The sequence below is a fragment of the Seonamhaeicola marinus genome (assembly GCF_008085455.1).
Genome location: NZ_VSDQ01000577.1, coordinates 77375 through 161150, shown reverse-complemented (window position 1 = coordinate 161150; position 83776 = coordinate 77375). Strand labels below are relative to the sequence as shown.

Annotated in this window: 77 protein-coding genes; 23 read left to right on the top strand and 54 right to left on the bottom strand. The window is 32.8% G+C overall.

What is annotated here, in order from left to right; translation table 11 throughout:
* From FUA24_RS09090 to moaA, 8 genes are all read left to right on the top strand, one after another.
* A partial coding sequence (locus tag FUA24_RS09090; protein ID WP_246147005.1) for a sulfite exporter TauE/SafE family protein occupies positions 1-645 on the top strand: 645 nt, incomplete at its 5' end.
* 1 nt (position 646) lies between these two features.
* Positions 647-1228, top strand: a complete 582-nt coding sequence (gene mobA / locus FUA24_RS09085; protein ID WP_148541564.1) for a molybdenum cofactor guanylyltransferase — start codon at positions 647-649, stop codon at positions 1226-1228.
* Positions 1212-1445, top strand: coding sequence for a MoaD/ThiS family protein (locus FUA24_RS09080; protein ID WP_148541562.1), 234 nt, complete (start codon positions 1212-1214; stop codon positions 1443-1445). Before mobA ends, FUA24_RS09080 begins: the two co-directional genes overlap by 17 nt.
* Positions 1446-1448: 3 nt before the next feature.
* Positions 1449-2549, top strand: a complete 1101-nt coding sequence (gene moeB / locus FUA24_RS09075; RefSeq protein WP_148541560.1) for a HesA/MoeB/ThiF family protein — start codon at positions 1449-1451, stop codon at positions 2547-2549.
* A gap of 51 nt (positions 2550-2600) precedes the next feature.
* Positions 2601-3044 (top strand): molybdenum cofactor biosynthesis protein MoaE, encoded by a 444-nt coding sequence (locus tag FUA24_RS09070; RefSeq protein WP_148541558.1) that lies wholly within the window; start codon positions 2601-2603, stop codon positions 3042-3044.
* 26 nt (positions 3045-3070) lie between these two features.
* Complete coding sequence (locus FUA24_RS09065) at positions 3071-3418, top strand: four helix bundle protein (RefSeq protein WP_148541556.1); 348 nt, start codon at positions 3071-3073, stop codon at positions 3416-3418.
* A gap of 48 nt (positions 3419-3466) precedes the next feature.
* Complete coding sequence (moaCB, locus tag FUA24_RS09060) at positions 3467-4378, top strand: bifunctional molybdenum cofactor biosynthesis protein MoaC/MoaB (protein WP_148541554.1); 912 nt, start codon at positions 3467-3469, stop codon at positions 4376-4378.
* A 20-nt stretch (positions 4379-4398) separates the two neighbouring features.
* On the top strand, positions 4399-5406 hold the full coding sequence (gene moaA / locus FUA24_RS09055; protein ID WP_148541552.1) for a GTP 3',8-cyclase MoaA: 1008 nt from the start codon (positions 4399-4401) through the stop codon (positions 5404-5406).
* A gap of 10 nt (positions 5407-5416) precedes the next feature.
* Here the strand turns inward: moaA and FUA24_RS09050 are convergent, their stop codons facing one another.
* The 27 genes from FUA24_RS09050 to FUA24_RS08920 form a co-directional block, all read right to left on the bottom strand.
* Positions 5417-5788 carry an Hsp20/alpha crystallin family protein gene (locus FUA24_RS09050; RefSeq protein WP_148541550.1) on the bottom strand — a complete coding sequence of 124 codons (372 nt, stop codon included), beginning with the start codon at positions 5786-5788 and terminating at the stop codon, positions 5417-5419.
* 253 nt (positions 5789-6041) lie between these two features.
* Positions 6042-6455, bottom strand: coding sequence for a hypothetical protein (locus FUA24_RS09045; protein ID WP_148541548.1), 414 nt, complete (start codon positions 6453-6455; stop codon positions 6042-6044).
* Between the two features lie 254 nt (positions 6456-6709).
* Positions 6710-7900 carry a glycosyltransferase family 2 protein gene (locus tag FUA24_RS09040; protein WP_148541546.1) on the bottom strand — a complete coding sequence of 397 codons (1191 nt, stop codon included), beginning with the start codon at positions 7898-7900 and terminating at the stop codon, positions 6710-6712.
* Positions 7901-7919: 19 nt separating this feature from the next.
* Positions 7920-8537, bottom strand: a complete 618-nt coding sequence (locus tag FUA24_RS09035) for an acyltransferase (protein ID WP_148541544.1) — start codon at positions 8535-8537, stop codon at positions 7920-7922.
* Positions 8528-9742 carry a glycosyltransferase gene (locus tag FUA24_RS09030; RefSeq protein ID WP_148541542.1) on the bottom strand — a complete coding sequence of 405 codons (1215 nt, stop codon included), beginning with the start codon at positions 9740-9742 and terminating at the stop codon, positions 8528-8530. Before FUA24_RS09030 ends, FUA24_RS09035 begins: the two co-directional genes overlap by 10 nt.
* A 4-nt stretch (positions 9743-9746) precedes the next feature.
* Complete coding sequence (locus FUA24_RS09025; RefSeq protein WP_148541540.1) at positions 9747-10904, bottom strand: glycosyltransferase family 4 protein; 1158 nt, start codon at positions 10902-10904, stop codon at positions 9747-9749.
* A gap of 31 nt (positions 10905-10935) precedes the next feature.
* Entirely contained in the window at positions 10936-11991 is a 1056-nt protein-coding gene (locus FUA24_RS09020) for an acyltransferase family protein (RefSeq protein ID WP_148541538.1), read from the bottom strand.
* Positions 11992-12018: 27 nt separating this feature from the next.
* Positions 12019-13209 carry a glycosyltransferase gene (locus tag FUA24_RS09015; protein ID WP_148541536.1) on the bottom strand — a complete coding sequence of 397 codons (1191 nt, stop codon included), beginning with the start codon at positions 13207-13209 and terminating at the stop codon, positions 12019-12021.
* Between the two features lie 63 nt (positions 13210-13272).
* A complete protein-coding gene (locus tag FUA24_RS09010; RefSeq protein WP_148541534.1) occupies positions 13273-14229 on the bottom strand; it encodes a phosphoribosyltransferase family protein in 957 nt (318 codons plus the stop codon).
* Positions 14230-14274: 45 nt separating this feature from the next.
* Entirely contained in the window at positions 14275-15774 is a 1500-nt protein-coding gene (locus FUA24_RS09005; protein ID WP_148541532.1) for an O-antigen ligase family protein, read from the bottom strand.
* Positions 15774-17162, bottom strand: coding sequence for a lipopolysaccharide biosynthesis protein (locus tag FUA24_RS09000; protein WP_148541529.1), 1389 nt, complete (start codon positions 17160-17162; stop codon positions 15774-15776). Before FUA24_RS09000 ends, FUA24_RS09005 begins: the two co-directional genes overlap by 1 nt.
* Before the next feature lie 8 nt (positions 17163-17170).
* Positions 17171-19549 carry a GumC family protein gene (locus tag FUA24_RS08995; RefSeq protein ID WP_148541527.1) on the bottom strand — a complete coding sequence of 793 codons (2379 nt, stop codon included), beginning with the start codon at positions 19547-19549 and terminating at the stop codon, positions 17171-17173.
* Positions 19546-20298 (bottom strand): TolC family protein, encoded by a 753-nt coding sequence (locus tag FUA24_RS08990; RefSeq protein ID WP_148541525.1) that lies wholly within the window; start codon positions 20296-20298, stop codon positions 19546-19548. The genes FUA24_RS08995 and FUA24_RS08990 overlap by 4 nt, the downstream gene beginning before the upstream one ends.
* Positions 20299-20330: 32 nt before the next feature.
* Positions 20331-21536 (bottom strand): sugar transferase, encoded by a 1206-nt coding sequence (locus FUA24_RS26065; RefSeq protein WP_148541523.1) that lies wholly within the window; start codon positions 21534-21536, stop codon positions 20331-20333.
* A gap of 33 nt (positions 21537-21569) precedes the next feature.
* The gene (locus tag FUA24_RS08980) at positions 21570-21956 is read right to left on the bottom strand and encodes a response regulator (protein ID WP_148541521.1); all 387 of its coding nucleotides are present in this window, start codon (positions 21954-21956) and stop codon (positions 21570-21572) included.
* 99 nt (positions 21957-22055) lie between these two features.
* A complete protein-coding gene (locus FUA24_RS08975) occupies positions 22056-22994 on the bottom strand; it encodes a UDP-glucuronic acid decarboxylase family protein (protein ID WP_148541519.1) in 939 nt (312 codons plus the stop codon).
* Positions 22995-23028: 34 nt separating this feature from the next.
* Positions 23029-24387, bottom strand: a complete 1359-nt coding sequence (locus FUA24_RS08970; protein ID WP_148541517.1) for a UDP-glucose dehydrogenase family protein — start codon at positions 24385-24387, stop codon at positions 23029-23031.
* Positions 24388-24971: 584 nt separating this feature from the next.
* The gene (locus tag FUA24_RS08965) at positions 24972-25238 is read right to left on the bottom strand and encodes an STAS domain-containing protein (RefSeq protein ID WP_148541515.1); all 267 of its coding nucleotides are present in this window, start codon (positions 25236-25238) and stop codon (positions 24972-24974) included.
* Positions 25239-25364: 126 nt separating this feature from the next.
* On the bottom strand, positions 25365-26087 hold the full coding sequence (locus FUA24_RS08960; protein ID WP_148541513.1) for a LytR/AlgR family response regulator transcription factor: 723 nt from the start codon (positions 26085-26087) through the stop codon (positions 25365-25367).
* Between the two features lie 2 nt (positions 26088-26089).
* Positions 26090-26407 (bottom strand): Hpt domain-containing protein, encoded by a 318-nt coding sequence (locus FUA24_RS08955; protein ID WP_148541511.1) that lies wholly within the window; start codon positions 26405-26407, stop codon positions 26090-26092.
* 5 nt (positions 26408-26412) lie between these two features.
* Complete coding sequence (locus FUA24_RS08950; RefSeq protein ID WP_148541509.1) at positions 26413-27462, bottom strand: sensor histidine kinase; 1050 nt, start codon at positions 27460-27462, stop codon at positions 26413-26415.
* Entirely contained in the window at positions 27462-28598 is a 1137-nt protein-coding gene (locus FUA24_RS08945) for an FIST signal transduction protein (RefSeq protein ID WP_148541507.1), read from the bottom strand. Before FUA24_RS08945 ends, FUA24_RS08950 begins: the two co-directional genes overlap by 1 nt.
* Before the next feature lie 2 nt (positions 28599-28600).
* Positions 28601-30568 carry a PAS domain-containing sensor histidine kinase gene (locus tag FUA24_RS08940; protein ID WP_148541505.1) on the bottom strand — a complete coding sequence of 656 codons (1968 nt, stop codon included), beginning with the start codon at positions 30566-30568 and terminating at the stop codon, positions 28601-28603.
* Entirely contained in the window at positions 30555-31109 is a 555-nt protein-coding gene (locus FUA24_RS08935; protein WP_148541503.1) for a heme NO-binding domain-containing protein, read from the bottom strand. Before FUA24_RS08935 ends, FUA24_RS08940 begins: the two co-directional genes overlap by 14 nt.
* Positions 31110-31520, bottom strand: coding sequence for a response regulator (locus FUA24_RS08930; protein WP_148541501.1), 411 nt, complete (start codon positions 31518-31520; stop codon positions 31110-31112). It lies immediately after the preceding gene.
* Between the two features lie 223 nt (positions 31521-31743).
* On the bottom strand, positions 31744-33180 hold the full coding sequence (locus tag FUA24_RS08925) for a rubredoxin (RefSeq protein WP_148541499.1): 1437 nt from the start codon (positions 33178-33180) through the stop codon (positions 31744-31746).
* Positions 33180-36701 (bottom strand): nitrate reductase, encoded by a 3522-nt coding sequence (locus tag FUA24_RS08920; RefSeq protein ID WP_148541497.1) that lies wholly within the window; start codon positions 36699-36701, stop codon positions 33180-33182. The genes FUA24_RS08925 and FUA24_RS08920 overlap by 1 nt, the downstream gene beginning before the upstream one ends.
* Before the next feature lie 694 nt (positions 36702-37395).
* Between FUA24_RS08920 and FUA24_RS08915 the strand changes: the two genes are divergently transcribed.
* Positions 37396-39210 carry a PKD domain-containing protein gene (locus FUA24_RS08915; protein WP_148541495.1) on the top strand — a complete coding sequence of 605 codons (1815 nt, stop codon included), beginning with the start codon at positions 37396-37398 and terminating at the stop codon, positions 39208-39210.
* A 62-nt stretch (positions 39211-39272) separates the two neighbouring features.
* On the opposite strand, the gene FUA24_RS08910 is transcribed toward FUA24_RS08915, so the two are convergent.
* The 6 genes from FUA24_RS08910 to nirB form a co-directional block, all read right to left on the bottom strand.
* Positions 39273-39944, bottom strand: a complete 672-nt coding sequence (locus FUA24_RS08910) for a response regulator transcription factor (RefSeq protein ID WP_148541493.1) — start codon at positions 39942-39944, stop codon at positions 39273-39275.
* Between the two features lie 50 nt (positions 39945-39994).
* Positions 39995-40378 carry a RidA family protein gene (locus FUA24_RS08905; RefSeq protein ID WP_148541491.1) on the bottom strand — a complete coding sequence of 128 codons (384 nt, stop codon included), beginning with the start codon at positions 40376-40378 and terminating at the stop codon, positions 39995-39997.
* 1 nt (position 40379) lies between these two features.
* Complete coding sequence (locus FUA24_RS08900; RefSeq protein ID WP_187388229.1) at positions 40380-42200, bottom strand: sensor histidine kinase; 1821 nt, start codon at positions 42198-42200, stop codon at positions 40380-40382.
* A 12-nt stretch (positions 42201-42212) separates the two neighbouring features.
* Complete coding sequence (locus tag FUA24_RS08895; RefSeq protein ID WP_148541487.1) at positions 42213-42800, bottom strand: DUF4202 domain-containing protein; 588 nt, start codon at positions 42798-42800, stop codon at positions 42213-42215.
* A 164-nt stretch (positions 42801-42964) separates the two neighbouring features.
* Complete coding sequence (nirD, locus tag FUA24_RS08890) at positions 42965-43342, bottom strand: nitrite reductase small subunit NirD (protein WP_148541485.1); 378 nt, start codon at positions 43340-43342, stop codon at positions 42965-42967.
* A gap of 21 nt (positions 43343-43363) precedes the next feature.
* Positions 43364-45883: a nitrite reductase large subunit NirB gene (nirB, locus tag FUA24_RS08885; RefSeq protein ID WP_148541483.1), complete on the bottom strand. Its 2520-nt coding sequence runs from the start codon at positions 45881-45883 to the stop codon at positions 43364-43366.
* A 246-nt stretch (positions 45884-46129) separates the two neighbouring features.
* Here nirB and FUA24_RS08880 point away from each other — a divergent pair, with 246 nt between their 5' ends.
* Both FUA24_RS08880 and mddA read left to right on the top strand, forming a co-directional pair.
* A complete protein-coding gene (locus tag FUA24_RS08880) occupies positions 46130-47866 on the top strand; it encodes a tetratricopeptide repeat protein (RefSeq protein ID WP_148541481.1) in 1737 nt (578 codons plus the stop codon).
* Positions 47867-48036: 170 nt separating this feature from the next.
* Positions 48037-48777, top strand: coding sequence for a methanethiol S-methyltransferase (gene mddA / locus FUA24_RS08875; protein ID WP_148541479.1), 741 nt, complete (start codon positions 48037-48039; stop codon positions 48775-48777).
* A 188-nt stretch (positions 48778-48965) separates the two neighbouring features.
* On the opposite strand, the gene FUA24_RS08870 is transcribed toward mddA, so the two are convergent.
* Both FUA24_RS08870 and FUA24_RS08865 read right to left on the bottom strand, forming a co-directional pair.
* Positions 48966-51263 (bottom strand): FdhF/YdeP family oxidoreductase, encoded by a 2298-nt coding sequence (locus FUA24_RS08870; protein WP_148541477.1) that lies wholly within the window; start codon positions 51261-51263, stop codon positions 48966-48968.
* 146 nt (positions 51264-51409) lie between these two features.
* Entirely contained in the window at positions 51410-52966 is a 1557-nt protein-coding gene (locus FUA24_RS08865) for a hypothetical protein (RefSeq protein ID WP_222861341.1), read from the bottom strand.
* A 209-nt stretch (positions 52967-53175) separates the two neighbouring features.
* On the opposite strand from FUA24_RS08865, the gene FUA24_RS08860 reads away from it, so the two are divergent.
* Positions 53176-53901 (top strand): hypothetical protein, encoded by a 726-nt coding sequence (locus FUA24_RS08860; RefSeq protein ID WP_148541473.1) that lies wholly within the window; start codon positions 53176-53178, stop codon positions 53899-53901.
* Between the two features lie 16 nt (positions 53902-53917).
* Positions 53918-54784: a hypothetical protein gene (locus FUA24_RS08855; RefSeq protein WP_148541471.1), complete on the top strand. Its 867-nt coding sequence runs from the start codon at positions 53918-53920 to the stop codon at positions 54782-54784.
* Between the two features lie 62 nt (positions 54785-54846).
* Here the strand turns inward: FUA24_RS08855 and FUA24_RS08850 are convergent, their stop codons facing one another.
* The 4 genes from FUA24_RS08850 to FUA24_RS08835 all read right to left on the bottom strand — a co-directional run bounded on the left by FUA24_RS08850 (position 54847) and on the right by FUA24_RS08835 (position 59839).
* Complete coding sequence (locus FUA24_RS08850; RefSeq protein ID WP_148541469.1) at positions 54847-57063, bottom strand: xanthine dehydrogenase family protein molybdopterin-binding subunit; 2217 nt, start codon at positions 57061-57063, stop codon at positions 54847-54849.
* A gap of 21 nt (positions 57064-57084) precedes the next feature.
* Positions 57085-57546, bottom strand: coding sequence for a (2Fe-2S)-binding protein (locus FUA24_RS08845; RefSeq protein ID WP_148541467.1), 462 nt, complete (start codon positions 57544-57546; stop codon positions 57085-57087).
* A gap of 144 nt (positions 57547-57690) precedes the next feature.
* Positions 57691-58878 carry a glycine C-acetyltransferase gene (gene kbl, locus FUA24_RS08840; RefSeq protein WP_148541465.1) on the bottom strand — a complete coding sequence of 396 codons (1188 nt, stop codon included), beginning with the start codon at positions 58876-58878 and terminating at the stop codon, positions 57691-57693.
* A 19-nt stretch (positions 58879-58897) separates the two neighbouring features.
* A complete protein-coding gene (locus tag FUA24_RS08835; RefSeq protein ID WP_222861340.1) occupies positions 58898-59839 on the bottom strand; it encodes an NAD-dependent epimerase/dehydratase family protein in 942 nt (313 codons plus the stop codon).
* Between the two features lie 160 nt (positions 59840-59999).
* Here FUA24_RS08835 and FUA24_RS08830 point away from each other — a divergent pair, with 160 nt between their 5' ends.
* Positions 60000-60464, top strand: coding sequence for an Lrp/AsnC family transcriptional regulator (locus FUA24_RS08830; protein ID WP_246147004.1), 465 nt, complete (start codon positions 60000-60002; stop codon positions 60462-60464).
* Here the strand turns inward: FUA24_RS08830 and FUA24_RS08825 are convergent.
* The 3 genes from FUA24_RS08825 to tilS form a co-directional block, all read right to left on the bottom strand.
* Positions 60461-61423, bottom strand: a complete 963-nt coding sequence (locus FUA24_RS08825; protein WP_148541461.1) for a YheT family hydrolase — start codon at positions 61421-61423, stop codon at positions 60461-60463. The two genes, FUA24_RS08830 and FUA24_RS08825, sit on opposite strands and share 4 nt — an antisense overlap.
* On the bottom strand, positions 61424-63046 hold the full coding sequence (gene ade / locus FUA24_RS08820; protein ID WP_148541459.1) for an adenine deaminase: 1623 nt from the start codon (positions 63044-63046) through the stop codon (positions 61424-61426).
* Positions 63047-63133: 87 nt separating this feature from the next.
* A complete protein-coding gene (gene tilS, locus FUA24_RS08815; RefSeq protein ID WP_148541457.1) occupies positions 63134-64444 on the bottom strand; it encodes a tRNA lysidine(34) synthetase TilS in 1311 nt (436 codons plus the stop codon).
* A gap of 124 nt (positions 64445-64568) precedes the next feature.
* Here tilS and FUA24_RS08810 point away from each other — a divergent pair, with 124 nt between their 5' ends.
* The gene (locus tag FUA24_RS08810; RefSeq protein WP_148541455.1) at positions 64569-65261 is read left to right on the top strand and encodes a hypothetical protein; all 693 of its coding nucleotides are present in this window, start codon (positions 64569-64571) and stop codon (positions 65259-65261) included.
* On the opposite strand, the gene pabB is transcribed toward FUA24_RS08810, so the two are convergent.
* Complete coding sequence (pabB, locus tag FUA24_RS08805; protein WP_148541453.1) at positions 65258-66550, bottom strand: aminodeoxychorismate synthase component I; 1293 nt, start codon at positions 66548-66550, stop codon at positions 65258-65260. The genes FUA24_RS08810 and pabB overlap by 4 nt on opposite strands.
* A 79-nt stretch (positions 66551-66629) precedes the next feature.
* Between pabB and FUA24_RS08800 the strand changes: the two genes are divergently transcribed.
* The 3 genes from FUA24_RS08800 (at position 66630) to FUA24_RS08790 (ending at position 69645) form a co-directional block, all read left to right on the top strand.
* On the top strand, positions 66630-67517 hold the full coding sequence (locus FUA24_RS08800) for an aldose 1-epimerase family protein (RefSeq protein WP_148541451.1): 888 nt from the start codon (positions 66630-66632) through the stop codon (positions 67515-67517).
* 32 nt (positions 67518-67549) lie between these two features.
* Complete coding sequence (locus tag FUA24_RS08795; protein ID WP_148541449.1) at positions 67550-68899, top strand: DEAD/DEAH box helicase; 1350 nt, start codon at positions 67550-67552, stop codon at positions 68897-68899.
* A gap of 128 nt (positions 68900-69027) precedes the next feature.
* Complete coding sequence (locus FUA24_RS08790) at positions 69028-69645, top strand: FeoB-associated Cys-rich membrane protein (RefSeq protein WP_148541447.1); 618 nt, start codon at positions 69028-69030, stop codon at positions 69643-69645.
* Here FUA24_RS08790 and FUA24_RS08785 read toward each other — a convergent pair whose 3' ends face one another.
* Positions 69646-70314, bottom strand: a complete 669-nt coding sequence (locus FUA24_RS08785; RefSeq protein WP_148541445.1) for an SLATT domain-containing protein — start codon at positions 70312-70314, stop codon at positions 69646-69648.
* A 127-nt stretch (positions 70315-70441) separates the two neighbouring features.
* Positions 70442-70834: a MotA/TolQ/ExbB proton channel family protein gene (locus FUA24_RS08780; protein WP_148541443.1), complete on the bottom strand. Its 393-nt coding sequence runs from the start codon at positions 70832-70834 to the stop codon at positions 70442-70444.
* A gap of 179 nt (positions 70835-71013) precedes the next feature.
* On the opposite strand from FUA24_RS08780, the gene FUA24_RS08775 reads away from it, so the two are divergent.
* Positions 71014-72069 (top strand): sensor histidine kinase, encoded by a 1056-nt coding sequence (locus tag FUA24_RS08775; RefSeq protein WP_148541441.1) that lies wholly within the window; start codon positions 71014-71016, stop codon positions 72067-72069.
* 3 nt (positions 72070-72072) lie between these two features.
* Positions 72073-72789 carry a LytR/AlgR family response regulator transcription factor gene (locus tag FUA24_RS08770; protein ID WP_148541439.1) on the top strand — a complete coding sequence of 239 codons (717 nt, stop codon included), beginning with the start codon at positions 72073-72075 and terminating at the stop codon, positions 72787-72789.
* Positions 72790-72967: 178 nt separating this feature from the next.
* Here FUA24_RS08770 and FUA24_RS08765 read toward each other — a convergent pair whose 3' ends face one another.
* The 9 genes from FUA24_RS08765 to FUA24_RS08725 form a co-directional block, all read right to left on the bottom strand.
* Positions 72968-73774 (bottom strand): hypothetical protein, encoded by an 807-nt coding sequence (locus FUA24_RS08765; RefSeq protein WP_148541437.1) that lies wholly within the window; start codon positions 73772-73774, stop codon positions 72968-72970.
* A gap of 13 nt (positions 73775-73787) precedes the next feature.
* Entirely contained in the window at positions 73788-74675 is an 888-nt protein-coding gene (locus FUA24_RS08760) for an alpha/beta hydrolase (protein ID WP_148541435.1), read from the bottom strand.
* A gap of 10 nt (positions 74676-74685) precedes the next feature.
* Complete coding sequence (locus FUA24_RS08755; RefSeq protein WP_148541434.1) at positions 74686-75387, bottom strand: hypothetical protein; 702 nt, start codon at positions 75385-75387, stop codon at positions 74686-74688.
* A 131-nt stretch (positions 75388-75518) separates the two neighbouring features.
* On the bottom strand, positions 75519-76334 hold the full coding sequence (locus FUA24_RS08750; RefSeq protein WP_148541432.1) for a mechanosensitive ion channel family protein: 816 nt from the start codon (positions 76332-76334) through the stop codon (positions 75519-75521).
* A 20-nt stretch (positions 76335-76354) separates the two neighbouring features.
* A complete protein-coding gene (locus FUA24_RS08745; protein WP_148541430.1) occupies positions 76355-76540 on the bottom strand; it encodes a hypothetical protein in 186 nt (61 codons plus the stop codon).
* Complete coding sequence (locus tag FUA24_RS08740; RefSeq protein WP_148541429.1) at positions 76540-77115, bottom strand: RNA polymerase sigma factor; 576 nt, start codon at positions 77113-77115, stop codon at positions 76540-76542. The genes FUA24_RS08745 and FUA24_RS08740 overlap by 1 nt, the downstream gene beginning before the upstream one ends.
* 348 nt (positions 77116-77463) lie before the next feature.
* Complete coding sequence (ccsA, locus tag FUA24_RS08735) at positions 77464-80712, bottom strand: cytochrome c biogenesis protein CcsA (protein WP_148541427.1); 3249 nt, start codon at positions 80710-80712, stop codon at positions 77464-77466.
* Positions 80713-81113: 401 nt separating this feature from the next.
* Positions 81114-81503, bottom strand: coding sequence for a group III truncated hemoglobin (locus FUA24_RS08730; RefSeq protein ID WP_148541425.1), 390 nt, complete (start codon positions 81501-81503; stop codon positions 81114-81116).
* A 6-nt stretch (positions 81504-81509) separates the two neighbouring features.
* A complete protein-coding gene (locus FUA24_RS08725) occupies positions 81510-81797 on the bottom strand; it encodes a hypothetical protein (protein WP_148541422.1) in 288 nt (95 codons plus the stop codon).
* 116 nt (positions 81798-81913) lie between these two features.
* Between FUA24_RS08725 and FUA24_RS08720 the strand changes: the two genes are divergently transcribed.
* Genes FUA24_RS08720 through FUA24_RS08710 form a run of 3 tightly spaced genes read left to right on the top strand, consistent with a single transcriptional unit; the run spans position 81914 to position 83762 of the window.
* A complete protein-coding gene (locus FUA24_RS08720; RefSeq protein ID WP_246147002.1) occupies positions 81914-82462 on the top strand; it encodes a Crp/Fnr family transcriptional regulator in 549 nt (182 codons plus the stop codon).
* A gap of 18 nt (positions 82463-82480) precedes the next feature.
* On the top strand, positions 82481-83239 hold the full coding sequence (locus FUA24_RS08715) for a Rossmann-like and DUF2520 domain-containing protein (RefSeq protein WP_148541418.1): 759 nt from the start codon (positions 82481-82483) through the stop codon (positions 83237-83239).
* On the top strand, positions 83229-83762 hold the full coding sequence (locus tag FUA24_RS08710) for a KdsC family phosphatase (RefSeq protein WP_148541416.1): 534 nt from the start codon (positions 83229-83231) through the stop codon (positions 83760-83762). The genes FUA24_RS08715 and FUA24_RS08710 overlap by 11 nt, the downstream gene beginning before the upstream one ends.
* Positions 83763-83776: the final 14 nt, after the last annotated feature.

The window sequence follows — 83776 nt, the reverse complement described above, 5'->3', positions numbered from 1 at the left end:
AAAAAATTAATGGCCATTTTTTCATTTGCTCCAGAAACAATGAAACCTACAGCTTTACTACTTAATCTATTTGTAGCGGGTATGTCTTTTTACTATTACTACAAGGAGGGATACTTTAATAAGAAGCTATTTATTGCTTTTGCCTTAGCATCTATTCCTTTGGCCTTCTTAGGCGGACGTATAGAAGTTGATGCATCAATTTACAAGAAAATACTCGCTGTACTTTTAGTATTCGCCATTTTAAAAATGCTAAATGTATTTGGTAAAGAAAGTGAATCTATTAAGCAAGTAAAACTGTGGCAGGGACTTGTAGTTGGAGGTATTATTGGGTTCTTTTCTGGTTTAATTGGAATTGGCGGAGGTATTATTTTAAGTCCGGTGATTTTATTATTGCATTGGGGTAAAATGAAAGAAGCTGCCGCTGTATCCGCACTCTTTATCTGGGTAAACTCTGCTGCAGGATTAATAGGCCAACTAAGTAGTGGTGTGGTTCTAGAAAAGGAATCTTTTATTTTGGTTGCTGTTGCGTTAATTGGTGGTGTTTTGGGTGGCTACTATGGAAGTAAAAAAATAAACAATACCAACTTAAGATACATCTTGGCTTTTGTGTTAATAATTGCATGTGCCAAATTAATGTTTACTTGATATGACTGATAAAAAACACATAACAGGTATTATTCTTGCTGGGGGAAAAAGCTCTAGAATGGGCACGGATAAGGGATTTGTTAAGTTTAACAACCTCAACTTTGTTGAATATAGCCTTAATGCTCTTAGACCTTTAGTTACTGATATTTTAATAGTTTCTGATAACAAAGATTATGATGCTTTTGGTTACAAAAGAATAGAAGACGACATAAAGGATGCCGGACCTGTTGCTGGTATTTATACCGGATTAAAAGCTTCAAAAACCGAATATAATTTGATCTTAAGTTGTGATATTCCTTTAATAAAAACCGAAGTTCTTAAAAGGTTGATTGATGGAATTGATGCCTCTACCGATGTTATTCAGATTGAAAGCAATGGTAAAACAATGCCTTTAATAGCGCTTTACAAAAAGCAATGTACTCATGTTTTTCTGGAAGCTTTGCAAAATGATGAAAGACGCTTAAGGCGTGTTTTAAATACTTGCAAAACGAAAAATATTATTTTAAACAGTGATCATAGCGCAACGATGAATGTGAACACTAAAGAAGAATTAAAAACTATTGAAAATGAATATAACGGTTAAGTATTTTGGACAAATAGTTGATGTGACTAATACACAAGAAGAAGTTGTGGAGATTAATAGCGGACAAGTTTCTGATTTATTAGATGTACTAAATAAGAAATATGATCAACTACAACTTAAGGATTTTCAGATAGCTCAAAATCAAGAATTAGTGACTTTAGATACCGAATTAACGGGATTGGAAATAGCATTATTACCACCTTTTTCTGGAGGATAAAATATGAGTAGATATAATAGACATATTATTTTATCAGAAATTGGTAAAGCAGGGCAAGATAACATCTCCAAAGCCAAGGTATTAGTTATTGGTGCTGGTGGTTTGGGTTGCCCCATACTTCAATACCTAAGTGCTGCTGGTGTTGGAACACTTGGTATTATAGATTTTGATAAGGTTGAATTATCTAACCTTCAACGTCAAGTATTGTTTGGCACATCTTCTTTAGGGGAGAATAAAGCTATTGCAGCAAAAAATAGGCTCCAAGATTTAAATTCGGATATTAAGATTAATGCGTACGCTGAGGCATTAACCTATCAGAATGCGCTTGAGTTGTTTGATCAATACGATATTATTGTGGACGGGTCAGATAATTTTGAAACCCGCTATTTAGTTAATGATGCCTGTATGATTACTAATAAGCCATTGGTGTTTGGAGCTATTTACAAATTTGAAGGTCAAGTATCTGTATTTAATTACCAAAACGGACCAAGTTATAGGTGCCTGTTTCCTAACCCGCCACAAAAAGATGCCGTACCTAACTGTTCTGAGATTGGGGTTTTGGGTGTTCTTCCTGGAATTATTGGCAGTATGCAAGCCAATGAAATTATTAAGCTCATATTAGGAGTTGGCGATGTATTATCTGGTAAACTGCTTTGCTATAACGCGCTTTCTAATCAAACTTCAACTTTAAAAATTAATAGGAATAACACTATTATAAATGAAGTTTTAAACACTCAGTTTAATTTTAAGGAAAGGATTCTAAATATTAATTGTGAAACCAGCGAATTAGTTTCAATAGAACATATCATAGCGAAAGATAACATCCAATTGATTGATGTAAGAGAAGCTCATGAACAACCAAAATTAGAAGGCTTGCATATTGAATATATTCCTCTAAGCTCGTTACAAAGCAACTTAGATAAATTACATAACGATAAAGAAAAGTACTTTTTTTGTCAATCAGGAATAAGAAGTAAAAAGGCCATTGATTTTCTGAAAGCACAAGAAATTTCAAACTGCTATAGTATTCAAGAAGGTGCTATAGAAATACAACATTATTTAAAAGAACACAACGTCATTACACCAGAGAAACAACAGAGGTAATCTAATAAAAAAGAGATTGCTTCGTACCTCGCAATGACAAAAACTAATAAAATGAAAGGTAAAAAACTAAAAAGCGTATTTATAGAAGGGGCTATTTCTTCAGATTTCATAGGGAATTCCATATACAAGCATCAGACTAAAACAAGTATTGGTGCTCATAATATTTTCCTAGGACAAGTAAGAGCTGATGAAATTGATGGTAAGACTGTTTCTGCTATAGAATATACAGCTTATGAAGATATGGCAAACCAAAAATTTAATGACATTAGAGAAGCTGCTTTTAAAAAATTTGATTTAACCTGTATGCACATTTACCATAGTTTGGGGACTGTTAAAGCTGGTGAAATTTGTTTATTTGTTTTTGTATCATCACCAAGACGAAAAGTTGTTTTTAAAGCTTTAGAATATGTAGTTGAGGCGATTAAAGCAGAGGTCCCTGTATTTGGAAAAGAGGTTTTTGAGGATGAAACACATCAATGGAAGGTTAACAATTGATTATTGACTAATTACTATTTATTATTATGAAGGAGGAATTAAAAAAAAGAACCAAAACTTTTGCTCATAATTGTATTAAAATCACCGGATTGTTTCCAAGTAATTATTTAGCTAATCACATAAAAGGACAGTTAATTAGATGCTCTACATCAGTAGCCGCAAATTACAGAGCTACTTGTATAGCACAATCTAAGCCTAGTTTCATTTCCAAAATAAGCATTGTTATTGAAGAAGTTGATGAATCTAATTTCTGGCTTGAATTTGCTTTAGATGAAAGTTTAATTCCAAAGAATAAAATAGAATTTCTTTTAAAAGAATCTAGTGAATTAACGGCAATCTTTATGGCTTCAAGAAAGACAGCAAGTAAGAAATAATCAATTTTAAATAATCAATTTTAAATAATAAATAATCAATCCGAAAAAATGGTAGATATTACACATAAAAACACAACACTAAGAACTGCAGTAGCCCAAGCTATAGTTGTAGTCAGTAAACCCGAGACCATTGAAGCCATTAAGAACGACACTGTTCCTAAAGGTAATGTATTAGCCATGAGTAAAGCTGCTGGGTTATTAGGTGTAAAGCGCACACCAGATATTCTACCAGATTGTCATCCCTTACCTATTGAATTTACTGGAGTAGATTATGAAATTAACGGACTAGAAATAAAGGTTCTTTTTACTGTTAAAACCATTTATAAAACGGGAGTTGAAGTAGAAGCTATGCATGGTGCTAGCGTGGTAGCATTAAATATGTATGACATGCTAAAACCCATTGATAAGGGTATTGAAATACATGCCATAAAGCTTCTTAAAAAGAAAGGTGGAAAATCAGATTATAAAGATAAGTTCAGAAAAGATTTAACAGCAGCTGTAGTGGTTTGTAGTGATACTATTTCTGCGGGAAATAAGGAAGATAAAGCAGGTAAGACAATCATTGAAAAACTAAAAACCAGTGGTGTTTCAATTTCTGAATACGTCATCATCCCAGACGAAGAAGATATCATTCAAAATAAAGCCAAAGCTTATCAAGCACAAGGCATAGATATAATTATTTATACAGGAGGTACAGGACTGTCTGGTAGAGATGTAACACCAGAAGCACTTATTCCAATGTTAGACCGTCGAATTCCAGGAATTGAAGAAGCTATTAGAAATTATGGGCAAGACAGAACACCGTATTCTATGCTATCACGAAGTGTAGCGGGTACAATTAAAAACACCCTTATCTTAGCGTTACCAGGATCCACAAACGGAGCAAAAGAATCTATGGATGCTATTTTCCCTTCTGTACTGCATGTTTTTAGAATTTTAAAAGCTGCCAGACACGATTAGTTGTTATTAGATAATATAAAATGATGAGAGATTCAGAAATTTTAAAAGACAAATTTGGTAGAGAACACACTTACTTGCGTATTTCATTAACAGAAAGATGTAATCTAAGATGTTCTTACTGTATGCCAGCAGAAGGCGTTCAACTATCTCCTAAAAGTCATATAATGAGCTATGAAGAAGTTTATGATATAGCTAAAACTTTTGTTGATAATGGTGTAACCAAAATAAGACTAACTGGTGGCGAGCCTTTTGTACGTAAAGATATCCCTGTTATTCTTGAAAAACTTGCTTCGTTACCTGTGGAACTATCCATTACCTCTAACGCCGTTATTATAGATAAGTTTATTGATGTTTTAAAATCAAATGGCATCAAAAAAATAAATGTAAGTCTAGATTCTTTAAGTAAAGAGAAATTCACGCAAATTACACTTAGGAATCAGTTTGATAAGGTTTATAATAACATTTTACTTTTAGTTAAAGAAGGATTTACGGTTAAGGTAAATGCCGTTTTAATGAAGGGGTTTAACGAAAATGAAATAATTGATTTTATTGAATTTACCAAAGATATACCTGTTTCAATACGATTTATAGAATTTATGCCTTTTGATGGTAATAAATGGGATTTAAGTAAAATGGTCTCTTATAAAGATATCATGAACAAAGTAAAATCTCATTTTAAGGAGAGCTCTATTGAACGTTTACAAGATGCCCCTAACGACACATCAAAAAACTACAAAATAAAAGGCTATAAAGGTAGTTTTGCGATTATAAGCTCTGTTACTAATCCGTTTTGTGATTCTTGTAATAGACTGCGCTTAACGGCAAATGGCAAGATAAAAAACTGTCTGTTTTCATCATCAGAATCAGATTTACTTACAACATTACGTCAAGGAGAACCTATAGAACCTATCATAAAAAAAGCAGTTCTTGCAAAATTTAAAGTACGCGGTGGAATGAATACTTTAGAAAAACTGCAAAAACCGCAATTACATGGTAAAAACCGTAGTATGATAACTATCGGTGGTTAAACCTATTGTGTTATTCTTTTTTGTACAAAGAAAAATTCAAAATTTTGTTTCTGTATTCTACAGTAATTTTGTTTTCAATAGGTTTTTCTGGTAAAGGTATTTCTACTCTAAATAAAGCAGAAGGATAACAATACGATCGCTTTTCTTTTCCATCCTTAGACTTTTCTTTTTGCGTAGTAACAACAAGATTACTACTACTAATATAAAATCTAAAGTCTTCTTTTAAATAACCCGGTACTACCATTTCATAATGATAGCCCAATTCTGTTTCGTTAATTTTAAGTTCTTTCTTGTCTAATTTAGTTTTGTCATTGGCTTTAAAAACAATTGAACTTTTACTCTCTTTAAGCCGTAAAGAGGATAAAGCGGATAATGAAGTCATAATAAGCTAGGGAATAATGTTTTTTTTGTTAACGGTACTCACAAAATAAAATAGAAATAGTGTTTAGTTCATCTATATCTTATTCATTTGAAGGTCAGACTAAATATAAGTTATTTTGTTTTATCAAGCAAAAAAAATCCCACAAAATTTCGGGGTTTTACAAAAAAATTCTGTTCACTATAAAACCAACGCTTAGGGCAATGATTTAGTAGCAAACAGAAAAAACCAGAAATAATTATATTAGGTAATATAATTAAGCAGCAACACTAACAATATGTTTATCAATTAAAAAGTTATATACATTTTGCTCAGTACCGTAATCTTTAATCCTTAAATAATACTGAACACCATAGAACTCTACCTTATAAAAGTTTTGAGCAATGTAATCGCTTTTTAAATCTTTGATGTTATTTTTTATTTTAATTCCGTGGTCTATTAGGAAACTAACTTGAGCTTCGTGGCTGACGTCCTCTTCATCTTCCATAGTATCTTCCTCGACGTTATCCGAGTTAGTCGTAGCATTTTTTGCATATTTATCTTTAAAGAACTCTTTTATGTCTTCCAATAGATCATTATCCACAAAATCAAATTCCAGATTTGATAAATAGCCTTTTATTTCTATTGCAATACTCTGCTCATGTGTACTTAAGTTTCTATTAGCCCCCATAATAAGTAGATTTTGAAGTTATACTCAAATTTAAAACTTAAATAATGCTTTTGGAGCCAGTTATAGACGAATGAAGTTTTAGTGTAGACGAATGGTATTTTTATTCAATTAAACGGATTATATATCCAATTTATAGAGAATAATTCATAAAATTGAAGGAAAATTTGTCAATTCAAAAAAAAGCATGTCTCTAAAAAGACATGCTTCTATTGATTTATAAATTTACTATTCTAAACTAAATTTTGTGTAGTTATTTATGTTGCTCTTTGCGCTCTTTCCCAATTAACTGTTTGTGTCTTTTTCATGTATCTGAAAAACCCTAAAACAACGGATAAATTCATTATGAAAAAATAGTATGGCACAAACAACAACTTTACTTTTATAGATATATTTTCTAGTAACCATCCAAATAATGCACCTACATAGAACAAAACTTGTAACCAGAAAAGCACTGAATATAACCCAAACTCTAATATACCTTCATTAAAAGCTAAAACCGAAGAAACGGGTATTAAAAGTATTAAACACAGCGGTGTTAGCGTCCATCGTAAAACACGATGCGATATATATTGAAAAGATAATGTTCCATATTTAAATACATTTAGTAAAGCACTTAATCTAACCACAGATTGAATACCTCCAGCAGAAATTCTAATCTTTCGCTTTAATTCTTCTTTCACATTGGCCGAAGCAGATTCAATAGCATAAGCCTCCGGGTCATACTGAATGGTATATCCATCTTGGGCAACACGTAATGAAATAATAAAATCATCTAATAACGTATCCTTCTCAACGTGTCTATATAACTCAGTTCTAATTGCAAACAGCTCACCTGCAGCACCAACAACAGAATACAATTCTGCATCCCATTTCTTTAAAGTAGATTCGTATTTCCAGTAAATACCTTCTCCAGCTCCAGAAGCCACGTCGCTTTCTTTATCTGTGATTCTCTTTTCACCAGAAACACAGCCTACTTTAGGGTTACTAAATAGGTTTACGATTCTGCGTATAGATTCTTTTCCTAAATTGGTATTGGCATCACTGAAAATCACGATAGGCGTTTTTACAAATTCCATACCTCTATTCATGGCTCCAATTTTACCATTTCTTGCATCTAAGTGATGAACTGTGGTATTAGGATACCCCTTAACTAAATCGGGAGTACCATCATCAGACCCATCGGTTACCCAAACTACATTTAGCTTGTCTTTAGGATAATCTAAGGCTAAGGTGTTTTTCATTTTAGCTTCAACATAATCTTTTTCGTTATAAGCGGCTATAAATAAAGTTACCTCTGGTTCATAAGACGTATCAACCTTTACTTTTTTTCCAATCTTTAATATTCGCCTAATTTTAATTATTAGATATAATAACATACCATAACCTACATAGGTATAGACTACGATAAATAATAATGTCCAAAAAATAATTTTTAATGCTTCCATAATACATAAGTAGGTTAGGTTATTTTACTTTTTCCCAAGTTTTGGTGTCTTGATTATATTGTTTTATTACTCTTGCAGGATTACCCACAACAACTGAATAAGGAGGAACATCTTTGGTAACAACACTTCCAGCTGCAACTATACAGTGTTTACCAATAGTTACACCAGCTACTACTACCACATTAGCGCCCAACCATGAGTTATCTTCTAAAACAATTTCTGATGTAGATACGCCTTGCTCATGAATAGGCTGATGAACATCTTGATAATCATGATTTAAACCAGACACAGTAATGTTCTGCGCCAAGCGAATATCGTTACCTATAGTTACTGGTCCTATAATGGTGTTACTTAGTCCTATTTTAGTTCTATCTCCAATTACTACATCTCCAACACCATTATTTATTGCCGAGAAATCTTCGATAGTAGAATCGCTTCCTAATTCAAACTTATTCCATGGAACAACATCCATCCTAGTTCTAGGTCTTACCCTAGCCCCTTTTCCTTTTTTGTGATAAAACGGATTAACAAACCATTTAATCCAAAGTCTTGGTCTAGTTTGTTTAGGTATAAGAATAGACCAATGTACTAGCTTTTTAAGCTTGTCGTTTGATTTGATTTTTTCTTTTAATCCCATTTTATTGTGGTTTTAGTTGCTTTAATTATTGAATCGTAAATGGTTTTCACATTGTTCTCCCAAGTATGGCTTTGGGCAAATTTTGCTCTTCCCTTAGCCAACTCGTCGGAATGCTTTTCTAATGCTTTTTCTGCTAACTCTATATATTCTTCTTTTGATGAAGCCAAATAAACATATTTACTAAACATTTGCATAGCCTTTGTTTCTGTGGCCAATGTTGGTTTTCCCATGGCCAAATACTCATCTATTTTTCTTGGGTAATTACCTATGGTTAAATTATTGGTTAGTTGCGGATTCATTGCAACGTCAAACCCTTTTACGTAGTTTGGTAACTCAGAAGCATCTTTTCTTCCTAAGAAATAAACATTATCTAGATTATGAAGATTAGAGTTTTTAAAATCCTCATCTTCTGGTCCAACGAGAACCACACTCCAATCTTTTCTTTCTGAAGCTATATATTCAATTAAATTGATATCTAATCGTAAAGTGGTTAAAGACCCAACATATCCAATAACAGGTTTTGGAATGTCATTGAATTCTTCTGGTATTTTTATTGAATTGTCTTCATCACCAAATAGAGATACATCGCACCCTTGCCCCACCATATAACTGTGTTTATTTATGTGCGAACACATATCTTCAAAAAATTCGGAATTGGTTAAAACAACATCGGCTTTCTTTACTATTTTGGGTTCAATTCTTTCGCCATGTTTTCCCCAATAAGGTACTTTTACGAGATAATCTCTCATATAGTAGGCATAAACTTTTGGTTGTAATAACTCCTTAAGATGAAGTCCTAAAAACATTGAACTATCATTAAAAAGAATAAAATCTTTAAACCCTAATTCATGGGCTGCTGCCTTTATATCTGAAGCAAAACGTTTTGCATTTCGCTTATTTAATAGTTTATAAATTGAATGTACTGGCAACCAATTAATAGACTCAACGCCCTTTTTAGGGTAAAGGTTCCATAAATTATCTCCAATTTCTACAAGGCCATTTTCCAAGCCCTTTTTTATTCTAATGCGTTTCTGAATTTTTTCTTTGTGTTTCTGGCTTCGTTCTGTAGATCTATCCATAGGAGGATTTACGTATAGCACTCTATTATGCTTTGCAAATTCTAGCGCTATATTTTTACAATTACTTCCTATTTCTATATCCCAAGCTTGTATTCCAACTACAATAATGTCTTTACCTTTTATCATACTATTAAGCGCTTTTTTGGTTATACATCTCTTTATATAATTCTAAAACTTGTTTTGCCATGTTTTTCCAAGAAAACACTTTACTTCTTTCTATTCCTTTTTCAACTAACATGTTGGCATAGTCTGTATCCTCAAGAATTTTAATGATACCTTGAGTAATTTCTTCTGGTTTAAAAGGATCTATTATATGTGCAGCATCTGCGGCAACCTCTGGCATTGAAGACGTATTAGATGTTATTACTGGGACACCACAGCCCATAGCTTCTAACATGGGAATTCCAAAACTCTCTCTTAGAGATGGGTACAAGAAAATTTCACTTTGGGCATAAATAGCAGGTAAATCTGTATTAATTACATAACCCGTGAGTATAATTTTGTTGATTAAATCCTTGTCTCCTATCTCAACAAGTAATTTCTCTAATTCGCTTTTATCATAATCTAACATTACCAGCTTATAATCTAACTTTGTTTGCTTAAGAAAATCTGAAAACGCTTTTAATGTACCCTTTGTGTTCTTTTTAGGATCTGTATTACCTAAAAAGAAAAAGTACTTTTCTGGTAGATTATATAAAGCTTTAACACGTTTTAATTCTTCTACATCTGTTACTAGCTTAAAATGAGTACTTACACCATTATAAACAGCCTCTAGCCTATTATCTCCATTCATTCTAAAAAATTCACCAATTCGGTTCTTTTCAAAATGCGAAACTGTAATAATCTTTTCACTGTTTTTTACCACTTTAGGCACTACCATTTTTCTATATACATTTCCAAATTTCTGATATGGTGTTGCTGAACTTTGTAATATTTTCATGTAACTACTCTCCATATAAATGATATCATGAAGGGTAGTAATTAAAGGGATGTCTAAAAACAAGGGAGCTGTATTACTGGTGCAGTGCAATACCTCACAACCATATTCCTTAGCTGCCTTTGGTAAGGCTATTTGTTCCCACTGTGGGTAAGAACCGCCTTCTAATCTTATAATTTTAAAGTTTGAGGTGTCTTGTAAAACCTCATCATCCTCATCTGGTTTAACAAAAACATAATATTGATTTTCATGATCTATGTCTTGAAGATTTTTAATCAGCTCAAGAGCAACCATGTCCATTCCATGTTTCTTCTTTCTGAAAAGCCTTTGTCCTTCTATTCCTATTATCATAATTATCTTCTTTGGAGTTCTACTGAAACTTCTATTTTATGAGTACTTTTCTAATTCTATTATAAATAACCACTTCAAGTAGGTATGAAAACACGATCATAATGATGATGTAGAGCCCATACTCCAACACTTTATTGGGAATAAAACTTAAATACGTTGCTTCGACTACCATATAGTGATGGGATATATAAATAACATAAGATGATGGTGCCAAATACTTAAATACACCGAAAAGTGCATCAAAACCAATCCACTTTAGGTTATGCCATACAATGGACCCAAACATTACAATAATGGCGAATACAAAGTGTCTTAACTCTACAAATGGATATGCTACCAAGGGATATGAATATACTTTGGTGTAAGAAAAATTTAAATATAAATTAAGCCCTAACAAAGCAGTAATTATTCCTAAAACATAGGCATATGGCATAATATTTTTAAAGGAATACGCTTCTTTATTTAAGTAAATATCTGCAAAATTTACACCTATCCACCAGATCGCAAAATACATGGCTAATCTGTTAACTGTAAAGGGATATATTAAATAGGAAACTGTAGCTATAACAACTAAAATATTTACCCATTTCTTTAATTTATCTCCTGGTATATACTTTGCTAAAACAAAGAACAGCATGTAAAACCACCACTCATAAGACAGCGACCAAAGTACACCGTTACCCATATAAGCGGCTGCTATTACATTTGGCTTTTGTGATATGACATCTTGTAGCATAAAAATATTCCCCAATAGGTTAGGCCAATCTGGATTTGCCAAAGACCCATCGGCATAACATTTTATTAGATATCCCATTAGAAAAATAAAAAATAACGGAACGTATAGCCTTACAAAGCGCCTTACGAAATAGTATTTAAAAGATTTGTCTTTTGATCTTTCCCAAGTATATCTAATTACGAAACCACTTAATACAAAGAATACAATTACAGCTTCTGGTCCGAACCTAAAAAGCAAACCTATATTAATTCCAAATAACTCTATTTTCTGAGGTAACGTATGAAATAGAACAACGTATAAAGCTGCAAAACCTCTAATTGCTTCAAGCTTTTCTAATCTCTTTTTTTTCATTTTGGTTGGTGTTAGGGATTTATAATTTTACTCTTTGGTAATAGTGGTATGCTGCGTGTGTATGAATGTTTTATTAGCACCTTTAATTCTTAAAAGAGATAACAACATCATAAACATACCCTTAGGTAAACTTGCCATAGCAAGTAGGGTTCTTTTGTTATAAAAAGCTTTTGGGATTGACACTATAAATGACAAGACGCATGCAGCCAATACTGAAATCCATAGGTTACTATATAGGTCTTCGTTTTGCAACCAATAGTTTAACCCAAAAAACATAATGCTACATATTCCTAAAGCACCTAGCAATAATATTCTTGGTGGTTGAATAAATTGAATGGCCTTATCAAAATAGTCTATATTCCCCTTAAGAAATAAAGCTTTAGTTGCCTTTAAAATGTCTTTTCTGAAATAGTGAAATTGAGCTGAAAGCCATCGTCTTCTTTGGTTACCAAAAACTTCGGCTTTTTGGACTTTTTCATCATAAACCACTGCATCATCTAAATACATTATCTTTCGACCTTCTTTCAGCATTTTTAATTCAATTTCTTTGTCGAATCCTCCAACAGCCGTAACCGTAGACATTAAATTCTTAAAATAGCTATACCTAAATGCCATTCCAGAACCTATTATAGCCGATGAAAGTCCCAGTACCCTATGCCCTTTTCTAAAAATACTATTGTTTATTTCTTCACTTACAGCATCGAGTACCGCCCATGAATTGTTAACATTTTTAGCGGTTCTATGACCTTGTACAGCAATAAAGTCTTGTTCAAAAGCAGTATTTATTTTACTTAGAAAATCATGAGCCATTACATTATCTGCATCTAAAACAACTGCCAAATCGTAATCCTCATTTAACTGTGCCATTGCACTGTTTAGTGCCTTAGATTTTGTACTCTTTTCAAAGCTCACCTCAATAACTTTTATTGGTAAGTTTCTTAATTGTTTTAATGTACTATCCTGAAAAGAATCAGCAATTATAACAACATCATACAGTTGCTCTGGGTAATCTTGCTCTAATGCTTGTTTAGCAACATCTACAATTACAGCGTCTTCCTTATAGCCTGGTATTAAAACTGCTATTTTTCTCTTTTTTGCGCTTTCTGAGTATTTCTTCTGTTTATAGAAAACACTGGCTATAGAAAAAATGAATATATATAACGTGGCTAAAGCAAATATGCTTAAAAGTATAATTTGGAATACATTGAATGCTGCCATAATACAAGGGTGTTTGGGTTAAATAGGTTGGGGCAAGATGTTAATTAAGGGGGTAATATTTTCTTATCCCATCTGGTAACTATGTTTTATTCGTCTTAATCTATTTCTAACTTTTAGTGCTGCCTCTCTTAAAAATGGCAAGTGTTTACCACTCTTTAAGTTGTACATAAAAGATTCTGCCTCAAATATCATTTCAAAATTTGCTGTACATAAAACAGGTTTCTTTGATATTCTGTTAATTTCAACAGCCTGAGCCAATTCACTTTCAATAAACAATACATAAGGTTTAGACATATAAGCTTTTGCTTTATGTGAACCATGATTATTGAGACGTTGTCTGGCCCCGGCGTTTGGAAGGTCTAACATTATTAAATCATTATATTTAATATTGTTTGCTGCTAACCATGTTTCTGTTTCTTTTCTGTATTTTTCTAACCTAGAAGTAACTATTGTACCTATTTTACTTCCCGGGATAAATAATGGTGGTGCATTTAAAATGAAATCTATATACTTTTCTCCATCATCATTTTGTTCTGGCGTTGGGTCTGCACATAAAACACCATCAATATCAAAACAAGCCTTTTCTAACGTGGTATGGTTTAAAATATTCCATTGAAAATACCTAGGTAACGGTACATTTTCAAAAAAGTAATCCACCATTTTTTCTTTTCCAGCTATAGTATAAATTGCACAGTATTTTAAATCAAATTTTTCTTCAAGGTGACTTAATTTTTCTTTGCACTCCTTCATTGCCGAACCAGAGGCGATGCTATCATCAACGACTAAAACTTTTTTACAGTCTGAATCTTCAAAAAACTGACTTCTTGCACCTGCTTTATAAATATGACCATTAATAAAAGAGTCTATATCTGTATAGGGTTTATTTAGATATAAGGCAATTAAATTTGCTGGCATCATACCACTTCTAGGTACTCCAACAATTAGGTCAAAATCTCTAGGGAGCATACTTAATCCCTGAAGAATAGTATTATTTAAATCTTTAATATTTCTGTAATTCATAGTATTAAGTTTTAAGGTTAATGATTTGGGGTGTATTTAAATATTTTAGGTTAATAATGGTTTTAATGGTTCTTCAGATTCTGTATCTTCTTCTTCTTCAATAGGGCTATCAAATTTCTCAGGGTCCGACATAACTGCCATTGACGTATAAATTAGTAAAGCAGTAGGCATTCCTCCTAAAATTGCATTACCATATGATGCCATCATAACACCAACCATACCGGCAATTAATGCTCCTATTCTTAGCTTAATTATGGGATCTCGAATTCTAAACATGACTTTATATGAAGCCTTTCCTACTACATAAAACAAAATAAATAAGTGAAGCGTAAGTCCTATTATGCCTTGCTCTACCCAAATTAATACATACCAACTATCTGTTGCTATTTGCGAAAGAAATGCATTTGGTAAAAACCTCTGTGCTTTTACGCCTCCATGGCCAATGCCTCCTCCAAAAGGTCTAGAAGCTAAATATCCTTTTAAAATTCTCTGATTTTCAAGTCTTACTTGTAAGGATTTATTGTTAGGATCAAATGCTCCCCGCATTCTTCTAATCTGGTCATTTCCGTTACCAATAGTTGTGTACTTAAAGAATATGAACATGGCAATTAGGCCAATAACACCAACACTAAGAATGCGCACATTTTTACTTAAAACAAAGTAAGTCATCATTCCTAAAGCGGGCACGCTAATTGCTCCTCTAGTACCAGAAATCATCATACCATAGAATCCTAAAATTCCAATAGCCATAAAGATTATTTTTTCGATTCCTTTCTTGGTAAGAGAGTATATTATAAACACCACTCCTGTATAGCCTTGGTTTGCGCCAAATTGACCAGCATCACTGAAAAATGAAAAGATTCTTAATTTACCAAAAAGTAAATGTGTTTCTGCGCCACCTCCATCTAACCAAGCTTGTTCTGCGGCATCAACTCCTAAAAACAATTGCATCATACCTTTTAGCGTGGCTAATACTGAGAAAGCGCCCCATACGTATAAAAACCAATCCAGCTTTTGTCTATTATCAATAAGAATTAAGGCTAGTGGAATTAAAAAGAAAAAATAGAATCCTATGCCTCTACCTGATACCCATGCGGCAAAACTTTGAGCCTCTGGGTTAACAATTTGGAAAACACAATACATAAGCCAAATACCTGCTAAAGCAGTAATATCTTTTTTAGCTGGACTCCAATCTACTCGTTCTTTAAACCTATTAAATATAAGTGCTAAATAGGTTAAAATAAATATGCCATCAATACCAAAACCTAGTGGCAACCCAGTTACATATCTTCCGATTCCTAGTAACGTAAAGTTAAAGGCTATTGCAGTAAAATAGCCTATTATAGGGTATTTAAACAGTAGAAAAAAGTAAACACTACCAAAGAATCCAGCCAATAATAATCCTACCCCAACAATTTTCATTTTGGCTAATATTAAGCCACATAAAACGATTGCTGACACAAATATTAAAATTGGTTTCGGGTTCAAAAACTTGGATGAACCAGACAATTTATCAAAAGGATTTATGTTGTCTTTGTACGTCATTAATTTACTTTTCTGTTGCCTTCTAAAACGTGTTTATATTTATGGTTGGTCATTTTGTTAAACATATCTTTATAAAATGTAGTACCACTTCTAAAAATCTCCCTGTATGACAGTGTTATCTCTTTATTTAAGAAATACATTCCCATCCATATACCAACTATTGTAAACGCTATTGATGCTATTGCAACGAATACTAAAGATTCAAAAACAAAAATGGCAATGATATCTCCAACAACATTTGCAATTACCATTAATAAAACTTTTAAAGCGTTAACATTCGGTTTGTTAATACTATCTAAACCTATACCGGTCATTCTATCAATTGGTAAAAGAAGTCCATAAATAGAGAAGATTCTAACAATGGTTACTACGTTGAATCCTGTTTCTGGATCAACTTTTAAATATTGTTCTCCCGATAATATAAGTACTAAGAACTCAGCAAAAACAAAGGTGAATAAACTAAGAAATACAAAGAGATAGGTTAAAGCTCCCGAATATTGATAAAAGAGCTCTCTTACTTCATTAACCCTTCCCTGTACACTTGCTTTAGACATTTTTGGGAATGCCGTTGCAACAAAACTTCTAAGCGGTATTTGTTGTAATTCAGTTAGTTTTAAAGGTATACTATACAGCGCAACCGCAGCATTTCCTAATGGACTAAGACTTATTATAAAGGTATCTGCGCTTCTTAATAAGTTTGTTCCTATTAAGGTAAACGTGGTGTATTTCCCAAAGTTAAGTAATGTCTTATTGGTTTCTTTACTAGCTTTTGTAATATGATTTATACCGTCCCATCCTAATACTAAACTAATTACCGATGTTAAGGCATTAATAACCAGTAAAGCAATTACCAACTGATTTAAAGTTAACTCTAAAAAGAAATAGTTTACAAGAATTACTAAAAAGAAAGCACCGCTATTTATGGCTTTAAGTGCTAGTATTTTACCGTATTCCCTGTCGGCTTGTAACACAACTAAGGCGTTATTCCAAGGCAGGTTTAAAAAGGCTAACAGCGGATACCATATAAAGAATAATCCGTAACCAGATTTAGAAATAGATTCGCTAAAAAAGTAGTTGCAAACTATTAGAATAATGGCAACCAATACAGTAGCTCCTAAGCCAATTAATGCGTTAGACCCTATGAGTTTGTATCTTGATGATGCTTCTGCTCCAGACAAATATCTTATTAAACCGGTATTTGTTATTCCGAATCTGAACATTTCTACAAAGGCTCCAGCGGTTATAAATAGTACCCATTCTCCAAATACTTCAAGTGATAAACTTCTTGCCAATAAAGCAAATCCAGAAATACCTAGAACGGCTATTATAGCATTCCCTGCAAGTGATAAGAAGTTATCTTCCTTTAGTATTTTTTTGAACTTTTCCATTTATAATTTTATATCTGGTTTTTATTGAAAAATTGGAATCTAAATGCAGATTTCAGTTTCTTTCTAAACTTAGTTCTCTTCTTAGGTAAATCACCTAACATAGACTCTACTTCTTTAAGTTCTACACCATTAAGAATAAAATTCATTTTATCTCCTGATAATGGTTGTAGGCCAGCTAATGCTGTTTTATCCGACTCAGACCATAGCCTATTTGATCTACATACCAGAATATCTAAGTCTGAATTGTTAAATAGATCTGCCGGATAATTAGTAAAGATTATTGCTGGTAATTCTATTATGACATAATCTGGATCATAATCTAATTCTATATTATTCCCTTTTATAATATCCTCATAGGTCTTGGCTTTATAAAAGTGGTTATCTATGGTATATTTAAAATATTCCGATTCGTCCAAATATGTAGATGCTTTAGCTAATAAAGGGTTCTCAAAATCAATTCGAGGATCTTTGTATCCTAAAATTCTATTAATAATTGAATACTTTCTTTGAGAAGTAACTTTTGCCTTTTCACTCTTATAGTTTAAAACTAGTACTCTTTTACCACTACTTTTTAGTGTTTTTGCAATGTTTCCGGCTACAACAGATTTTCCTTCCATTTTTTGCGTACTAAAGCACAAAATGGTTTTTGGTTGTTTTTCAGAATCTTGTAAACTAATAAACTGAAGTATGTTTTGGGTAATAATTTCAATAACTCTATTGTTTACAAAAGCATTGTTTCTTATTCCAGAGTTAAGCAAAACTTTAGGCACCATTCCTAATCCTGGTAGCTCCAGTATTTTCCCAGCTTTCTTTATGTTTTTTAAAGTATCATCAAAATACTCCATAACTAATAGTATCCCTAGCGTAAATATGATGCCAATAAAAGCTGCTGCAATAATTAACACCTTTCTACTTGTTGGTGTTGGTGACAAGGGATAATATGGAGGGTCTATGGTTTTTAAATTTGAAGACAATTCGCTGTCTTGCATTTTTAATTTTGCGAGGTTTAAACCGTGTAGTATTTCAAGATATCCCTGTTCTGAAACATTTATTTCTCTTTCTAATCTTTTTATGGTAGCTCCGGCAGGGGCGTAAATAGAATATTGTTCTTTAAAATCCTTGTTACGTTTATCCATTACTTGAAGCTCTGCTTTCAGATTTTCTGTTTCAACAACATTATCTACCCAATCGGGTAAAGCTTTACTAACTGGTAAACCTTCTATGGTATTTTGATAGCTATAAAGTTCATCTAAATTAAGTTTGATTTCTTTTGAAAGATTTTCAGCCTGTTTTTTTAGATTTTCAACATTCTCTTGTTGTTCAACATTTTCTGGGTCTAAATCGGCTTGTGCTAAGGCTATTTTAAAGTTTAAATCTCCTAGTTGTTTCTTCTTATCTACAACATCATTGTTTTTTAATTGAATAGCTTCTTGAATTTCTAGCTTTTTCTCAAGTTTCTTTGTTGCCGCTGCTATACCTGCTAATTTTGCCTTTCTGTTGTTGTAATCAACTTCCATTTCCTCTTTAACAATGGCAACAGCCTTACTCTGCTCATAATAATTTATGATGTTGTAAGACTTATTAAATTCTAACAATTTGTTCTCAGCAATTTTTAGTTTTTCGCTAGCCTTTGCAAGTTGATCTTCAAAGTATTTTACAACTGCATCAGAACCATTTTCTTTAATTCGCTTATACCCCTTGATACAAACACTATTATAAATTGCCAAAGTCTGCTGGCAAATTCCAGGATCATTTGCAGAATATGTTAATTCTAGTAAATCACTTTTACCTATTCTAAAAACTTTTACAGAGGATACCACCTTTAAAGAATAATGGGGATCTTCAAAATTTAGTAATTCGTAAACAAAATTTGTATTACTACTAACCATTAAGAGTTTTAAATTCTCTACCGTTTTCTCGTAGTCGTCCTTATTTATACCTTCTGGGAAAAGTGAAACTTCATCATTCTCAGAATCGTTTTTAGGTGATGGTTTTCCACTATTTGTAGTAACTACATAATCATAAATATCTTCTGGAATTTTAGACTTAAGTTCTTTAAAATGAGCTGCAGAAATATATTTAGGATCGGCTTCGGGGAGCATTAAATGCTGTGCCAAAAGACGTATAGCAACCTCTTCTTGAGTTTCCCTTGAGTTTATAAGGTTAATTAAGTTATCAAATGCTGTATTTGAAGCAAAATAGTTAAACTTCTTATCCATTTCTATGGAAGAACCAGAAGCTAAACCTGTATATAATACTGTTTTTGAAGAGTATTCATAAGTTGGTTTCATAGTTAAAACAATAACAATTGATGCTAGCACCAAAGGCACTACCATTAACAGTATTTTGTGTTTTAATATTAACCTTATAAATTCAATTATCTTCATTGCAATTGTGTTATTCCAAATTTAAAACCAGCCATATCTTCCAATACTTTTTTAGCAACTAAGAACTTGGATAAGGCTAATTCATAATCAGACTCTATTCTCATTGTCATATCTGAAAGTCTAACATATTCCGCTACAGGTACTAAACCGTTCCTGAACTCTTTTTCTACCATTTGCATATTAACCTTTCCATTACCAAGATTTTCTGCCTTAAGTTTTAACAATCTTTGTTTTAGGATTAAATCTTCGTACTTTTCAATAACTGCCTGCCTTACCAAGGACTGTTCATGAGCTAGCATAGTTTCTGCTTCACTGACCTGTATTTTTTTAAATTTTATCCTTTTATTTCTATTAATAACATCTAAAACAGGAATTTTGAAATATGCACCAAACTGATAGTTAAACTGCTTAGATGTTGTTGCAAAAGCGGAGGTTACTGAAGAAGCATCTTCGTTTGTAGAAAAATTATTGAAGTTTCCGTAAACCGTTGTGGCTTGAACTCCGAAATTTTTAGTCCAATCTATTTTTTCGGATTTCAAGGCTTCTTTCTTAAGATCTATATCTTGAGATCTGAAGCGTACCAAAGGGTTTCTCTTTAAAACAGAATCCATAACTACATGAAGCGGTGGAATATCTACTTGAACTCCTCCGAGTGATTTATCCACAGACTTTTGTTCTTGAGCAATTATTTTAATATTAGAACTCAAAACGAAAGTGGCAATAATTATGAATTTTGATAATAGTTTCATTTGTTAGTTTTTCTTTCTCTCTTATTCTTAAGTTATACCGTATCCTTTTGAAATAAAGCGGGTATGGTTCTTAAAATTAATTTCATGTCGTACCAAAAAGAGTAGTTATCTCCTTTAAACTGATCTGCATATTCATTATCTAAACGCATTCTTTCTTCCTCAGACATGTTTCCGCCTCTTCCTCTAAGCTCAACTTGCCATAATCCCGTAATTCCGGGAGGTGCCAAAAAACGTTTTGAAATATCATCTGCAGTAATGAGTTCTGCTTCGTATACAGGTAATGGTCTATTGCCGACTATAGACATATCTCCTTTTAATACATTTATTAACTGCGGTAACTCATCTATACTAGTATTTCGAATAAACTTTCCTACTTTGGTAATTCTTGGATCATCAACAATCTTAACAAACGCAGAGTTGTTTTTAGATTCCTCTGCTTTTTGGTGATTGTACCAGTAATCACAAATACTATAGGTATCGAAATACATTAAAGGTGAACAACTCTCCCCTTCTGGTAATTTTGCACATCTAGGACATGGTTCTTTATTTAATGGTTCATCTTCTTTTGGTTTGGAATTAGTATTATACTGATTTCTCTCTTTCGCCAATTTCTTTAAAAGCTCATCTGCTCCTGTTCTCATGGAACGCAGTTTATAGAAATCAAAAGTCTTTCTTCCTACTCTTTTAGAGATATAGTATACCTTTCCTTTAGACTCTAATCTAATGGCCAATAGTATAACTAATAGAAATGGAGATGCGAATAATAGTGCTGTTGAAGCAACCAGAATATCAAATAAACGCTTTGATAAAGGCATCTTATACTCTTCTTCCACTAAATCTGGAAGCTTTACCGATTTTGCTGCTTCTTTGTTCTCACACAAGAATTTAATTCTTTCAACAATATCATGTGCAGGTGTAGAATTAATAACAAAATAGTCGCACACCCTCTTTTTAAAGGAGCGCTTAAATACTTTATTATTGAACTCCTTAGACAGAAGCACAAAGGGTTTTTCTCCATATTCAGAATTATCTCTAATCCAATCGAAGAGGTATAAACCATTGTTTCCAGGTAAAATATAGTCGCAAATTATAGCGTCTAAAGGCTTTTTAGATTTTATATAATTAATAGCCTTTAAACTGTCTTCTAATACTATAAACGTGACGTTATTATTCTCTTTTAATTCATCAAAATACGCCGACGAATTCCCGATATACAGGAGTGTTAAGGTAGATTTCATCTTTGATGCAGGTTAAGTTTAACAAAAAAATGATTACCACTCTACAGCAAAGTGGATAGGAAAAAGATTTTTCTTTACCAGTTCATCTAACTCTTCTGGGTTAAATGGTTTAGTAAGGTAATCTTGGGCTCCTATTCTATAGCACTTAATACGTTCTTTACTTTCAGATTTACCGGAAAGCATAATACAAGGCGTATGTTTAGTAAAGCCTCGTTTACGTAATTTGGTAAGAAATTCATAGCCATCCATTTTTGGCATTTGAATATCGCTAATAATGAGGTCTGGAATATTACTTTCTAGCCATAGCAAGGCTTCAAGTCCGTCGTTTATAGAAACAACATCATATTCCTGTGAAAGGAAGTTTTCAAGTAACAAACAGATACTCGCTTCGTCATCTACTACTAATATTTTTTTCTTCATGACTTAATATTTGGGGTTTATTAAATGACATAAATAGATTATGTTTAATATTAAGAGAGAGAAAAATAAATAGCAATTGTTACTTCTGGTAGACTATATCTATACTATAGTCTTGAAAAAATCTATGGTTTTGGTTAAGCCTTCTTCTAATTTAATTTTTGGTTCCCAGTCTAATTCCTTTTTAGCTAAAGAAATATCTGGTTTACGCATCATTGGATCATCAGAAGGTAATGGTTTATATATTATTTTAGATTTAGAGCCAGTTAATTCAATAACTTTTTGAGCTAATTCTAAAATAGTAAACTCGTCAGGATTCCCCGTATTTACAGGGCCTATAAAGCCATCTCTAGAGGCCATCATACGCATCATAGCTTCAACTAAATCGTCTACATACTGAAAACTTCTAGTTTGGTCTCCTTCACCGTAAACAGTGATGTCTTGACCTTGCAGTGCTTGAACAATGAAATTAGAAACAACTCTTCCATCATTTGGATGCATTCTTGGTCCGTAAGTGTTAAAAATTCTAACGATTTTAACATCTACGTTGTTCTGTTTATGGTAATCTACAAAAAGAGTTTCGGCTGCACGTTTACCTTCATCGTAACAAGAACGTTCTCCTATTGGGTTAACATTTCCCCAATAAGATTCTTCTTGTGGATGAACTAACGGGTTACCATATACCTCACTTGTTGAGGCTTGTAAGATTTTAGCTTTAATCCTTTTTGCCAATCCTAACATATTAATAGCTCCCATTACGGAAGTTTTCATAGTCTTTATTGGATTGTATTGATAATGTATTGGTGAAGCGGGACAAGCCAAATTGTAGATTTCGTCTGCTTCTATAAAGAATGGGCTCGTTACATCGTGGCGAATTAATTCAAAATATGGATTATCTAATAAATGAACAATATTCTGTTTTTGCCCAGTAAAGAAATTATCCAGACAGTATACCTCATTATTTTCATTTAATAGGCGTTCGCATAAATGTGAGCCAACAAAACCTGCTCCTCCTGTTACAAGAACTTTTTTACGTATCATTATATTGGTTGGATTATAATTGATTAAACTTTAACTAACTAGCTGAACTTAAAACAGGAGTTACAATTTCTTTAGCGGTATCTACTCCGATACAGAAATAATCGAATCCTTTTGCTTTCATTTCAAATCTATCATAGATGTTTCTACCATCAAAAATAAAAGGATTTTTTAATAACCTGTTTACAATATTAAAATTAGGGAATTTGAATTCAGGCCATTCAGTTAATATAGCTAAGCAATCAGCATCAATTAAAGCTTCGTATTGATCTTTATAATAAGATATGGTATCTCCAAAATGGTGCTTTGCTTCTTCTATAGCTATTGGATCATACGCTTTTACCGTTGCTCCAGCTTCTAAAAGTCTTTTTACAATTTCTAAAGAAGGGGCTTCTCTCATATCATCTGTTTGAGGTTTAAAAGATAATCCCCAAAGGGTGATAGTTTTTCCTTCTAAATCACCATTAAAGTGTTTCAATATTTTATTAAATAATACAACTTTTTGCTTTTTGTTAACGGCTTCAACAGCTTTTAATACTTGTAAATCGTAATTATGCTCACCGCCAGTTCTAATTAATGCTTGTACATCTTTAGGGAAACAAGAACCTCCGTAACCAATACCAGGATATATAAATTTATTACCAATTCTAGTATCAGACCCAATGCCCTTTCTGACCTTATTAACATCTGCTCCAACAATTTCGCAAAGGTTAGCAATATCATTCATAAAGCTAATTTTTGTAGCTAGCATGGAGTTTGCCGCATACTTTGTCATTTCCGCTGAAACGATATCCATAAAAAGTACAGGATGTCCATTTAAAGTAAATGGTTTATATAATTTTTTAAGAATTTCTTTGGCTCTTTCGTTTTCTACACCTACTACAATTCTATCTGGTTTTAAGAAATCATTAATTGCAGCGCCTTCTTTAAGAAACTCAGGGTTAGAAGCTACATCAAAACTTACGTCAACACCTCTTTTATCTAGTTCTTCTTGAACTGCATTTTTTACTTTTAAAGAGGTACCAACTGGCACGGTACTTTTTGTAATTACTAAGGTATAATCATCAATATGTTTACCACAATCTCTGGCAACCGCTATTACATATTTTAAATCTGCACTACCATCCTCATCAGGAGGTGTTCCAACAGAAATAAAAACAGCTTCAGAATCTTTAACTGCATCTTTTATTTGGGTTGTAAAGCTAAGCCTACCCTTTTTCATATTTCGGGTAATCATATCTTCTAATCCGGGTTCATAAATAGGTATAATACCTTTGTTAAGATTACTAATCTTGTTTTCATCAATATCAACGCAAACAACATCGATTCCTACTTCTGAAAAACAAGCTCCGGTTACGAGTCCTACATAACCACTTCCAACAATAGTAACTTTCATAATTTCGATTTTAGGGGTTTTATTTATTTAATCAAACAGTACAAATTTTTAAATTGCACTGTAATTAGATGGTCTTGGCTCCTCTAATTGTGTCAAACATACAAATATTTTCACACAAAACATCGATTAAAAGTAAAAAATACCGATTAAGTGTTATTTTTTTTGGATTAAAGTAATTTCATCGAGTATTTAATCCCTTAATCGAGGCATACCAGTGGTTAAAAAACCAAAACAGAAGTAGGTTGTAGATACTGAAGATTTGGAAATACTAATTGCTACAAATCACTTGAATTATTTGGGGAAAATTCAGATTCGTTTATGTCTCTCTCTAATCTTAAATAAATCGCAATCAAATTTATAAAGACGTTACCATAAAGATATTTGAAATGTCTAAGAGATTAATTTGTCAAAATGCGAAATGTACATTCCTATAGACAAAAAGAAGAAATAGTATAGTTAAAAGGTTGAAGCAGTTCTAAAAGTCTAGTTATATCTGATTTACAAAGGAATAATAAAAAAGCCAAAACCTTTTAGGTTTTGGCAACTATTACTAGTTTAAAATAAGTTATTAAACTTAGAGTTAATTAAAGGGCTATTTGGTTATAGATAAAAGAGCTTTTACTACCTAATATCTTAAATTCTTTATTATGTATTTTTGCTTTCTTATAAATCTTATATAATACTAATATGCCATTAGAATCAATACTATTTATTTTATCTAAATTAAGTAGTATTGAATTCTGAGATTTAAAGGATTTCTGTAAAATTGATTGAAATTGCACAAAAGAAGAGGAGTTCAAAACTCCTTTGGCATGCATAATGCCATTTTTGTTTTTTACTGTTACGCTCATAACTAGGGGTTTTTGGTTAAGATTGGGAACTTATAAAGTTACGATAAAGACTACAAATATAAAATAAAAAATCTTTGAAATGCAATTTTATGTAGACGAAATGCGATTTTGTATAGACGAAAAGTCTTATAGTAAATTTAAGCGCTTCATTAATTCGGGTCTGTTAGAGCGGCTTACAGGTATTACATCTTTTTTAATAAGTACACTATTATCTTCTATATCAATTATCTTCTTTAGATTTATGATATAAGATCTATGTACTTTTAAAAATAAATTAACAGGTAATTTTTCTTCTATCTTTTTTAAAGAGGAATGCACTCGGTAATCTTGACTTTCTGTTTTTACATTTATATAATCACCCTTAGCTTCAACTAAATAAATACTAGGAATATCTATTTTAATTAATCTTCTATCTATATTAACATAAAGATGATTATCAACGTTTATTCCAGATGGTTTAACATCCTCTTGCTGATTATCTGAACTAACGCTAGCAACAGTTGCCGTCTCCATTTTGTGTATGGCCTTTTCAAACCTTGAAAACTCAAGTGGTTTAACTAAGTAATCCACAATGCAATCGTATTCAAAAGCATCTAAGGCAAATTTTGAATCGGAAGTCGTAAGAATTATAGCTGGCGGATTTTTTAATGTTCTTATAAAATCAAAACCAGTAAAATCTGGCATATGGATATCTAAGAAAATTAAATCAACCTCATTTTCATTTAAATATTTAATAGCCTGTATAGCATTTGGAAATTCTGCAACTACATTTAAATTTTCAATTTGGGAACACAATGCGGTTATTATTACCCTTGCAGTATTTTCGTCATCAATTACTATACAATTCATTTCTAAATAGTTACTAAATAATCTTCTATAACTTTAACAATTTCCATAAAGTCACCATGGAGCTCATGAACCTCTTCTTTCAAATTGTTTTCATGATTATTAGCAACCACATGACTCTTTTCAAGCCCTAAAATACTAATTTTATGCTTAATCTTGTGTACATTTTCAGCAGCTAATTTAAAATTTCTATCACTAAAGTTATTTTTATATACTTCAATTTCTTGATAAAATTCTCCTTTAATAACACCTATAATTTTTTCTACAAAGCTTTCATCGCCTCGTGCCATGGTATTAATATAGGATAAATTTGGGGTTTCCATAATTGTTACTTTTTTAAAGTGAAATAAAATATACTACCAATTCCAACAGTAGATTCCAACCACATTTTACCTCCGTAGGCATTAACTATTTTTTTAGCTATTGATAAACCAATACCAGTAGCATTGGGATTGTTTTCTAACTTTTGGAAAGGTTTAAATATCTTATCAAAATATGCTTTTTCAATTCCCTTTCCGTTATCTTTTATATAGAATTGCCAATGTAAGGCTTCTTCTGAAACTCCTATTTCTATTTCTCCCTGTTCTTTATCAATATACTTAATGGCATTATCTAATAGGCTTTCAAATAATTGTTTAATTCTAGGTTTATCGGCTTCTACCTCTGGCAACTTATTTACAATTTTTATTGAAATGTGATTTGGTAAGGAAATTTCATTTATAATGGCTCTAACAAATGTATCAACATCTATTAAACAGGATTGAGATTCCTTCTTATTGACTGTTGAATAATTTAATATACCAGTTATTAAATTGTCCATTTTCTCAACGTTATCTCTAATCAACTTTAAGTTTTCTGATGTATTAGCTTTATTTCCTCCGGTTTCTTCATTTAACCATGTAGTTAAAGCATCTATACTCCTTAAAGGTGATTTTAAATCGTGTGATACCAAATAAGCATAGTTACTAAGCTCTTCATTTTGCTGTTCCAATTCTCCCATTAGCTTTTCCCTTTGCTTGTTCATTTCCATAATCTCCTGGGTTTGATTTTCTATAAATTCAGCTAGTTTAGCACCGTCTAAACTATCAACACCCTTAGGTTTTTTTACGGTATTTTTATCACCAAAATTTAATGTCTCAATTACATTATTCAACTTGTCTATTAAACTACTTTGAATTTTTGCTTCATGCTGCAAAACTTTATAAGCTTCTACCAATTCTTCTGTACTAATAGCTAAAGCCCGTTGTTGCATAAGGTATTGATCGTCAAAATTATCATAAGACTTATTAACCGCATCTAAAAAAGCCATTAAGTCTTCATTAGACACGTTTTTGCTACTTAAATATTTTTTAACTTGATGTTTTAGTAAAGAATTCATTATTCACTAATTAAAGTTAAAGCAACAGATTGATTATGTAATTGACACATATTTTCATCTTCATATGGCGCTATTTCTCCGTAAGAATAAAAGCCACTAAAAACAACATTGCCACCAACCACATTTTTGGCTTCTTCAATTTCTTCTACAGTTCTTTGATCCAACAGTAATTTTCTTCCAACGCTACTAATAAATAAGGCCAATTGCGGCTTGTTTATCATTCTTTGAACAGCTTGTTTAGCTGTTTGGTTAGAAGCATTTAACAAATCTCTTGGATTAGTCATCATAAATTGCACCTTAGAATTCATTGGTACTTCTCCCGCAAAAATCATGGCGTTATAATCATGATTAACGTTTAAAACACTTCGTATTGTGGTTTGATCATCTCCATCTTCTGGTTTAATTCCTAAAGGGTAATACATGGCTGACGCTGGTAACATATTAGATTTATCTCCTAAATATACTTTATATAAATCTAATGCCGGTTTTTTATCTAACTCATAAACAATATTTCCAATAGATTTTGTGACTGTTCTTTCTGCTCCAAAAGAATTCCAACCAGCTTCTGTAGATGAAGAGACTTCTAAAGTATCTCCATAAAATCCTATAGCTACAATTTCACCATCTTTTGGGTTTTCGTTATACGATACAATTGTGCGCTCAAATCTATTATCATCCGCGCAGAGTCCACCTGTAATTAATACATGGTTTTCTGCTGCAAAATTCATCCCTTTGGTTAATTCACTTCCATTTACAAAACTTCCATCGGATAAAACAAAAATATATTTCAATTTGTCTTTGGGAAATTTATTTACCAATTCTACACCTGCATTGTAACTATTTAACTCGGTATCATTTAGGTTTATTGTTCTAACTTCGAAAGTGCTTTTTTCAAATTCAATAGCGGTTAAGGTTAAAGCATCTTCATCAATGGAGTTAGAGGTTACATTTCCTCCTGTTGATCCGAAAACGATGTGTCCTTTAGGAAACATATTTTTTATGCCTTTATATATTTTGGGCTCTTCTAATTCAAACCTATTTCCAAAGACTAACACCAATGGGTTGTTAAGCTTTTGAAACGTATTTAGACTCTGCCAGTCTTGTCCTTTATATTTTCTTAATTGTACAATCTTCATTTCTATTTTTTTATTGTAAAAAAGAAGGTTGTTCCTTCATTAAGTTTACTATTCAACCATATTTCTCCCTGGTGTAACTCCACTATCTTTTGAACAATAGATAAGCCAATACCCGTTGAATCTTTTCGCTTATTAACAGATTGAAATACTTTAAATATTTTAGAATGGTATTTTTCATCAATGCCAATACCATTATCTTCTATTGAAAATTTATAGTGCGTACCAATATCCTCAACATTAATTTTTACATAGCCCTGTTCTTTATCAATAAATTTAATGGCGTTACTCATTAAATTTTGAAACAATTGTTGAAGTTTGGTCTTATCTCCTATTACCATAGGTAAATCATTGAGTACTTGTATTTCAACATGATCGGGTTTATATAAAAACTGAATTAAATCATTAATTAATACATTTAAGTCTACGTTAGTTTCAACCTTTTCTTCACTACCAATACTAGAATATTCTAAAACATCAGAAATTAACTGATCCATCTTTTCAATGGTCGTTTCAATAAGCGCTAAGTTTTGTAGACTTACTTTATCGAATTTATCTTCATTATCTGATTTAAGCCAACTTACCAAGGCACTAATACTTCTTAATGGCGACTTTAAATCATGGGAAACAATATGAGCGTACTCTTGTAGCTCATCATTACTTTTTTCTAATTGAGATAATAGTCCTTCTTTTTGTAGCTCTAAGTTTTTTAAATCTGTAATATCAAGGTATACAAAAATGTAACCAACTAACTCATCATTTAGGTTATAGTTTGGTCCTCTACTAACCAACCAGTATTTTTCCTTACCAAATTTATCTTCAACTTTTATTTCATAGGACGTAGATACACCATTATTGGTAGAATTACTTTTTTCATTTTGGGCATCTTCCGTAGAAAAGAAGTTTTTACTCAAATTACCTACTAGTTCTTGTTCTTGGTAACCTGACATTTCAATAAAACTTTGGTTTACCATTATAACTCTTCCTCTGGTATCAACTTCTGCAAGACCGAGTTGCATATTTGTTATGATACCTCTATACTTTTGTCTTTGAGCCTCTATACTCTTGCCGTATTTCTTTCTTAGGGTTACATCTCTATAAGTCCAAAGATGTCCTTTATATGAGTCTTCATCGTAAATAGGAATATAATCTCTTTCTAAGATTTTCCCATTCTTCATATGTAGTTCGTCATCTAAAACCCCTTCTTTACCCGCAACTATTTCATTTGTTTTGTTTATAAACTCTTCCGAATTCTCAAATAATTTCTTAAACCGGTCTTCATTAAATGTAAAATACTTACCCTTTAATTCATTTGGTTTATAATCTATTCCGAACAGTTCGCAGAATTTCTCATTTGCCAAGACTATCTTCTTATCTTCATCTTTAAGAAGTACGCCATTTTTTAAATTCAGCATGAGCGCTTTTAATCTATTTTCAGACTCAATTAATTGTCTTTCCGCTGCTTTTGCTTTTGTAACATCTCTTACGATACCTTGAGCAGCAACTGGAATACCTTGATCATAGATAATACTGGCATTTATATGCACCAATTTTGTTTTACCCTTTCTTGTAACTACTTCTACTTGAAAGTCTGTAATTGCTCCGTTTTTTAATAGATTTTTAAAAGCTCTAGAAACTCTTTCTTGTTCCATTTCCACAGGAAACTCAAGTAAATTGGCATTGTCTTTTACAGTATCAAAGTCCAATAAGTCAACGGCGGCATCATTCATTTTTAGGATGTTCCCCATAAGATCCATAATAACATAGGCGTCTACAATGTTCTCAAAAACACCTTGTAATTGGGAATCTGTTTTATCTAAAAGGGCTTCTAATTCGGTATAAGACTTCTCTAGCCTTTGATTAGCACTGTAAAGTTCGGCAGACCTTTGTTCTAGTATTTTTTCTGCTTCTTTTCTAGCGGCCCTCTCTCTCTTAAGAGCTCTTTCTAGTATTTCTATTTTATTTTGGTCCATTAGGGATTTGGGTGATTAAAAACTTAACCTCAGTTCCGTCTTTTTTAATTTTTTCTAAAACAATTTCGGCTGAAGTATTAAAAAACTCAAAAGTTTTATTCATTAATCCTAAACCAAACTGATGCATTGCTCTACCTGATTTATACAACATGATTAACTTGGTTTTAGTTTTTTCTAGAACTTCAAAAGTAGGAAGTTCTGCGTCAGGGTATATTTTTTTTACTTCAACGTGAATATGATTTTCAATAGATGATAACATTTCTATAGGGTCTTGATACAATGCTAACATTTTACCATAGTCTCTTTCTAGGACTTGAAAAAAATGCTCACCGTAAACTAGCAATAAATCATCAATTGATATTTTGGTATTATTACTTAAATTTTGGACTAATTGAAGCATTTCAGAAAACTCATAGGTTCCTACTGCCGTATATGCTCCTTGAGATTTTAAATCTGACTGATTAATAATTTTATCAACCATCTCCATGCCGAACTTTTCTTCAACAAGTTCTAAAAATTCTGAAAAAACAATACCTTTCATTTATGCCTTTTTTAATTCGTTATTACTCCAATACGTTAATAGACTTTCTATTTTAGATACGTAGTCTTCGTATTTTAATGGTTTTAGAACATAACCCGCAATACCAATTTTATAACATTCTACAAGATCCTTTTCATTACTAGAGGTGGTTAAAACAACAGCAGGTATATATTTTAAAATATCATCATTTTTTAGAATACCCAAAAACTCAATACCGTTAATTTTGGGCATATTTAAATCTAACAGAATAATATCAGGTAAATTAGCTTTATCTTCTAATACCTTTAGTGCTTCTTCTCCGTTATTAGCTTCTACAATATTATGCTTAAGTTCAAGGTTATCAATAACTCTATTGAACTTCATAAGCTCTATCATATCATCTTCAACTAATAAAATATTTAAACTTTTCATGGGCGTTTAGTATTACTGTAAAAAGTAAATATAAAATTGTAAAACCGAATCGCCGGTTTTTTTCTTTAGGAAGAAGTTTGTTGTCGATAAAAACCCATTTAATGTCGACGAATGGTAATTTTTATCGTTTAACTTCAGTAAAGATAGTAAAAAAAGAAGATAAATCCTACTGAAAATAAAAAAAACACAAGAATGCCCTAAAAGTTCTTGGTTTTTAAAGCGTTTAAGCCTGTTTTACAAGTGTCTTTTTTTCAAAACTACTTTTTGGAGCTTCGCATAAAGAACACTCATAAGTATATGGTAAGTCTTCAAACAATGTATGGGGTGCTATGTTTTTAGTAAGGTCTCCATATTTGGAATTATAAACCGTTAAGCATTCAGAACATTGATAAACCTCTTCTTCTAAAACAGATTTAGTTTCTTTTTGAGTAACAGCTTCTTCTTGTTCTGATCCTAATTGTTCAAAATACAACTGACTTAATTCCATTAATAAACCAGGTAACTCAACTTTATCTACATCTTGCACATGCATAATGTATTCACGCGTATTTGGATCGAAGTTTTTTGCGTATAATAAGTTATAGGTGTCTCTAATTGTAAAATTACCTATAGATTCTGGTTGTTTGTTCTTTTCTACAACTATTGAAGTAAAATTATAAGTATCACTATTATAACTAGTAATGCCAAAGGTAAGACCGTAGGTACTTATATCATTCTGATCGAAATTAGTAACCAAATACTTTTTTAGGTTTAATGCTTCGGCATCATTAACAGGTATATGCCAGTTCATTTCCAACATTGAATGACGCACATTGATACCAAATTTACCTAAAAACTTTTCCCATTTTAATTTTGAGTGTTGCGGAATTCCTTTAACAATAAAAGATTTCCAAGGTGTGATTGATATCTTACCTATTTTGTTTTCGGAACATAAATCGCACATAGCCTTTAAAAAAGGAATATCGTATCTATTATTTCTCCAATATAACCCCAGCCAATATCTATCTGTTCCTATTCTATTCATACCTTCGTAATAAGGAAAAGGATAAAATGGAACTTCCAAAGGTTTGTCTACTGTTCTATTATTAGTATCTGCAGCATCACTAACTAAATCAAAAACTGTTTCAATAGTTTCTGGCTCTTCTATTAAGATGCTTTCTATAGCCTGCTCAATTTTGTCCATATCCCAACTGTAAATGAGTGCAGGATACATTTTAGTTTCTCTCCAGCCTGGTAAACGTAAAAATAAATACCAATAATCTTCATGCTCAGAAGCTATAAAGTTAACATTACCCGTATACAATGGTACTAATCTCTGTTTAGGGTCTGTAATATTGATTCTTAATTTAGGTTTGTATTTAAATTGTTCTAGAACATATAGGTACTTGGAACTTGTTAACCAAGAAGTACTAGGCAAAATTTCAGCAGACACATAAGACGAAGCTATATTCTCTACGCCATCTCTTTTTGGTTTAATAAATTGAATTTTGTCAAACCTTTCAAATTTGCTTTCATCAATCTCCTCTGGAAAGATAATATCTTGTCTAGAACCAAATGAGATAGCGTCTAAACCTAGTTCTTCTGCTGCTTCGCAAATATATTTTAATTCTGCTGGAGCTAATACTCCTCCGTTTATTGCTAATCTATATGGCTCTATCATTATGCTAATACTTGAGATTTTTGAAGTATTTCTCTAACTTCAGTTTTACAACTTCCACAACCTAAACCTGCTCCTGTTTGTTTACAAAGCTCTGTAAAATCTGTACAGCCTTTTGCAATGGCTTCTTCTACATTTCCTTCACCAACCTGACTACAAGAACAAATTAGTTTACCAATTACTGGCTTATCATTAGATGTTCCTCTAAGCAAAGTATCACGCTTTTCAGACATCTCAATTTTACTTTCTATAAGGGTTTTAAATTCTGCGAACTCATTCTTATCCCCCATTAATACTGCTCCAATTAACAAATCATCCTTTACTATACATTTCTTATAGTAGCGTTTAGAGATATCTGTAAAGATGACCTCTTCATAGCTTGGATCGTTTTCAGGAACATTAATTTCTCCTATACTACATAGGTTTAAATCATTGAACTTTAAAATATTCATTAAAACAGAACCATTGTAGTTACTGCTTATATCTCCAGCTATAAAATTAGACAAAATATTAGCCTGTTCTTCTGCTGCCGAAGTAATTCCAAATAACTGATTATTATACTCAGCTATTTCTCCAATGGCAAAAACATCTGGATTTGATGACTGTAAATGCTGATTGACCTTGATTCCTCTACCACATTTAATGCCGTTTTCCTTAGCTATTTCTATGTTTGGTATAGTACCTATGGCATAAACAATTGCATTAGCCGTAAACATTTTTCCACTCTTTAAACTTATGTTTAATTCTCCTGTCTCCTCATCGTCAAACACCGTACTAACTTCATTATCAAAATAAATTTGAATACCACGTTCCTGAACATCAAGCGCTAATAATTTACTAGAAATTGTATCTAACTGACGTTCCATTAAGCGTGAAGCTCTTTGAACGATAGTTACCTTTACATTTTTATGTTTAAGTGCTGCTGCCAATTCCAATCCTAATAGACCACCTCCTACTATAGCTACGTGTTGCTCTTCTGGAGGCAAACCAGTATTATCTAAATATGCTTTAAATCTATCAGCATCAATTTTATTACGCATTGTAAATCTGCCAGGTAAATCTATTTGTACATCCTTAGGCACAAATGCTCTACTTCCTGTAGCTAATATGAGTTTATCAAAAGCGTGTTCTTTACCGTTACTATCAGTTACCGTTTTTTCTTCAGATTCTACTTGAGTTATTAAAGTTTCAGGATGAAGATGAACGTTTAACTTATCTAATTCTTGTTGCTTTATTTTTAACAGTTGTTCCCATGTAAGTTCTTCCGTAACGTACTCTGGCAGTAGTACTCTATTATAAAACAAATTAGGTTCTTTAGAAAATACATGAATTTCATCCTTCTCATTTTGTTCTCTATAATTTTGAATAAACCTAAATGAAGCCGCTCCCGCTCCTGCTATTAAAATCTTCTCTTTTGGTTTTTCATATTTACACACATTAACTCTTGTAAATTTAAAGTCTGGTTCTTTTGAAACAGGGTCTACATGTGTGTTTGTTAAATTGTTTGCTCTATTTAAATCGTTTTGAAGTTGCTTTCCCCAATGCATTGGTAAAAACACAACTCCTTTTTTAATAGCCTCTGTAACCTTTGCTCTTACTCTTACCTTACCGTTTTCACCATTAATTTCTGTAATATCACCATCCTTAATTTTGTATAAATAAGCATCAACAGGGTTTATTTCTAAAACTGGTTTTGGGTAATGCGTTTTTAAACGCGAAACCTTACCAGTTTTTGTCATGGTATGCCACTGATCTCTAATTCTACCCGTTGTTAAAATTAAAGGGTATTCGCCATTAGGTTGTGTAGAGGTATTTTCTAAGGTTGTTGCAACATTAAAAATAGCCTTCTTTGAAGGTGTATAAAACACTTTATCTTGAAAGAGCCTATCCGTTCCTTTATGCCCGTATTGATTAACTGGCCATTGAAAAGTGCCTTCGCTTTTTAATCTATCATAATTTAAATAAGACACATCTATATTAGTGCCTTTTGTCATTGCACAGTATTCATCATAAATCTCTTCCGTAGAACTATAATTGAATCCGCGGAACCCCATTCTTTGTGCAAAATCACAAAATATTTCAACATCTGGTCTAGCCTCTCCGGGAGCATCAATTTCCTTAGGAAGGTAAGATACCCTTCTTTCAGAATTTGTCATAACACCTTCTTTCTCTAACCAACCAGCTGCAGGTAATATTAAATCTGCAAACTTAACTGTATCAGATTTATGAGATATATCTTGAACCACAACAAACTTTGCGTTTTTCATGGCTTTTTCAACCTTATTTATATTTGGTAAACTTACTAAAGGATTGGTACAAGCTATCCAAACTGCTTTCATTTTTCCTGACTCAAGTGCATCAAACATTTCCGTGGCTGTGAGTCCTGGCTTAGGATTTATCTTTTCAACGCCCCAAAATTGAGCTACTTCTCTTCTGTGATCTTCGTTCATTAAATCCTTATGAACAGCTAAAAGATTTGCCATACCTCCTACTTCTCGTCCACCCATTGCATTTGGTTGTCCTGTTAAGGAAAAAGGTCCAGAACCCGGTTTACCTACTTGCCCGGTAATTAAGGATAGGTTTAGCAGGGCCACGTTCTTATTAACACCAACCACACTTTGGTTAAGACCCATGGCCCACATACTAATAAACCCTTTAGAAAGCCCAATTATATCTGCCGCCTTCTTAATATCTTTCTCTTCAATACCACAAATTTTTGCAGCTTTACTAATCTTTGTTCCGAGAATTTGATCTTTATATGCTGCAAATCCGTCTGTATGTTTATATATAAAATCTTCGTCAATTAATCCTTGCTCATACAGTCTTCGTCCAATGGCATTATATAAAACAACATCTGTTCCTGGTAAAATTTGTAAATGTAAATCGGCATAATTAGCGGTATCCGTTTTACGAGGATCTACAACAATAATTTTTACATCTGGATTTTCTTCTTTGTGTTTCTCTAGTCTTCTAAAAAGAATAGGGTGACACCAAGCAGGATTAGCTCCTGTAATTAAAAAACAATCTGCCAACTCGATATCGGCATAAGAAATGGGTACACTATCTTCTCCAAATGTCTTTTTGTAACCAACAACCGCAGAACTCATACATAATCTTGAGTTGGTATCTATATTATTAGTACCTAAAAAGCCTTTGGTTAATTTATTAGCTATATAATACTCTTCAGTTAAACTTTGCCCAGAAACATAAAATCCAACACTATCTGGACCGTGTTTTTTTATTATTGATTTAAAAACGCTCGCTGCTCTATCTAAGGCAGTATCCCAAGTAACTCGTTCAAGAGGGTGTGATTTACTCCAACGCATTTCGGGATACAATATCCTATCTGAAGTATCATTTGCAACGTAATGTAAGTTCATTCCTTTGGAACATAACATCCCTTTGTTTACTGGATGATCCTTATCTCCCTCAACAATAACTTTGTTGTTATTATCTTTCTTTACAATGATTCCACAACCTACACCGCAATAAGAACATGTCGTTTTAACTTCATTTTTAACCATAAAGAGTAGCGTTTATAACGAATTAAACCATTATTTTTTTATAAATCAAGAGGCACATTAATTATTAGTAATCCTGTAAAAAAGCTTATCTAAATCATTAAATTGACAAAATTTGGCTTACCTAATAAAGAATTTCATTCTGTAAATTCTTTAATGTTATTCCCGCTTACCAAGCATATTGGAGTTACTGCGGGAATAACAAACTCTCAAAGAAAAACCCTAAGCTAATCTAAAACTTAGAGAAAAATCTTCTATTTAAGTAAACTCAAAACCTTGCTGCGTACCTAAACCTTGAATATTTATTATGACTACGTATTTTCGTTATTACAAAACTAAGTATTTTTACTTAATTTATTTATTATATACTTAGGTTATTGAAAATATTTATGAGATTGATAATTTAGAAAAGGAGATTTTACAGATATATCAAAAAGATATTTTAAAATTATCCTGTTCATGCATTATCTTAAGAATTAGGATTTAGCTTATATTAAAAATAAATAGTCTATTTCTTAATACTAAGCACTCTTAACGCATAGCCAATAGCTTATCTCAATTCATCTTCTAAGTAATACTTAAGAAAATTTTACTACCTCTGACGCCCCTTGTCTTAATGCATATGTAAGTTTGTTTATGAACAGGGTAGGAATTATCCACAGACCCTTGTTTAATTGTTGAACCCAAATTACAAATCATGACATTAAATCTACTTTCTAAATCTACTTCTATTAGAAGTATAGCTTTTTACTTTTTAATGACTTACTCATTAATCCATCCAATTGTTTTAAATGCAAGTCCTCAAGCTCAACTAAATGTTAGCAGAACCTCGGGGCCAGCTCCTTTAGCCGTATACTTTGACGCTACCGGAACAACAGATACTGATAATAGCATTTCATCGTTTAGGCAACTAGGATACTCTTTTTGCTTTGGCGACAACACTAATGAAAACTGGAGCCTAAATGGTTTAAGCAAAAACTACGAAAACGGTGGACCTTTGGCTTCTCACGTTTTTACGCAACCAGGAGTTTACGAAGTATCCCTTCGCGTTACAAATTCCACAGGACAGTATTCTGACACTTCTGTTACTATAACTGTTCTCGATGCCAACACAGTTTTCGATAATACAAATACCGTTGTTATTTCTACTGGAAATGATTTTAGCGGCGCTCCTATCAATGCGCAACAAATAGCAAATATTACCTCTTGGCCTAATTGGGAACATAATACGCGGTATTTATTAAAAGAAGGCGATGATTTTAGCAGCTTAGGAAATATCTGGATAACAGATATTAGTAATTTTCATTTAGGTTCGTTTGGAAATTCTACCAAACCTATAGTTTCTAGTATTTATATTTCTATGGATGAAGATAACGCTGCGACTCCTCCTCAAAACGGCGTTATTCAAGGTTTAGCAGCTCATTCCATTAGTCAACGCCTCATGTTTACGAATTTGCTAATCTATCAAAATGATGTTATTGGAGATGGTTCTTCAATAACTTTTGGTGCTGCAAATACATGGTATGCCATTAATCAAAGAGGGAATTCCCAACCTGAAGACTGGAAGCAATCAGGTCCCATTTTCATAGTTGAAAATCATGTAAATATGCAAGGAGATCCAACCGGCCCTTTAAATGCTATTGCAGGGTTAGGTCAACATATTGCAGTACTCGGAAACCGTTCAGAGCTAGCCAAAGAGCATACCCTAAGAATTTTTGGAACTTACAAAGCGGTTATTGGTCATAACATACTTACGGGTCCAGCAACAGATGAAACTAGACATGACTTTAAACTAATGTCTAATGGTATTAACGATTGGCCTTCGGATCATTCAATTTTTGAACCGGGAACCACAACCGAGGTATTGCCAAACACACAATATGTTAGAATTCATAATAATACCTTTGGTAGGCCAGACGCCCCACATAGTTGGCATTTACAAGTTGCTCCGCAAGATGATGGAAGAAGTGGCACTATTGAAGGTTTAAGAGATATAATTATTGAAAACAACACGTTTATTGATGGCACTATTGATGATGGTGTTGAAAGAGGAATTCACACACTTGGACACAATATAATTGAACGAAATAACAATTTTCCTACTGTTTGGACAACACCTATTAGATACGAAAGCTACCCATCAACTTATACAACATATTCTTCTTTGTACACATCATTTTGGCATGGACCTTATTACTTAGATGACGTAACACCTGTTACCAATTCATCTATATGCAGTACTGCATTGAATTTGAATCAACCAGATAATAGAGATTCCATAAAAGTATTTCCAATTCCAGTAAAATCGGGATACTTAAATTTAGAGTTACCTTATAAACCCCAAAAAGGGAGTTTAAAAATTGTTAATCTCATGGGGAAAACTATATACTCTGAAACCATACATGATAAGACAGCTCTTATTAATTTAAACAGCTATCAAAAATCACTTTATATTCTAATAATAGAAACTCAAAATGAGACTTTTACTAAACGCATTTTATTGACAGACTAATTATCCCATTAAGGAAAGGAAAAATTTTAAGTGCGCTAAACATTTGTGAGGCGCATTTTTTTTTAATTACTAAAACCAAATTCCTTAGCTTTTTCCGTAAGCTCTTTAAGATTAGAGACCTCTAGTTTTTTCATTAAATTAAACCTATGTACTTCTGCAGTACGCTTACTTATTTGTAGCTCTTCAGCTATATCTTTGTTATTTTTTAATTCTAAGACTAAACTAAGTATTTGTCTTTCTCTTTTTGTAAGCTTAAAAGGTAATTCTTTTAGTTGTTCTTGTTGCTTTGGGGCTGTGTTTGTAGAGGCTCCGCTAACAAAATTATTCATAATTATTGCAGATACGTCTCCTGTGAAATACTTACCTCCTCCTGCTATTTTGTTTAAAGCTTTTAAGAATTCATCTTTACTTGCTCCCTTTAACAAATATCCATCGGCTCCTGCTTGGATTGATTGTACTACATATTCTTCCGAATCGTGCATAGACAAAACTAAAGTCTTTACACCAGACCTTAAATCGTTTAATCGTCTAACAACCTCTATACCATTCATTTCTGGCATTCTAATGTCTACAATAAGCACATGAGGTTTACTTTTTTCAATTACTTCTAAAGCTTCTTTTCCGTCTGATGCCTCAGCAATAACTTCTACCCCACTTTGATCTTCTAAAAGCGCTTTAATTCCATCTCTTACAAGCGCATGATCATCTGCTAATACAACCTTAATTACATCCATATTTCACTACTATCTAAACAAAAATACAAATTTTAAGTACTTATACGTAATTACTTATCTTTTAATGCAGTTACCTCTATTTCAATTTTCATTTTATCATCTGCCATTCCTGCCGAAATCATTGTGGCAGCTGGTTTCACATCACCTAAGTACTTTTTTAACACAGGCCAGCACAATTCAAACTCTGAGCCGTTAGACAGAATATAATTTACCCTAACAATATCCGATAAACTCGCTTCAGCCTTTTCTAATGTTGCTATAATATTCTTAAAACATTGTTCTGTTTGCTCAACAATATCATCACTAATAGTCATTGTATCATAATTGTAGCCAGTAGTACCCGATATAAACACCCAGTTATCCTGAACCACTGCCCTTGAATAACCTATTTGCTCCTCGAATGTAGAGCCAGAACTAATTAATTTTCTTTTCATATTACACCTCTTTTAATGGTATATTTAATGTAACTCTTGTGCCTTTCCCTAGTTGTGAATTTAAAAATAGCCTTCCGTTAATATATTTTATACGTTCACGCATAAAGGTCATTCCCATACCTCCATCGCCATTTTTTACATTTTTTACTTTTGAAGGATCAAAGCCTTTGCCATTATCATCAATAACAATACTTAAAATATTTCTGCTACTAGATAAAGACACTAATATATGCGTTGAGTCCGCATATTTTATAGCATTGTTAATAGCTTCTTGCGTTATTCTGTAAATATTAATTTCGGTTAATGAATCTAATCTGCCGCTAAAATCGGTCTTGTTAAACAATAAAATATCCTTTCCTGTTAATCTTGCAAGTTCTTGCGTAAGCTTTGTAAGCGCAGGAACAATGCCATGGTCTGCCAACTCAGGAGGGGTTAAATTAAATGTTGCAGTTCTTACCCCTTTTATAATATTAGCCGTTAACTCTTTAAGATGTTTTATTTTAGAAACAGTTTTATCCATGTCAGACACATCAATACTTTCTAGGTTAAATTTTAAACCTGTTAGCATTTGTCCAATGCCATCATGAACATCTTTCGCTATTCTATTTTGTTCTTTTTCTTGATTTTCAATAATTTGACTAGAGATAATCTGTTGTTGATTCATTTTCTCTTCAAAACTCTCTTTAGTCAATCTATCAATTTCTAATTGTCCTTCTTTACGTTTGGTAACATCGGAAGCTATTATTAAAAGTTCAGAACGTTCATTTATAGGATTAAAAGGTATCATAGATAAATCTAACCAAACATCTTTCCCTCCCTTTGTACTTGCCTTTACTTCTCCTTGCCAACCAATTTTTTTATGTTTAGAAATTATCTCCTCTACTATCTCTTGTTCTTTCTCATTATTACAAAGTACTTTTGAAAAACTTTCAGAGGTGTTAAACGCACTTAATTTAAAGAGTTTAGAAAACTTTTTACCCATATGCAGCACATTACCATCTGGTGTAATTCTTGCAAATAAAAGCGTCTCATCCATAGCATGACTTAAGGCTCTAAGCTCTTTTATTGACTTCTCTTTGGCTTCACTTAATATATCAGCATTATGCGCCATTTCTTTGGCAATCTTTTCTGCCGAAATAAGTTCGGAAATACTGTTTTTTACTGTTTTAGCTGTTGGCCAAAAAATGAACAAAAACTCTGCAAAAAGCAATAAAAGCGTAAAAATCATTAAGAACAATTCTAGCTTTCTTAACCACTCAACTTTTTCCTCGGCCTCCAAATCATATTGATTCACAATGGCATCCATCTTTACTAAAAAGTCTCCTTCGTTTTTTTTAACCGAAGCAATTTCTTTACTGAATTTTTCTATTGATGTAGAAGTACCCGCTTCTATTTGAAAGATGATGTTCTCAGAAGCCAATTTAATAGCGTTAAATGTAGGATTCAAATCATTGAACATAGCAGAAACAACCTTACTGTTATTACCAGGTAACCCTAAGCTATCATTTCCATTTTGAAGTGCTCTATGTGAAGTCTCCCAAAGCAATAATGTTTGTTTTAATCTATCTTTAACCTCATTTTGCTTTGAGAGGTCATGTTCTGTGGAAAGCGCTAAAATCTCTTTTGTTAACTTCTGACTAAGCATACGCTGCCTACCAGCAACATTAATTACTCCCGAATCATTTTCTTGATTCTTTAAATGATTTCTAATAAGTATTTGGCTTACAATAACAGATAAGGCTATTGTACTCAACGCAATTATATATAAACGTCGTAGTCGTTCAAAAGTTCTTTGATCTAAAGAATTTTTGTTGCTCGCCATTATTAAGAAGTTTTAACCTTGAATTGCTTGTTTTACTAAAGCCAAGTTTTTGTCTGAAAAATTAAGTTTTAAGGCTGACTGATGCCCTTTTTCAGACATCTTTTTCCATGTTTTTTGAAGAATATCCACTACCTTTTCGTCTTCATGCTTATCTGCAAACTCCTCAAAATAATAATCTAAAAACACTAAACACACGGTATCTTGCAATGTTTGAGATTCCTCATTTTTTTTAATTAATTTCTTGGTAATTAGCTGAGAAACTCTTTCAATATACTGCTCATCATAACCTACTTGATTTAGAATTTCTGCAGTAAGTTCCGCATGCATTTTCTTTAAGGTCTCACGCCATTTTAGGTACCCAACCCTGTCCATTGGATATTCGTCTCTAGCAATTTGCCATCTACAAATATGTTGCGCTCTAGCTGCTATTTGTAAAGCCTTTGATGCATTAGGTTCAAATTGCAGTAACTTCCTAGTCATACGCTGTGAATACAGCAATTCCTTAGGATATTCCATACCACTAACATGGTAGGTATTGATGTCTTCAGAATTTTTTTTATCAATTAACGCTATTGCAGTTTCGAATCTGGTTGGCTTCATCTTTTCAAGAAATCTTTAAAGTAAATAGCCAATATAAGCATTTAACAATTTAATACTAAACGCATCCCTACAATTTTAAATTCTTTTAAAAATTTAGATTTATTCCAAAGAAGGTTCTTAAATTTTACTTGAAAAATTTATGATATTTAAGATTTGTAGATTACCTATTCAGCAAAACCTACATACACCATATCATCTTCAATTTTTACAGGATATGTAGCAATAGCCTCCATATCTCCATTTAAATTCTCTCCATTTTCTAAAGAAAACGTTTTTTTATGTAATGGGCACGCTACCTTTGGAACTCCTTTGTCATCACCTATCATACCACGAGATAATACCATTTCCATTTTATGTGGACAAAGATTTTGACAGGCATACCATTTACCTAATCTTTCAAAATTGAAAACTGCAATTTGCTTGTCTTTATATTTTACGCAAGCGCCTCCATCTGCAGGGAAATCTTTTACTGAAGCAGCTTTAAACCATACTTTTACGTCCTCTAATTTTGTTGCTGTATATGTATCTAAAGTATCTATCATGTCTATTGATTTTTAAAACTATTAATTAGACCAAGGTTCTGGCATTTTTTGTTCTCTCATTGGAACAAACACAAGGTTATCATCTTCTTCTTTACTATTAACAAAGTGACTGAAACGTTTCATCATTTCTGGATCATTAACAGCCTGAGTCCATTCGCACTCAAACTTATTAACAAGGGTTTGCATTTCTTTTTCTAAGTCTTCCGCAATTCCCAACTTATCCTCTATAACAACTTCTTTAACGTAATCTAAACCTCCTTCTAATCGTTCTTGCCATGCAGCAGTACGTTGTAAAGGTTTCGCAGTTCTCATATAGAACATTAAGTATCTATCTAAGTACTTAATAACTGTTTCGTTATCTATTTGCTCTGCTAATAACTCAGCATGACGTGGTGTTGCTCCACCATTTCCTCCTACATAAAGGTTCCATCCTCCTTCTACTGCAATAAGCCCGAAATCTTTTCCTCTAGCCTCAGCACATTCTCGAATACATCCAGATACGCCACCTTTAATTTTATGAGGAGCTCTAATTCCTCTATATCGGTTTTCTAACTCTATACCGAAACTTACACTTTCATCCATACCATATCTACACCAAGTAGAGCCTACACAAGTTTTTACTGTTCTAAGCGATTTACCATAAGCATGACCACTTTCAAAACCATGTGAGATTAACTCTTTCCAAATTAACGGTAACTGATTCAAAGTTGCTCCGAATAAGTCTATACGAACACCTCCAGTTATCTTGGTATACAAATCATATTTCTTAGCAATTTCTCCAAGGGCAATTAATTTATCTGGTGTAATTTCACCACCTGGAACACGAGGCACAACTGAATATGTACCATTACGTTGAATATTTGCTAAGAATCTATCATTAGAATCTTGAATTGCATATTCTTTATTTGCTGTATCGGCATGTATACTAGCCATTAATGACGCCACAAGAGGTTTACAACATTCGCAACCATGACCTCCATTACCATGATTATCTAACACCTCATTAAATGTAGTATATCCTTTTACTTTTATAATTTGATATAAATCTTGTCTGCTTAAATCAAAGTGTTCACAAACACCTTCCTTAACCGTAATTCCCAAAGACTTCAGCGTAGCATTGGTTAAATCTGTTACCATTGGTTTACAACCACCACAACCAGTTCCTGCCTTTGTACAGCTTACAACACCTGCAACATCGGTTGCTTCTCCATTTTCTATTGCGGCACATATCTGACCTTTTGTAACACTTTCACATGAACATACTTGCGCTTCATCCGGCAAATCTGTAACGTCGCCAAAAGCCGATGCACCATCACTTGCTGGTAAAATAAGTTGAGCAGCATTCTCAGGAATTGCCATGCCATTTAAGTACATTTGATGTAGCATATTATAATCTGCTGCATCTCCTACCAAAATACCACCTAACAACGATTTACCATCTAGACTAACATTAATTCGTTTATATAAATATTCGGTTTTATTTTCAAAAATTATAGAATGTCCTTTTGATGCTGGCATAAAAGGTTCTCCAAAACTTGCTACATCTACACCTATCAATTTTAACTTTGTAGACATATCAATAGATTCTGGCATTACTTTATCTGTATTTCCTAAAATCTGGTTTACAGCAACTTCAGCCATATCGTACCCTGGAGCTACTAAACCATAAATCATTTGATTGTACAAAGCAATTTCTCCTATGGCATAAATACTATCATCTGAAGTTTTCATTGTATTATCAACTACAATTCCGCCTCTAACACCAACTTCTAATCCACAGGCTTTAGCTAACTCATCTCTTGGACGAATACCTGCAGATACAATTAACATATCAACATCTAAAACATCATCTTCACCAAATTCCATCCCAGTAATAAATTTATCACCTAAAATTTGGTTGGTAGCCTTACTCAAGTGTATGTTAAGCCCTATAGATTCTAACTTTAATTTTAATACTTGAGAACTTCTAGAATCTAATTGTCTTGGCATAAGTTTAGGAGCAAACTCCACAATATGAGGTTCTAGTCCCATATCTAAAACTGCCTTTCCAGCTTCCAAACCTAATAATCCCCCACCAAGCACAGCTGCTTTGGCATTAGGTTTTTCAGCTTTAAGTTTAGCTGCATAAGCAAGCATGCCTTCTAAATCTTCAATTGTTCTGTATACAAAAACACCTTCTTTTTCTACCCCTTTAATAGGTGGTACAAAAGGAGATGATCCTGTAGCCATAATTAAATAGTCATATGAAAAAGTTCTATCTTTTGCAGTTGTAATCGTCTTATCGGTTCTATTAATATCAGCCACACGCTCATCTGTAACAAGCTCTATTCCATTTTCTTCGTACCAACTTCTTGGCGCCATTTCTAAAGCCTTGGCATCTTGATTTTCAAAAAATTCACTTAAATGAACTCTATCATATGCAGGCCTTGGTTCTTCACCAAAAACTGTAATTTTAAAATCCTCAGAACTGTTTTGGGCTACAAACTTCTCGCAAAACTTATAACCTACCATACCGTTACCAACTACAATGATTTTCTTCATATCTACGTATTTTAAAACAAAACTAAGTAATTATACTTAATTTACTAAGAATATAGACATGAAAAACTACCAATAGTTGAATTATTAGTAATTTCTCAAATTGATAGCCTCTAAATTATTTATTAGACAAAAAACTAGCTTATCATTTATGTTATAATGAGGAAAACCTTAATGGTAATTTGACATAAAACCAGGAGCAAAACATAAGAATTTAAAGTGTTTTTTAAGATTTTTTATCTTTAAGGTATGAAATCCCTCTTTTGTATCATACTTATTCTGCTTTTCAATACCTCCTTTTTAGCTCAAACAAAAATTGATAGTTTACGCAATGTTTTTGAAAATACATCAAAAACGGACTCCATAAGGTTTAATGCCGGAACAGATCTTTTATATTCACAACTAGGTATTAACCTTGAAGATGCCAAAGTAACGGGAAACAAATTAATTCAGTTAGCTATAAAAGCAAATAACAAACTATGGTTAGCACAGGCCAATAGATATACAGGAACTGCTAATGCCATAAACGGAGAATTTGTAAAGGCAAATACTTATTTTTTTAAGAGTTTCAATATCTTAAGTAGTCTTGATCATAAAAAAGAATTAACAACAACACTAAATAATATTGGTACCGTATTTTACGAGCTAGGTAATTATACTCAAGCCCAAGATTACCTTTTAAGATCTTTAAAATTGGCTGAGGAGTTATCATATGAAGACTTGGCTTCAAGAGCCCTAAATAACCTTGGAAATGTACACCAAGACTTAAGAAATAATAATGAAGCTCTAGACTATTACCAAAGAAGTTTATCTCTAAAAGAAAAACTGGGTCAAAAACATAGATTGCCTGCTGCCTACAATAATCTAGGTTTGGCATATTCAAATTTAAAAGATTCTCGGCAAGCTATTAAGAGTCTTGAAAAAAGTGCAAAACTAGCCAAAGAGCTTAATGATAAACGGTCTGAATCTAGAGCATATAGTAACATTGGTATACAATATTCTAAACAAAAAAAATATGACCAAGCACTCACCTATTTTAATAAGAGTATCCTAATTAAAACTAAGATTAAGGATAACGACGGTTTAGCATCTGCCTTTCTATATCGCGGTCAGAATTATTTAGCTATGAAAGATTTTAACAGTGCAAAAACCGACTGTCTTTTGAGTCTGGAAATGACAGGTAAATCTGGAGCCTTGAATTTACAAAAGGAAGGTTGCGACTGTGTTAGCAAGTCTTTTGAAGGTATAGGAAATTATAGATCAGCTTTCCTCTATAATCAGAAATTCATAATTCTTAAAGATTCTATTTTTAATAAAGAAAAGACTAAAGAAATAACAAGAAATGAGATGAAATATGAATTTGAAAAGGAACAATTAGCCGATAGTATTGCTTTTCAAAAACAACAAACTGCCCAAAAGGTAACGTTTCAGAAAAACCTAAACAAGCAACACCGTAAGTTTTACATTACTCTAATAGCGAGTATTATAGCCATTAGCCTTCTTTTATTTACTTATGTTAAACACAAACAAAACTTAAAACTAAAAACTTCTGAATTGGAATTTAAGCAGAAAGATTTAACCAACCTTGCTGTTAATATTTCCAACAATCATGAATGGGCAGAATCACTAGCTCAAAGGTTGGATAATTTGAAAGCTGCTACTGGAAGAAAACGAGCTAAAGAGCTAGAAGATTTAGAAACCGAAATAAAGAATAAAATTTGGGTAAATAATACAAGCGATAAGTTTTACCAGCAAATTGATGAATTGGGAAGTTCTTTTTATAATAAACTCACTTCTCAGTTTGATGGGCTAACCAAAACAGATATAAGACTATGCTCTCTAATAAAGCTTAATCTCAACACAAAACAGATTGCTACACTGCAAAACATTAACCCGTCCTCGGTTAAAATGAGTAGAAATAGGCTTAGAAAAAAACTCAATCTTTCTCCTGATGAGGATTTAACAGGTTTTTTACGCTCACTTTAACCAAAACTTACAAACATCTAATTATCAGTAATTTAAATGTTTTAATTTCAACTTTGTAACCCATTTGTAAACCCCTTATTTAAGGTTTGTAACCCATTTGTAAACTTGAATTTTTCGTTAAAAGCTTAAGTTAGGTAGTAGGTTTGCCATGAATTTAAAATTACAAAGTCATGAAAAAACTATTAATGTTTACCTATTCTATTATAGCTTATGCTATTGCCTTCTCATCTATTATTTACTGGATATTATCTGTTAGTAATCTCATTCCAAAGATTTCTATAGATCAGTCTCCTAAAATACCTACCGTTTTAGCCATCTTAAACAACGTGGTACTTATCTCTCTTTTTGGTTTACAACATAGTATAATGGCCAGAGGCTGGTTTAAGGAGTTCTTTACCAAATATTTTCCTCGTCCTGTTGAAAGAAGCACTTTTGTTCTTTTTTCTGGAATTTTACTATTTGTATTAGTCTCACAATGGCAACCTATTGGAGGTATTATTTGGAGTATAGAACCTAATACTACTCTTTACTATGTACTATACGCTTTATTCTTCATAGGATGGACCATCTTATTAGTGAGTTCATTCTTAATTAATCACTTTGATCTGTTTGGACTTAGACAAACTTTTTTAGAACTTCAAAACAAGCCTTACACACCATTAAATTTTAAAGTTAGATCATTTTATAAATACGTAAGACATCCGTTATATTTTGGTATGCTTTTAGGTATGTGGATAACACCAATTATGTCTGTAACTCATTTATTATTTGCTATAGCCATAACCATCTATGTTATAATCGGTACTCGTTTTGAAGAAAAAGATTTAGTAACGGAGTTTGGTGATACATATAAGGACTATCAAAAAAGCAAACCTATGCTGGTTCCGTTTACCAAGGCACCTAAAAAGTAAATACAAAATACAATGAAAAAAGATATAAAACTTAGAAAACAAAACAACTACTCACCGCTAGGATTCGGGTGGTTCACAGCAACCAAGAGAACTTCAATTTCTCAGTTTAGGGATAATAGTTTCTTGAAATAAACTTGTAAAGCAATAAAAAATGGGCTGATTATTAGGTATTACAATCAGCCTATTTCTTATTTAAAAGCTTCTACTGTAATAACAATGCTCTTAGATGCTGGCGTTTTGGCCGTATGTGCGTAGTTATCTAGAGGTACTAAAACGTTAGCCTCGGGAAAATAAGTAGCACAACAATTTTTAGGAATATCGTACCCAACAACTTTAAATTTATCGGCAGTTCTAATAACACCGTTGAACTCAGATTTTAAATTTACCACTTGTTGTTCTACTAACCCACGCTCTTTCATATCTTCCTTATTCATCATTATAATTCTACGCTCATTAAATATGCCACGATAGCGATCGTCTAACCCATAAATAGTAGTGTTAAATTGATCATGGCTTCTTACAGTCATCATAACCAATTCTTTTTCTTTAAGTTTCCACTCTGGCAGTTTATTAACGGTAAAATTAGCTTTACCCGTCTTGGTTTTAAAGTCTCTTATTCTAGCTCCATTTGGCAAATAAAACCCTGAAGGTTGTTTTAAACGCGTGTTGTAATCTTTGAATCCGTCTACAACTTCTTCAATATCGTTTCTAACCAGAGCATAATCATCCTTATACGCCAACCAATCAATCTTAGAGCGTGCCTTTAAGGTTGCGTTAGCAATTCCGCAAACTACTGCGACTTCACTAATAATTTTATCTGAACAAGGTTCTAATATTCCTTTAGTAGATGACACAACACCCATAGAATTTTCGACACTTTGGGTTTGTATTCCTGTTTTTTGGTAATCTTTTTCCGCTCTACCCAAACATGGTAAAATTAATGCCTCTTTACCTGTAACCAAATGCGAACGATTTAGTTTTGTACTTACATGCACCGTTAAATTACAATTGGCAAGCGCTTGAGCCGAATAATTCGTATCTGGAACTGCAGAAATAAAGTTTCCTCCTAAGCCAAAGAAAACCTTAGCTTCCTTTTTATACATACCGTCTATAGCCTCAATTACGGAATAGCCATGTTTGGTAGTAGGCTTAAAACCATACTTGGCTTCTATTTTATCTAAAAAGGCTTGGGGAGCTGCTTCCCAAATACCTACAGTACGATCGCCTTGAACGTTAGAATGCCCGCGTACTGGACAGGTTCCAGCACCTTCCTTACCTATACTTCCCTTAAGTAGCAGTAGGTTAACAACTTCTCTAATATTGTCTACGGCATTTTCATGTTGCGTTAACCCCATGGCCCAACAAACAATAATTTTGTCATTATTTAATACCAGATCAAAGACCGAATTAAAAGTTTCTAGTGAAACTCCAGATAATTCTAAACACTCCTTAAAATTAAAACGTCTTAAGTCCTCTATAAAGGTATCATAGCCACTGGTATGCTCTTCAATAAAGGTTTTATCAAAAACATTACCTTCCTCTTCCTCTTTTTCTAATAACTTTAGAAGAATGGCTTTAAACAAAGCTACATCGCCATTTATAGTTACTGGAACAAAAACATCTGTTAGTTGAGTACCTCCAGTTAGCATTTTAAATGGACTTTGCGGATTGGTAAACTTCATTAAACCAACTTCTTTAAGTGGATTTATGGTTATGATTTTACCACCATTCTTTTTGCACTTTTCTAAAGCAGTCAACATTCTAGGATGGTTGGTACCTGGGTTTTGTCCTATTACCATAACCACTTCTGCCTTATATAAGTCTTCTAAAGTAACTGAACCTTTACCGATACCTAAAGTTTGAGACAAAGCCTTTCCACTAGCTTCATGACACATATTAGAACAATCGGGTAAATTAGCTGTTCCAAACTCTCTAACAAACAACTGATACAAAAAGGCTGCCTCATTAGTTGTTCTTCCTGATGTGTAAAACACGGCTTCATCTGGAGAATTTAAAGCATTTAAATGAGTTCCTACTTTATTAAAAGCATCTTCCCAAGAAATTGGCTTATAATGTGTAGCGCCTTTAGCTAAATACATTGGTTCTGCTAATCGTCCTGATTTACCAATCTCAAAATCAGATAAGTCCGACAAGTCGTCAACAGAATGTTTTGCAAAAAAGTCCGCTCCAATTGTGTTTTTCTGAGCCTCTTCTGCCATTGCTTTCATACCATTCTCACAATATTCTCCTAATGCAGAACGGTCATCATCCGGATCTGGCCATGCACAACCGGGACAGTCAAATCCTCCTTTTTGATTTATCTTACCTGATATTTTTAAAGCATCTATAGGTTTCATATACTTTGAAACCTGTGTAACTGCAGATTTTAAAGCTCCAAATCCAACACTATTTTTTGGCGGATTGGTAACTTTTAAGTTTGTAAACTTCTCTGAAGTAGCTGCTCTATTTTCTGGTGTTTTGCTCATACCTATATAATAGAGATTGAATTATTGGGGGTAAAAATACCCGCCTTTAAAATTCAAAATTTACACTATTTTAACAAATCTATAAACTAATTTGTAATTTTAGTGTCAAAATTGTTTAAAAAACAACTTAAGTGTTCTAATATAACTTAAATATTGGCAATGTAATTACTTAAATCATCCTCTCTGGTAAGTCCTATTTTCTTCCTAATTCTGTGCCTTGAGATATGCACACTATTAACAGAAATATTTAGAAGTTTAGCCATTTCTTTACTATCAAATTTCAACTTTATAAGTGCACAGTGTTTCTGCTCTGTTGGCGTTAAAGTAGCATGTTTCTTTACAAGCCTTTTATAAAAATCTGTATTAACCTCTGTAAATCTTAAATTAAAACTTTCCCAAAGGTCTTTATTTCCTCTAACTACTTTGCTCTGTATTTCACCATACTTACCAGAGGAATTATCTTTTAAAGCTTCCAGTAATATTTCAATGTTTTTATCTTTTTCGATTAATTGAAGCGCAGACACCGTTAACTCCTTACTTTTAGTTTCTAGTATTGCATTTAACTTTTCTTTATCGTGTTTAATCTTAATTGCTGCGCTTTCTTTTTCCGTTTTTAACTTCCGCACTTTAGATCTGTGATATGACAGTATAGCCAAAAAGACCAAGCCAAAAACTATTACCGCCATAACAAAAAGCAATTGGGTTTGTTCCCTTTTTTTCTTTTCAATAATATGTTGCTGCTCCTTTATATAATTATCTTTTGCAGCCATTGCTTCTTGATACTTATCTTTAATTTCAAAAAGTTGACCATTAACTTTAGTGCGAACGCCAAACAAACTGTCCGATATCTTTGTAGATTTATCTAGGTAAAAATAGGCTTTCTTTAATTCTCCTTTCTTATTGTATAAAGTAGCTATTTTGTTTAGCACATCTGTCTTGAAATCGGTGTGTGTATTAGAAATTTGTAACCTATTCAAACTCTTTTCATAATAGTGTATTGCCTTATCAATGTCATCTTTTAAGGTATACAAGTCTCCTAAGAATGCATAAATAATAACGAGGTAGTTTTTATCATTTTTTTCAAAAATATCTTTTGCTTGTATTAAATATGATTCTGCTTGTACTACATCATATTTAAGTAAAAAGATAATTCCCTTTTCAGAAAGAATAAAAGGGTTTTCTTTGACATTTTTCATTCTGGTCTGTTCCATCAACTTACAGGAATCTAAGTAAACCAGTCCATTATTCAAGTCGCCTGCTTTTCTGTACTGAACAGCTAAATTGAAATAGGCGCTTACTAAACTTCCAAAATCCTTTCTTTTACTAAATGTTCCTTCTTTAATATATCTCAAAGACTGCTTTTTATGATGAATAGCCTTAGCATGTTTACCATAAATTCCGTAAAGCACACCTAGCTCATCATGTATTGTTGCTAGGACTTTTTTATCGCCTTCTTTTTCAGCTAAAAGTAAGGCTAACCATAAATCTTCGTAAGCGTTAGCATACAGTCCCTTATTCTTATTTAAATCGGATCTTTCTAAATAAAAACGCACTGTTTTTAAAGAGTCCGTTTGTTTATCAAGAGACTCTTTTGCAGTAAATGTTATTTCGGCATTTTTCTGTAAATCAAGACGACCTATTGTCATTGTAGCACTAGCAAAAAACACACTGAATAAAAAAATAAAACACAGATATCTTTTCATAATGCCAATGTACCAATTTAAATTCATAGAGCACCCGCTGTAAAGTATTAACATATATTATTTTAAAAACAGTAAAGTTATTGTAAAGTGCTTTTAAAGGCCTAAACACGGGCTTTTTATAACTTAGCCCATTACCAAACTAAACTAAATGAGGCAACTATATTTTCCTTTAGTTGTTCCTCTAAAAAAACATTCAAACTTATAGTATTATGAAAAAAATTAGCGCATTATTACTTGTTGCTTTAACACTACTATTTTTCTCATGCAGCACAAATAACGCATCGGATGATTCTGATGACACTTCTCAAATAGAAGACACTACTCCAGTACCAGAGGAGGAAGAGGAGGAAGAAGAAGAAGAAGAAGTTTGCCTCATAACCAATAAAGATGGTTTATTAATTATTGAAGGTGAAAGTTTTGACCTAAAAGGTAAATGGCGTGTGGTTGATGATGAAAAAGCTTCAGGCGGTAAATACATTGAATATTACGGAGCCAATAGCTACCAAACTCAAAATTTAGATCATGAAATTACCATAAAATTTAAAGTTGATGCTGCAGCCACGTACTTGGTAAGATGGTACATGAGACAACCAGATGAAGCGGAAGGGGACAAATCTAACGACATATGGATTTATTTCCCAGGAGATATAGGTTATGGCAAACGTAATGGTGCAGATTACCAATTAACACATTATGAAAAATTTGTAAGTAGAGGAAAGGTAGATTTCACTTATGGAGGAGCACTAGATTTACATAACCCAAAAGCCAGTTCTTGGATGCGTGCCAAATTCCCCGAGGCTGGTGAATATACCCTTAAAATCTGTGCGAGATCAGAATTCTTGCAATTAGATAAACTTGTACTTTCTACGGGAATGCCAGATGATGATGCTAAAGAAAAATCTAAAACACTTTCGGAAGCAGTAACCTGTGAATAAACCAATTAACACTTATATGAGACCTTTATTATTAAACATAATTTTTACTTTAACTTTAATTCCTAATTTGGTTTTAGCTCAAATACCTGAATATGACAATAACAGAATAGCATGCAGCGCAGATGGAAACGCGCAACCGGACTTGGAATATACTGGACGATATAATTATGCTGATCCAGATGATTGGGGAGCAACGCCCGCTACTCTGGCTATTTTAGCAAAACGAAACCTTCAGAATAAGTTAGTGCATTATTCGTATAATAATTTTATGCCTTCTCCTCCACATACCACCGTGAGAAACTATATGAAGGAAGGTGTTGATGGCTCTATTAAACGATGGGATTTTGATAAAAAGCTTTTTTTTGATGTTGGTACCCACAAAAAGCAAGCATTAAAACATTTAACTAAGGAGTTAAAGAAATCTTCAAAAGAAGATCCTCTTTATTTTATAAACATGGGACCTTCGGAATTTCTTTATCAAGCGGTGGAACAAGTCATAAAGGAAGGTAATGCAGATGCCCTCTCATATGTTTATATTATTTCACACAGCAATTATAATGACAATCATCTAAGAAGACCTAATCATCATACTATAAAACAAGTGATTGAGCTTAGTGGGAATAGACTAAAATTTAAACGTATTAAAGATCAAAACAATAAAAATAATCCTAATGAAGGTTGGAGCTCTTTACATGATTGGACTGTATGGCATTGGTTGAGAGACCATGACAATCCAGATTTTGTATGGCTTTGGGAAAGCATGAAAAAGCATAAGGAATTTAGAGCTGATATTTCCGATGCTGGCATGGTATATTACCTAATTACAGGTGATGAAGATGGTAGCCCTGTAAAATTTAAGAAGTTCCTCGGTAATAAAATATAAGTAAGTCAATAAAAAAGCGAGCTCTATGAGCTCGCTTTTTTATTCTTATTACTCCTTATAAATTAACCCACAACCTTTTTAGATTGTAAATTATTCATATAGGGTTGTTTTGTTAAGCGGCTACCAGTAGCTTTATAAATGGCGTTGGCTACAGCACCTCCTACTGGCGGTAGCGTAGGTTCTCCAAGACCAGTTGGATCAATATCGCTTTCAACAAAATGAACATCTACTTTAGGTGTTTGGCCCATTCGTATTAATTGATACGTATTAAAGTTATTAGATTGAGGAACACCATTTGTGAATCCGAAATCGGAATACATAGAGTGTCCAATACCATCAATTACACCTCCTCTAGCCTGATTCATGGCACCTAAGGGGTTAATAACTATACCACAGTCTATAGCACAGGTAACCTTTTTAACATTAGGCACACCATTTTCCATAGTTATATCTGCAACTTCGGCAACATGAGTATTATGACAATAATATACTGCTAAACCTTGATAAACACCTTCTTCCGCTTTACCCCAATTAGACTTTTCAACAGCAAGTTTAAGAACACCTTGCAAACGTTCTGGACTGTATTCTATATTCGGGTTTGGATTTTTCTTCGCATTATCCAATAAGTCCATATGTAACTGCACACGGTCTACTCCCAATTCTTCGGCTAGCTCATCAAAGAAACTTTGTTCTGCACTTGCCAAGAAATTAGTGTAGGGGGCTCTCCAAGCACCTGTTGTTATATTGCTTTTATAATTTGCTGTATCTACTTGATAGTTTTCAATAGCCGCAGCAGGGAAAAAGTTTGGTATTAAACCATACATATTTCCGTTGATACAGGCTTCTTTTAAGTAATACCCTGTAACCTTACCATCTTTAATAGAAGCTGCAATTTTATATTTCGTTGACGGACGGTAAACTCCTGTAGTCATATCGTCTTCTCTTGAAGATACCATTTTAATCGGTTTACGAACAGCATCTGATATTTCGGCCGCTTCATAAACGAAATCTCCATATAATCGTCTTCCAAATCCACCTCCCATTCTAGTCATTTCTACATGAATATCCTTTTTGTCTCTTCCTAATAATTCCGAAACTACAGTTTCTGCAGATTCTGGTGTTTGTACAGGACCAACCAAATGTACTTTTTCGTCAGTAACATTAGCAAAAAAGTTCATTGGTTCTAGTGTGTTATGTGGTAAGAAAGGCGACTCATAAACACGTTCAATCACCTTATCGGCGTTTGCAAAAGCTTTCTTTATATCGCCATCTTTTCTTCGCGTTTTAAACTTTTTACCATCAAGTAAGTCGGTTAAAACTTTATCATGCATCTCCGTACTCTCTAGAGGTGTTTCAGTTTTCCAAGTAGCTTTTATAGCCTTTTTACCTTTAAAAGCATCCCAAGTGGTTTTTGCAAGAACAACAACCTTATCTGATCCACTCATTTGCATAGACCAATTCTTCTTACCTGCTTCCTTGAAGTCCCTTATTTTCTTTCCAATAGTAATAACATCTACAACACCTGGTAAAGATCTTGCTCCAGAATCATCAAAAGATTCTAGCACTTGACCAAAAGCAGGTGGTCTTAATACAGAAGCGTATAACATACCTTCTTCCTTATAATCTAAACCAAATAAGGGTTTACCAGTAATTATTCTATCTATATCTACATTTCCTTTACCTTGACCAATAATTTTAAAGTCTTTAGGATCCTTTAAAGTTACCTCCTCAGGTACCTCTAAAGCGGCAGCTTCAGTAACTACATCTCCATAACCTAAAGTTTCTCCTTTTGCATTGGTAATAACCCCATCGTTAACTGTACACTCCGAAGCATCTACTCCCCATTTGGCCGCAGCTGCATTTACCAACATTTGTTTTGCTGTAGCTCCGGTTTGGCGCAATGCAGTCCATCCATGACGTATAGACTGACTTCCTCCAGCTACTTGTCGTGTATAATTTTTGGTATCTAATGGTGCTTGTACTACATAAACATCGTTCCAGTTAACTTCTAACTCCTCGGCAATAATCATCGGCATTGATGTTTTTACACCTTGTCCAATTTCTGGATTAGGTGAAAAAATTGTCACTTTTCCTTCAGGAGAAATTTTAATAAATGCGTTAAAATCGTTGTAGTTTAAAGCACTTAAATCTATAGGTACCTCAACATTTTCCTTACAAGCCTGAAATAAATTAAACCCAATCATAATACCTCCACCAGCAAGGGCAGAAGCCTTTATGAATGATCTTCTACTAAATGTGTTTTTATTTTCTGAAATCATCTTTTTTACAAATTAGGTTGATTAACTTATTTTATCTGCTGCAACTTTTACAGCTTCTTCAATACTGTTATAAGCTGCACATCTGCAGATATTACCGTGCATTGCATTCCTAATTTCAGATTCTGATGGGTTAGGATTATTTTTCAGAAAAGCCGAAGCGGTCATTATCTGACCTGCTTGACAATACCCGCATTGTGGCACATCAACCTCTTTCCATGCTTGTTGAACTGGGTGATCTCCATTTTCAGAAAGACCTTCTATAGTTGTTATATTCATACCTTCCGCCTGAGACACCTGTAATAAGCAACTTCTCATGGCATTCCCATCTACATGGATGGTGCAAGCACCGCATTGACCAACTCCACAGCCAAATTTGGTACCTACAAGGTTAATTTTATCTCTTAAGACCCACAATAAGGGCGTGTCCATATCTGCCTCAACAGTATGGCTCTCGTTGTTAATTTTTAAGTTAAATGTTGGCATAGTTTCTTGTTTGGATTTCAAATTACTAAAAATCTGGTACCAACATAGAACTTTAACAAGCACTTAACTAAATGTAAATTAGCCTTAACACCAATAAAATTACCCTCTAAGGTTATTTTGAAGGATAATTCACGTTAATTAGAATCATATAACTTTAAGTGCTTTGCCGACTTTAATAAATGCTTGTATTGCTTTATCTAATTGAGATCTTTCATGAGCAGCAGATAATTGTACGCGTATTCTAGCCTTTCCTTTTGGAACTACGGGATAGAAAAAGCCAATTACATAAATACCTTCTTCAAGTAATTTTGCAGCAAAATCTTGTGCCAAAGTGGCTTCGTATAACATAACTGGTACAATTGGGTGTTCCCCAGGGACAATATCAAAACCAGCGTTAGTCATTTCTGTTCTAAAGTATTTTGTATTTTCTTCTAATTTGTCTCTTAAATGTGTTGAACTACTTAAAATATCTAGTACTTTTATTGAAGCTCCTACAATAGAGGGTGCCACCGTATTAGAGAACAAATAAGGTCTTGAGCGTTGCCTTAATAAATCTACTATTTCTTTTCTAGCAGCAGTGAAGCCTCCAGACGCCCCGCCTAATGCTTTTCCATAAGTGCCTGTAATAATATCTACTCTGCCCATTACATTTCTGTATTCATGAGTACCACGACCAGTTGCACCCATAAAACCTGTAGAATGACATTCGTCAACCATTACCATAGCCCCGTACTTATCGGCTAAATCACAAATTTTATCTAACTGAGCAATTGTACCATCCATAGAGAAAGAACCATCCGTAACGATCAACTTTCGTCTTGCATCTTTAGCTTCAATTAATTTAGCCTCTAAGGCTTCCATATTGTTATGATCGTATCTGAACCTTTGGGCCTTACATAAACGAATGCCATCAATTATTGATGCATGGTTTAACGCATCTGAAATTATAGCATCCTCAGCAGTTAAAATAGGTTCAAACACTCCGCCATTAGCATCGAAAGCTGCTGCATATAAAATACAGTCTTCCATTCCCAAAAACTCAGCCGTTTTATGTTCTAAATCCTTGTGAATATCTTGTGTACCACAAATAAATCTTACTGAAGACAAGCCATAACCATGACTATCAATAGCTTGCTTACCAGCTTCTATGACTTCTGGGTGAGATGATAGTCCCAAATAGTTATTGGCACAGAAATTTAACACTTCAGGGGTCTTGGTTGTTGAAATCTCCGAACCCTGTGGTGTAGTAATAATTCGTTCAGATTTATACAACCCAGCTTCCTTTATATCTTCAATTTCTTGTTGTAATTGTGCTTTTATATTTGTGTACATAGTGTAATGTTTTTAAGATTTAAATGGCTTGTTGGTAGTATTCCTTTAGTTTTTCCAACATGATTTCGGTTATGGCACTCAGGTCGTATTTCGGTTTCCAATTCCAATCTTCTCTTGCCTTAGTATCATCAATGCTTTCGGGCCAATTGTCTGCAATACCTTGTCTAAAATCTGGATTGTAAGTAATACTAAAATCTGAGATGTTCTTTTTAATAGCCTCTGCAACTTCTTTTGGCGTAAAACTAACACCAGAAATATTATAGGATGTTCTAATTTTTATTTGTGACTTTGGGGCTTCCATTAGTTCAATAGTAGCTCGTATAGCATCATCAATAAAAATCATAGGTAGTTTGGTATCTGCCTTTAAAAAACAAGAGAACTCTTGACCTATTACCGCTTTATGATAAATATCTACGGCATAATCTGTTGTCCCTCCTCCAGGTAAAGACTGGTATCCCACAACCCCAGGATATCTTAATGAACGTACGTCTAAATTGTATTTTTTGTAGTAGTACTGCGCCCAATTCTCGCCATCTACTTTACTAATACCATAAACCGTTTCTGGGTCTAAAAAAGCGTTATTAGGTGTATTTTCTTTAGGCGCATTTTGTCCGAAGACCGCTATGGAACTTGGGTAAAACACCTTTTCAACAGCATTGAGTCTGGAAACTTCTAAAACATTAAGTAAAGTTTTGGTATTAATTTCCCAACTTAAAATTGGGTTCTTTTCTCCGTTAGCAGATAAAATAGCCGCTAAATGATATATCTGTGTGACTTTATACTTTTTTACAATGTCATCTAACAACTTAAAGTTAGTGGCATCAATAATCTCAAATAAACCAGTATTAATGGTTCTTTTAGCAATATCTGAAGCCAGGACATTGCCATCTCCATACCTCTCTTTCAGAGCTGTAGTAAGCACTGTACCCAATTGTCCGTTTGCACCAATCACTAAGACCATATCATTAAGTATTTATATCTTACAAAATTAAATAATACGGGTATAATTATAAAAATTACATATAATTTAAGTAATTTTCACTTTTAATTAAAATATATTCAGATTAAATTACTTTAATCTTATCAGAAAAATATAGTGTAACAATAAATTTTATGGCCATATGATGGAGCATTTAGACCATACAGACTTAACCATTTTACGGATTTTACAAAAGGACTCAAAGAAAACTGCCAAGGAGATTGCAAAAACCTTAAACCTAACTACTTCTCCTGTCTACGAACGTATTAAACGCCTTGAAAAGCAAGGGTATATACAAAAATACGTGGCTATTTTAGACAAAAAGCTTATTGAACGCTCTGTAACCACCATTTGCCAAGTATCTATGAGATATCACAGCAAGGAATTCATTGAGCGTTTTGAAGAACAAATACAAAACTTAGAGGAAGTACAAGAGTGCTACCACATGGCTGGACAAGTGGATTTCATTTTGAAAATAAACACCAAAGATCTAGAGGATTATCACAATTTTGTAAAATATAAGCTCTCAAAAATTGATAATATTGGTGTACTAAATAGTACATTCGTTTTAAAGGATATTAAACAGTCTTCCGAGTTTTACATTTAAATGCCTTTACTAATAAATTCCAAAGCCCTGTGTTCATTATAGTAGATATTATTCTTATCTATAAAGCCCACATGCCCTCCGTAATCTGGCATTTCTAAATAGACATTAGGATTTAATTTGGCTTCTTTTACAGGAAAACATTCGGGTGATAAAAATGAATCATTTAACGCATTAATAATCAATGTTGGTACTTTTATGTTAGGTATAAATTGAAGGCTACTACTTTTTGCATAATAGTCTTCTGCATCTTTAAAACCGTGCGCCCGAGATGTATAAATATCATCGAAGTCTTTTAATGTTTTTATTGCATTAAAATCTTCAAGTGCCAATTCTTTAGGAAACGTTTCTAACTTTAAGTTTAGTCTGCCTTTTAAGTGCTTAAGAAACCTTATGGCATATGGTTTATTTTTTAATTTATGGAGCTCTAAACTGGAGCCACTTAAGTAACAGGGTGCCGAAACAGTTACAGCTGCCTTTAATTCATTCGGCACATTATCTCTTTCGCCTAAATACTTAAGAATCATATTTGCTCCTAAACTAATACCTTTTAGGTAGATCTCGGTATACAGATTCTTAGAAATAACATGTGCAATAACATCTTCTAAATCTTCTGTAGCTCCAGAGTGATAACTTCTAAACAGCGTATTATCTTCACCACTACAACCTCTAAAGTTTACACAAACAGCATCTACTTTATTTTCGTTAAATAGTTTAGCAGCACCTAACATATAAGGGCGTTGGCCATCACCTTCCAAACCGTGTAACAGAATAATAAGTTTATCTGTTTTTTCCTTTGCACTACTCCAGTCTAAGTCAATAAAATCTCCATCAGATAAAGTTATACGTTCTCTTTTCTGTTTAACACCATTTACACGTCTTACTAGACCTGAGTATACAGTTGAAACAAAACCGTTTCTAAAAACAAAAGATGGTTTATAATAAGATTCTAAAATAGGCATCTATTCTACTTCTAAAGGAACAAACTTAAAATCTTGACCGTTAAACAGGCCTTTATCACTAAGTTTAAGTGCTGGAATTACTAATAGGGCCATAAAGGACAAGGTCATGTAAGGTGCATGTAATGTGCTTCCTAACTGTTTTGCCATAGCATCAATTTCCTGATACGCCTTGGCAACATCTTGAACAGGTTTATCACTTATAATGCCAGCAATTGGTAATGGTAATATTTTTTCTTCGGAAGACGAAACAGCACATATTCCTCCTTTGTTTTCAATTATTAAATTAACAGCTCTACAAATTGCTTCATCCGAAGTTCCTACTGCAATTACATTGTGAGAATCATGACCCACAGATGATGCAATAGCCCCCTCCTTTAATCCGAAATTTTTAATGAAGGCCATAGCAGGATTGGTATTCTGATACCTGTTTACAACTGTCATTTTTAAGACATCATTTTCTATATCAGACACTATGTTCCCTTCTACCTTATTAATTTTTTCAATAACTTCATTTGTAACCAACTGTCCTTCTAAAGCTTCAATAACTCTAATTTTTTCAGAAGTTGCTTCAACTTTAAAATCGGTCACATTTTTAGTTTCACAAACAAAATTATTAATGGTCTCAAAGTCTACAGATTGAATATTACAAACGCCTCTATCAAAAACAAGTTCTCCATTAATATAAGTTTGAATTGTTTTAAAACTAACCAAGTCCTCAACCAATATAAAATCAGCTAAATCGCCTTCTTTTAGTAACCCTACATCTAAGCCGTAATGTTCTACAGGGTTAACACAAGCAGCTTGCAACACTTTAAAAACATCAATTCCTTTTGTTATTGCTCTAGAGCATAGTTGGTTTATATGACCAAGCATTAAATCATCTGGATGCTTATCATCACTACAAAACATCATATTTTCAAAATGATCTGGTAGCAAATCAATTAAAGCATTAAAGTTTTTGGCGGCGCTTCCTTCTCTTATTAGGATTTTCATGCCTTTTTGAAGTTTCTCTAAGGCTTCTTCATACGTAAAACATTCATGATCTGTTGAAATGCCTCCTTCAATATATTTGGTTAGCTTATCTCCAATTACACCTGGTGCATGACCGTCTATTGGTTTATTAAAATGTTTAGCCCATTCTAATTTCTTGTGTACCTCTTCATCATCAAAAATAACCCCTGGATAATTCATCATTTCCGTTAGGTATTTGATGTCTTCACTTTTAAGTAATTCTTTAATCGCTTCAGAATCTATAACGGCTCCTGCTGTTTCAAAAGTGGTTGCTGGTACACACGAAGGTGCTCCAAAATTGAACTTTAATGGTACCTTTTTACCATTGTCAATCATAAAGTTAACGCCTTCTAAGCCACAAACATTGGCTATTTCATGAGGATCTGAAACTGTTGCTACTGTACCATGTTCTACAGCTATTTTCGCAAATTCACTTGGCACTAACATAGAGCTTTCAATGTGAATATGAGCATCTACAAACCCAGGAATGATATAGCTATTAACATCATGTTCCTTTTCCTCTATAGCTATTATCCTATCATTTTCAATAGTAATTTCACCTTTAAAAATACGTTTACTTTTTATATCTACTATGTTTCCTTGAATAGTCATTTTGTACTTTTACTATAATTCATGAAGATTTCGTTCGATAAATCAATTTTGAGATTCTTCAGTCGTTCCTCCTTCTGAATGACAGGGTTATTTTAATTCAATTTTTAAGATGTCTTTGGTATCTTCTGTTACTCTAAATCGATTATCTGCTCTTCTATTAATAATCCAAACGATATCTTCTCCAGAACATAATAACAAAGAGCTTTCTTTATCTAAAAGTGATAATTTTTCGTCTTTAAAATATTTACTCACGCGTTTTTTACCTACCATTCCAAACGGAAAAAATACATCGCCTACTTCCCAATTTCTTATCCTTAAGGGAAGGGTTAGCAAGCCTTTATCTATATAAATAGTATTCGGGTTATTTTGTGAAATGGTTTCAACTTCAGAAAACGTCATAACTCCAAAGGGTGTTTCTATGTCTTGTTCCAGATTCTCAATAATTACATCTTCTAGAGCATCCGCAATTATCTCACTTAATAACAATGTTTCCCCATGTTTTATGAGTCTATGCGTGTTAGACAACACATATTTTCCAGATTGGGCATCTAAAAGATTTACGACATCGTTCCATTCTGTAAATCCGTAATCCTTTAACGCTTCAAATAAATAGGCCTTGGGATTATTATGTTTTTTAAATTCTGAAATTTTAAACACAATTTTGTTATCCTCAATCGTTTCTATGGCTTCTTTTAAAAAGAGTTCCATACTGTCTTCAATAATATCGGCAGTATCGCTTAAATTATTAATGGTACCTTGATAGCTTTGAAGTAAACTTGGGTTTATTTCCTTTAAAATGGGTATGATTTCATGGCGTAATTTATTCCGCAAATATTTGGTAGAAGCGTTGCTACTATCAACACGCCATTCTAACTTATTTTCTTTAGCATAATCCACCACATTCTCTCTAGAAAATGGTAATAACGGACGTACAAATTTATTATTTACCTCTGGGATTCCCGTTAAACCATCTAACCCTGTTCCCCTTGAAAAATTTATTAAAAAGGTTTCTAAATTATCATCGGCATGGTGCGCTGTTAGGATGTAATCAAAGCCTAAGTGTTGCGCTAATTCATCGAACCAAAAATAGCGTAATTCACGTGCTGCCATTTGGATAGATACCTTATTTAACACGGAGTAGCCTTCTGTATCAAAGCTCTCTGTAAAGGCCTCAATATCCAGACTATTAGCCAAGTCTATTACAAATTGTTCATCTCCATCACTTTCTGTTCCTCTTAAATTAAAGTTGCAGTGTGCTAAGGAAATATTTAAACCAAGTCTGTGACATAAATGTACCAATACAACACTATCAACACCTCCCGATATGGCTATTAGTAATTTACCATCTTTAAGGAAAGGAAGGTTACCTAAAATATGTTCTTCAAAGTTGTTTAGCATGTTTCCAAATATACAACTTTGGCAAGTTAAACATTGCTACTATTTCTATTATCATCTGATAAAAATCATAATTCATGTTTTAAAATTAGAGTACCTTAATCAATAATTTTAAAATACTATTATTATGTGCACGATAGACAAATTAAACGATAGAAAGACTAAAATAGCTTTTGAAAAAAGAGTTCTAGGAGCAACACAGCATTTACATACATTTGTTAAACATAGACTTTATATTGCAGAATCCACTGGCATTATACCAAAGAAACTATATGCTTCTAACGGTATTATTGACGAAGCAATTGTAAAATATTATGAAGAAGGTTATAATATTGATAGTGATGTTAAAACCATTAAACTAAAACTTTTTAAAAATGTGGTTTCTCATTTAAACACACTTTTTAAAAAAGAGGCTTTCCATAAAACTACAGTAAGTACAACGTCCATTTTAGAAGAAGAATTGGATGATTTAGAAGAAAGCTTCACTGTTGATGCTGATTTAGATTTTGTTATGACCGAAGATTTAAATGATATTTCATACAAACAAAACAATCACCATAAGCATCTTTTTGTATACGATGACAAGAATAATTCGGTTTTAAATGCTTTTGAAATTGAAGAACAGCACCTCAACAGATCCAAACAAATCTTAGGTAATTTATATAGCTGGATTCCTTTAAACGTATCTAACATTATAGATTTATTAGTGTTTGGAAAATTAAGCTTTGAAGAAATTGCAATTGTAAAAAACATTGAAGTAAAACGTGTTGAATTCATTTTTAATGAGGTAAAAGACAAATTCAAGGAACATATTGATTAGTTTTCTAAAACTTCTCGCATTGCTTTAGCTTTAACCAAACACTCCTCGTATTCTTTAAGGGGTTCACTCTTAGCTGTAATAGCTCCTCCTACGGAATAAGATATATACTTTTTTGTGTGGTTGTAAAGAATACTTCGTATAACCACATTGAAGTCGAAATCGTTATTTGGTGCAAAGTATCCAATAGCTCCAGAGTAAATACCACGCTTGGTTTCCTCCAGCTTTTCAATAATTTCCATAGCCGAAATCTTTGGAGCTCCGGTCATGCTTCCCATTGGAAATGTGGTTTCAATAATATCAACAGGATGCACACTAGCTTCTACTTGCGAGGTAACCGTTGAAATCATTTGGTGGACCTGTTCAAAGGTATAGACTTTGCAAAGTTCATTAACCTTTACACTTCCTTTTACAGCAGTTTTTGATAAATCATTACGAACTAAATCTACGATCATAATGTTCTCACTACGCTCTTTTTCGTCTTTACTTAAATTCGTTTTTAAGATATCATCTTCCTTTGTTTTTTTTGAACGTTTTGCTGTACCTTTTATAGGTTGAGAAATGATCGTGTTGCCAACTTTTTTAACATAGCGTTCAGGCGAAGCACTGGCCACATAATTGTCATGAAACTTAACAAAAGAAGCAAAGGGAGGCGTAGAAATCTCATTGAGTTTAAAGTAGGTTTCTAAAGGGTTTATCTCCGTATTTTCGGCATAAAACTCTTGACAAAAATTAGCCTCATATATGTCGCCACGATGAATATGCCCCAACATAGTATTTACTTTTTCAAAATACTCATCTTTATGAATTCTTAGCTTTATTTTAACCGGACTAGAACGTTCACATTGTGATTCCTCTTTATGAAGATTAATACGTTCTAAATCTTTATTGATCTCCGCTTTTAAATAATTCAAATATTGAATTTCAACTGTATCCTTTTTAAACAAAAAGAGTTTTTTAGGTTGAAAAAAATGTAAATCAGGGAATCGCAATCCATCAAAATTACAAGATGCTAGGTCTTCAATATCATTTTTTAAATCGTAGGTTAAATACCCGAAAATCCAATCTTTTGTCTTTGTTTGGTATGCTTTTAATTTTTTAAATGCATTCTGATAATCGGTTTGAATACTAGACGATGCATCAACCGCCAAAACAGCGTCAAAACTAGAGTAGTCTTGCTGGTACTTATTAGAATCTAACCAAACCACCTCATTAAATTGTTGTGCCCAAAGCAATAATTGCTTTTTAAAAGCTTCAACATTTCGTGGTTTAAAAATCTGTGACGTTCTCAATAAAAAAAATTATGCGCAAAGTTAATTAGTTTACTTAAAAAATTAAGAGTTTTGTGTAATACTTTAAACGACTTTTAAAATGCATCTTTTAGAAAATGATTTACTAAAAATTTCGGTAAAACCAATTGGAGCAGAACTGTGCAGTATTAGGTCTATTAAGAACAACACAGAGTTTATGTGGCAAGGAGATCCTGATGTTTGGGGAAGTCATGCGCCTAATCTTTTTCCTATTATTGGTATGCTAAAAGAGGGTAAATACATTTTTAATAATAAGACATATAGTATTCCTAAACATGGTTTTATAAGGCATAATCCGGACATCAAACTGATTAAAACCACCTACAATAATTTAACTTATGCCTTAAGATATAGCCAAGAGCTTTTAAAAGACTATCCTTTTAAATTTGAATTCCACATATCTTATACCTTAAAGGACGATACTATTGAAGTAAAACATGAAGTGAAAAACTTAGATGATAAAACATTGTATTTTTCTGTTGGTGGTCACCCAGCTTTTAAATGTCCCGTGTTTTCTGATGAAAATTATAATGATTACACTTTAGAGTTTGCTCATGAAGAGTTGGCAGATACTTATTTACTTAACAAAGCTAACGGACTCGTTACCCAAAATACAAAACGCATTTTAAACAGCACTAAAACATTGCCTTTAGAGCATCGTTTATTTGAAGATGACGCTCTTATTTTTAAGAATTTAAAGTCAAGGAAGGTTACCTTAAAAAGTGTTAAGAATGACGATATTTTATCTGTTGCCTATAAGGATTTTGATTATCTAGGTATTTGGGCAAAGACTAATGGTGATTTTATCTGTATAGAACCTTGGTTAGGTATAACAGATAATGATACTACCAATCAGGAATTAACGGAAAAGGAAGGCATTCTTTCTTTGGCTGCTAATAAGACGTTTGAAGCTTCTTATTATATTGAAATCAACAAAAAGCATTTATAATAAATGTATCTTTGCCGTCTAAACAATTTGTTGTGACTTTTCAAGATTTAAATTTAAACACTCCACTTTTTAACGCCCTAGATGATTTAGGGTTTACCACACCCACTCCTATTCAATCACAAGCGTTTAATGTTGTAAGTTCGGGTAGAGATGTGGTTGGAATTGCGCAAACAGGAACAGGGAAAACCTTTGCCTATATGTTGCCAATCTTGAAAAATTTAAAATTCTCTAAACAAGATAACCCTAGAGTTTTAGTTTTAGTCCCTACAAGAGAATTGGTTGTACAAGTTGTAGAAGAAATCGAAAAATTATCCAAGCACATAAATAACAGAGTTTTAGGTGTATATGGAGGTACAAATATTAATACTCAGAAAAAAGCTATTGCTGAAGGATTAGATATTTTAGTAGCAACTCCTGGACGATTGTATGACTTAGCATTAAGCCGAGTTTTACAATTAAAATCTATTCAAAAATTAGTCATTGATGAAGTAGATGTGATGTTAGATCTGGGCTTTAGACATCAGTTAATTAATATTTTTGATCTGCTTCCAGAAAGAAGACAAAACATTATGTTTTCGGCAACGATGACCCAAGATGTAGATGTATTAATTAATGATTTTTTTAGAAATCCCGAACGTGTTTCTATAGCTGTTTCGGGAACACCCCTAGAGAACATTTCACAGAAAAGGTATGACGTTCCTAATTTCTATACCAAGGTAAATCTTTTGGAGTTTTTATTAGGTGATACTGAAACATTTAACAAAGTCCTGATTTTTGTAGCTTACAAAAGAATGGCTGATCGCTTATTTGATAAACTTGAAGAGCTGTTTAGAGATGACGTTTGTGTGATACATTCCAATAAAACTCAAAATTATCGATTACGTAGTATTGAAGCTTTTAGCGAAGGGGAACATCGGATTCTTATAGCAACAGATGTAATGGCTCGTGGTTTAGACATAGATAATGTTTCTCATGTTATTAATTTTGACACGCCAGAATATCCTGAGAACTATATGCATCGTATTGGTAGAACAGGTAGAGCTGAGAGAAAAGGTGAAGCTTTAGTATTTTCTACAGAAAAAGAACAAGATGCCATTGAAGGTATTGAAGCCTTAATGGACATGAAAATCCCTTTAATTGAACTGCCAGAAATTGTAGATATTTCTACTGAATTAATTGAAGAGGAGCGCCCACAAATACGAGAACGTAACAACCCAACCAAAAGACGCGACGAGGATGCTCCTGGACCAGCATTTCATGAGAAAAAGGAAAAGAATCAAAAAACAAACCAAGGCGGAAAGTACAGAAGAGAAATCTCTAAAAAATATAAGAAACCTAAAACTAGAGGTGATAAAAATGCCAACAGGCGCAGAAAAAGGTAATTGTGGTTGATAATCCGTAATTCTGGCATCTGACTAATTTCACATATTTTCTTTCGTAATTTGTTGTATTTATTTACTTTTAAATTCTTGTTATTTCAACTTAATTTAAAAGCCTAACTAAACGCATTATGAAAACTTGGATAATCTCTCAGACTGATACCAAAGACACCTACTTCATCCCTACCGAAAAAGCTTTTTGGCTATCCAATCAACCTAAAGGAGTCAATATTGCAGACCTTATTGAAAATAAAAATCTAGGTGCTATAAAAAGTATCCGATATGAAGATTTAAAAGATATTGTACTCATTGATTCAGACACAACAATACAATGTAATTTTAAAGACGATAAAACGGATGAAGAAGAATTTGTTTTAGATCATACCACCTATGCTGAAATAAGGTCATACTTAAAAAACAATCTTAAAGGTGTAGAACTAAAAGATTACTCCATTTTTAAACAGGTCATACCCGAACTAATTACCTTAGCCATTGCTACAGTTTTATCTGTGATTACATATATCGCAGCTTTAGAAATTGAAGGTGGTGGTACGGTAAAAACTTCTGGAAGACGTGCTTTTTTTAAGAAGATAATAGCAGCTATTGCAGAAGCACTTGGCACTACAGGAACCATTATTGTTGGGTTAATCGTTCTTGGAGTAATTGCTTATTTATTAGTTAAAAAAATTCAAAATCCTAAAAAGGGAGAAGTTCTTAAAGTATTAAAAACGGCTAGACTTACTGTGTAGTTATAAAAGATTAACGAACAATAGTGTAAATAGTATAGGCGGTATAATAATCATAATAGAATACCAGCCGTATACCATCCAATAGTATTTTGCTTTAACTTTTAAAATATTAAATGGTGTTACTTTCTCTGGTGCTACTTTTTTAAAATAGCTAAGATTCCGTATTTGAAATAAATCAAAATCTATTGTAGCGTGATTATCATAGTTTTTTAAAACCATTTGATAACGCTCTGATAAATTCTTGGCAAATTCATAAATCTCAGAATTGGCAGGATTCTTTTTTATGGTTTTAAAAACTCTTAACTCATTGTATAACACCGATAATTCTAGTCCGCAGTCATGAAATATTTTGGCATTGAGTTTATAATCTTGTGCATTTTCATACTGACTAAAAACTAATAATAGAATGGAAAGCCCTGTTATAGCGTAGTTAATTAAATTAACATCATTACCAACATTAACATTATAAACCGACATAAGTCCCGCAATAATGAGGTAAGCAGACAGTATTGCCAAACTTATATTTGATAACTTCGCTCTGGTTTTAAGTCTTTTATCTGCATTAAAACGAGAACTTCGTGTAGACCAAATTTTATAATTTAATTCCTCAAGGAAACTTTTCTCTAAATAGTCTTTTGAACCTTCAAAATCAATAATATTTGTTGCCATTTATTGTACTTTTTCAAAGTAAAAATAAGATTTCAACTACAATACAAGACACAAACTTATTAACAATTTAAAAAACCCCTTTTCAATTAAGAACAGGGGTACACAAAATCTATTAGTAACTATTAATCTAAGACTTTTGTAAATACTTTAAAATAATGATTCCTATACGTGGCAATATAAAAGTTACAGCTCCAAATACAGTGGTTAAAAAAGCTACTTTTAAACCACCTGCCATCTTACCTGTACTAATATCGCCAATGGCTTCTATGGCATCAAAAGCTGTTATCATACCAATAATGGAACCTAAAAACCCAATAACCAAACCCAAAATACTGGTATCCGAGGCTAAACTTAACATTTTCTTGGAGGTATCTATGTTCTTTTTCAAATTCACAAAACCAAGAATAATAAAGGCTATAGATACTAACAAACATATTAATATCATGGACATAAATAATGGCCCTCCTTCCATAAACCTATCTACAAAAACATTTAGTGCATAAATTGATAAAACGTACATAATAATTTGATTTTAATTAAACATGCAACAAATGTATAAGGCTTATACCTTGCACAATTTTAAATGCGACGAATGACTAATTTAACCATAAATATAACACATTGTAGAAACGCCAACTAAATTGGTAATCTGTCTACAAAAACGGTTTCTACACAAAAATTATAGTAATATTGTATGCAATGATTACTATCAAACATATAATACCTTTTCTTGGTAAAATAATTTTACATCTGCTCTTTTGGGCTGGTGTACTTTTGTTCTACACTTACTTTTTTGGTTTTAATAGTGGCAACTTTAATTATGTATTATCATTTTCAGTTTTTTTAATGCCTATTACAGTAGCCACAACTTATGTATTTATATATAAATTAATTCCGGAATATCTTATTACTAAACGTTATCTAAAATTTGGATTTTACACGTTTTGCACCATCGTTATTTCTGCTTATCTCATAGTTATTTCTGTTTTCTATGGCTTAATTTATTTATCAAATTTTGAATATAAAGACATGGCTCCAATTAGCAGAAGCCTTTTATTTGTTACTACCGCGGTGTATCTTGTAGTTATTATTGCGAGTGGCTACAAACTTCTAAAGCTTAACTTAAAACATAGTAAAGAAACCAGCGAACTTGAAAACAAAATTTTAGAAGCCCAATTAAAATTAAAAGAGCAAGAGCTTAATTATTTGAAAATGCAAATTCATCCGCATTTTCTGTTTAATACTTTAAACACCATGTATGGGTTTGCCTTAAAAAAGGCTAACGAGACACCAGAAATGATATTAAAGCTTTCTAACTTACTAGATTATTTGCTCTATAAAGTAGACAAACCTTTTGTCTCTTTAATAGATGAAATACACCATATTAAGGACTATATTGAGCTAGAAAAAATGCGTTTTAACAATACGCTAAATATTAATTTTAACGTGAAAGAGACTGTTTCAAATGATATTCAAATTGCGCCAATGTTATTACTGCCTTTTGTTGAAAACAGCTTTAAACACGGGACATTAAGAAATGGTATTTTAACGATTAATTCCCGTATTAGTTGTGATGTTAAAAGCCTATCTTTCTTTATAGAAAACACATGTTCTGAAGATGGTTTTGATAATACGGGCATTGGTCTTACTAATATTCAAAAACGATTAGATTTACTTTATAAGGACAAATACCTTCTAAAAATAGACCATAAAAACGGTATCTTTAAAGTAGAATTACAATTAGATTTAGTTTAGCATTTGTCAAGCAAAAAAAACATATCGTGTTTAATTATAGATGATGAAGTAATAGCTCAAGAAATAATAGCTACGCATCTTTCTAAAATACCTAATATAGCAAAGGTTGAATCGTGCAATAATGCTATTGAAGGTTTTAATTTTCTTAGAAATAACCATGTTGATTTGCTATTTCTTGATATTAACATGCCCGAAGTATCTGGTATTTCTTTTGCCAAATCTATTAGCAAGGATATTAAAATAATTTTCACAACCGCTTACAGAGACTATGCTGTTGAAGGCTTTGAATTGCAAGCCGTTGATTATCTCTTAAAACCTATATCTTTTGAACGTTTGCTTAAAGCAGTAAATAATTATTTTGATACTTATAGCGACATTAATTCGGAGGTGACAGCAAGTCCTTCTGGTAATGAATTTATGTTTGTTCGTTCGGATAGAAGAATGATAAAAATAGATTTCGATGCTATTGTTTATATTGAAAGCTACAGCGATTATTTAAAAATTCATTTAAATAATGAAACCGTTGTAACTAGAGAAACAATAACAGCAGTTGAGGCTAAACTTCCCAGTCATAAATTTATGCGCATACATAGATCGTTTATCATTTCGCTCTCTAATATTTCCTCTTTTACAAATGAAGAAATAACTATTCATAAAAAGTCGCTTCCAATTAGTAGAAGTTATAAAAAGGAGGTTCTTAATAGATTAGAAAAATTTTGATTTGATAAGAGTTCAATTTAATTGTGAATACAACAAAGTAATACTCAGAAACTAAAAAATGATCTATTGTCATTTCGACGGAACGAGGCACGAGTGACGAGCAATCTCATTATTTAGAAACTCTTACTCATTCTTCGTCTGAATTATAAAAATTATTAAACACCTATCTCACATTACTTTAAGATTCTGGATACCCAAGAATGTAATAGCCCATTTTCTTACCATTTGGTTTAACAGCTTCATTTATTTCCCAAGTAAAGTTAGGTTCTCTAATATCGGCTAATAACGTATTAATATCATTAAAAGAATAGGTTCTCATTAAAGAAGCTTGTCCATCCCAGGCATAAGCTATTGGTATTATAGGAATAATGTAGGTAAACAGTAATTGCGTAAAAGTTAAATTCTTTGAAAATGGTGTCATGACTAAAGACATGATAATTAGAATTGACAGCGACAAAGGAAGTAGTAACAACCAAGCTACAAAAGGCACATTATTCTTTGCTAATTCAAAAATAAAAATAGGTTGTTTATTATCAGAAGCGGTTTTTAAAATCTGTTTAGCATTTCTAGGAGACATATGATGAAAACTTGCAATCATTGTTTTTAAACCACTAGGTATTTCAGAGAAATCTAGTGCGTTTAAGGGCTTTTCCCTATAGCTTATATAATCAATAGTATCATTGTTTATCTTTTCTACCAAAGCTTTGTTGGGGTGTAAATCTGTAAGTAATAAGTTTAAAATAGTGTCACTAGAATTTTCATTCATTGCTTTAACAACATTGGGCATAGGACCTCCTGAGCCAGACCCCATGTCTACAATTGTATCAAACTTTAATTGTGCTCTTAAATTACCAATTAAAGTTGCTAATACTTCGGTAGTTCCCATCATTTTATGAAAGACCAAAATAAGATTAGTTAAACCTGTTCTAATACTTTCCGGGAACCAGTTAAAATCTTCAAATTCGAATAACTCTTTGCGTTTCATAGTCACGTAATTTCTAAAATTGCAATTGTTCTTTAAAAAACAACGTTGCCCTACCTATGGTGAAGTCAAACCACTTTTTGGTTCCCCAAAAGCCATGTCCAACAGAAGGCAATGCAATTAGCTCACTATAAACATTGTTTTTTATAAGTAATTCAACACTGTTTAAGGACTGCTCTATAGGAACAATATGATCTTTAACACCATGAATGAATAACATTGGAGGATCGGTATCATCAATATGATATATTGGAGAGGCTAATTCCCATTTCTTCCGATTTTCAGAATAAGACACGCCTAACCAATCAATTAAGTTTTTATCATCTGTAGCTGTAGAAAAATCGGCATCAGCCTCTAACACAACGGCAGCATGGACTTTATAAAGTTTAGAATTCAAATCTGGATTTAGCGCTGTAACATCTCCAGAAACTCCAAGCATCATGGATAAGTGAGCACCTGCAGAACCACCTATAACACCAATTCTATTAACATCTAAATCATAGGTTTTGGCATGTTCGTGAATCCACCTAACAGCCATTTTAGAATCTTTAATTGCAGCCGGAAAAAGAGCTTCTTTTATAGTCCTGTATTCAATACATATTGTAGCGAAACCTTCTTTTGCAAAAGCAGCAGCCATAGGCGCAAATCCGTTTTTATCTCCAATTCTGAACCCTCCACCACGAATAATCACTATAGTTGCTAGGTTCTTTTTATAGGTGTTAGGCTTATACAAATCCAATAACAGTGTTCTATTCCCATATGTTACATATGGAATATCTTTAGTAACTGTTACATATTGTGGAACAAATTCAGAAACATCTGGCCGTTTTTGTCCAAAAACTGGAAGAAAAAAGGTGGAGAAGACAACATAAAAGAATGACAAAAAAATAGTCTTAGTTTTCATAAGAACATGCTTATTTTAGGATAGTATTTTTATCTTTTAAGACTTCAGGAGCCCAAATTTTTATATCGTCAAATTTTCCCGTATCATCAAAAGAACCGAAGCCTAAATAGCCCGATTTAAAATGTGTATCCGTAGCTTTCATTATGGGCTTGCTCATATCATCAAAGTAGATTTCAATAAGCCCTTCTTCAACCTTTCTTACCACTCTTGCTGTATGCCATGAATATGTCTTTCCCCAGTTAACACCATCTGTTCGCTCTTCTGCAATACTAGTTCTGGGCTCGTCATTTACAATAAAAATACTGTTAGCATGGTCATCTGCCTTAGAAGCAATGTGGGTATAATAGAAGTTTGATGCATTGTTAATTCCGAACATTAAACACAAATCTCTATGAGGATATTCCCGTCCATTCTGGTTTAATCTAATTTCCATTATAAAATCCCCAACCTTAACATCTTTAATTACCGCCATGTTAAAGGGTGATCGTACATTAGGTTTATAATTACTTTGTGTGTAGAGTTCTAAACACTTGCCATTTTCTCCGTTTACACTAATCCAAACATTGGGATCGGTCATTTCAAAATCATTAATGGCTTGTGGTTGCTCAAAATTTTGAGAATACACCAGTTCATAGTTCTCAGGAATTCCCGTTTGTGCTATGGTTTTAGCAATACAAAAAGTAAGGAGCAGGATTGTTATACGAAGACTCATTTAAAAAGAATTTGAAGTCTAAGGTATTAATTTAACGCCTAATAAAAAACCCTTCCCAAAAAATGAGAAGGGTTTATAAGAATCTTTCAATTTACAGAAATAACCAACCAAATTTTAACCCTAACTAAAAGTTAATCCTGTATTTTTACTTGACTCTCAGTTAAATCTTTTATAGGTACTGCTAATTTGCCATCCTTAGTCTTAAGAATGATACGCATATTTTCTACAGCATCTACCTCGCCTTTTACGCCATTAAACTCAATTACTTGTCCTACTTCAAACGTCTTTCTAGCATAAAACGTTTTTAATATTTCCGTTACAATTTTATGAGCTCCTAATCCAAAAGCTATGGCAAATGCCAATAAGAAGGCTCCTAAAATTAAAGTGATATTACTTGTAATAATCTCTGTGTCTACCCCAGCTTGATTTAAAGCTGTTATAGAAGTAAAAATTAATATGATGAAGAATACTACCTGACTTATAATTTTTGCACCAGATAAATCCATCGATTCAAAAAACGACTTTAAGCCTTTTTTTATTGCATTTGCTAAAAACAGACCAATAGTAAATACCACTAAAGCTGAAAATAATTTTGGCAAATACGCTAACAGACTAGCTATCTGTTCTGAAATCATGGTTAAACCAAGTATATCCGATACTATAATTATTAGTATGATATACATAATCCATTTTACAGACTTTGTAGCTATTTTAATTGTATTGAAATTTAGCTTTTTACCCTCTACAATTTCAATTTCATTTATTTTATCATCTAACTTACTGACTTTTGCTACTTTTAAAGCTTTTTTGATAATTCCAACAATAAGTTTTGTTACAAGCCAGCCTACTATCAATACTACTAGTGCTAGTAGTATTTTAGCTAAAACTGGCCACATGGCCTCTAGAGAGTTAAGAGCCGTTTCTTTCCATTGTTCTACATTTTCCATTTTTATATCGGGTTAGGGTTTCAATTTTTGGTTTTCGCATCTCTTTGCTTCATAACCGACTCAATAACATCTCCAATATTATAAGAAAACAAAGCAGCTAACTCCATGAGTAATTTTGCCATTGCTATATCACTCATAACCTTAGACTTGAGCTCTTGTGGTACTTCCTTAAGAGGCGTATTTACATATTTAAATGGGTTATCCATTACTTAAGGTTATTATATACGGTTATTAATTTATCTTTTGCACGCTTAATTCTCATTTTCACAGCGCTTTCTCCTATACCTAAGGCAGTCACAATCTCTTTTATAGATAATGAGTCTTGATATTTTAGCAGTAAAATCATTTTCTCATCTGGAGAAATTTGTTCTATTGCTACCTTCAGTTTGTCAACTTTCATACTTAAAAAACTATTCTCATCTTCATATCCATCTTCAGAAAGGTTTTCTATGTCCTTATAATCAACGGCTTTCTTTTCAAACTTTTTAGCAGTATTTCTGGTAACATAATTTACACAATGGTTATACGTAAATGCATATAGCCATGTAGAAAACTTAGAATTACCTTTAAAACTTGCTAACTTAACAAATAGTTTTAAAAAAATATCTTGAGCTAGGTCTTTTGCTTCGTCATCGTCTTTAGCAAAACCTAAACATTTGTTATATACAAGCATTGAATACCTGTCATACAGTATTTCAAAAAGCAACGTATCGTTGTTTTTTACTATTGCTTTGACTAAATCCTCGTCGGATTGTGTTTTAAATTTGTCCAGGGTTTTCAATTTGTTTTGTTGATAGTTATGACACACACAGAATTATAAAGTCACAGATCTACCAGAAGTTTTTTTTAAAATTTTAATTTGGAAATTTAACACCATGTTAACGAGTTGTTTACGATGGCTAAATGTAATAAAATTAATAGGAAAAGTTAACATTGAGATTAAGAAAAATGGTTTGTCCCCCAATACTAAATAAAACCACAACCAAAAAATACAGATTTTCAGTTTTGTTTAGGAATACCGACGAATTACTTTAAAAACACGTTTAACTACATGTTAATCCAAAAAAAAATGGCCGAAGCCATTTTTTTAAAATATTTTATAGTTTAAAGTTTATACTTTCTCAGAAATTTATTTCTTATAATACTTTACATAACCTTTATAGCTAAATACCCCTAAAACAGCCACAATACTAAGGGCTATTGCAATACTTTTAAAACTATCTAATTGCTGACCCGATTGATACGAGTGTAAACCAGCTAAGTAGAAGTTAACTCCAAAATAAGTGAATATGATAAAAGCAATTGCTATTACTGAGCATAGATTAAAGAACCATCGGCCTCTAAGTCCTGGAATTAAACGCATATGAATTACAAAAGCATATATCATGATACTTATTAAGGCCCAAGTTTCTTTGGGGTCCCAGCCCCAATAGCGTCCCCAGCTTTCGTTAGCCCACATACCACCTAAAAAGTTACCAATGGTAAGCATTACTAAACCTACCGTAAGTGCCATCTCATTAATAATAGTAAGTTCCTTAATATTTAAATCCATTTTAGTTCTGTTCTTACTATTAGTAACAGCCATTAAAAATAATGATACTACACCTAGAATCATACCCAAAGTAAAAGGACCATAACTGGCGACAATCACAGCTACGTGAATCATTAACCAATAACTATTTAAAACAGGTTGAAGATTTCCTATAGCAGGATCCATCCATTGCATATGCGCAACCCATAACAACATTGAAGTGACAAAAGCAGCTGCGGCAATGGTTAAATCTGAACCGGATTTATTAAGACTTAAGACAGACTTACCATTTTTCTTACTTATACCAGTAATTAAACCAAACAGCATTGTAGACCATGCCACATAAATCATAGATTCATAAGCATCACTCCATGGTGCATGACCCGAAACATACCAACGCATAATAAGACCTCCTAAATGAAGTAAAAACAGCGCAACAATTAGCCATTTAAAAAAGGTTACCAATACCGATATAACCTTGTTTTTATCTTTAAAGATTTGAACTATAAGTAAAATAAACATTAAAGATCCAGCATACATATACCATTTATACAGCTTTTTGAAAATATCATACTTATTGTACAATACCTCAGTATGAATCTTATCATCATTTAGCATAACATCACTACCATATTTATGCTGTGTTTTTTTAAATGCTGTAAGCAATTTATCCACCTCGGTAAAATCGCCCGTTTGTTTTGCTCTATTTAGGGTTACTAAATAAGCCTGAAATCCGTTTTTTATAAAACTCCCGTAAAGCGAGTCCTGAATATTATGCTGTCCGAACTTATAATCATAAGAAGATATCCAAGTATTTTTAGGGTCATTAGGAACAGGAAATAACTTTAACGAGGCACCTTCTATAGTATTATAAAGTAAACTTACTTGTCTATGCGCTTCTTGTATTTTCTTTTGATATCCATTAGGTACGGTTGTACTAAAAGCATCTTCTAAATAAGGATCTAACTTATAAGCCCCTTTATCTGTAAAAAAATCAGCTAAGGCAACGCGTCTGTCTTTAGTATTTGTACCAATAATGTAATGTATGGTATCTGCTTTTTTATACTCTAAATCTATAATAGGAACATTATACCACAGCCTAGGACTTTCTTGCATAGACAGAAATACTTGATGCGCATCAAAACCTTCGTACGTATCACTATTACTAACTTTTCGAAGCATTTCAGAAGCATAGGTGCTTACAGGTTTCATTCTTCCATCGAGATCTTGAATAACCAAATGTGCAAATTTCTCGGCATGTTCTTTCGATGTAATATTTTCCGCCAATATAGAATCTATCTGAGCCTTAGCTATTTTTGTTCTTACGGTTGTTTGCGAACCATGATCATGTCCGTCGTTTTCCGAATGTTTTTCTTGAGCAAAACCACTTAAAGAAAACATTACAAGCCATACAGCAAGGAATTTTGCCTTCTTTTCTTTTACATTTCTGAGTTGCTTTCTTAAATCAGAAAACCTTGTGCCTCTAACAACCAAAATAGCCATTAAACCTAGGTACAACATAAAGTATCCTATGTATGTAAGTAATGTACCCCAATAATCATGGTTTACCGAAAGTATTGTGCCGCTTTCATCTGGAAAGAAACTAGATTGAAAGAACCTATAGCCTTTATGATTTAAGATATTATTCATATAAATCTTATAATCAAAACTACCTTCTTCCTTATCTATTACAGTAACCTGACTGGAATAAGCAGCATTAATATCAGAACCAGGGAATTTATCAGCCTCAAAATCATTCAATTTAATACTAAAAGGTAGTTCCAGGACTTTAGACCCATATTGAAAATTAAAATCTAATCCGCCAACATTAACCTTTTTATGCGGCCTTGTCATTCCAGGTCCTCCCAAAACGCCAACTCGCTTGGTTTCTCCATTAGATGTAACTTTTAACACAATACCATCTTCATCATTCTTTAAAACTTGTGATTTCTGTACCACGTCAAAGACACCTTTAACAATAGGCTTAGGAAATACCATTTGCATATTTCCAATTCTGTATAATGCTCTTAATTTTAAGGGCTGGATACTATCTTTTGTTAAAGCACCTTGTTCTTGAGTAGCCATAACCATGTAAGTCCCTTCAAAAGGAGAATCTATTGAAATAGCCTCTCCATCGTAATGTAAATTTACCGCACCCTGTGCAGGATTGTTTAAAGTAAAAATTACATTATGTATGCTTGCCTGCTCTCCTACTTTTAAAAAATGGTTATGAGCACCTCCTCCACCAGACTCTACTATCTTTAAATACGCTTCGCCATTGTCGTCTGGTATAATGTCCTCCTCTGCTCCAACAATAAACTTTTCTAACTCAATTTCAAAAGGTTGATTATTGTAATTAGACGCTTCATGAAACTTATTATTTAGTCGTTTAGAGAAGTCTACTTCATATTCTAAAGGCAAACGTTGTTGTACACCGTCTATTTGATAATCGCCATCTACAAAAGCTGAGATATATGTTTTTTGAGAAAGAAATGTATTTTCAGTGCCTCCTTCAGGTATAGACATCATTCCTTCAAAACTTATATACCTCGTTATAAATGCTCCTAAAAAAATGAAAATAAACGCAACATGTAATAGTAAAACCGCCCATTTTTCTTTTCTAAATAATCTATATCTAAAAATATTACCAACAAAGTTGATAACAAACATGCCCATAATAGCCTCAAACCACCATGCGTTGTAGATTAAATTTCTTGTGTATGGTGTTGGTGATGTTTCTTGACCTTGATCCAGGAATGTTCCCGTAATCATGGCTGCCGCGAAAACAATAAATAATATACCAGTAAGTCGAGTTGAAAAAAGAATGTTAGCTAGTTTCTTTTGCATGGTTATAGCCTGTTAAATATCGTGCAAATTTAGGCATTTAAGTTTGTTTTACCTTGTTAAAGTTTGCTTAAAGCTTGAAGTATTAAGGCTAAAGACAGAAGTATTAAAATTTCGAAATTAAAATATCATATTCTAAAAAATAATACAATTATGAGCTATTGTAAAAGTGGATTTTTAGAGGTTCTCCCAATAAATGCTACCTCGCTCAGTAGTATTAACCTATGCAAACCTGAATACTAAAATTTCTAGCAAAGACGCTAAGACGCTCATTCAATTAGAAGATTGTCACGATCCTATCTCCTCAGCAATGACATTTAACCTCAATTGTTTTAAACGTTCTTCCAACTGCAAACTTAATACTGTATACTGCTTACTGAATACTGCTCACTTAATACTAAACACTACTCCATTCTTGCTTTAAATATTTCCATATAAAGGAAAGTTCCCATTTTTCTGGCACGCCTTTTAGCGTTTTCTGCATAATCGCCCTCAAAAAGCTCATCTATGGTCTGCAACCATAAATTAAGCCATATTCCAAAGTGCAGCTCTGTAATGCTTTGGTTGTTATCTTGATCGACCTTTACATGTACTTCTAATGGATTTCCATAATACTTCGTTTTTAAAAACAAACTAGATTCCCAAAACGTGGTTAACGTTTCTAAATGCGCATCCCAATCTTTAATTATAGAATTAAAAAAAGGCCCCAAAGTGTCTTCATTTCTAACTTTTTCGTAAAATGAAGACACCAATAAGTACACATCGTCTCTATTTTTTATATCCGATTTTTTCATTTAAAGCTATAGCCGATTTACATTCAATATTATTAAAAATATATTCAATAAAACCGATACCAATAATAAATTAAAAATCCACTTCTTTTTAATCTGCGCCATAATAAACGCATTGTATAACATGGTTACAGATACACAAAGGGTTAATTCCAATAAAAATGAAGCCGCTTTACTATTCATAAGCACATACATAGCTGCAATAGAACCTACGCAACTTTGAAAAATAATACTAAGTGGCACATACAACTCCATATTGCTTGAAAACTCCTTTAAACTCTTACTATAAAATTTCATACCTTGACTATTAAAATTAATACAAGGCAAAATTCTATAATCTATCTTTGCTCATTTATGATTCAAATCATAACAATATGATACCCTTAGATGTCCTAGAAACATACCAACCAGCCGTGAAGTCATTACAAAAAAATGACATGGTTTTTAATGAAGGTGAAACGCCCAATTACTATTACCAAATTAAAAACGGAAGTATTAAAATGTACAACTTAACAGAAGATGGTAAAGAGTTTGTACAAGGTTATTTTAACGATAATGAATCCTTTGGAGAACCTCCTCTTTTTGGCGACTATAAATATCCCGCAGCTGCTTTGTGTAATGCTGAAACTAAGGTTTACCAACTTCCTAAAGACAAATTTTTTGAGCTTTTAAAAGCCCATCCTGAAATTCATTTAAAGTTTACGAAATTACTATGTAAACGTATGGTGTATAAGGCCAAAATAGCTCGAGAAATTTCAATTTATCCACCAGAACACCGAATTATCTCTTTACTAAAACACCTTAAAGACAACAGCAAAGAAGAAGGTACATTTGAAGTAAATTTAACAAGGCAACAGATTTCTGAACTAACAGGACTTAGAGTTGAAACCGTAATAAGAGCAATTAAGAAACTAGAAAAAGAGCATAAATTAACCATTAAAAACCGTAAAGTTTTTATATAATACTTCTATTTTAGCGGTATGATTTCAGTAATTATTATAGGGGCAGGTAACGTTGCAACACATTTATACAAAGCCTTTACTAAAAGTGAAAATGTAAGTGTAAACCAATGGTACAATAGAAGCTTAAAAAGCTTGCAAACGTTTAAGAATGAAGTTGATATTACGGATGACTTAAATAATCTTAAAGACGCCGATATTTATATACTTGCCGTAAGCGATGATGCTGTAGCTTCTGTTTCATCTCAGTTACCTTTAGAAAACAAAATTGTAGTACATACTTCCGGGAGCGTTAATGTTCATGATTTAGATAAAAAACACAAACGGGGTGTATTCTATCCGTTACAAACGTTCAGTAAAACTGCACAATTAGATTTTGCAAACGTTCCTATTTGTATAGAGACTTTAGATAAACCAGATTATCACATTTTAAAAGAATTAGCAATTTCCATTGGTAGTCCTGTAAAAAAGGTAAATAGCGATCAGCGCAAAGTCTTGCATTTAGCAGCTGTATTTGTAAATAACTTTACGAATCAGTTATACAGAATAGGTCATGAGATTACAGAAAGTGAAGGCGCTGAATTCGATTTATTAAAGCCCTTAATCTTGGAGACCGCAAAAAAAGTACAGGACCTCTCTCCTTATATGGCCCAAACTGGTCCAGCTAAAAGAAACGATAAAAAAACCATTAATAAACATTTAAAGTTGTTGCAAAGCGAAGAACATAAGGCTATATACAACGTATTAACTGAATCTATTAAGAAAACTCATGGACGATAATAAAAGTTATAAAGAATACCTAGAAAACATTAACACCTTTATTTTTGATGTTGATGGCGTTTTAACCGATGGTAGTGTTACCATAATGACTAATGGAGACATGCTAAGAACTATGAATATAAAAGATGGGTATGCTCTAAAAACAGCTGTGGATGCGGGGTTTAACGTTTGTATAATTTCAGGTGGTTCTAATGAAGGGGTTAGAAAGCGTTTATCCGGATTAGGTATTAAGGATATTTATTTGGGCGCACATAATAAAATTGACCAATTAAACGAATACCTTAACAATAAAGGCGTAAAACTTGAAAACGCACTATACATGGGAGATGATATACCAGATTTTCCAGTGATGAAATTGGTTGGCCTACCATGTTGTCCGCAAGATGCTGTTCAAGAAATAAAAGGTATTTCAAAATACATTTCACATAAAAATGGAGGTAAAGGTGCTGTTCGTGATGTTATTGAACAGGTACTAAAAGTTCATAACAAATGGAATGGTAATTTTAATGCCAAATATGATTAAGTCTAATTGACTCT

Excerpts from the sequence above, each read along its gene's own strand:
- FUA24_RS09000 (WP_148541529.1), bottom strand. The coding sequence starts at position 17,162 with ATGGAAAAGTTCAAAAAAATACTAAAGGAAGATAACTTCTTATCACTT.
- FUA24_RS08780 (WP_148541443.1), bottom strand. The coding sequence starts at position 70,834 with ATGTACGTTTTATCAATTTATGCACTAAATGTTTTTGTAGATAGGTTT.
- FUA24_RS08935 (WP_148541503.1), bottom strand. The coding sequence starts at position 31,109 with ATGAAAGGTATTGTTTTTTCAGAATTTTTAGAACTTGTTGAAGAAAAG.
- FUA24_RS08970 (WP_148541517.1), bottom strand. The coding sequence starts at position 24,387 with ATGAAAGTTACTATTGTTGGAAGTGGTTATGTAGGACTCGTAACCGGA.
- FUA24_RS08725 (WP_148541422.1), bottom strand. The coding sequence starts at position 81,797 with ATGAAATTTTATAGTAAGAGTTTAAAGGAGTTTTCAAGCAATATGGAG.
- FUA24_RS09065 (WP_148541556.1), top strand. The coding sequence starts at position 3,071 with ATGAAGGAGGAATTAAAAAAAAGAACCAAAACTTTTGCTCATAATTGT.
- FUA24_RS08960 (WP_148541513.1), bottom strand. The coding sequence starts at position 26,087 with ATGAATTGTATAGTAATTGATGACGAAAATACTGCAAGGGTAATAATA.
- FUA24_RS09070 (WP_148541558.1), top strand. The coding sequence starts at position 2,601 with ATGAAAGGTAAAAAACTAAAAAGCGTATTTATAGAAGGGGCTATTTCT.
- FUA24_RS08860 (WP_148541473.1), top strand. The coding sequence starts at position 53,176 with ATGAAAAAAATTAGCGCATTATTACTTGTTGCTTTAACACTACTATTT.
- FUA24_RS09020 (WP_148541538.1), bottom strand. The coding sequence starts at position 11,991 with ATGAAAAAAAAGAGATTAGAAAAGCTTGAAGCAATTAGAGGTTTTGCA.
- FUA24_RS08845 (WP_148541467.1), bottom strand. The coding sequence starts at position 57,546 with ATGCCAACATTTAACTTAAAAATTAACAACGAGAGCCATACTGTTGAG.
- FUA24_RS08745 (WP_148541430.1), bottom strand. The coding sequence starts at position 76,540 with ATGGATAACCCATTTAAATATGTAAATACGCCTCTTAAGGAAGTACCA.
- FUA24_RS08850 (WP_148541469.1), bottom strand. The coding sequence starts at position 57,063 with ATGATTTCAGAAAATAAAAACACATTTAGTAGAAGATCATTCATAAAG.
- FUA24_RS08750 (WP_148541432.1), bottom strand. The coding sequence starts at position 76,334 with ATGGAAAATGTAGAACAATGGAAAGAAACGGCTCTTAACTCTCTAGAG.
- FUA24_RS09035 (WP_148541544.1), bottom strand. The coding sequence starts at position 8,537 with ATGGGATTAAAAGAAAAAATCAAATCAAACGACAAGCTTAAAAAGCTA.
- FUA24_RS08910 (WP_148541493.1), bottom strand. The coding sequence starts at position 39,944 with ATGGATGTAATTAAGGTTGTATTAGCAGATGATCATGCGCTTGTAAGA.
- FUA24_RS08800 (WP_148541451.1), top strand. The coding sequence starts at position 66,630 with ATGCATCTTTTAGAAAATGATTTACTAAAAATTTCGGTAAAACCAATT.
- FUA24_RS09045 (WP_148541548.1), bottom strand. The coding sequence starts at position 6,455 with ATGGGGGCTAATAGAAACTTAAGTACACATGAGCAGAGTATTGCAATA.
- ade (WP_148541459.1), bottom strand. The coding sequence starts at position 63,046 with ATGACTATTCAAGGAAACATAGTAGATATAAAAAGTAAACGTATTTTT.
- FUA24_RS09010 (WP_148541534.1), bottom strand. The coding sequence starts at position 14,229 with ATGAATTACAGAAATATTAAAGATTTAAATAATACTATTCTTCAGGGA.
- FUA24_RS08905 (WP_148541491.1), bottom strand. The coding sequence starts at position 40,378 with ATGAAAAGAAAATTAATTAGTTCTGGCTCTACATTCGAGGAGCAAATA.
- FUA24_RS08810 (WP_148541455.1), top strand. The coding sequence starts at position 64,569 with ATGTGCACGATAGACAAATTAAACGATAGAAAGACTAAAATAGCTTTT.
- FUA24_RS08940 (WP_148541505.1), bottom strand. The coding sequence starts at position 30,568 with ATGGACCAAAATAAAATAGAAATACTAGAAAGAGCTCTTAAGAGAGAG.
- FUA24_RS08855 (WP_148541471.1), top strand. The coding sequence starts at position 53,918 with ATGAGACCTTTATTATTAAACATAATTTTTACTTTAACTTTAATTCCT.
- FUA24_RS08755 (WP_148541434.1), bottom strand. The coding sequence starts at position 75,387 with ATGAGTCTTCGTATAACAATCCTGCTCCTTACTTTTTGTATTGCTAAA.
- tilS (WP_148541457.1), bottom strand. The coding sequence starts at position 64,444 with ATGCTAAACAACTTTGAAGAACATATTTTAGGTAACCTTCCTTTCCTT.
- nirD (WP_148541485.1), bottom strand. The coding sequence starts at position 43,342 with ATGATAGATACTTTAGATACATATACAGCAACAAAATTAGAGGACGTA.
- FUA24_RS08825 (WP_148541461.1), bottom strand. The coding sequence starts at position 61,423 with ATGCCTATTTTAGAATCTTATTATAAACCATCTTTTGTTTTTAGAAAC.
- FUA24_RS08930 (WP_148541501.1), bottom strand. The coding sequence starts at position 31,520 with ATGAAAAGTTTAAATATTTTATTAGTTGAAGATGATATGATAGAGCTT.
- FUA24_RS09015 (WP_148541536.1), bottom strand. The coding sequence starts at position 13,209 with ATGGCAGCATTCAATGTATTCCAAATTATACTTTTAAGCATATTTGCT.
- FUA24_RS08955 (WP_148541511.1), bottom strand. The coding sequence starts at position 26,407 with ATGGAAACCCCAAATTTATCCTATATTAATACCATGGCACGAGGCGAT.
- FUA24_RS08760 (WP_148541435.1), bottom strand. The coding sequence starts at position 74,675 with ATGAAAACTAAGACTATTTTTTTGTCATTCTTTTATGTTGTCTTCTCC.
- FUA24_RS08980 (WP_148541521.1), bottom strand. The coding sequence starts at position 21,956 with ATGAAGAAAAAAATATTAGTAGTAGATGACGAAGCGAGTATCTGTTTG.
- ccsA (WP_148541427.1), bottom strand. The coding sequence starts at position 80,712 with ATGCAAAAGAAACTAGCTAACATTCTTTTTTCAACTCGACTTACTGGT.
- nirB (WP_148541483.1), bottom strand. The coding sequence starts at position 45,883 with ATGAAGAAAATCATTGTAGTTGGTAACGGTATGGTAGGTTATAAGTTT.
- FUA24_RS09050 (WP_148541550.1), bottom strand. The coding sequence starts at position 5,788 with ATGACTTCATTATCCGCTTTATCCTCTTTACGGCTTAAAGAGAGTAAA.
- FUA24_RS08790 (WP_148541447.1), top strand. The coding sequence starts at position 69,028 with ATGAAAACTTGGATAATCTCTCAGACTGATACCAAAGACACCTACTTC.
- FUA24_RS26065 (WP_148541523.1), bottom strand. The coding sequence starts at position 21,536 with ATGAAATCTACCTTAACACTCCTGTATATCGGGAATTCGTCGGCGTAT.
- FUA24_RS08715 (WP_148541418.1), top strand. The coding sequence starts at position 82,481 with ATGATTTCAGTAATTATTATAGGGGCAGGTAACGTTGCAACACATTTA.
- FUA24_RS08765 (WP_148541437.1), bottom strand. The coding sequence starts at position 73,774 with ATGAAACGCAAAGAGTTATTCGAATTTGAAGATTTTAACTGGTTCCCG.
- FUA24_RS09040 (WP_148541546.1), bottom strand. The coding sequence starts at position 7,900 with ATGGAAGCATTAAAAATTATTTTTTGGACATTATTATTTATCGTAGTC.
- FUA24_RS08775 (WP_148541441.1), top strand. The coding sequence starts at position 71,014 with ATGATTACTATCAAACATATAATACCTTTTCTTGGTAAAATAATTTTA.
- FUA24_RS08965 (WP_148541515.1), bottom strand. The coding sequence starts at position 25,238 with ATGAGCGTAACAGTAAAAAACAAAAATGGCATTATGCATGCCAAAGGA.
- FUA24_RS09025 (WP_148541540.1), bottom strand. The coding sequence starts at position 10,904 with ATGATAATAGGAATAGAAGGACAAAGGCTTTTCAGAAAGAAGAAACAT.
- FUA24_RS08950 (WP_148541509.1), bottom strand. The coding sequence starts at position 27,462 with ATGAATTCTTTACTAAAACATCAAGTTAAAAAATATTTAAGTAGCAAA.
- mddA (WP_148541479.1), top strand. The coding sequence starts at position 48,037 with ATGAAAAAACTATTAATGTTTACCTATTCTATTATAGCTTATGCTATT.
- FUA24_RS08945 (WP_148541507.1), bottom strand. The coding sequence starts at position 28,598 with ATGAAGATTGTACAATTAAGAAAATATAAAGGACAAGACTGGCAGAGT.
- FUA24_RS08880 (WP_148541481.1), top strand. The coding sequence starts at position 46,130 with ATGAAATCCCTCTTTTGTATCATACTTATTCTGCTTTTCAATACCTCC.
- FUA24_RS08835 (WP_222861340.1), bottom strand. The coding sequence starts at position 59,839 with ATGGTCTTAGTGATTGGTGCAAACGGACAATTGGGTACAGTGCTTACT.
- FUA24_RS08730 (WP_148541425.1), bottom strand. The coding sequence starts at position 81,503 with ATGAAAAAATCGGATATAAAAAATAGAGACGATGTGTACTTATTGGTG.
- FUA24_RS08865 (WP_222861341.1), bottom strand. The coding sequence starts at position 52,966 with ATGAAAAGATATCTGTGTTTTATTTTTTTATTCAGTGTGTTTTTTGCT.
- mobA (WP_148541564.1), top strand. The coding sequence starts at position 647 with ATGACTGATAAAAAACACATAACAGGTATTATTCTTGCTGGGGGAAAA.
- FUA24_RS08925 (WP_148541499.1), bottom strand. The coding sequence starts at position 33,180 with ATGATAGAGCCATATAGATTAGCAATAAACGGAGGAGTATTAGCTCCA.
- FUA24_RS08990 (WP_148541525.1), bottom strand. The coding sequence starts at position 20,298 with ATGAAACTATTATCAAAATTCATAATTATTGCCACTTTCGTTTTGAGT.
- moeB (WP_148541560.1), top strand. The coding sequence starts at position 1,449 with ATGAGTAGATATAATAGACATATTATTTTATCAGAAATTGGTAAAGCA.
- FUA24_RS08710 (WP_148541416.1), top strand. The coding sequence starts at position 83,229 with ATGGACGATAATAAAAGTTATAAAGAATACCTAGAAAACATTAACACC.
- FUA24_RS08870 (WP_148541477.1), bottom strand. The coding sequence starts at position 51,263 with ATGAGCAAAACACCAGAAAATAGAGCAGCTACTTCAGAGAAGTTTACA.
- FUA24_RS08995 (WP_148541527.1), bottom strand. The coding sequence starts at position 19,549 with ATGAAGATAATTGAATTTATAAGGTTAATATTAAAACACAAAATACTG.
- FUA24_RS08895 (WP_148541487.1), bottom strand. The coding sequence starts at position 42,800 with ATGAAGCCAACCAGATTCGAAACTGCAATAGCGTTAATTGATAAAAAA.
- moaCB (WP_148541554.1), top strand. The coding sequence starts at position 3,467 with ATGGTAGATATTACACATAAAAACACAACACTAAGAACTGCAGTAGCC.
- FUA24_RS08920 (WP_148541497.1), bottom strand. The coding sequence starts at position 36,701 with ATGGTTAAAAATGAAGTTAAAACGACATGTTCTTATTGCGGTGTAGGT.
- kbl (WP_148541465.1), bottom strand. The coding sequence starts at position 58,878 with ATGTACACAAATATAAAAGCACAATTACAACAAGAAATTGAAGATATA.
- FUA24_RS08830 (WP_246147004.1), top strand. The coding sequence starts at position 60,000 with ATGATGGAGCATTTAGACCATACAGACTTAACCATTTTACGGATTTTA.
- FUA24_RS08975 (WP_148541519.1), bottom strand. The coding sequence starts at position 22,994 with ATGATACGTAAAAAAGTTCTTGTAACAGGAGGAGCAGGTTTTGTTGGC.
- FUA24_RS09080 (WP_148541562.1), top strand. The coding sequence starts at position 1,212 with ATGAATATAACGGTTAAGTATTTTGGACAAATAGTTGATGTGACTAAT.
- FUA24_RS08915 (WP_148541495.1), top strand. The coding sequence starts at position 37,396 with ATGACATTAAATCTACTTTCTAAATCTACTTCTATTAGAAGTATAGCT.
- FUA24_RS09005 (WP_148541532.1), bottom strand. The coding sequence starts at position 15,774 with ATGACGTACAAAGACAACATAAATCCTTTTGATAAATTGTCTGGTTCA.
- FUA24_RS08900 (WP_187388229.1), bottom strand. The coding sequence starts at position 42,200 with ATGGCGAGCAACAAAAATTCTTTAGATCAAAGAACTTTTGAACGACTA.
- FUA24_RS09030 (WP_148541542.1), bottom strand. The coding sequence starts at position 9,742 with ATGATAAAAGGTAAAGACATTATTGTAGTTGGAATACAAGCTTGGGAT.
- moaA (WP_148541552.1), top strand. The coding sequence starts at position 4,399 with ATGATGAGAGATTCAGAAATTTTAAAAGACAAATTTGGTAGAGAACAC.
- FUA24_RS08785 (WP_148541445.1), bottom strand. The coding sequence starts at position 70,314 with ATGGCAACAAATATTATTGATTTTGAAGGTTCAAAAGACTATTTAGAG.